The sequence below is a fragment of the Klebsiella sp. 10 genome, from assembly GCF_018223925.1.
GTDB lineage: Bacteria > Pseudomonadota > Gammaproteobacteria > Enterobacterales > Enterobacteriaceae > Klebsiella > Klebsiella pneumoniae.
Window position 1 is genome coordinate 108668 of record NZ_JAGRRB010000002.1, and the last position, 112822, is coordinate 221489.

The following is a 112822-nucleotide window of genomic DNA, read 5'->3' on the forward strand; positions in this document are numbered from 1 at the left end:
CTGGGCGAGGGGTGAAAATCCGACCGGGGCCAGAGCTCCGGTCGGTGTCATACTTAATGGGGCAAGGCGTTATGCTGCAGAATTTTCAGGAAATCATGTTTGTCGGAGATTAATGACAGTGCGTTAGCGATCAGCTCATCGCTAAATATCGAGGCAATTTCCTTGAGTACGTCAATATGCTCTTTCTCTTTCGCGATCACGCCGATGGCAATAAACATTACATTGCTCCGATCCCAGATTACGCCATCAGGAAACTGATAGATCTCAATCCCGGTTTTAAGGATGATATCCGTCGCGGATTTCGGCAAATGCGGCAGGGTGATGCCATTGCCTAAAAAGGTCGAGACCTGATGTTCACGCTCCAGCAGAAAGTGGACACATTCCTGATTGACATAGCCTTTGGCTTTAAACTCCGCGCCGATCATGGCGATGACTTCCGCTTTATTACTGGCTTTGCAGCCAATATGCAGATTATCCAGCGTGATGTTATCGATCATAACCAACCTCCCTGGTGAGACGAGTGGATTTTTTATCTTCATGGTTTGCTGACAGCTCTGCTTCTAACTGCTCAAGCGATTTATTGGAGGTCTCGGGCAGGGCAAAGACCACGAAAAGAATGGCTAAATAGTTAATGGCGGCGAAGATAAAGAAGACTGGCCCAAGGCCCAGTTTTGCCTGCAGTAGCGGGAACAGATAGCTGACCACCGCGTTCATGATCCACATGAAAAATACCGAGATCCCCATCGACAGTCCGCGGAATTTCAGCGGGAACAGTTCGGCTAATACCACCCAGGTAATAAAGCCCATGGAGCCCTGCATCACGCCGACGAACAGCGCGCCCAGCAGCCAGATGGCGGTAGCTTTCAGGTCACCCACCAGGGTGTAATCGACAGCGGCGATAATCAGATGCAGGGTTGCCATAATGGCGAAACCGTAGATGATGATTGTCTTACGTTTGAAGCGGTCGACAAGGAACAGTACCCCGATCAGCATACCGCCCACGGAGAAAACACCGTTCAGCACGTTGCAGATCAGCGAAGTACGCTCTGAGAAACCGGCGGCACTCAGGATTTCCGTACCGTAATACATAATGACGTTAACGCCGGTGGTTTGCTGCAGTGCGGCCCAGGTAATGCCGACCAGCAAAATTTTGAGGATCCAGGGTGTTTTGACAATCGTCGCAAAGGTGCTCTGGGCGCTGTACTTATTACCAGCTTCAATTTTGATCAGGGTAGAGATGTCATCGTACTCCTTCTGCGCGCGTTCCGCCGGGCGGATTTGTTTGAGGATATGCAGCGCTTCATCATGACGATTTTTGCTGATCAGCCAGCGCGGGCTTTCCGGCGCGCGCCACATGCCAACGAACAGGCAGATGGCCGGAATCGCTTGTACCAGCAGCATATAGCGCCAGACGTCCGGCAGATGGCCCCAGATGATGCCAATGATCGCGTTGATGGCAAACGCCGCCAGCTGGCCAATGACGATGGCGACTTCATTCAGGCCGGTCAGCTTGCCGCGCATCTCGGTAGGCGCCACTTCTGAAATAAAAGTGGGGGCGGTGACCGAAGCGCCGCCGACGGCATAGCCCAGCAGGGCGCGGGCAATCAGCAGGGTAGTGATATCGGGGGCCGCGGCGGAAAGCAACGCGCCGATGAGAAAAACAAAGGAGAGAAAGAGTAAATATTTACGCCGGCCGAAGTAATCGGCAAATTTGCCGCCAAACACGCTGCCCAGCGCGGCGCCGACCAGCAGAACGCTCATTACCAGCCCTTCGGTGGTTGGGGTCAGCGCCATGTACTGCTTCAGTGAGGAAAAGGCGCCGTTGATAACGCCGGTGTCGTAACCGAAAAGCAGGCCGCCGAAGGTGGCCACTAAGGTGATCTGATGAAGTCGTTTTCTCTGTTGCTGGTTCAGGTTTGTTATAAATGACATGGTAGTCCCTTTATTTTGTTGAACGACACAAGATAAAAATACATCTCCCCAGTCAGGATTTATCACGCCTGTGTTGTCGTATCTAACTGAATTAAATGATTTTCTTCTTTGTGTAATTGCTCAGCACAAGGCAGGGTACGCTAAGCAATGGCGGTCAAAGAGGTTTACGGCTTGGTGTTGACATGGATGTAGTCGATATCCGTTCTCCTTTGCGGGTTAGCGGTCTTTAGTGCGTCAGTCGCGACGACATTTGCCGATGAACAGCGCTCTGGTGTGGCACGTTGCTGTCGCTCCGGCGATTTACCGTGGTAAGAATATGGCACAAAGAAATGGAATGAACATGCAACAAGATCACATTATGAAAATTTAATTTCAAATAAGTGTTGCAGAATGGTAAATGCATGAAGCCAATCACAAAGGCTAAAGGGAGTATATCCCCATGAAAAGCAGGTTAAATTTACAGTAAGGTAATAACGATGTTGTTTTCAGTGGGTTAATGTAAATCGAAGAATACTACGCAGATCACATTTTTACGCCATAATATTGAAGAATAGAATTTATATTTCATTGTCACGATCGGGGCAAAATGAAGATAGAGGCCTTTTACCACCGGTCTGAAGGGGGAAATGAGCGATTCGCTTTGCCCACGGGGGCGGAGGTTAAGGATGAATGCATCACCGGGGGAAACACCGGGTAAAAATGCAGAGAAGGGGGATTCTCTGCATCTTACCCATCACGAAAAAGATCAGTGCAGTGCGGGCCAGTAGCCTTCGTTGGCGACGATCAGTTCATCGAGGATAGCTTTCGCCACCGAAGCGCTGGGCACCGTTTTCGACAGGGCGATGGCCTGCCACAGTTTCTGGTAACTGCCCTCAATCCAGGCGTCAACCACCAGTTTCTCAACTGCCACCTGCTGCTCCATCAACCCTTTCTGGAATGACGGGATTTTCCCCATCGCCAGCGGTTCCGGACCATTAACGCCCACCAGGCAGGGGACTTCCACCATCGCCGTCTCATCGAAGTTGGCGATGGCTCCGTTGTTCTCGACGATCAACAGCATCCGCTCCTGGGTGTTAAAGGCGATGGCGCAGGCGAGGTCGACGATAAAGGTGGCATGGGCCCCGGCATGGAAATGCGCGCCTTCCGCCGTGCCGCGACGGGTGATCTCCCGGGCCATATCAAAGACCTCTTTTTCGCGCCCGGCCATCACCTCGTTGGCCCGCGTAAACTCCGGGTCGGAATGCGCCACTTCATAGTCGGGGTAGAGATAGTATTTCAGATAGGTGTTAGGCAGCGTCGTCGGATCGAGGGCAAACACATCCTTCACCTTTTTAAAGGTCTCGATCCAACTCGGCGCCTTATGCTGAAAGTCTTCTTTTGGGCTGCTGTATCCCTGCTCCGCCACGTGACGCTTCAGCGCCGGCATCAAATCGTTACCGGCTTTATCGGTGATGCTGGTCCACCAGCCGAAGTGGTTCAGGCCATAGTAACGAACGTTCAGCGCTTTGCGCGACGGCAGGCCGAGGATGTCGGCGAACAGACCCTCGATAGCCACCGGCATATCGCAAATGTTGATGATGCGCGCGTCGGGCCGCAGGCGACGGGTCGCTTCCGCGACGATAGCCGCCGGGTTGGAGTAGTTGAGCATCCAGGCCCCTGGTGCGTACTGCTGCATATAATCGACCAGCTCCAGCACCCCGGCAATCGAGCGCATACCGTAGGCAATCCCACCCGGACCACAGGTCTCCTGGCCCGGCACGCCATATTTCAGCGGGATCTTTTCATCCTTTTCCCGCATCTCATACAGGCCAACGCGAATATGCGCCATCACGAAATCGACGTCGGTAAAGGCCGCCTGCGGATCGGTGGTATAGCTGAACTTCACCTGCGGAAAGCGTTCAGCCACCAGGATGGCGCAGGCGTCGCCGATAGTCTTCTGACGCTGGTGATGGTTGTCATACAGACGGATCTCCCGCAGGGGAAAGCGCGACATATTTTCCAGTAACATCATCACAATCCCAGGGGTATAAGTACTGCCGCCGCCGGCAATGGTGACCACAAAATTATCTTTCATTTACCACCTCGTTATTCAATAACACCCAGACTGGCGTTGACCGCCGTTCGAATTTTGTTAACTCCCAGGCCATAGATAACCTGGACATGGTTTCCTTTAATCAGCACGCTGCTCCCGCCGCTCTCTTTCAACAGCGTCTGCTGGATAAGGGCGGGGTCCCGCACATCAACCCGCAGACGGGTAAAACAGTTGCCCACCGCACAGACATTCTCTTTCCCTCCCAGCCCGGCAATCACCAGCGCGCCTTTATCCGGATGCTCGCTATTAGCCTGTTGCGAATGCTCATCTTCGGCTGCGGTTTCGCGGCCCGGGGTGAGCAGCCGCAGACGGGTAATACAGAAGGTGCCGACCAGGTACATGGTCGCGGTTTCCAGCAGACCGAGGGCGACAAACACCGGCCAGCGCGTCGCGCTGACTCCCGCCGGGAGGTTATAGACGACGAAATCGATGAGGCCGTTAGTGGCGCAGACCCTGACGTGAAGCAGCCAGGCCAGCATCTGGAAAAAACCGTCCAGCAGGGAGTAGATAAGCCACAGCAATGGGGCGGTGAAGATAAAGAGAAACTCAAAAGGTTCGGTGATCCCCACCAGGACGGAGGTAACAATCAAGGGGATCAGCGTGACTTTCAGCCGCTGCTTATTCTCCGTTTTCGCCGTACGGTAGAAGGCGAGCGCCATGCCGGCGGTGCCAAAAATCTTCACCATCCCATAGGTGAGGAAACGGGCGGAATCACTGAGCGCGTCAACGGGGTGGCGGGCGATTTCGGCCAGGAAAATAGGCTTAGCGCCAATGACGGTCTGACCATCGATCAGCAGCTGACCGCCGATAGAGGTAAAAACGAACGGCGACCAGATCAGATGATGCAGCCCGGTGGGGATCAGGAACCGGTTGAGAAAGCCGTACAGGAAGACCCCGATGGCGCCAAAGGATTTCATAAAGCCGGTCAGCGCCGAGATGCCCAGCTCCACTACCGGCCAGAGATAGACGGTGGCGATGGCGAACATGCCGACCAGCGGCAGCATCACGATCAGCACCAGCTTACTGTTGCCGTAGATCGACAGCGCGCCGCGAAACTCAATCCCAACCACGCGATTATGGACAAAGGCGACAGCGCAGCCAAGGATAATCCCAAGGAATACGCCCATATCGATAACCTGAAAACCGAAGATAAAAGTTTGTCCGCTGCCGTACAGTTGCGCGTTGGTGGCTCCGGTCGCCAGGCGATGGGTGAGGGTTAGCCAGCTATTATTCGCCGCCAGGTACATCAGCCAGGTCATGGCCGCCACGAAGGCCGCTTCGGCCTTGCGGGTTTTCGCCAGACCGCTGGCCAGCCCAAGGCAGAACAGAAACCCAAGATGGTTCATCAGCGCCCAGAGCATACTGGAGACAAATTTCCCCACCAGGTAGAGCCCGCTGCTTTCATCCACCCACAGCCGGTTGGTCGTCATGCTGAACAGGGCGATCAACAGGCCGATAGCTGGCAGATACAGCACCGGCCCGATCATCGCCTTGGAAAAGTCCTGAAGCTTTTTCACTCCAATCATGGTTGTCCTCTCGTCTTTGCAGACCGCTGTCATCACCTGATGAATAGGCTTATCAGACTAGGAGCAGACCACCGGGAACCCGAGCAGGAAAAGGGCCATCTGTGACGAAAGTCATATATATTATTGCTGGACAGATATATAAATATGGCGTGATTTATAGATGTGTCATTGTTGATTTTTTCGCTGCAAGATAAAAATAATCATTTAATTACATGAAGTTATTCATGTCTACCGTTGACTGGCGCCACTCCATCGAGACATCTAAAAGTGATTTATAAAAAGATTGCCACTGAACTGAGGACCCGCATCAACAGCGACGACTATGCCGTCGGCGATATGCTGCCCAGCGAAAAAGCGCTCGCCGCGGAGCTGAAGGTCTCGGTGATGACGCTGCGCAAAGCGCTGGCGCTACTGGAGGAAGAAAAGTTGATCGCGCGGCGGCACGGCAGCGGAACCTGCATTGTGCGTAAAAGTAACTATCATGGCGGGGAACTGGAGGGCTTTAACTACCAGATGCAGGTGGTGGGCGTCACCAACTACCGTAACAAAGTTATTGAATTTACGCTGCTTGATGCCCCGCCAGCCATTGCCCAGCAGTTAAAGATCCAGCCGGGGGAGAAAGTGTATTACGTCAGACGGCTGCGGCTGATCGATGAGGTCCCAATCCTGGTGGAAAACAGCTATATCCCCTTCGCCACCTTCCCCTGGCTCAGCGTGGGTAACCTCGAGCAGTCTAAGTTCAACTATTTCAAAAAAGAGTGCCATATCACCATTATCGAGAGCCACCGCAGCTATACCCCGGTGCTGGCGACCCGTGAGCAGGCGGAGCTGCTGCAGGTGGCGCCAAACAGCCTCCTGCTGCGGGTGCAGTCGATCAGCTACGCCCAGAACCGGGCGATCGTCGATTTCTCAGAGATCTACCAGAACACCAGTAAGTACAATGTGAAGCACATTACCCGCCGCTAGAGGATTCAGACCAGCCATCCCCGGGCGATCAGCTCTATCCCCAGCGCCAGCAGGAACAACAGAAAGCCCTGACGAAAGCGCTGCGGGCTGAGACGCGAGCGGATCCGCTGTCCCAGCCACATGCCGAGCAGCGCCGGCAACAGCGCCAGCGCCGACAATAGCCATGCATCATCATGCCAGCCATCGTGCAGGGCGAGGCCAGCCGCCAACGCCAGAGTGGAAAGGGTGAACGACAACCCCAGGGCCTGCACCAGCTCGTCGCGACGAAAGCCCAGCGCCTGTAGCCAGGGAACGGCCGGAATAACAAATACCCCGGTCGCCCCGGTGATAACGCCGGTCAGCCCGCCCATGAGCGGCGACAGCCACTTCTCCACGCGGCCGGAAACCTGAAACACCGGACTGCAGAGCGCATACCCGGCATAGACTATCAATGCGGCGCCAAGCGCCAGCGCCGACCACCGAGGATTGAGGCCGATCAGCAGTGAGGACCCGGCCAACGTGCCAATAATAATCCCGGTCATCATAAGCCAGAGACGGCGTACAATCTGCGCCAGCGCCGGGCCTGCCAGTAACTGCCAGAGATTGGTGAGCAGCGAGGGAAGCACCAGCAGCGCCGCTGCGGCCTGCGGCGGCATCAGCAGGCCAAGCAGGCCCATCGCCACGGTGGGCAATCCCATGCCGGTCACCCCTTTGACCAGCCCGGCGGCAATAAAGATCAACAGGAAAGAGATCGTGTGTAAATCGAACATTATGGCTCACTTTTCAGGGTAGAAAGGGGCATTGAAACAGCTGGTCGTGAGGGCCACAATGCGGTATGTTGGCCATAGACTACGGAAAAACCGAAGGGAAAGGAGGGCCTGATGCGACTGGATCTGGCCGATCTGCGGCTATTTATCGCCATCGTGGATACCGGCAGTATCACCGGCGGAGCGGCGAATGCCCATCTGGCCCTGGCGTCCGCCAGTGAGAGGCTGCGCAAGATGGAGGCCGAGATCGGCGTGCCGCTGTTGCACCGTCATGCCCGCGGGGTGACGATGACAGAGGCCGGGGAGATACTGGCGCGCCATGCCCGCCCGCTTCTTGCGCAGCAGCAGCGTCTGCGCCAGGCGATGCACGCCTTCGCCTGCGGTCAGCGGGGGACGCTGCGCCTGTTCGCCAACACCTCGGCGATGTCGGCCTTTCTGCCGGGGAAGCTCGCCGCCTGGATGGCAGCGCACCCGGCGGTGCAGATCGAAACCGAAGAACGCACCAGCGCGGATATCGTCAGCTGTATCCTGGCGGGCGTGGCGCAGGCCGGAGTGGTGTCCGATGCGGTCGACCCCGGGCCGCTGCGCCTCGATCCCGTCGCTGACGACCCGCTGGTGCTGATCGTGCCGCCAGCTCGCCCTCTGGCCGAAAAACAGGAAGTGGCGTTTGCGGCGGTGCTCAACGAGCCGTTGGTCGCCCTCTATCAGACCAGTGCGCTACAGCAGCATATCGAACAGCACGCAGCTGAACTCGGCCAGGCGCTAAACGTTCGGGTCAGGATGAGCCATTTTGCAGGGCTTTGCGAGATGGTGGCGCACGGCGCCGGCGGGGCGATCCTGCCGCGCGTTATTGCCGAGCGTTACCGGCAGCGCTATTCGTTTGCCGTCATCGGGTTACAGGACCGCTGGGCGCAGCGCCGTTTGTGCCTGTGCTACCAGGATGACGCCAGCCTGTCGCCAGCGATGCGCCGCTTACTGGAATGGCTTCGTCAGCCTTGAGAATATCAGTGACAGTGTCACTTTTCATGCCCGTTATTGCTACTGACATCCGTGCCAGAGATGCGATAGTAGAGGTCCGCTTTTATTAAGACGCGAATCAGGACAGACAAGATGAGTACATTACCAAAGGTCGCGGTGCTGGGACTCGGCGCCATGGGACACGCTTTTGCCAGTAACCTGCTGAAAAACGGCTTTACCGTTGCCGGCTGGAACCGTTCGCCAGCCCGCGGCGAAGATTTACAGGCGCATGGGTTATCTCTGCACGCCACGCCGCAGCAGGCGGTGGCCGATGCCGAGGTGATCATCAGTATGCTCGCCGACGGCGAGGCCACCCTCGAGGTACTGGCGCAAATCGCGCCCGCCTGTCAGCCGCAGGCGATCTATTGCCAGATGGGCACCATTGGCCTGCCGGAGACCCGGCAGGCCATCGCGTTGTTGCGGGAACTTCAGCCAGCGATGACCTATATTGATGCCCCGGTGTCGGGGACCAAAGCCCCCGCGGAGAAGGCACAGATCCTGGTGCTCGCCAGCGGCGATAGGGAAAAGGGCGCCGCTGCCGAACCGGTGTTTGCGGCTATCTCCCGCGGGACGCAGTGGTTTGGCGAGGCGGGCAACAGCCAGAAAATGAAGCTGGTCCTCAATGCCTGGCTGATTTCGATGATGCAGGGCATCGCGGAAAGCGCCCAGCTGGCGAAGACGCTGGGCTTCACCCCCGACCAGCTGTGGAGCGCCCTGGAAGGCGGCCCGCTGGCGGCGCCCTATGTCAAAGTGAAACTGGACGCCATCGCCAGCGAGCAGTTTACCCCGCAGATGCAGCTGGCGCATGCCCTGAAAGATGCCCGGCTGGCGCTTTCCCTGGCCGAGCCGCACACCATGCCGGGGCTGGAAAACATCGCCGAACTGTGGCAGCAGGCGGCGGACGCGGGATATGCCGGAGAGGATTTGTCTGCGGTATATCAGTGGCTGTCGCCGTCGTCAAAAGCGTAGTTTCCTACCCACGCCAGGAAAGAAGTGGCCATGGTGGCCACTTATCCTGGCGGATGGGGCATCAATTCGAATCTATCGTACGTTAGCTTAAGCTATCAATCCATTCGCTCTGGCGCGGATTCAGCCGGCGATAACAGTGTACCGACACCGCCAGCTGCGTCAGGTCGGTGAAGACCATCGGATCGAGCTGTATATGCTTTTTAATTTGCTGCAGCCGATAGGTGAGCGTATTACGATGAATCCCCAACAGCAGCGACGTTTTGCCCGGTTCGGCATTATTGGCAATAAAGCTGCTCAGGGTATCCAGCAGCACTTCTCCGGAATCATGCTCAAGCAGCTGGCGTACGTTATTGATAAAAAAATTGACCATATAGCTGTCTTCCAGCACCCTGAAAAGGCAGAGCATTGCCATTTCGCGAAAGTAGTAGATCTGCCGCTGCGGCTGCACTTTGCTACCCACTTCGATCACCGAGCGGGCGAACCGAATGGCCTCGCGAATGTCCGGGGCGCTGTCCGCCTGCACGCCAATTCCGATATAGTAATGGCTTATCTGATTACTCAGTACAAACTCAATGCCCCGCAGCAGGGTTTCCTGGGCTTCGCTTAGCGCGTTGAGGATCAATATTTCATGGCTGCCCAGCAAAATAACGTCACTTACGCCGGAGAGCTGCGAGAATTCCCGCAACAGCGTACTCAGTATGTCGCTTAACTGATGCTGTTCGACCTGCACGGTCACTACGATCGGAACCCGCGGTGTATCAAAATCGAAACCAAGTTCCAGCAGGCGATGAAGCGCTTCTTGCCCGGCGGGCGTAGCCCCTTGTTCCAGATACTGACAAAACAAGGTGTCACGCAGACGTTGCCGCCAGTTGGTTTCCCGCATCTCTATGGCCTGGCGGACCAGCAGTTCGGCGGTGAGCACCGCCAGTTCAGCATAGCGGCTTATCGCCGCGGGATCGCCGCTGATGCCTACCACCATCACCACGCGATCGTCATAGATAATGGGATGATTAATACCAGGATGCACGTTGTGAAAACGCGCGGCTTCCGCGGCGTTGTTAATACAAATGCGTTTCCCGGTGCGTATTACCTCCCGGGCGACTTCATGCTGTTCGCCGATACGATGCCGTTCACCTGAGGCAATGATCTGTCCATGATGGTCAATCACATTCACGTTATGATGAATTATCGCCATTGCCCGGGCGACAATTTCATTAGCCAGCGCTGTTGTAATAATCATACAGTTATCCGCTTATGTGCCTCTCCGCGCCACCCGCTCAGAAAGGTTCGTAGAACATTCTCCGCGGCGTCGGCGAGGAGCGGTTCGCATGTGTTCATCGACTCTGCCAGCGCCATAGGGCGCTGGCAAATAGACCACATTGCGTCAATATGGTGTTGATATAATTGCCGGCTGCTCTCATCACGCCCGCCGCAAAGGGCCACAACCGGCACGCCATGGCGTGCGGCTTTGCCTGCCACGCCCACCGGGGCCTTACCAAAGGCGCTCTGCCGATCGAGCCAGCCTTCACCCACGATCGTCAGCGCGGCATCGCGAAGATGGTCGTCGGCGTTAAGCAGCTCCAGCACCAGGTCAATGCCCGGACGCAGCGTGGCGCCGGTATAGGCGATAAGCGCAGCCCCCATACCGCCCGCGGCCCCGGCGCCGGGCCGCTCGCTGACGTCGAATCCGAGGGTTTGCGTAAGCAGCTGGCTATAATGCGCCATTCCCGCCTCCAGCTCGCTGAGCGCCGCCTCGTCCGCGCCTTTCTGCGCCCCATACACCCAGGTGGCGCCATGCTCGCCAAGCAGAGGGTTAGTGACATCGCAGGAGGCCTGTATTTCGCTTTGCTGTAGACGCGGGTCCAGACCGCTCAAATCGATGCGCTGAATATGCGCCAGGTCCTGACCTGCCGCGGGAGCCGGCAGCAGGGTGCCGTCCTTACGCCAGAAGCGCGCGCCGAGCGCCTGGGCAAAACCGATGCCGCCATCGTTGGTCGCGCTGCCGCCCAGGCCGATAATCAAATGCCGACACCCGGCGTCCAGCGCCGCCTTTATCTGTTCGCCCAGCCCGTAGCTGCTGGCCTGACGCACATCCCGCTGCGCTGGCGGCGTGAGTTCGAGCCCACAGCTTTGCGCCATCTCGATAATGGCCCGCTCGCCGGGCAGGATCAGGAAATCCGCCTGCAGGGAGAGGCCATAAGGCGAGGTACAGCGCTGCTGTTGCCACACCGCCCCCTTAAGCAACGGACTATCCGCCAGAGTCGACAGCAGTCCCTCTCCGCCGTCGGACACGGGCATTTCGACCAGCTCCAGCGTCTGGTCAACCCGGCGCAATCCCTGGGCTACCGCTGCGCAAGCGGCCTGCGCGCTACAGCTACCTTTAAACGAATCCAGCGCGATAACAATCTTCATACGTTCTCCTGCGTTAATGCGCTTTGCGCGGCGTTTTATCGGTGGTCATGAGCTGTAATAACATCCCCAGCAGCGCACATCCCGCCATGGTAAAGAAGGCGTAGATATAACCCGCTGGATTTTCCCAGCCGCCGCCAAACTGAATGAGCCAGCCCATAAGCAATGGCGAAATGCCGCCGCCGATAAACATCGCCGTGGTGATAATTCCGTTAGCGGTAGAGGTGGCGCGTTCTTCGGCGGAGTCCGACGCCATGGCGTAGTAGATAGGCCACACGGCGTTGGCCACCAGGCCAAAAAATAGCTGAATGGCGATAAGGCGCGGCATATTGGTGGCGAAATAGAACAGCGCAATGCCGATACTCATCCACAGACCGCAGACGATCAGGGTTCGTTTACGGCCAAAGCTATCCGACAGCCAGGGCCAGATTACCTGACCCAGGGTACCGGTAAGCGTGAAGATAATACTCAGCCCGGCGGACGCCGCCAGCGACAGGCCGGAGACGTGATAAAGATACGGGGGCAGTACAACGTTAATGCCCATATAGACGATTTGCGTCAGCAGGGTATTGCCCGCCGTCAGCGAAATATTGCGGTTGCGCAGGGTGCGTAAAAAGGTCTTCATCCCTTCGCCTTTGGCGACATGGCTGCTTTCCTGCGTCGCCGGGCGCGTCAACCCCTGGCTGTCGATATGCTGATAAAGCGTGTTGATGCGGTCGGCGGTAGAATATTTTGCCCAGAAGATCATTAGCGGGATGGCGACGAGCAGCGCCAGCAGGAAGCAGTAGCGCCAGCTGCCTTCGCCAAACGTGGCAAGCACCAGGCTTGCCACCACGCCGCTCAGCAGCGCGCCAATCGGATAGCCGGTATGATGCACCCCCAGCGCAAAACCGCGCTTCTCTTTCGGCCACCACTCCGCGGTGTTGCTGACGCCGACGGGTTCGCCCCAGCCGGCCCCAAGGTTGACGCCCACGCGCAGCAGCACAAAGGCCGTCAGCCCGTGGCTGATCGCTTTAATCCCGGAAATAAAAGACAGCGCGGTATAGCCCAGCACCAGCGGTACCTGAAAGCGCGCTCGTTTCCAGCCAGACCCGTAGCGATCGCTCCAGATGGAGCCGGGAATATCCAGCACCGCAAGGGCTACCATGATCAGGGCGACGATATTGCCCCACTGTTCCGGCGAGAGCGAGAACTCCTTAGAGATGACCGGGCCAAGGCGCAGGATCATCTCGCGATCGTAGGCGTTAAGCACCCAGATTAGCCAGCAAACCAGTAGCGAAACCCAGGAGAAGCGATGTATCAGCCGCTTTTTGCCACGTTGTTCGCCGGCAGGTGTGTGATTGATTGTTGTCATAGTCGTGTTTACTCCGCGGCGTCGCGACAGCATGATGCGCGCCGCCTGGTGTCAGGGTCAGAGTCAGTTCGCCGGGTATTATTGTTATCGCGGCGAGCCGGTGATTCGTTTAGCCGGCGAAGCGCCGTTCCGCTACGCCGGTCACGCCCAGGTCGTAAATGGCGAACAGGCTGCCGCGCAGCTGATTATCTTCCGGGAAGCGCGGCAGGGGCGGCTGCGCCATGGAGGTGACGTACAGCACATCAAGGTTTTCGCCGCCGAACATCACGCTGGTCACTTTTTTCACCGGCATCTCAATGATGCGATCGACCTTGCCCTCCGGGGTATAGCGCACCAGCTTGCCCGCGTAGACCAGTGCGTTCCACAGATAGCCTTCGCTGTCCACGGTGGCGCCGTCCGCCGCGCCGCCTTCGCTGCGATCGACATGGCAAAAGACCCGTTCGCCGGAAAGATCGCCGGTCGCGGTGTTGTAGTCCCAGGCGCAGATTTCGCCCGTCCAGGTATCGGCAAAATAGAAGGTCTCGCCGGAGGGGCTCCAGCAGGGGGCGTTAGAGACGATAATGCCTTTCTTCAGCACGTGCAGTGACAGATCGGCGTCCAGGCGATATAGCGCGCCGCTCGGTTCCTCTTCGCGCATATCCATTGACCCGAACAGAAAGCGTCCCTGACGATCGACTTTGCCGTCGTTGAGCCGGTTAAAGGGTCGGTCCGCTTCCGGATGGTGCAACAGCGTCAGCTCGCCGCTGGCGAAGTCGAGCAGATGAACGCCATTCTGCAGCGCCACCACCGCGCCTTCGCCGCTCTGGCGCAGGGCGAAAGAGCCAATTTCCTGTCGCACGTCCCAGCTCTTGATCGCGCCGCCCTGCGCGTTGCAGGCGAACAGGCGCCCGTCGAGGCTGTCCACCCACCAAAGACGCTGCTGTTCGACATCCCAGACCGGGCTTTCGCCGAGTCGGGTTTTTAAATCCAGTAACACTTCAATGCGCATAATGGCCTCCTGATTACACTTTTTCGCCGTGGGCCTGTTTCGCCGATACGGAGCCTGGGGATGAGGAACTTTTGAGAAACAGGGACACCAGCGCGCCGATAATCAGTAGCGCGACAGCGAACCATAAGCCGGACGTTGCCGCACCGGTGCGGTCCTCAAACGCGCCGAGAATAAACGGCCCGAGAAAGCCCCCGCACAGCCCGAGGCAGTTGAGCAGGCCGAAGCTGCCCGCCAGCATATGCCCGCTCATGATGGACGGGAGCCAGTTAAAGATGATGGATTGCATAGCGAAGAACATGAAAGCGGCCAGCGAGAAGCCAAGCAGCGCCACACCGTGGCCGGCAATGGCGCCAATCGCCATGCCGGTCGCCATGACCAGATATCCGGCCATCAGCATGCTGCGGGAACGCTGTTCCGTGCGGGCGAATCGCGGCAGCAGGATCCCACCCGCGGCGGCGGCAATCCACGGGATGGCGGTCAGCAGACCAACCTGCAGCGGAGTAAGCTGGCCCCAGCTACCGATGATCCCCGGCAGGAAATAACTCAGGCCGTAAACCGAAAACTGATGGGTAAAGTAAATCAGCACCAGCAACAAAAAGACTCGGGTGGACAGCGCGTTTTTCAGGGAGAAACGGCTCGGCGTATGGCGCGTTTCCTCGGCTTCTTTCGCCAGTACCGCGTTAATGGCTTGCACATCGTCGCTGTCCAGCCAGCGGGCGTCGGCTGGTTTATCCGGCAGTCTGCGCCAGACGACGAACGCCAGCGCTATCGCAGGCAGCCCTTCGATAAAGAACATCCACTGCCAGCCGTGCCAGCCGGACATGCCATCAAGGCTTAATAACAATCCGCCCAGCGGCGCGCCGATAATATTGGCCAGACAGACCCCCAGCAGGAACAGGCCGGTGGCTTTTGCGCGCTCTTCGCGGCCAAACCAGAGGGTGAGGTAGTAAATAATGCCCGGATAGAGTCCCGCTTCGGCGGCGCCGAGCAGAAGGCGCATCACGTAAAAGGATGTAGGCCCGGTGACAAACGCCATACCGCAGGAGAGGATGCCCCAGGTAATCATGATGCGAGCTATCCAGCGCCGTGCGCCAATCCGGGTGAGAAACAGGTTACTGGGGATCTCCAGCACTGCGTAGGTGAGAAAAAACAACCCGGCCCCGAGGCCGAATGCGGTTGCGGAAAGGCCGATATCCACCGACATGGTCGCTTTCGCCATGCCAATATTGGTACGATCAATAAAGCTGATGATGTACGCCACGATAAGCAGCGGCATCAAATGGCGGTAGATTTTTTTATGGGTGCGTTGCAGCTGCGTCCCGTTTACCGCCTTTTCATTTATTGCGGACATGGTTATTATTTCCCCGTATTCGTGGTCAGAAGCCTTGCCGGGATCGAGACGATCCCGTTCGTCAGCTCACAGGTTGTCGCCGGGTGCTGACCCGAACGACGCCCGGCCCGAAGCCCCACTTCGGGCCGTCTTTTGCTAAGCGCCTTCGCGCTCGAACAGCATAGAAATCCCCTGGCCGCCGCCGATGCACATGGTGACCAGACCAGTGCGTGCGCCGCTGCGCGCCATTTCATACATCAGTTTGACCGGCAGAATCGCACCGCTGGCGCCTACCGGGTGGCCGAGGGCGATCGCGCCGCCGTTGACGTTAACGCGGGCCGGGTCGAGACGCAGATCGTTCATCACCGCCAGCGCCTGAGCGGCGAAGGCCTCGTTGAGTTCAATTAAATCAATGGACTGCACATCTATATTGAGACGGTCCATCAGGCGTCGGGTAGCGGGAGAGGGACCAAACCCCATAATCTCCGCTCCGCAGCCGGCGACCGCCCAGCCGCGAATGCGCATGCGCGGGGTTAAGCCGCGTTTTTCCGCCTGCTGGCGGGTCATCATCACCAGCGCCGCCGCGCCGTCGTTAATGCCCGATGAGTTGGCCGCCGTCACCACGCCGTCGGCTTTAAACGCCGGACGCAGCGTGGCGAGCTTTTCACGCGGGGTGTCGCGCGGGTGTTCATCGGTCGCAAACAGGCGGGTCGCTTTTTTGCCGTCCGGCACCTCAAGGGCCAGGATCTGCTCGCGAAAGCGACCCTCCGCGATCGCCTTCAGCGCCTTCTGCTGGCTCGACCAGGCGAAATCGTCCATCGCTTCGCGGGTAATACCGAAGCGTTGCGCGACGTTTTCCGCGGTGATGCCGTTGTGATAAGGGCCTTCCGGCCAGGTGAGAATGGAGATCAGGCCATCTTCCAGCTCGCCGTGGCCCATGCGATAGCCATCGCGCGCTTTACGCAGGTAGTAGGGCAGCTGGGTCATATTTTCAGTGCCGCAGGCGACGACCACCTCGGCCTGGCCGCTTTGCAGCTGCATCATGCCGTCCGCCAGGGCCTGAAGTCCGGAACCACACTGGCGGTTAACGGAATAGGCGGTGCTCTCCTGCGGGATCCCCGCGCGCAGTTGGCAGATGCGGGCGATAAAACCGCTTTCGGCGATTTGCCCGACGTTGCCGACGATCGTTTCGTCGATATCCTGCGGCGCAATCCCGGCGCGGGCGATCGCTTCGCGAATGACGGCGGCCCCAAGGTCATGCTGATGGGTATGTTTAAGACTGCCGTTAAACGTGCCAATAGCGGTACGGACGCCGCTGACAATCACAATATCATTAGCCTGGGTCATTGTTTTTCTCCTTACAGCACCATGCCGCCGCCGACGTTAATCACTTCACCATTGATATAGCGCGCGCCATCGGACGCCAGAAACGCCACACACTCGCCGACGTCTTTCGCCTCGCCGGCGTAACCCGCGGGAATTTTGCTGATCATGATTTGCCAGACGTTTTCCGGTACGCCGCGCGTCATGTCGGTGTCGATAAAGCCCGGGCAGATGGCATTCACCGTGACACCTTTTTTCGCCAGTTCGCGGCAGGCGGTTTTGGTCATTCCCACCACGCCGGCTTTTGACGCCGAATAGTTGGTTTGCCCGACGTTGCCAAGCCAGCTGGCGGAAGCGATATTGATAATGCGGCCCGCGCCGCGCTCGCGCATGCGGATAGCGGCCTGCTGCATACAGAGGAAAGTGCCTTTCAGGTTAATGTCGATAACCGTGTCCCAGTCCGCTTCCGTTAATTTGTGCAGCATGGCGTCGCGGTTGATTCCGGCGTTATTCACCAGAATGTCTACCGGGCCAAACGCCTCTTCGGCCTGGGAAAACAGGGCTTCGACCTGCGTTTTTTCAGCGATATTGCAGCTGATAAACAGCGCCTGTGCGCCCGATTCGCGCAGGGAAGCGGCGGCGGCTTCGCCGTGTGCATCACGATCGGCGATAATCACTCGCGCGCCTTCCCGCGCAAGCACCTGGGCAATGCCAAAGCCGATACCGCGTGCGGCGCCGGTGACAATGGCGGTTTTACTGGCAAGTTTCATAGCAACGTTCCTTATGAGTCAGAGGATGAATTCCGGGACAGATGTTCCGCGAGACCGCAGGGCGGCGGGGCGAACAATCGGCTGTCCATAACCTGAAGATCCGCGGCGATCGCCGGATGAAAATCCATATGCGCCAGGATGTCGCGCTCAAGATCGATACCGGGGGCGATTTCCGTCAGCACCGGTCCTTCCGGGCGCAGTTCGAAAACCGCCCGTTCGGTGACGTAATGCATGGTTTGTCCTTTGGCGCGGGCCAGTTCGCCGTTGTAAGAAATCTGGTTTACCCCGGCGACGAATTTACGCACTTCGCCTTCGCGGCGGATATGCAGCGCCCCGTGTTCACAGGCGATCTCCAGCCCTTTGGCGGTAAAAGAGGAGCAGAACACGACGTGGCGGGCATTCTGGGTGATATCGATAAAACCGCCCGCGCCGGGGCAGGATGCGCCGAGCCGTGTGGCATTGACGTGCCCGTGCGGGTCAATCTCGCCGGCGCCCATAAAGGTGATGTCGACCCCTGCGCCGTTGTAGTAGAGCATTTGATCCTGGTGGCTAATCATCGCGCTCAGATTACGGCCGATACCGAAATCCACGCCACCCGCCTGCTGCCCGCCGTAGATCCCTGACTCGACGGTGATGGTGACCTGCTCCCCGAGCTGTTCCTCGTGAATGATGGCGCCAATCACGTCATTGGGAATACCGGTGCCGAGATTGATGACGCAGCCGGGGGTCAGATAGCGGCAGGCAATCCGCCCGATAAGCTTGCGCAGGTCCAGCGGCAGCGGCGCATTCTGCGCGGCGGGCAGCTGGATATCGCCGCACAGCGCTGGGTCGAAGGCCCAGCTTGAAGTCTGGCGGTGATCCGTCTGCGGCTCTTCGCATACCACGATGGCGTCGATCAGGTTGCCGGGAACGGTGATGCTTTTCGGATGCAGCGAGCCTTTCGCTACGCGATATTTCACCTGCGCCAGCACCTTCGCCCCGTAGCGTCTGGCGGCGAGAACGGCGTGCAGGACTTCCAGCTTCATCACCTCTTCATCGGTCGTGAGGTTGCCGTCTTCATCAGCATGGGTGCCGCGCACAATGACCACGTCCAGAGGAAGAGCCGGATAAAACAGATATTCGTCGCCGCGAAACGTGACGTGCTCGATCAGATTGGGTCGTTCGCGGGTGCGGGCGTTCATCCTTCCGCCCTCTATGCGCGGATCGACAAAGGTACCGAGACCGACGGGAGAAAGCCGCCCCGGCAGTCCGGCGGCCATCGCGCTATAGAGATGAACGATCTGCCCCTGCGGCAGGCACCAGGCTTCCACTTCGTTGTTGTTGATCATCGCCATCCAGCGCGGCGCCAGGCCCCAGTGCGAACCGATAAGGCGGGTCACCATACCCGGATGGGCAAAGTGCTGGATACCGCGCTGGCGATCGCTTTGCCCTGCGGCATGCAGTAGCGTCAGGTCACGCGGTTCGCCCGCGGTCAGAAAGCGCGCTTCGATGGCGCTTAAAATGGACTCCGCCGCGCCGATAAGCGTCATCCCGACGGTGCAGACGGTGTCGCCGCTGGCGACCCACCGCGCCGCCTCATGGGCGTCGATAAATTTGCTGCTCACTTTTTATCCTCCGTTGATAGCGTGATGATGGATTCTGCGAGACGCGTTTTGAGCTGCTGTTTGCTCACTTTGCCGTTGTGGGTACGCGGTAAAGCACGGGTGAAAATAATGCGCGCCGGTAGCTTAAAACGGGCGATTTTGACCTTCAGCCAGTCAAGGATCTCTTCGCTGGTCAGGTGATGCTGGCCATCCGGCACGATAAACGCCACGGGCTCTTCGCCGTAGACCGGGCTGGGGGTCGGGATGACGGCAACTTCCCGTACTCCCCGATAGGTAGAGAGAATGTTTTCCAGCTCCAGTGAGTAAATTTTCTCGCCGCCGCGATTGATCATGTCCTTGCTGCGGTCTTTGATGTACAGCCAGCCTTCGTCGTCGAGATAGCCCAGATCGCCGGTACAAAACCAGCCCTGCGCATCGCAGCTCGGGCGTCGCTCGCTGTGCTGCCAGTATTCGCGGATCACCACATCGCCTTTTAGCCAGATATGGCCGATTTGTCCGGCGGGGAGGGGCTGCTGGCGATCGTTGCGGATGGTAATGGCGAGACCCGGGATCGCCTGACCTGAACTGCCGCATTTATCGCTGCCCCAGACGTCGCCCGGAAAAATCGTCGCAGGCGAGGTCGTTTCGGTGAGGCCGTAGATTGGCTGAATCGCGGTATGCGGGAACAGGGTTTTTAACTCCTTGATCAGTCCATCGCTCAGGTGGCCAGCGCCGCAGGCAATCGTGCGCAATGCCGGAAAATCGCTGGGATGGTTGACGCTCTGCTCACGCGCAGCCTGGCAAAGAAGGATAAAAATGGTGGGCGAGCCGTGCAGAAAGGTAATGTTCTGCTCGCGCAGGGTGGTGATCACCTGCGGGGCATTGAACCGATGCTGCAGCCAGATGCTCGCGCCGAGGCTAATAAACAGCGCCAGCAGCGCCGACAGGCCGGTGATGTGATAGATAGGAACCGCCAGAATGGTGCTATCCGCGGCGGTGAGATTCAGTTTTTGCGTATAGGCGTCAATCGCGCAGAGCAGGTTATTGTGGGTGATAATCGCCCCTTTAGGCTCTCCGGTGGTGCCGGAGGTGAACATCATCACCGCCGTATCGTCGCGGTTAACCGGGACCGGCGGGCGGGTCAGCGGTTCGGGAAGGCAGAGCGCCTGCCATTCGCTGAGTGAAACCGCACGCGCGTCAGGGGTGTTTTTCAGCCAGTCCTGTACGGTCGCATCGAACAGGACAACCCGGGGAGCGATATGGCCTACCAGCGCCTCGCTTTCGGCCTGCTTAAGCTTGGTGCTGAAAGGCACCACTTCGATGCCCAAACCCAGCGCGGCAAAAAGGACTTCGCAAAAAGCGGGGTGATTGCCCCAGGCCAGCAGAATACGGTCGCCTTTGCGCAGCGACCAGCCGCGATCAAGCTGCGCCATCGCTCGCTGTACCCGCAGATGAAAATCGCGGTACAGATAGCGCCGATCCTCAAACGCCAGCGCCAGGGCATCCGGGCTGCGGGCGGCGCTGCGGCTCAGGGCCTGGTACAGATTCTGGAAGTCGGCGGAGGTGCTGTTCATGTGTCTCTCCTGATATCGCGTATTGAGTAGGAGTAGTCTGGGGAAATTCAGGAGAGGAAATTGCCGAATGGCTCACAATAGAAAATCAACAAAACAGAAGCAATTTTGTAACATTGCACAATGGGCAGGAGAGACCGGGTGGGGGAGAGATATCCGCGAATCAAACCGACGTGAATAATGCCAGAGGACGCTATCTTTTAGACCCGTATTAACCGGGCCTAAAAGAGTGAAGGGGTCAGCCCTGCCGCTTAGCGTTTACAGGCATCGAACTCGAGCCGTTCGCCATCGGGGCCGCGAATAAGCAGGAAGCGCACGTTGTCTTCTTCTATCGGCCCTTCATCGAGCGGATAACCGAGCGCCGCCAGCCGCTGCTGCACCGCATCCAGGTCGCTGACTTCCAGCGCCAGATGATCGATACCGCAGCGAGGGGCGTCAAAGGGCGTTCCAGCGGGAAGCTGATACAGCTCGAGGACGGCGCCCGCCATTTCCAGGAACGCAACTTCAATAGTGCCCTGTGGCGATGGCTTGCTAAACCGCTGCTGGCGCTGAAAGCCCAGCGGTTCATAGAAGGCAAGCGAACGCGTTAAGTCACTGACCTGATAGCCAATATGAGCAATCGTGTTGATAAGTTCGCGCATGTTATACCCCCTTACGCACGCACCAGAAGCCGTAGAAAGCGACATACACAAAGCACAGGAGCGGAGCGATAAAGGCGATTTGCATATTGCCGCCGTTCATATCCGAGATAATGCCCATCACCAGAGGAATTACGGCCCCGCCGATAATCGACATCACCACGATCGAGCCTGCGGTCTGGGTATCTTTCCCCATCCCTTTGATCACCAGACCAAAGTTCGTCGGCCAGCATGGCGCCATACAGAAGCTGACCAGAATGAGCGCATAGACCGCCAGCATTGAACCGCTGAAAACGGCAATCAGTAACAGGGCGGTGGCGGCCAGGGCAAACGTTCCGAGCAGCATCGCCGGATTCAGACGGTTCATCAACCAGGTGGCCACGGTTTTTCCCACGGCGTAAATCACCAGAGAAGCCAGCAGCCAGTAAGTCGCGGAGTGCTCGCTGGTGCCTTGCTGCACGAGCTGCACAAAGCGAATCGTGAAGCTCCATACGCCAACCTGGGCGCCGACGTACAAAAACTGCGACAGGATCCCGAGGCGAAAGCGCGGGATAGCAAACAGGCGTTTCAGCGTTGGCCCCATGCTTTCCGTCGGGAGTTGCTGTTGTTGAGCGGGCGCGCCCTTGCACGACGGGAATTTAATAAACACGAACACCAGCGCCAGCACCACCAGTACGGAGCCGATAATCAGATAGGGCCCGACCACCTGACCAACCATCTGATGGCGTGCAACGTCTGCAGCGGCGGCGGGCATCGCCAGCAGTTGTTCATGACTCGGATCGTTTTCGCCAAAGACCATCAGCTGGCCAATTAATACGCCGGAGATCACGCCCAGCGAGTTGAAGATCTGCGAAAAGTTAATACGCTGGGTGGAGGATTGAATCGGACCCAGCAGGCTGGAGTAGGTGTTTGCCGACGTTTCCAGAAAAGAGAGTCCGCAGGCGATCACTCCGAGGCAGGCGAGGAATGCGCCGTAGGTCATGATCTGTGCGGCCGGAACGAACAGGAAGCAGCCGAGGGCGTACAGGCACAGCCCAATAATAATCGCCGCTTTATAGGAAAAACGCTTAATCAGCGCCGCCGCGGGCAGGGCGACAAAAAAGTAGCCGAGGAAAAAAATCGACTGCACCAGCGCTGTCTGGGTATCCGTTAAATCGAAGCCCTTTTTAAACTGGGCGATCAAAATATCATTCAGGTTGCCCGCCATCCCCCATAGCGCAAACAGGCAACAGACCAGTAAAAATTGCAGCCAGGGGGTATGGGGTAAATACGCACTGGTGTCCAGTTTTTCTTTTTGGACCGCTGCGTTATCGACCTTATCCGTGATTAGCGTACTCATTGAGCTATCCTCTTAATGTTTTTTATACAGTAGGGTTTATGCCATTTCATAATCAGCGGCGGCACGGAGAAGCCGTTCCTGTGCCTCCAGGTACTCAGGTAAAGATGAGGCGCCTTGCTTTTCGACACTGACGGCGGCATAGGCCGCCGCGAATCGGGCTGCGGCCTGTAGCGGTTCCCCGCAGGCCAGCCGCGCCGCCAGCGCGCCGTTGAAGGCATCGCCCGCACCGGTAGTGTCTCGGGGGTGAGAAGGAAAGCAGGGAATAGGGGATTTCACCCCATGCTCGCTCAGCAGGGCGCCGCTGGCGCCGAGAGTGATAATGACGTTGCGCGCGCCCTGAGCATGTAACACGTCGGCGGCCTCAGCCGCGGCCGTCAGACTGTCAACCCGGCGTCCGGTCATTAACCCGGCCTCCGTGGCGTTCGGTGTAAGTAAATCCACTTTGCGTAGAAGGGCGTGCTCAACGGGCTGCCAGGGCGCGGGATTGAGTATTACCAGGGCCCCGGCTTGTTTGCCGGCGTCTATGACCTGTTCAATAGCAGAAAGATTGTTCTCCAGCTGAACCAGAACCACATCCGCGCAGCCGATAGCGGGAATGCAGCCGGCGATTTCATCATCGGTCACCGTCATATTCGCGCCGGGATCGACGGCAATCATGTTTTCGGCATCGTTACCGGCGACATAAATCAGCGCATTGCCGGTGGGGATCTCTTCGGCGACCAGCAGCGTCACAGCATTGAAGCCCACGCCTTTCAGATGACGGCGGGCAAAATGGCCGAAGGTGTCATTGCCAATCTTGCCGATATAGTGGACATTTGCTCCCGCTTTTAGCGCGGCGGTGGCCTGGTTCGCCCCTTTACCTCCGGCGCTGGTCATACTTCCGCAGGCCACTAACGACTCACCTGGTACCGGAAAGTGATCCACCCTGGCGACCATGTCGAAATTGAATGAACCAAAAACACAGACTTTTCCTGACATCATTCGCTCCTCTATACCAGCTCGGGGGAGTGCAGCGCGGCGGACAGTTCGCGGGACATGGTTTCCCAGGCCAGCTCGAGCGGCATATCAGCGCGGAATAAACCGCTGCTGCCCATCACCAATATCTGTGCGCCGGCGCCCAGCAGCGCGCGGTAGGTGTTGCGGTTACAGGAGCCATCGACTTCCAGCAAGAAGCGGAGGCTGCCGGTCTCTTTGAGCTGATGAAGCTGCGTAATTTTGGCGAGCATTTCAGGAATAAACGGCTGACCGGCATAGCCTGGGTCGACGGTCATCACCGTCACCTTATCGAGCAGATGCAGATAGTGCTGGATGCTCTCAACCGGTGTGGCGGGATTGAGCACCATTCCCACCTCTTTCCCCGCCTGACGAAGCATATTGATAACCCGGAACGCTTCGCGGCAGATGGTCTCCGGATGCAGTGAGAAGGCGTCTGCGCCGGCGTCTAACAGCGCCGGTATAAACGAAGCGGGCGCTTCGACCATCAGATGGACATCGATAGGAAGCGAGGTGTAGGGACGGATCTGCGCCACAAAGCTGGCCGACAACGCCAGATTTTTGACATAGTGGCCGTCCATGATGTCGACATGCAGCCTGTCGGCTTTGCTGTTTAGAAAGCGCAGCTGTTCCGTCAGCTTCATCATGTCCATACACATCAGCGAGGGAGAAAGGTAATAACGCATAAGGCCTCATTTATTCCGGTGGTGGCTGAATTCAGGCAAAGTCTGGCCCTGCCGCGGTAAGCAGCGTTTCGACATTGCGCGTATTAACCGTCACGTCATGACGGCGTACTCAGGCGATTTGCAGGCTGACGTTATGCCAGGTCATCTCTTTTTCCAGCAGCGGATCGACAAACCTTTCAGTCACCAGACAGTCCAGCTCGCCCAGTCCGCCGATACGCGCGACGCCTGTTCGCCCCAGCTTGCTGCCGTCGACCAAAGCCACAGTCTGACGCGCGGCCAGCAGCATCTGTTTCAGCAGGGCGGCGTGGGCTTGCGTACCCGCATACAAGCCGCTATCGCGCTCCAGCCCCTGGCAGGAGAAAAAGAGCGTATCAATGGCATATTCGCGTAGCGTTCGTGAGGCGGTTTCCCCGAAGAACGACTCTTCGGTCGGGGAGAAATCGCCCCCCAGCCCGACGAGATGCAACGAGCGTCGGCTCATCAGAGTTTGTAAGATGCGAATGGAGGGCGTAATCACCGTCAACGCCATCTCCGGCATCTGCCGGGCCAAAAACCAGCTGGTGCTACTCCCGTCCAGGACAATGGTCTGTCCCGGTTGGAGAAACTGCAGTGCTTTACGGGCCACGCGCATTTTGCCTTCGCTGTGCAGCAGCGTTCTGTGCTGAAAGCTTCCCTGGCTATCTTCAACTGGCAGGGCGGACGCCGCCGCCCGGGTCGCCGGCAGCGGATTTTCCGCCGCCAGCGCTCCACCGTGGCTTCGGGTTAAGATCCCTTTGCGTTCCAGCTCGCTCAGATCGCGGCGAATCGTTTCCCTGGAGACCCGAGTCGCTTGCGCAATCTCATTCACCCGCATGACGCCGTGTTGGCCCAGCAGTTCAACAATCAAACGATGACGTTCCAGCGGCAACATAGCTCTCTCCTGAAGTACATAATCAGATTACCTTTCCCTTGCGCAGAGCGTTGAGACCTCGGGAATGTCCCACGAAGGCAAGCTATCCGCAGCCGAACACTGTGATAGCGCACGCATTTCGCTTCACTTCCGTCAGCGGTTTGCGCTATTTCGCCCGTGATTCAGGCATAAACAAAAACAAACAAAAATAAATGCAAGATTGCTTTTGCGCCCATTTATGCCCGATTACGCCTGCTCTGCAAGGTTAACGCTTATTTTCTGCTGCTAATTAAAAACAAATGAAAATAAAAAAATGCTAATTTGATCACGTTATTTTCATTTAATGCGTTTTTAAATGGATTTAAGCCAAATGTCAGCATTAAATGAAAGCAATTAAAAACAAAGGACAGGATAAGACCATGAATGAAACAACCCGTCGTTTTGCACGTTTAGTTGATCTGAGCGCAGTTCAGGCCACCAGTACCGAAGCGGATGTTCGCGCCTGCGCCGAGCTGGCTGCCAGATACAACATTATTTCCGTCCACGTACTGCCTTGCTGGACGCGCTTTCTCAGTACGTTGCTGCCGCAGCAGGGTACGGGAGAGGTGATGATTGGCGGTCCGGTCGGCTTTCCCGGCGGTGGGCATACCACCGATACCAAGGTTCAGGAAGTGCGGCAGCTGATTGCCGACGGCGCTCGGGAAGTGGATATGGTCGTGAATATCGGCAAAGTGCTCTCCGGCGATTATGACTATGTGCGCGAAGATTTGCGCCGCGTGGTGGAAGCCGCCGCCCCGGTACCGGCCAAAGTGATCCTTGAAACGCACTATCTTAATGAGGAGCAGATTCGTCGCGTGTGCGAAATTGCCGTAGAGGTGGGGATGAAGTGGGTCAAAACCTCTACCGGCTGGGCGCCCACCGGCGCCACGGTGGAAAAAGTCAGCATCATCGCCGACCAGCTTAAAGGCCGAATCGATATCAAAGGCGCCGGGGGCATTCGCGATCTGGCCACGGTGCGTGCGCTGTACCAGCTTGGCGTGCGCCGCTTTGGCATGAGCCATGGCGCGGTAACCAAGGTGCTGGCTGAACTGGAGCAGCACCCGGAACGTTTTCCCGAGCTGAACGCCGATTAAACTGAGAAACCGCGGGCCTGGTGGCCCGCCTTAAGACGTCACCGGAGTTAGTGATGAAAGATAAAATACTCACGATTGATGTTGGCACTGGCAGTACCCGCGCCGCAATTTTGCGCATTGACGGCGCGATGATCGGCTTTGCGCAAAGAGAGTATGAGCAAACCACGCCGCGTGCAGGTTGGTCAGAACAGGCCCCGTCTTTATGGTGGCAGGCCGCCTGCGACTGTATACGCGAGGTGCTTTACCGCTATCCTGAAACGGCAGCGCAAATTGCGGTTATTGGTGCTTGCGGACAGATGCATGGCACCGTCCTTCTGGACGACCGTGGCGAGCTGGTGGAGGATAGGGCGTTGCTGTGGAATGATAAGCGCAGCCAGCCGCAAGTTGACGCCTTTAACGCGCGCGAAGGGCGGGAAAAGTGGCTGGCGCATTTGAATAATCCGCCTGCGGCAGCATGGCCCGCTTTCAAGTTAGCCTGGTGGCGCGAAAATCATCCGGATCGCTGGTCGCAGCTCGCCAAAGTATTAATGCCGAAGGACTATATTAATTTCATGCTGACCGGTGCCATGGCGACCGATTATAGCGAAGCGTCGTGCTATTTCCTGATGGACAGCGAAACCCGTAGCTGGTCTTCGCAAGCCTGCGAAACGTTTGGTCTGCGGGTCGATCAGCTCCCGGAGCTTAAACTTTCCAGCGACATAATCGGCCAGGTGACGCAGCGCGCAGCCGACCTGACGGGCCTGCCGGCGGGTATCCCGGTGGTTGCCGGGACGTCGGATATGGCGGCCTCTCTGCTGGGCTCGGGTGTGTATGAACCGGGGATGGCGTCTGATTCAACCGGCACGTCGACGCTGATGACGGTGGTGTCGCCGCGGCCGTTACACCATCCGCTGGTTAATAATCTTCATCTTGCCAACGCGGCCTGGGGCGGATTTACGATCCTCGACGCCGGCGGCGATGCCGTTCGCTGGGCGCGGCTGGCACTTGCCGATAACCAGATTACGCATCCACAGCTTTTACAGGAAGCGGCGGCGGTGCCGGCGGGGGCAGAAGGGCTGCTGTTTCTTCCCTATCTGACGGGAGAACGTCTGGCCGAACACACGAACTCGCGGGCACAGTTTTTTGGCCTGCAGCGCAAGCATCGTCGCGGTCATTTATTCCGCGCAGTTCTGGAAGGGGTGGCCTTTGCATCCTGGCGCAATCTTCGGCAGCTGCAGAAGTGCGGGCAGTATCCGCAACAAATGATCGCTTCCGGCGGCGGCGCGCGCAGCTCGCTGTGGCTTGAAATCAAAGCCGCAGCGTACAATCTGCCGATATTATCTACGCGTAATCAGGAGAATGGCGTCACCGGATGCGGTATTATCGCCGGGGTTGGCGTAGGGTTGTACGCCGATTTTGCCAGCGGCGTGCGGCAAACGGTGCAGTTCGACAAACTGATCTCACCGGATCCCCGTCTGCGGGATTATTACCACGCCTGCTGCGAGCTTTTTGATACGCTGTACCGGCAATCCGCTGCCTTATACGACAGGCTGGATGCGCTCAGCGTAGGACCCGACTGATACGCAAAGGTAAGCCAGCGCCGCGACGCGCGTAACGAGCTGTAAAAAAGAGAGAGGCAGAATGTTTGCAGAAGAAAGACAGGAGAAGTTACTCGGTATTCTCAGGGAAAAACGCAAAGTTGCTGTTTCTGAGATGTGTGACGTCTTTAATGTATCTGGCGCTACCATTCGTGCCGATCTCCGCCAGCTGGAAGAGGAGGGGTTGCTGACCCGAACGCATGGCGGAGCCGTTCTTCGTACCCGAGCAAGCTTCGAACAAGCATCGGACGCCCGCGAAATTGTCAATCTCAGCGCGAAAGAACGGATCGGCCAGCGCGCGGCGGCGCTGGTTGAGGATGGCGATATAATCGTGCTGGATACCGGTACCACGACGCTACATATCGCGCGCAATATTCGTGACAGACAGAACGTCACGGTGGTTACCAATGATTACCAAATCGCCCGGGAGCTTGAGGCCAGCGCCTCGATTCAAACTATTCTGCTGGGTGGGATCGTCAAGAAGGGATACCACTGCGTGGTGGCAATTAACGGGCGTTCCATACTCGACACGCTGAACGTCGATAAAGCATTTATGGGCACCAATTCGCTGTCGCTGAAACACGGCGCCTGCGTGGCCGATATCATGCTGGCAGAAACGAAACGCGGCATGGTGGAACACGCCAGTCAGGTGATTATTGTCTGCGACTATAGCAAGCTGAATAACACCTCGCTTGCCCAATTTACCGCAGCAGATCGCATTGACACCGTAGTGGTGGATCGTCTGCCTGATGACGTTCAGGCGTATCGTAATGCTGGCATTCAGGTGATCTCTCTGGATGAAGAGGAGTATCTTTAGCGCGCTGCTGTGACGTTGTCACTAACCAGCGCGTCGTAAAATCCCGTCCATCAGGGCGGGGTAAAGTTTTGGGTATTAGACTCACGTGCCGGGGGGATATCGAAGACCAGGCATGGTACAGGCGGTCCAGAATTGATTAAAGCTTACCCGCTGACTTTCTCAGTTCAGTAATATCCCTCTTGGGCGATTCCCCGAACATCCGCGTATATTCCCGGCTGAAATGGGACAGGCTTTCGTAACCGACCGCATAGGCTGCTGTGGTGACATCGTAATGTTCATTCAGCATCAGTCGCCTGGCTTCATTGAGGCGCAGCCATTTCTGATACCGTAGCGGGCTCATCCCCGCAAGCTGCCTGAAATGGTGGTGGAAAGAGGGCGTGCTCATTTGCACCCGACTTGCCAGTTCCTCGACGCGTAAAGGTGATGCAATATTGGTCTTTAACCAGTCGATAGCTTTACCGATACGGTAGCCATGGCCGTCGACTGCTGCAATCTGTCTGAGATGATCGGACTGATCGCTCATCAAAAGCCGGTAGTGTATCTCTCTTTGGATCAGCGGCCCGAGAACAGGAATGGCTTCAGGTTCGTCAAGCAAAGAAAGCAGACGGCGGAAAGGCTCCAGCAAAGCATCGGTAATAGTACCTATCCCGACACTCGTTCCCGCGTCTCGTTTTTTGACCGGCGGCAGGCTTCCCTGGGCAATTAATTCCATTAGCACGCGCTGGTCAAGCTTATAGGCTACGCCGACGCAGGGCTGGGATGTCGAAGCCTGCAATATTTCCGAACTGGCCGGCAGGTCAAGAGAGGTAATCAGGAATTTTTCCGCATTATATTCATAAGGTTCACCCCCAACCCACATGATCTTCGCGCCATCGGCCACCAGAACGATACTGGGAGGGACCAGGCAGCTTACCGGGGGAGCGGGTTCGTTTCGGCGAAACAATTCGAGCCCTTCTACGGCGGTAGGGAAATCGCCGGTGCCGGGTGTGCGCTGTGCAATATCCCTCGATAGCTCACCCAGCAGTATTTCAACCGATTTGTCAGGAATCATTCTGTAATGCCCCACACTTTTGACCTCTTTTGAGGTTATCAACTTAGCAGCTATGAAAACTGAAATACACGCTTTGAGATTAGGTTCAGAGGATCAGGCAAATAATGCAGAGTATTTTAATAACACCTTATATTAAAGACATTCAAAATAATAACTCTGAAATGAGGCAGTGTCCTGAAATCAGGGTTCACCGCGAGCAAATTTAACCCGTTCAGGTTTAAGCCATTTTTTAACTGCCACGACGGCATCGCTGCGCTTGAGAAGTGGTTTGAAGAAATTGATACGCCAACACGTCTTGAACAGCTGAACATCAAGGAAGCAGATCTGCCCGCTATCGTTGAGAACGTCCAGATCAATGTCAAAGCGTTTGGTATCGCCAGTGATTACCGGCCGAAAGTTGTAACTGAAATACTCATGCATGTTGTCTGAAATAGGTCCCTCAATATCCAATGAAAGGTTTTAATATCATGACGCTAATATCTTCGACGCGCTTTTTTAATGGCGCACTCCTTGCCGGGGCGATGGCTCTGATTTCAACAGAAGTTGCGGTGGCCCAGCCTGCACCAGGCACAGCAGATTCTTCAGGCCGTCTGGTTCAGACGTGGGATAAAACTTTCCCAAGGAGCGAAAAAGTGGATCATCAAAAAGTTACTTTTAAAAACCGTTACGGCATTACGCTGGCCGCAGATGTGTATCTTCCAAAAGATCGCGGGAACAAGAAGCTTGCTGCGCTTGTTATTTCCGGGCCTTTTGGCGCGGTAAAAGAGCAGGCCTCGGGTCTCTATGCTCAGACTTTAGCAGAGCGCGGATTCGTGACGCTGGCATTTGATCCGTCTTATACCGGTGAAAGCAGTGGTGAACCCCGCAATATTGCTTCACCCGATATCAATACCGAAGACTTTATGGCTGCAGTCGATTTTATGGGACTACAACCTTATGTGGATCGTGAACGTATCGGTGTCATCGGTATCTGCGGCATGGGGGGGATTGCCCTGAACGCTGTTGCCGTGGATAAGCGCGTAAAAGCGGTCGTTGCCAGCACCATGTATGATATGAGCCGCGTAATGTCAAAAGGCTACAATGACAGCGTAACACCGGAGCAACGCGAGCAGGCGCTGGAGAAGATGAGTCTTCAACGCTGGGAAGATGCAGCAAACGGCAAACCGGCATACCAGCCAGCCTATAATAAACTGAAGGGCGGTGAAGCACAGTTCCTCGTGGACTATGCGGACTACTACATGACTAAACGCGGCTATCATCCCCGAGCCGTCAACTCTGGCAATTCATGGTCCGTGACAACGCCGATGGCCTTTATGAATTTCCCGCTCATGACCTATATTAAGGAAATTTCTCCGCGCCCGATCCTGTTCATCCATGGTGAAAAGGCGCATTCGCTTTACTTCTCCAAAACGGCTTATGAAGCGGCAAATCAGCCAAAAGAGCTGCTGATTGTAAAAAATGCTACCCATGTTGATTTATATGATCGTATGGACAAGATCCCGTTCGATAACATCACTGCATTTTTCAACAAAAATCTTAATAAATAAGCCATAGCACCGTCCGGTGTTTTCAGATGCAGTGTCTGTGGGACAAACGACAGATACTGCTCTCTTAGCATGGGGTGTTGGGTATTCTATTGTTACTGATAAAGCTGGCACTAATTCCTGATGCGATATTAATTTCCGAATATTATCGAGTTAATCCTGCGACAGAAAAAAGCAACCGCATATGAAAGAGGAGAGGTATATGTACTGGAACCCTGAAGTATTAACAAGAATAGATGCGGCCGACGACCTGAAAATCGCACCGTATCATCCCGATATGAATACGACCGGTACGCCGACATGGATATGGGAAGTGAAGGTGGACAACCGACTTTTCGTCCGAGCCTATAGTGGTATCCGTTCAAAATGGTATCAGGCTGCATTGTCCCAGCAGGCAGGTAAGATACTGGCTATCGGACAGGAATTCGACGTACTGTTCGCAAAATCCTCGGACCCTGAGCTTGAAAGTAAAATTGATCAGGCTTACCTGAAAAAGTACTCCGGCAGCAGCTATGTTTCCGCAATGACAGGGATACGCGCCAGGGCAGCCACGATTGAGATTCTACCTTCGTGATGTCCTGTCAAAGTGATGCTGCCTGTACTGTGAGGCAAAATCTACCTGTTTAACGTTCATCTCCTTGAAACTGAAGGCACGTATGAAACCACTCTTTCCGAGCCTTCAGGTTTTTACATCCTTTTGTTGACTTATTCTGTAAAAAGATTACTTTTCAGGACATGAAAAAGATACTTATTATTGTACCCGATGGCGGCATGCTGTTTGAATCCGCCGGTATTGCTGACATTCTGATGCAGGCCAACCGCCTGCACCCGGAAGGTGCCCGGGAAATCTGCTACCAGGTCAAGCTAGCGACAACTCAACCGCATCAGGTTATCCATGGTCAGTCAGGTTTAAATCTGCTGGCCGACCATCGTCTGCATGAGATTGACCCTCGCGAGCCCCTCGATACCATCATGATTACCGGCAGAGGTCAAAACCCGCAGGAAGGGATGGCGGTGGTTGACTGGTTGCGCCTTGCCGCTCCCCATGCCCGCCGCATAGTCTCCATTTGCGGCGGTGCGATGCTGCTGGCGCAAACCGGACTGCTGGACGGCAGACGGGCCACTACCCACTGGAAGCTGCTGGAAACCATGCAGGCGGAATTCCCGCAGATCCGCGTCGAGGGCGGGCCGCTCTATATTCAGGACGAACATATCTGGACCTCTGGCGGGGTCAGTTCCGGCTTTGATCTTACGCTGGCGCTGGTTGAAGAAGACTATGGCTTCAGCCTGGCGCGCGATATCGCCCAGGACTTCGTCATGTATCTGCGTCGCCCGGGAGGCCAGCTGCAGTTTAGCCGCTATAACCTTCAGCAGACCGCCACCCAGGGCCCGATTAACGATCTGCTGGCGTGGTTGCTCGAAAACCTCACCGCCGACCTCAGCGTAGATAAGCTGGCGGAAAAAGTCGCCATGAGTCCGCGAAATTTCACCCGCGTCTTTACCCGGGAAACCGGCGCTTCGCCAGCGCGGTACGTCGCGGAAGCCCGCCTGGCCGCCGCGCGGCAGCGTTTGGAGCAGACTCACGAGACGCTGGATCGTATCGCCGAGCAAACGGGATTTGGCAGCAGTATTAACCTGCGACGCTTGTTTGAGAAACAGCTTAACCTCACTCCAGGTGAATATCGTCAACGATTTCACTGTCGCAAAATGGCGTAAAGTGATCCTTTTTTGTCATTTACGCCATAACCCGTCCGTCCTACTCTGACTCCAGCGATAATCGATAAGGAGTTAATTATGGTAAAGGTCGGTATTAACGGTTTTGGCCGGATCGGACGCAATGTACTGCGCGCAGCACTGAATAATCCGGATATTCAAATTGTGGCAATCAACGATTTGACGGACAGCAAAACGCTGGCGCATCTGCTGAAATACGACTCGCTTCTCGGTAAGCTGGATGCAGAGGTCACCGCGGGTGAAGGGGGGCTTGTTGTTTATGGTAAACCCATTACCGTATTCAGTGAACGCAACCCGGCCAGTATTCCGTGGCGTCAGTGTGAAGTCGACATCGTTATTGAGGCTACAGGATTATTCACGGACCGTGAAAAGGCTGCTGTACATATCCACAGCGGTGGCGCCAAGCGCGTGATTATCTCTGCCCCGGGTAAAAACGATGATTTAACCATTGTGATGGGCGTTAATGAGAGCCTTTACTCCCCGGATAAACACTACGTGATCAGCAACGGAAGCTGCACCACCAATGGTCTTGCACCTGCTGCACAGGTCCTGCACCAGCATTTCGGTATTAAGCATGGTCTGATGAACACCACCCATGCCTACACCAACAGCCAGGCGCTGCACGATCAGCCGGAAAAAGATCTGCGCGGGGCTCGCGCCGCCGCATTGTCGATTGTGCCTTACTCCAGCGGCGCAGCGAAGGCTCTGGGTAAAGTTATTCCTGAGCTGGATGGGCGTTTAACGGGATACTCGCTACGCGTCCCTGTGCCAGTGGTGTCCATTGTTGACCTCACCGTCACGCTTGAGCGAGATGTGACGGTCGAAGAGGTGAACAATGCTTTTCGCGAAGCCGCCGCAGCGGGACCTCTGAAAGGGATCCTGGGTTATAGCGATGAACCGCTCGTCTCCAGCGATTACCAGGGAGACCCACGCTCGTCGATTATCGACGGTCTATCAACGCTGGTGATTGGCGGTAATATGGTCAAAATTCTGGCGTGGTACGACAATGAATGGGGATTCTCTAATCGTCTCGTTGATCTGGCATTGATGATGGCAAAGCGTGAAAGCTAATCCACTGTGTGTTGTATTCATCTGTAAAAGTATAAGCAGTTCAGCTGGATGAATAGTGGCTCGAGTATCATTCATAGATGAAACATAACAAATCTTTCTGACCGCGATATAAAAGCATAAATGCCCGAGAGAGCATTTATGCTTTTTCGGCGATGAACGGAATTGCGATATGTTGTAGTCAGGTGCTCCCTGGTGGTAGCTAATCACCAGATACAAGGGAAGGGGGAGGTGAGGCAGAGCCTGTCAACATGGAAGCCGGCTGCGTTGGGCTTCAGTACACCATTCAACTTCAGCTGGCGGTTCTGTTTATGGTCGCGATGGCACTCGTCATTTGAGTGCGGAAAACGAAGCTGGCATCTTTTTGATAATCACGTCTGTGGCTGATCAAGCCCGGTTGATACACACTGCAGGCGGCGCGCTATCAAATGAGCATTTCATCTGGCATCCCGTGACGCGTTCGGTCAGAAAATGCAACAGCAGTAAGATATGCCGGACAGTACAAGCAGCAGGTGTGGCTGAATGAATTTCCCTGGCTTTTACTGTAGGAGAACAGGCTGTAGTGGGCGAAGTGATTGTTAAAAGCCATGCTTGATTTATCACCTCGAACATTTTGCCTTATAGCGCAGCATTCACGTGCATGAAAGGAATGACGGTCATAGTGTTGATGTGGGAAGAGGCAGCTATCAAAGATGACGTTATTGAGTACGACATTGCATTTAACATAATATACATTATGCGCACTCATGTTGTAGTAGCTAAATTGAGATGTCCGTCTCTGACCCAAATTAGACATGTCCGCGCTACAGTCTCACCACAGCGATCACTGCTTTCAAAGGATGAGACTCATGACGGCATACGGAACGGAGTTTTTCTCAATGAGAGATGTAAACCGACTCAGGATCCTTCAGGATGTCATCGACCGCAACCTGCGTCCTGGTCTGGCAGCCGAAATGCTCGGTATCACGCCGCGCCATTGCAGCCGCCTGCTGAAACGTTATCGTCAGTCCGGGCCACTGGGCATGAATAACCAGAGTCGTGGTCGCACCGGAAATCGCCTGCTTTCCGCATCATTGACTGATCAGGCCCTGAATATCATCCGTAAACGCTATGCCGATTTTGGCCCCACACTGACGTGGGAAAAGCTCGCTGAAAATCACGGTTTACTGATGAGTTTATGACCGCTTATAACCGGCGCTTTGGCAAAGCACCCCGGCATGACTTTGATGTTCACCGGCCACTTGAAACTGATGATGATCTGACCGCATTTTTCACATGGCGGGAACCGCGCCGTGTTTCAAAATCCCTGACGGTGCAGTATGACAAAGTGCTCTATCTGATTGAAGACAATGAGTTAAGCCGAAGGGCTATTGGCAAGTACATTGAGGTATGGCATTACCCGGATGGCCGGAAAGAGCTCCGGCTAAACGGGGTTGTCCTTCCCTACTCCACCTATGATCGCCTTCAGGAAATCGACCAGGGGGCTATCGTGGACAACAAGCGCCTCGGGCGTACACTTGAATTTATCAAACTGGTACAGGACAAACGCGACAATAACCGGTCACAGGCTCTCCCTGCCGGAGATGGCCCCTCGCGCCGACGCAGGAAACCCACAGAGAAGAAATCCCAGCGATCTCTGGACGAAGACGATATGCTCAATGCGCTGAAGACATTACAATCACGTTCTGACGAGATTTTCGGTACAAGGAAATGACATGGAGATGATGGCAGACATAATCCCATCTTCATAGAGCTGCAATGCAAGAGAGTTTAAGGTCCGCTTTGAGCGAGGAGCGGACATAACGGTCAATCTCGTCACCAGTTACTCCAACGTAAAAGTGTGATTAAATCAAAAGGCTCCATGTTAATAAAGCATAGTGATAGCATGATACATTAGGGGATAAAATTGCTAGTTCAAACTAATCGATTGTACCTTCGGCCTGTAATCTCATCAGACTTAAACGATCTATTCAAAATTTATGGTGATCCCGCTACGAACACTTTTAATCCTGCGGGACCATATCCGAACATTGATAATGCAAAAATGGTTATGAATCGCTGGCTCGACCATTGGCAAACTCATAGTTTTGGAAACTGGGCAATTTCGCCTCTTACTAATCCTGAAAAAATCATCGGTTTTGGCGGGCTGGGAATTCGTAATTATGACGATATAGTTATCAATAATCTTGGGTATCGCTTATCGACAGAGGCTTGGGGGAAGGGTCTGGCCACAGAATTTGCCATATACGCGATAAAATTTGGATTTGATGTTATTAAATTAACCGAAATTTCGGCTGTTGTTCGAGAGAATCATCTGGCGTCACAGAAAGTGTTACAGAAGTCGGGGTTAAGATATGTCAAAGAGATTCATGATGTTAAAGATGCACCTCCAAGCCTTCTGTATTCAATATCAGTGGATGAGTGGTTAAGAAATTTAGAAGTGAACGCATCCGTTTAAAATCCCCTTTCAGGTCCATTAGAGGATTTAACATACTTATCTAGACAACGTCCGCCTCTGGCACGGAGTGGGCGGATTCGCTGAGCAGAAAGTCCGCTATGAGCGAGAAGCGGACGATAAGCGCAGTTGACGTGGTAAGAAAAGGTATTCTCAATGTGCACTTATAGACTGTAATCTATATTTATTGGAAAATCCGAAATGAGGGTTTAAATTTTATTTAAGAGGGATTACATGCGTACTCGCCCAGCCTCTCGATTGATAGTCCTTTCACCTGAAAATCACGTTCTGCCCTTTAGATTCTGCCATAAAGATGATGCTCTGGAAGGAAAAACATACTGGGCAACGCTTCAATATCTTCTTGCAGCGTGTAGTTCAGGTAAATAACAAACGTTAAGTTGAAAATATAGCAGGGATGTTTGATACGATCACCGATGTTACTTTGTCGGGACTGTACTTCGATTTTAATTCCATTGTCGACTACTTGTGAAAAAAACTCATAACACCATTCAATGGCGCATGCTGGTTCCCTTCATACCAGTGCAATACCCTGTCACATACATAATTGCTGGCAATAAAAGAAGGAACACCGAATGAAGTATGTGAATCTGGGTCGTAGCGGGTTGAAAGTCTCCCGTCTTTGTCTCGGTTGTATGAGTTATGGCGAACCTGAACGTTTGCCTCAACCCTGGTCCCTGGATGAAAAGGCGTCACGACCGCTCATTCGTCAGGCGCTTGAAGCCGGCATTAATTTTTTTGATACCGCGAATATCTACTCGGGCGGTAGTTCAGAAGAAATTACAGGAAAAGCGCTGAGAGAGATGGCCAGACGCGACGAGATCGTTGTAGCGACAAAGACCTTCTTTCCGTGGCGCAACTCACCCAATACCGGGTTTCTTTCCCGCAAGGCCATTTTTCAGTCTATTGACGATAGCCTGATGCGCTTAGGCATGGATTATGTGGATCTCTTTCAGATTCATCGCTTTGACTACTCCACGCCTGTTGAAGAGACCATGGAGGCTCTGCATGACGTCGTTAAAGCAGGAAAAGCGCGTTATATCGGCGCATCTTCTATGGAAGCCTGGCGCTTTGCAAAAATGCAGCATACCGCTGAGCGTAACGGTTGGACCCGATTTATCACGATGCAACCGCAATACAACCTGCTTTACCGGGAAGAAGAGCGCGAGATGCTGCCCCTGTGTGAAGACCAGGGCGTTGGGGTGATCCCCTGGAGTCCGATGGCACGCGGCAGGCTCACGCGCGACTGGAGTGTCACGTCCCGACGAACGCAAAACGATGCCTTTGCGTTAAAAATGTATGAGACCGCAGCCCTTCTGGATAAGCCCGTGATTGATGTTGTTGCCAGCATTGCCGAAAAGCACGCGGTGCCAAGAGCTCATGTTGCAATTGCCTGGCTGTTATCAAAATCCGTCATCACAGCACCGATCATTGGCGCAACGAAACCAGAACATCTTTCCACGGCTATCAGCGCGCTGGACTTTTCACTTAGCGATGCCGAAATCACGGAACTGGAAGCTCGCTATCTGCCGCACCCCGTTGACGGGATCATTCCCCCGCTTCCGGATACGCCGCCTTCCCTCACGCCACCTTCAGCGATCCAGAACTATTAACACCCTGCCCTGGCCCGGCGTTGCCGGGTCTCCCAGACCACTCATTCCCGGTCACTGATGTGAAAAGGGAAACGGTGCCGGCGCGAATGCGCCCGATCGAAAAATCATCGCTCCACCAGGTTCGGTCCCGCTGTTGGCGACAATAAACAACTCGCGATGCCCGGGGCGGATCGCCAGGCTTGTCGATTTAAGGTTACGGCCTTTGTCGCGGTCAGGCAGCACAATTTGCCCAATAGGCAGTCCGTTGCGGTTGAAGACCATGACGCGGCCCTGGCCTGAGATGGCCACATATACATTGCCTTCGCTGTCGACACGGGCCCCGTCTGGCGCCGGCCCGGTGAACTGATAGGTAACAACTGAACCAAACGGGGCGACCGTGGTGGCGTCTGACAGTCTTACGCGATGAAGCCTGTTTTTAGCGTGTTCTGTGGCCCATATCTGAGAGCCGGCGGGGTCAATCGCTATGCCGTTCCCGACCGCTAGTCCAGGCAGGATGGCATGAATTGACCCGACATTGGGACTAACGTAGAACACCCCACCCTGTGGATCGGCTGAATTTCCCCGGCTGTCAGTGAAATAAAATCCGCCCTGATTATCAAAGACCAGATCGTTGACAAGAAATCCAGTATCAGGGGCAACAATCATCTGCTCACGGGTGCCGTTGGGTTCGATAGCCCGAACAGAACCTCGCTGCATATCGCCCACCGAGGCGATAAAGATCCGTCCATCTTTGTGTACCGCCAGGCCGGAAGCACCGAATGAATTCTCCTTAAGGACAATGGAAAGCTGCCGCTCCGGGGTTAGCTTAAACACGCGCCCCGTCGCCACATCAACAAACAGCAGGTTATTGTTCCGATCGAACACGATCCCTTCGAGCACGAGCGACGCCTGTGAAACGTTGAAGTACGGCTGGGCCTCCACGGTCTGGAGAGGACGCTCCCAGGGCGGTATGGGGACGGCACTGCATGTAAGCGCGTTATGATTTAGTCCATTCATGTGGTTTATCCCCGGCAATAATACAGAGGGAGACTTCACCTGCAGTCTCCCTGTGACAGCAGGTATTAACTTTTATCAAACTGACTTTCGGTAAACGGATCGGCGCGACCGCCCTGCAATGGGATTTTGGCAAGCGCCGCATCGATTTCGCGTAGCTCGCTGTCCGTCAACCGGACTTGCGGTGCGCCGCTGTTTTCTATCAGGTGCGGATATTGCGTCGTACCCGGGATAGGGACAATCCAGGGCCGCTGGGCCATTACCCAGGCCAGCGCGAACTGAACCGGAGTGGTGTTTTTGCGACGGGCCCACGACTGCGCGAATTCAAGCAGCACCATGTTTTTGGCCAGGGCATCGGGCTGGAAGCGTGGCAGGTTATGCCGCCGATCGGTGCTGTCGAACCGCTGGCTTGGATTGACTGCTCCGGCGAGGAAGCTGCGGGCAGTCGGGCAGTAAGGTACGAAACCGATACCCAGCTCTTCGAGCGTTGGAAATATCCGCGTCTCCGGTTCCCGCCACCACATGGCATACTCACTCTGCACCGCAGTCACAGGGAGTACCGCATGTGCGCGGCGAATTGTCCTGGCACTCGCTTCCGACAGTCCCCAGTGTTTCACTTTACCCTCCTGGATCAATGCCTTCACGGTTTCCGCCACATCCTCGATCGGCACATTCGGGTCGGGGCGATGCTGATAGAGAAGATCGATGTGGTCCGTTTTCAAACGCTTTAGCGAGCCTTCTACGGCGCGGCGGATATGGTCAGGATGGCTGTTAAGGGAAGTGGGCTTCCCCTCCTCCACGCCGAAGCCGAACTTGGTGGCAATCACCACACGATCGCGAACGGGAGCGAGTGCTTCCCCGACAAATTCTTCACTGAGATGGGGGCCGTAGACCTCGGCAGTATCAAAGAACGTGATACCTTGTTCGAAGGCTGCCCGGATAAGCGAAACCATGGCTTTACGATCGCGCGGACCTCCGCCGTAATAACCCACCATCGGCAGGCACCCGAGTCCCATGCTGGACACCTCCAGCGAGCCGAGTTTACGCGTGGTTAAGGTTTCCTTCCGGACGGGAGCAGCATCCGAAGGGGCGTTCGGCGTGTCCTGACCAGCCGGTTTCGCCATCACGGCGCCGCTCCTGCCAAGGGTGGTTGCGGCCAACGCCAGACCGGCTCCGGCGATCAGAAAATTGCGCCGGTCCCGGGAAGCGGGTACGGCAGCAGAAGGCTGGTCATGGATCATCTTGCTCATAAACTGGAACTCCCTTTAACGCAGAAAGGATTCATTAATTTGGTCATTACCAGGCATAAGCCTGGGGCGCTTCTCCCCCGGGGCCGGGCCAGATTTCGTCGAGACAGCTCATGGTGTCGTCTGATAGCGTGATTGTCGTTGCGTGAAGCGCTTGCTGGAGTTGTTCGACCGTACGAGGCCCAATCAGTGGAGCGGTAACGACAGGATTCTGCAGGAGCCAGGCCAGCGCCACATCGGAAGGGGATTCGCCGAGGTCATCACATAATCCTTCATAGGCTTCCAGCTGCGGACGATAATCTTCAATTTGGCGGGCAAACGCGGGCCTGGCACGGCGCCCGCTTGCCATCTTTTTCAGTACGCCGCCAAGCAGCCCTCCGGCAAGCGGGCTCCAGGGGATCAGTCCCAGGCCAAAATGGCGGCATGCGGGAATGACCTCCAGCTCAATGGTGCGGGCTGTCAGATTATAAAGACTTTGCTCGGCGACCAGGCCCAGGAAATGACGGGCCGTGGCGACTGACTGCGCAGTCGCAATGTCCCAGCCCGCGAAATTGCTGCTACCGATATAAAGAACCTTTCCCTGCTGAACAAGCAGTTCCATGGCCTGCCAGATCTCTTCCCACGGCGTATGACGATCGATGTGATGCATCTGATAGACGTCAATATGGTCGGTCTTAAGCCGTCGCAAACTGTCCTCGCAGGCTTTGCGAATATGGTAAGCAGAAAGCCGGCGATCGTTCGGGCCCGGTCCCATAGGCTGATAGACTTTTGTCGCCAGAACGATGCGTTCACGGCGGCCACCCTGCTGAAGCCAGCGACCAATAATTTCCTCGGACAGCCCCGAGCCTTGCTGGATATCGGGAGATTGTTCAGTGCCATACACGTCTGCTGTATCAATGAAATTGATACCCGCCTCAAGCGCCTCATCCAGAATGCGGGCGCTGGTCTTCTCGTCGGTGACGTCACCAAAATTCATGGTTCCGAGACAAAGGCGGCTGACTTTCAGGCCGGTGCGGCCAAGATGCGTATAGTTCATAAACGGCTCCGTTAGATGAGTGTTCCGCCCTGGCCTACCAGCCAGAGCGCATGATTTTCAAGAATAACGAAGCACAACGTGTACAGTGAGTGGACGTGCATGAATGGACTTGTGAAAAAAATTCAGCAATGGATTAGACCTAATCGGTCTAAGGTGTATATCATTTCTTCATCAACGCATTCGGGTTTTAACGCCGCATAAGGAAAACTATTCTGTATGCAAATAAGCAGAGCTGATGTTGCCGATCTTATTTATTTCATGGCGATTGCACGTCATCGCAGCTTCAGCCGTGCGGCAATTGAACTAGGCGTCAGTGCATCAGCGCTGAGTCATGCCCTGAAGGGGCTGGAAACCCGGCTCGGAGTTCGCCTGCTTAATCGCACGACCAAGAGCGTCACCCCTACGGCAGCCGGCGAGGAACTGGTTCAGTCTGTTCTTCAGCCTTTCGACACCATAGAAGGCGCGCTTGAATCGCTTAACCGGTATCGCAATACCCCTACCGGACGTATCCGCATCAATGCAGCCGTTGAAGCGGCAAATCTTTTGCTTGCGCCGGTCATGCCCGCTTTTATGGATCGCTATCCCGATATTGAAATCGATATTGTGGCCAGCAACCGTATGGTTGACGTGACTGATGCGGGCTTCGATGCCGGCATCCGCTATGGTGGCACCGTCCCGGAGGACATGGTTGCCCGGCGTTTATCTGCCGATATTCGCTGGGTTATCGCGGCCTCCCCTGATTACCTGGAACGCTACGGAACGCCTGAACATCCGGATGATTTATTACACCATCGCTGCATCAGCAATCGTCTCGGTGACGATCGGGTTTATCGCTGGGAACTTGCGCGAGACGGCGAAACATACCAAATGACAGTGCCAGGCTCAGTGACGGTCAATCATGCCGAAACGGGTCTGGTGGCCGTATTGGGCGGGGCTGGCCTGATGTATTTTCCGGAGCCTCTTGTTGCACCCTATGTCAAGGATGGACGGCTCCGTCTGGTGCTTACGGAATGGTCCCCACTGGAGGAAGGTTTTCATATCTATTATTCAAGCCGCCGGCAATTGCCGACCGGGCTTCGCCTTCTGATTGAGTTCATACAGGAGGCCAGGCCGCTGGGGTTGTGAAATAGTGCCTCCATACTGAACGATGCGTTATCGGCTTTATCGCCCCGTCGCTTATTCAGAATGCTCAGTTGCAGGAAGCCGCAGGTAGTCTGCAAGGCGTGCTGTTTGCTAATAATGGTTAAACAAGAGGTAACGCTGTGAAAAATTACAAAAAAACATGGTTTGTAGTTTATTTGAAGGCTAGCCCAGGTGACCCGCATCAATAAGCGCCATACGAAGATGTTTCTGAATGAAATCCGCTTTATAAATGCTGTATCGGTGGCTGTCATTTTCACATAATAACATCGCGCTTTTTTTCATTAAAGCGTACTGAATGGCTACGTCATTGTGTTTAATAAGGTAATCACGGAATGCCAGGTGTTTTATGATTTGAGCATCCCCGGTGGTAAACGCATGGATATGATGACTACGCTGACTTCCACCTTTTGTAAAGTACCTACGATTTAAAATGCCGTTTTCACCACGCACAGTATATCCTACACCCTCCATTGCCTGATTCAAACTGTCCAGTTCTTCAAGATTAGCAACTTCGATTAATATATCTATTACTGGCTTAGCTGATAATCCAGGCACCGAGGTGCTACCAATATGATGAATCCGGGATATCACTTTACCAAGCGTCATCTGCAACAGAGTACGTTCGTTCTCAAATAAAGTCGGCCACATTTCATCATAATCAACTACAGTCAATATTCGCATGTTCAACAGTCACACCTTTTAAGGAAATTTAAGCAGTCACAATAACATAAATCGCCTCTGCTGACTTGAAGGCATTTATAATCTGTATCTGTCCTCATAATTTTCAACCATCGTCTGACAAGATGCCCTAAACCCCTTTGTAGTGCTCTTTATTCAGACCATACTTCTTCATTCTGAGATAAAGTTTTTTACGCGGTATCAGCAGATACTCCGCCACCTCATTAATACGTCCCTGGTGGATATTCAGCGCTTCGGTGATGATCTGCCGTTCGACGTCCTCAACCCGCTGATCCAGCGGCGTCGGCTCGCCAATGTGCATCAGCGGATTAACCGTTTCTGCGAGTGGTAATACCCCTACTGCAAACAGCTCGGCGGCGTTCGCCAGTTCGCGAACGTTATTTGGCCACACCCGGCGCATCATCCCCTTCAACAGACCAGCATCCACCTCCGGGACGGGATGATTCAGCCGTTGACAGGTTTTTTGCAAATAGTGATGAAACAGCGGCTCGATATCATCAGGTCGCTTTGACAGAGGCTGGCAGCCAATTTGCGTCATCGCGAAGCAGTAATAGAGTTCCGCCACTATCTGGCTGCTGGCGGCCAACTCCACCAGCGAAGCGCTACCAATACCAATCAGGCGAAAAGGCCGCTTCTCATGACTCTGCAGCTGTACCAACTGATGCTGTTGCTCGTGAGTCAGATGCTCGGGGTGACTTAAGACCAGCGTTCCGCCCTGGGCCTGGGCGATCAGTTCATTAAGCGTATGGGCGTTAGCCGGAGTCAGCTCGCAGGCGATAAACGGACCTTCAGCGTGCCGTCCTAACTGGTGCAGGTAACGCGCGCCGGTCATGCGGCCGGTTCCCGGCTCGCCGTAAAGCCATACCGCAATATCCGTTTCTGCCAGCTGCTGAAGGCGCTGGCGATACCGAACCGTCCATTGGCTGCGGCCAATAAGCTCAACCTGTAATTTTTGCTGACAATACTGGCGACGGGCGATAACCGATTGCCTCTGACGCAGCGCGGCGTCCACCAGCGTGAGCAGCTTGCCCGGATCGATCGGCTTTTGCAGGAAATCCCAGGCCCCTTTTTTCACCGCCTCCACCGCCATCGGCACATCGCCGTGACCGGTGATAAGCAGAATCGGCAGCAGATCGTCATCCTGATGAAACACTGTCATTAAATCGATACCGGAGCAGCCGGGCATACAGACATCGCTTAAAACAATGCCTGGCCAGTCCTTCGGCACCTGCTCCCGTGCATCAAACGGATTATTACAGGCACTGACATGATACCCCGCTTGCTCAAGCAGCTGCGTATAGGCATCCAGCACATCGGCATCATCGTCAATCAGCAGAATCGAACAGTTATTACTCAACATCTTTTACATCCGTCAAATTGAATTCCAGCACCACGCAGGCACTGCGTGTAAACGTCGACGCCAGGCGCAACGCCCCTTCCATTTGCGTCATCAGCGAAACACATATCGAAAGCCCTATTCCGAGCCCCACGGTTTTACTGGTAGTGAACGGCTTTAACAGCGAAGGGAGTAAGGCCGCAGGCCAGCCAGGGCCGTTATCGGCAATCAACACGCACAGCCTTCCGCCCTGGATTTGCCAGCTCACGGTGATTTGCGCGGCGTGCGGGCAGGCGTCGAGGGCATTGGACAGCACGTTCACCAGCACCTGATGGACGCGCACTTCGTCCCCCTGGATCCAGACAGTGTCATCCGGTATCACCAGCGTCCCCTGCTGAGGCTTATGACGCATTGCCAGCAGTTCCCACGCCACGGTAAACGTCTGACGCAAATCGACCGGATGCAGCGGCGTTTCCAGTTCTGCGCGGCGGGTAAACTGGCGCAGGGAGCGGATAATCGCGTCAATGCGGTTGATCAGCCCTTCTGCTTTGCTTAACGTCGTCCGCGCCTGCTCCGCCTGTCCCTGTTCGATCGCCCTTCCCGCCGTAAAAAGATACATCGACAGCGCGTTCAGCGGCTGATTAATCTCATGCGCCAGGGTGGTCATCGTCTGTCCCACCACCGCCAGTTTAGCGGTCTGGATCAGCTCGTCCTGCGTGGCGCGCAGATCGGCCTCAATCGCTTTTCGCTCGCCAATCTCCTGTTCCAGCTGCTGTTTTTGCGCATTAAGCTGACCCAGGGTATGACGAAGCAAACCGGCAATACGTCCCAGCTCATCGCGCCCGTAAACCGGAATGGTCGCCTCGGTCCGGCCCAGACCAATCTGCACCACCGCCTGATTCAGCGCGGTAAAGCGTTTCACCAGCCGCGAGCGAATAAAATAATGGTTTAGCCCCCATGCCAGCAGCAGCGCCAGCAAGGTCGCCACCAGGATTAACCCGCCGCTGACCCGGACAATCTGCGCCATACGCTGATTAAACATCTGCATCTGCTGGTGACTGCTGCCAAGCTGGGCTTCCAGCAGCGTTCTGAAGCGCCCCAGCGTCGCTTCTCTGGACCGACTGGCTTCCACGAGCGCTTTTTGCGCGCTAACATAGTCGCGCATGGTATCCGGCATATTATTTTTCACCATGCCAATTTCCAGCAGCTCATCTATCGTTTGTCGCAGGGTAATGGTGCTCGGCCAGTCATCCAGCGCACGGATATTTTCATCCGCCGTTTTTTTCAGGTTTTCAAGATAGCGGATATGCGTCTCCACCAGCATGCCGTCATCATTCCCGGATTTCAGTTCATTGAGCCTGTCGCGCAGGTCGTCAACGATCTGATTTTCAATACGAGCCAGGGTATAGACCTGCTGCTGTTCATTCTGCACTTCCCGGGCGCGTTTCAGATACTGCCTCGCATCCCCCTGTCGGGCTTCAATCTGATCGAGCAGCGTTCCATGTTGCCAGGTAAAATCCTGCACCAGCGAATTCAGCTCGGTGGTGAAATCATCGTGCAGCCAGTCGATCCGCGCCGCAAGCTCTCCCACCTTTTCACGAACCAGAAACATGTTGTAGAGCACGCGATCCAGTTCCGCCAGCAGCGCGCGGCTGTCCTGCAATATCACCCCCAACTGCTGGCGTTCTGCCGGCGACAACCCCTGACTTAGCCGTTCTATTTTGTCCAGATGCTGGATAATCTGGTTGCGCAGCTGCAGTCGTACCGTGGTATTTGGCGCCAGCAGAAATTCATTGAGCTGATCGACCACCAGGTTGAGATTCCCTTCAATCAGAAAAGCCGCATGGATGCGCGGAAAATACTCATCCAGCGAATAGCGGATCTGCGAACTTTGTTCATGCCAGGAATAGAGGCTTACGCTGCTGACAATCAGCGTAAGCAGCGCCCCCGTCAGAAATGCCCCGCGCAGACTGCTACTGATACTGATTTGCCGCAGGCGTTGCAGCATGGACCTGTCCGTCATTTCAGTTCTTCCAGTTTAGTAATCGCCTGCCGCTGGTTGTTGAGAAACCAGAGCTGCCACTCCATCATCTGCTGTTCCGCAAAACTTTTGTTGTCGAACTGAGCCAGCCAGGCTTCATCCTCGCTGCTGGCCGGATCCACCGGGACACGGGTGAGCAGCGCCCGTATCTCGGGCAGCGGACGCTTAAGACGGACCTCCGCGCTATGCAGCGCTCGCCAGGCGTCTTTGAGCTGGGCAAGACGAAAGCTAATCGCCGTATCAAACATCCGCTGAACCAAACGCTGACGTTTGAGGATCAATCGATAGTTTAATGGCGGTTGATTCATCAGTATCGCCTGCTGCGCCGCCCGTGGATTGCCTGGCGCCAGCGGTGTTACCGGATACTTCCCGGTATTAGCGTCGGCGAGGATCGTCTGGCCCTCCGGACTTAACAGATAGCGAATAAACCGCCGCGCTTCGCTGGCGTGCTGGCTGTTTTTAAGCACTGCGACATAGGTCGGCGAAACCGCCGACTGGGGGAAATAGGTAAAAGCCAGGTGCGGATCGTTCAGCAGCAGATTGGCGTAATTATCAATCACCGGACCAGCCACGCCCAGGCCGCTTTTAATCTTATCTGCCACCCCAAAGCTACGGGATGAAATGGTCACGAGGTTTCCCGCCGTCGTCAACAGCGTTTCCCATCCTTTAATCCAGCCTTTTTGTTGCAGCAGCGACTCCACCATCAGATGGTTGGTATCCGAACGCGACGGACTGCTCATCAGCAGCGCCCCCTGATAACGGGGATCGGTCAGGTCATCCCAGTCCGCTGGCGCAGGCAGATGCCGGGTCATCAGCGCTGAGCGATTCATCAGCAAACCGAACCCGGAGATCGCCACGGCCACGGAGGTGGAGCGAATGGATTCCGGCACCAGATGTTGGCTGACTGCCGGCGCACCGCTGAACGGCGCCAGTTTTTGATGCTCCTGAAGATGCTGCAGCAGCATCGGCGACGAAGTCAGGATCAGATCGACATTTTCGGCATTTGCCGTATCAAGCAACTGTTCCAGCGAGGCGCTGGTGCGGTTGAGCGTCCTTATCATCACCGACCCCGGCTCTTTCTGCCAGCGATCGATAATCCACACGGTGGCGCTGGGAGAAAATGTCGTCGCCATCACCAGCTCATTGCCTTGCGCCGCACAGGGTCTCAGCCATGCGGTCAGCAGCAGCAGCAGCAGCAGCAGCGCGAGCATTTTGCTCACTATCCTGACCCCACGAAGAAATATGTTTGTGATCCCGTTCATAAATATTGAAATACCGTAAAAACCGCGTTGAGACAAAACTTACCCGTTTATGACATCTGGTGAATTAATCGCCGCGAGCGGAAAAATAGTCAAACGGGCGTCCGGGAATATCGGGAAAGATTACCAGATAATGATTAGGCAATTTGTTAGTGTCCGCACAAGCCGGACATAAAATCAGCGCAAAATTAATTGCGCAAAATCTCACTCATGCCACATGGGTCAAAAACAACCCGTCCCTGCTTTATTTTGAGTCAATTTTGACTCATTTCGACGATTTGAATTTTTTAGCCGCTTATTTCACCCTTCGGGATAATTACTCCTGATGTTCATATCAATATAAATACAGGTGACGACATGTTATCATTATTAAAAAAAGGCCCGTCGGCGAATAAAGTTCCTGCTGAGAAAATTCAGGCAACCTATGGTCGATACCGTATGCAGGCGCTGCTAAGCGTATTTCTGGGATACCTGGCGTACTATATCGTGCGCAATAACTTCACCTTATCCACGCCCTATCTGAAAGAACAGTTAGACCTCAGCGCCACGCAGATCGGTTTGCTCAGCAGCTGTATGCTCATCGCCTACGGGATCAGTAAAGGCGTAATGAGCAGCCTCGCGGATAAAGCCAGCCCGAAAGTCTTTATGGCCTGTGGCCTGGTGCTGTGCGCCATCGTCAACGTCGGATTAGGATTCAGTACCGCATTCTGGGTCTTCGCTGCGCTGGTTGTCCTGAACGGCCTGTTTCAGGGTATGGGGGTCGGCCCCTCTTTTATTACTATTGCGAACTGGTTCCCGCGCCGTGAGCGTGGCCGCGTAGGGGCGTTCTGGAACATTTCCCATAACGTCGGCGGCGGAATTGTCGCCCCGATCGTCGGCGCCGCATTCGCCATTCTCGGCACCGAGCACTGGCAGAGCGCCAGCTACATTGTACCGGCCTGCGTGGCGGTGGTATTCGCCATTAGCGTACTGGTGCTGGGTAAGGGTTCGCCGCGCGAGGAAGGTCTGCCTTCGCTGGCAGAGATGATGCCGGAAGAGAAAGTGGTGCTGAAGACCAAACACGGCCAGAAAGCGCCGGAGAACATGAGCGCATTTCAGATCTTCTGTACCTACGTACTGCGTAACAAAAACGCCTGGTATGTCTCCTTTGTGGATGTGTTTGTCTATATGGTGCGTTTCGGCATGATCAGCTGGCTGCCAATTTACCTGCTGACGGTGAAACATTTTTCCAAAGAACAAATGAGCGTCGCATTCCTGTTTTTTGAGTGGGCGGCAATTCCGTCTACTCTGCTGGCCGGCTGGCTCTCCGACAAGCTGTTTAAAGGGCGCCGGATGCCGTTAGCCATAATCTGTATGACGCTAATCTTCATCTGTCTGATCGGCTACTGGAAAAGCGAATCGCTACTGATGGTCACAGTATTCGCGGCGATTGTGGGCTGCCTTATTTATGTCCCGCAGTTTCTGGCCTCGGTCCAGACCATGGAAATCGTCCCCAGCTTTGCCGTCGGTTCAGCTGTGGGTCTGCGCGGATTTATGAGCTATATCTTTGGCGCATCGTTAGGCACCAGCCTGTTCGGCGTAATGGTCGATAAAATGGGCTGGCACGGCGGGTTCTATCTGCTGATGGGCGGGATCGTCTGCTGCATACTCTTCTGCTACCTCTCTCATCGCGGCGCGCTGGAACTTGAGCAACAGCGTAAAATCACCGAGCAGGAAGAGGCCCGACTGGCACTGGCTGACGCACAGTAAGCGCCTGAACCCGGGGGAACAAAGAGCCAGCTTGCTGGCTCTTTTGTCGTTGATAGAGGAATAGATGTCCGCGGCGGCTTCCGACAGCGGTATAAAGCAAGTTTTCCTGCCATCACTGATGTTGCTGCTGAGTGGCCTACTTCGCCGGGATAATCAGCACCTGACCCGGATAGATTTTGTCGGGATGGGTCAGCATCGGTTTATTGGCTTCAAAAATGCGTTGATACTCATTGGCCGAGCCATACATCGCTTTTGAGATTGCGCTCAGAGTGTCACCGGATTTGACCGTGTAAAAACGACTTTCCGCCCCGCTTTGCGTCACCTTAACGCCGTCACTGACCTGGCCTACGCCAGTGACATTCCCGACCGCAACCAGAATTTTTTCCTTATCCTCCTGCGAAGCGACATCACCAGTGACCGTTGCGGTGCCATCTTCCGCAACATCAATATTGACCTTTTCGGCGCCAGGCAGATTAAGTCCATCGATATGTTTTTTCAGCTTTTCAGCCCGATCTTCTTTACTGTCGCCGGAGACGGCATCCCATATTTTCTCGCCCGCTTCTTTCACAAAATTTAATAATCCCATCTTTCCATACCTCCACGACGGTTACATGATCACATCATCATCGGACCCGTTGATCCAATGTCAGGGGGCTGGTTTTGCTACCCGCCCTCGCGTCAACAGCCTGAAGCAGCACAAGCCACCATCAAAGTATAATCAATAAGCGACTAAGTGCAGGATATTTGCCCCGCTACGGCAGGAAAGTCTGTATTCCGGCAAGGTGACACGAAACTAAAGCGGACATTATCCCCCCTAACACAAGGCACCTGGCGCAGAGGCTGATTGATTGTGAAAGGATATGAGACCTTAAATGGCAGGCTGGGAGTTGGCACCCCGCCTGAGGGCTCCTGATTCTGGTCGCCAATGCTTTCAAGACGTTTTTCTTACTGAGATCGTCTCAAAAACATTCGCTGATTTCTGCCGCAGCAGCTACAGTAAATCCAGGTTAAACTGGTATGACCACACAAGGCGAGACTCATGGAATCTGTCATCATCCCCGTAAGCCAGGGCGGCTTTGTCGTCGCCACGCTCTGGCAAAGACACAAAGCCAAAGCATTGGTGATCGTTCACCCGGCGACGGCCGTTGTACAGGGATTTTATAAAGGATTCGCTGAATACCTTTATAAAAGGGGGTTTAGTGTCATTACTTATGATTACCGGGGCACTGGTCTTTCGAAGTCCGGGAAAGTCCGTCACAACAAAAACACCATGTCCGACTGGATCGAGCAGGACGTCGGATGCATCACCGCGTGGGCGAAAGCCCGAGCCCCTGGCCTTACCCTGCTGGCGATTGGGCACAGTATTGGCGGGCATGCCGTGCTGTTATCTTCCGCCTCCACCGACCTGCGAGCCGCCGTCATGGTTGCCTCACACGCAGGCGTGACAAGCACTATCAGCCAAACGAAGGAAAAGCTGCGAGTATGGTGCTTACTGCGCGTTTTGGGGCCGGCACTTTGCCGGCTCTTTGGGTATATGCCAGCCAGACGTCTCGGGCTGGGTGAAGATTTACCGGCTCCGGCGATGCTTCAGTGGGGACGCTGGAGCGCGATGCCTGAATATTTCTATGACGACCCGGAGTGGGATGCGTGTCAGCGGGCAGGAAAGATAACCTTACCTATTCTGGTGTTGGGTTTTGATGACGACCCTTGGGCTAATACAGAAGCCATCTCACGCCTGCTTGCTCCAGCGCAAAACGCAAAAATAGAACGCCGTGAAATACGGCGGGCGGATTACGGACTTTCATCCATTGGTCATATGGGCTTCTTTCGTACCCGGAATGCGGAGAAATTATGGCCCCTCGTCGCACAATGGCTGGAGAGACATTGCCCGGATAAGAGGCGGACGACCTGAGCAATATTTCAGGAGACGCCGCTTCCGGCGCCTCCTGTTCTTCACCTCGCGGCTACTCCTCGTACGCCGCGTGATGGAAATCAATTTCCCACTGCAGCACCTCGCCGTAAAGCGCCGATAACGCCTGCTTTTCGTCTTCACTCAGCGCCATGGCGCAGCGGTCGAGTTCGTTTTTTAGCCAGAGAGCCTGCTGATAAAATTCGTCCTCCGCGTGCATTTCCACCCAGCGTCGTAAATCAGCATCGCTCTGATAATGTTCGCTCGCCCGTCGGCACCAAAAATAGTACATCCATTCCGCACCGAACATCAGGGTCACAATCTGCTCATAGCTGCCCTCGTGGGCGGTCCGCAGCATACCGTCGCGAAAGCGCCGTACCCCGGGCAAATCATCCGGGTACTCAGCGGGATCGATCTGCCGCGCTGACAACACCTGTTCAAACCACGCGATCTGTATATCAACCAGGGCATTCAGCACGCCAATCAGCCAGCGCTGCTGTTGAATACCCGGCGCTTTGCTGACCCCGAGGGCAAAAATCGCGATTGCCGTCGCGACAAAGTTGCCCTCAAACACCAGATAGCGGTTGAAGACGACTGTCGGCAGACGATCCTGTTCGATATCAGTCACAAACGGGTGCTGCTGCATCGCCTGCCACGCCGGTTGATGTTCGCGCAGCAGGCGTTCGCTAAACGCTTCCATTAAGCTTCCTCCAGCGCGGCCTGCGCGACCGACATAAAATGTTTCACCCGGGCCAGCTCAACATCGTTCCACCAGACGCCATCGACCTTCATTGTACTGGCCACAATGACCCCCTGAGTCCGCCCGAGGATCTGCTTCACGTTAGCCGGTGTCACCCCGGAGCCCACCAGGAGCGGTAGTTCCGTCGCCGCGCGGATCTCGTCAATTTCCGCCATCGTGGCGCTATCGCCCGTACGCTGGCCGGTGGCGATCACCGCGTCAGCCTCGAAGAAATCGACATCGCGCGTCAGTTCCTGAATCGAACGATCGGCGACAATGGCATGGCTACCGTGCTTAACGTGGCTATCGGCAAAAACGCGAATATGTTCAGCGCGCAGCATACTGCGGTAGCGCAGCGTCTTAGCGGCCGCCCCTTCTATAAATCCTTCGTTGGCGATATAGGCGTTGGCCCACTGGTTTACGCGGACGAAATCGGCGCCTCCCGCCAGGGCGATCGCCATTGCCGGGATCGCCGCGTTAGCCAGAACGTTAATGCCCAGCGGCACAGCAAAACGTTCACGAACTTTCTCGGTAATGACCGCCATCAGCGCTGAGGTTTCATGGCCGATATCCTCAGGTTTAGAGAAAGGAATATCGCCATGATTTTCAATAATCAGACCATGAACACCGCCTGAAATATAATTTTCAGCATCGCGAAGCGCACGTTCAACAATATCCGAGACTGATTTTCCTCGATATTTTGGCGAGCCAGGAAATGGGTCGCAATGAATAACACCAATAACAGCCTTGCTTCGTGAAAAAATAGCTTGTATTGCATTCGTTTTTTCTGCTGAGATAGCAACCATCTTATCCATCCTGTTAAGGGAACACTATGCGTGTTTACGTTACTGGTAATATTACCGTAGATGAAACCTGGTCCATTCCGGATATACCGAAAAAAGGAGCCTCCATTCACGGCGTTAAAGTGTCGCAGGATATCGGCGGTAAAGGCGCGAACCAGGCGATTATATTATCCCGCTGCGGAATAGAGACGCGCTTAATTGCCGCCACGGGAAATGACAGCAACGGCGCGTGGATCCGCCAGCAGATAAAAAATGAACCACTGACGCTACTACCCGACGGCCATTTCAATCAACATAGCGATACCTCGATTATTTTAAATAGCGCTGATGGCGACAACGCCATCATTACCACTACGGCGGCGGCCGATACATTCAGCCTGGATGAAATGATTCCGCATATGGCGGATGCCGTCGCTGGCGATATTCTGCTACAGCAGGGCAATTTCTCCCTCGATAAAACGCGGGCGCTGTTCCAGTACGCCAGAAGCCGCGGCATGACGACGGTATTCAACCCCTCACCTGTCAATCCTGACTTTTGCCATCTGTGGCCCCTCATCGACATCGCGGTGGTCAATGAATCCGAGGCCGAGTTGCTCCAGCCATACGGGGTGAAAACCTTAGTGATTACCCAGGGCGCCGCAGGCGCCTGGCTGGTCCAGGAGGGCCAGCGTCAGTTTTGTCCCGCCGTGCCCGCCGAGGCGCTTGATACTACCGGCGCGGGCGACACGTTCCTCGCCGTCATGTTGGCCTCCGCCCTGCTGCGCGGCGTCGCGCCGGATGCGCTGGCGCTCGCGCACGCCAGTCGCGCTGCCGCCATTACGGTTAGCCGCCGGGGGACGCTCAGCGCGTTTCCCGGCAGCCGTGAGCTCGCCGCCCTGTTAACCACGGACGGGGCGCGCTGACCTACTTAAACAGCGGACGGTATGAATCGACGTTCGCTTTGGTTACCACCGTCGCCGGAACCAGAATGGTTTTCGGCACGGTTTTACCCGACGTGATGCTGTTCAGCGCATTCAGGGCTTCGGCGCCCATCTTTTCCGGGTCCTGCTGCAGTACGGCGGTGACGTAGCCGCCGTCAATACCGGAAATCGCCTTCGCCGTCAGATCCCAGCCAAAGACTTTAATATCCTTCTGCCGCCCCTGGTTTTCTACGGCGGCGATAGCGCCGAGCAGCGCGGGTTCGCCGGTGGCATAAATCGCTGTCAGATCCGGATTACCGGTGATCAGGTTTTCCGCCGCGGTCATCGCTTTATCCTGCACATTCTGCCCGTCGACCACGTTAGCGATAGTAATCTTCGGATTGCTTTTCAGCGTCTCTTCGAACCCTTTCTGCCGCTGGTTCTGAATGGCCGAATTCAGCGCGCCGACTATACCCAGTCGCGCCTGGCCGCCCATCTCTTTCTGCACGTAGTCCACGAAGTATTGACCGATAATTCTGCCGCCTTCAATATTATCAACGCCGACCTGAGCTGCCTGTGGCCCGGCCGGTAATACGGCATCAATCGCAATCACCGGAATGTTTGCGGCGGCGGCTTCTTTAACCGCTGGCATGATCCCGTTAACGTCGATAGCAGCAACCAGAATGCCTTTAACGCCTTGCTGAATATAGTTTTCTATCGCGTCGTTTTGCGCCACGGGATTATCGTTAGAGTTAAAAATAACTAAATCCTTGCCACTGGCTTTGGCCGCATCTTGTGCGCCTTTATTCATCAGATTAAAGAACAGCGCCTGTTGGTTGATTTGTACCAGCGCATAAGTCGGACCGGCAGCGCTGGCGGCAGAAATAAAACTCATTGATGCCAGCATGGTCGTGGCGACAGCAAGTAAACGCAGTTTTCCGGTGTGAAATAACATCATCAGTATCCTCGTCGGGAATAGTTGATAGCCAGCAGAGTTCCGCGCCGCATGCGAACGCAGAAGGATTATTTTTTTGGCGGGCAAATATCGTCTATATCGCCAGAACAATCATTGAACGTTCGGCGGATACCTGCTTAATGTCATCCCGGCAACCGGTCCGTGTCGGTGCGCGACTGGAATAACTTAAACGGGGTTGGGAATGACTTCCCGGATGATGCGGTAAACTGCCTATACAATTCTCTGCTGATTAAAATTTGTCAAGCATTTATTTTTGGTGATTGTTCGCAGAGAAATTGCTGTATCCACCGCGCTTAACTATGTTACAGATAGCCGATTCTGGCAGAAATGGCGCAGGAAATGAGTATAAAACGTGTATTGTTATCCGATGTGGCAAAGCTGGCCGGGCTGTCGAAGGCGACCCTGTCGCGCTATATGAACAACAGTATTGTGCTGCCGCAGGACACCATCGACCGCATCGAAACCGCCATTCGCGAACTGGACTATCGCGGCAATAGCCTGGCACGCCGTCTTAGCAAAGGCGGCAGCGAAACGCTTGGCCTGGTGCTTCCCGATATTACCAACCCCTTCTTTGCCGAACTGGCCGACGCAGCCGAAGAGGCCGCTTCTGCCAGCGGCTACAGCCTGGTGCTGTGTATCACCCGCAACAATCCGGAAAAAGAGTGCCAGTTCATTCGCTGGCTGGATACCTGCCAGGTCGACGGTCTGCTGTTCACCACCAACCGCCCCGATAATGGCCTGCTGCGCAAGGAAGTCCAGCGTCACGAACGGATTGTCCTGCTGGATGAAGATATTCCCGGCAGTAAGGTACCGAAAGTGTTTGCCGATAACGTCCAGGGCGGGCGGATCGCCACCGAAAAACTGATCGCCGCCGGGCATCGCCATATCGCTTTCGTCGGTGGCCCGGACAAGCTGATGAGCGTCCGCGAGCGCTATCAGGGCTTTTGCACCGCGATGGAGCAAGCGGGCCTGAGCTGGCCGCCCGAATGGGTGATGTATGGCGACTACCAGCGCGAGTTTGGCCAGCAAGCGTTGCGGTACCTGTTCAGCCAACAGGTTCGCCCTACCGCCGTCTTCGCTGCCAGCGACTATCTGGTGCTCGGTCTGCTCGACGGCTTGCGCGCCAGTGGGCTCCAGGCGCCAGAGGCGCTATCGTTAGTCGGCTTCGATGACGCCAACTATGCCGATTTTACCCAGCCGCGGATCTCCACTATCCGTCAGCCCGCCCGCGAACTGGGCCGCACTGCGGTGAACATCATGATGCGCCTGCTAAACGACGATCCGGATATCCCTGCGGAAACCCGCCTGCCGGTTGAATGGATTGGCCGCGACTCGATCAAGATTTGTTAAGCCCGTCCCAAAATGGCGCAAAAGCGCCCGCTTTTGGCGCAAAAAACGATCAATTAACAATTTATTCACTATAATCAGTAAACCGGTTTACCGGATTGTATTCAATTAAGTGTATTGAATACATAAGGTTAAGTTACAGGGCTGCTGTGTGGTTACTGCCCTGGCACGGATGCTGCAATGTTCTTACTGGCGAACAAATATCTTACATAGCGTTTGTCCTGACTGCACTGGCGAGTGCTCTGGTCCGCAGGTAAACCGGTTTACTAGATTGTAAACCGTGTCGGATAGAGTCTCTCCCGCAGGATGGCGAACATTTTCCCGGCCACAGCGATGGGAGTTATCAGATGCAGCAGCCACAAACTACCCCGCCAAGGGTAGAGATGATCAATATCACCAAGACCTACGGGTCGATACGCTCATTGCGCGGAGTCAACCTTGAGCTGGCCCCGGGCGAAGTGCTGGGCTTAGTGGGCGATAACGGCGCGGGGAAATCCACCTTGACCAAAGTGCTCTCTGGCGCGGTGATCCCCTCCAGCGGCACGATTCGTATCGACGGTGAACAGCAACAGTTTACGAATCCGGCCGATTCACGCCGTTGCCATATCGAGATGGTCTACCAGGATCTGTCGCTCTGTGACACGGTCGATGTCGCGGGCAATCTGTTTATGGGCCGTGAGCCGATGAAATCGGTCCTCGGCATCCCCTTTCTCGACGAGGCCAAAATGCACGCCGATGCCAGAGAGATGCTTAAAGGGCTCGGGATCTCCATTCCGGATACCCGGCTGCTGGTGCGAAATCTCTCCGGCGGCCAGCGCCAGGCTATAGCCATCGCCCGCGCCGCGGCCTTTGACCCGAAAGTGCTGATTATGGATGAACCCACCGCCGCGCTGGCCGTCGCGGAAGTTGAAGCGGTTCTGGAGCTCATTCGCCGCGTTTCCGCTCGCGGGGTGAGCGTGATTCTGATTACCCACCGCCTGCAGGACCTGTTCCTGGTCTGCGACCGGATCATGGTGATGTATGAAGGTACCAACGTCGCCGACAGACGGGTGTCCGACACCAGCCTGAGCGATATCGTTAACCTGATTGTGGGCGAAAAATTCACCGCCCGCTCTGCGGCAACACATTGAGGTAACAGGATGAGTATCATGAATTTAAGCAGCTCACGCATGATCCAGCATTCGCTGCCGCGCCGCCTGCTGCATAACCATTCAGGCGTAGTCAGCATCGCGCTCTTTTTCGTCTTCTGCTGCGTGGTGTTTTCGCTGATCACCAGCAACTTTCTCACCGGCACCAACTGGCTCAACATTATCCGTCAGAGCGCCCCGCTGCTGATCGTCGCGACGGCAATGACTCTGGTCATTACCACCGGCGGTATCGATCTGTCGGTAGGCTCCACCCTGGCGCTGGTCGGCGCGCTCTCCGCTATCGCCCTGAATAGCTGGGGTCTGCCGTGGCCGGTGGTACTCCTCGGCGGCCTGCTGCTAGGCGGATTCGTTGGTGCCATCAACGGCTTCTTTATTGCCTATGAGGGCATTCCGGCGTTTATCGTCACGCTCGCCACCCTGGCCGTAGTTCGCGGCATCGCGCTGCTGGTCACCCAGGGCTACTCGATTCCGGTGCCGGCTGACAGCCTGTTTACCTTTATCGGACGCGCGTGGGTCGTCGGAATCCCCATGCCCGCACTGCTCGGCATTCTGATTCTGCTGATCGGGCATATCGTTCTCAACCATATGCGCTTTGGCCGCTACGTGACCGCCATCGGCGCTAACGCCGAAGGCGCGCGGCGCAGCGGCATTAACACCAAAGCGGTCACCATGAAGGTCTATATCATCAGCGGAATGGCCGCCGCGCTGGCGGGGATGATCATTACCGCACGCCTCGGCAGCGGCTCCTCCAACCAGGGCGAAGGCTTTGAACTGCAGGTCATTGCTGCCGTTGTGCTAGGCAGCACCAGTCTGTTTGGCGGCTTCGGAACTATTATTGGCACGCTGCTGGGCGCACTGTCGATTGCGGTCATTCAGAACGGGCTGATCCTGTCGCATATTTCGCCGTTTTACACCCAGATAGCCACCGGCACCATTATCCTGCTGGCTATCTGGCTGAACACCCGCATTCTCAACCCGACGCGCTCCGCGGCAAAAGGATAGCTGATGAAAGGATCAATTTTTCGCCATCCCTCCCCGCTGCCGGTTGGCGTTAGCAGCGGTTACGTAATGACTGTGCTTGGCCCACTGCCGATTAACGAAATGGGCGTTACTCTGATGCATGAGCATATTCTGCTGGATGCCTCCGGCAAATGGGTGCCGCCCTGCTGCTGCAGCGATCGCCATCTTGCCGAAATGCCGGTGAAAATGGAAAACCTTGGCGAACTGTCGCTCAACCCGCTGATGAGCCGCGATAACTGTCAGCTGTTTGATGTCGACGTTGCGATTGACGAGCTGACTAAATATCGCGCCCTTGGCGGAGAAACGGTAGTCGACCCGACCAATATCGGCATTGGCCGCGATCCGAAAGCGCTGGCGCGCATCGCGCGGCTGACCGGTCTGAACATCATTATGGGTACCGGGCTCTATCTGGAACCTTCGCACCCTGAGTGGGTAAAAATCAGCAGCGTCGAACAGCTGACCGAACGGCTGATTTACGATCTTGGCGGCGCGGAGGAGAAACCGGAGGTGCTCGCCGGGCTCATCGGCGAAATCGGTATCTCCAGCCGCTTTACGCCGGATGAGGAGAAATCCCTGCGCGCTGCGGGTCGGGCCAGCGCCGCGACCGGCGTGCCGATCGAGGTCCATCTGCCCGGCTGGGAGCGGCTGGGCCATCGGGTGCTGGATATTCTCGAGCAGGAAGGCGCCGATTTACGCCATACCGTGCTGTGCCATATGAATCCCAGCTTTGCCGATAAGCGCTACCAGCGCGAACTGGCGCAGCGCGGGGCGTTTCTCGAATACGACATGATTGGCATGAGCTATTACTACGCCGACGAGTCGGCGCAGTCGCCCTCCGACGAGGAGAACGCCCGCGCGATCCGCGAGCTGATTGACGACGGCTACATCCAGCAAATTCTGCTGTCGCAGGACGTCTTCCTGAAAACCATGCTCACCCGCTACGGCGGCCACGGTTATGGCTACATACTCAAGCATTTTGTTCCCCGTCTGCGGCGCCACGGCGTCAGCGGCGAACAACTTGAAACCTTAATGATTGGAAACCCCCAGCGGGTCTTTGGCGGATAAAAGGAAACGTCATCATGCAGAAAAAAATCTTACTGGTCGGTGAGTCCTGGACCAGCACGTCAACGCACGTTAAAGGCTTCGACCAGTTTGCCACCGCCACCTGGCACACCGGCGCAACGGACTTTCTGGCCGCGCTCGCCGACAGTCCCTATGCCATTACCTATATGCCCGCCCACGCGGCGGCGACCGACTTTCCGCTGACGCTGGAAGCGCTGCAGGAGTGGGATGCGATTGTTCTCTCGGACATTGGCGCCAATACGCTGCTGCTGCATCCGGACACCTGGCTGAAGAGCCGCCGAACCGCCAACCGTTTAACGCTCCTGCATGATTATGTGGCCGGCGGGGGGGCGCTGATGATGATCGGCGGCTATTACAGCTTCCAGGGAATCAACGGCGGCGCGCGCTACCGCCATACCGAGGTGGAGAAAGTGCTGCCGGTACGCTGCCTGGCCTGGGACGATCGCATTGAAACCCCGGAAGGCTGCTATGCCGAAGTGACGGAGTCTCACCCCCTGTTTAACGATATTCCGGGCGAATGGCCGTGGCTGCTGGGCTATAACGAAGTTGAAATGCACCCGGAAGGCAAACTGCTGGCGACCGTGGCCGGTACCGGTCATCCGCTGTTGGCTGTTCGCGAATATCAGCAGGGACGCTCGCTGGTGTGGACCAGCGACATGTCGGCGCACTGGCTGCCGGAAGAGTTTGCCAAATGGCCCGGCTATCGCCAGCTGTGGATTAACTGCCTCGACTGGCTGACGGAACGCCGCTGATGACCGCGACTCTTGAGCTCGCCCGGCAGCTGCTGGGCTTTAACACCATCAACCCGCCGGGCAGCGAAGCCGACTGCATGCGGTTCTTCGCCGACTGGCTTGATGATAGCGGTTTTGAGGTTTCGCTGTCGTCGTTCGGCGAAGGACGCTGCAATCTTATCGCCAGCCTGCCCGGGGCGAAGAGCGGTAAACCGCTGGCCTTTACCGGACATCTGGATACCGTCCCGCTGGGAAATGCCCGCTGGCAGTACGATCCTTTCGGCTCGCAGATGGAAGACGGGCGTCTTTATGGCCGCGGATCCAGCGATATGAAAGCGGCGATAGCGGCGTTTGCCGTCGCCTGCGTTCATCAGCGGGAAGCGATCCTCGCCGGACGCGGCGCGGTATTGCTGATAACCGGCGGAGAAGAGACCGGCTGCGACGGCGCGCGGGCGCTGATCGCCTCCGCAACGTTGCCGGAGGTGGGCGCGCTGATCGTCGGTGAACCCACCGCCAACTATCCGGTTATCGGCCATAAAGGCGCGCTCTGGCTACGCTGCGAAACGCGGGGGAAAACCGCCCACGGCGCGATGCCGGAGCTGGGGATCAATGCTATTTATCTTGCGGCGGATGCGTTGGGTAAGATTCAGCATTTTTCGCCAGGCGCGCCGCATCCGCTAATGAAGCAACCCACCCTCAACGTCGGACGCATAGAAGGCGGACTCAATATTAATTCCGTACCGGACCGCACGCGTTTTGATGTCGATATCCGCAGCGCGCCCAATTTACAGCACGCCACTATCCGGGAGCGCTTGACGACGCTGCTTGGCGAAAGCGTCACCGTCTCCACGCTGGTCGACCTGCCCGCCGTCCTCAGCCGGGAGGATCATGCGTGGATTAAGCAGGTTTATCAACGCTGTCAGCCGCTGCACGCTGAGCCGATTGCGCCGCGCGTGGTGCCCTACTTTACCGACGCCTCGCTGCTGCTGCCTGCATTGGGCGATCCGCCCTGTATTATTCTCGGCCCCGGCGAGCCGTCGATGGCGCATCAAACCGACGAATACTGCCTGCTCAGCCGACTGGCGGAGGCCGAACAGCTATACGGTGACATCATTCGCGACTGGATGGCATCACCGCCCGCGACGAAAGTAAAAAATGAGTGACACTGTCACTGAAAGCGCGTGCCATGCAATTCAGCGTTTGAATAATATCGCGGAATAACAGAGGATAACCGCCTCGTACACGACGGTATCACCACCAGCAAGGAGGCTTAGCATGTCCGTGAAAACCAACGCTGTGCTCGTTTGCACCCTCTCTTTACTCCTTTCCGCCTGCTCGGGTCGTGCTTCTGCGCCGGGCAGCGCCGAAGACGCTAAAATATCGGCTGAAGTGGATAAGATACTTCGCGATTATCAAACGGGTTCCGATACTTCACCCCAGGCCAATGCCTCACGCTATCTGGCACGGATCCAGGCGGCTATCTTCGCTAACATAGACCAGCCGGCCTCCTGGCAAGGGCAAAAATGCTCGGTGCGCTTTATGCTGCAGCGTGACGGGACGGTGCAGGATCCAACGGTCGAGAGCGGCGATCGGCCATTCTGCGCGCAGGTGATGTCCGCGCTGAAAAAAGCCAACATCCCGCCCGCGCCGGACGAAAAAACCTATCAAACCTTCAGTCATGTCGTGCTGGACGTGAAGCCCTGAGCTTGCCCGCAGAAATGGCCCCGGCCATCACCAGGGCCATTTCGAACAAGATAAGCTGACAGCCCTGCTTAACAGACGCTTTTTGGCGATCAGCGAGGAATGATTCAATAGTAACAGGCTGGCGCAAGCCTGTTTTTTTTCCATTCTTCAGGATCGTGGCCGGGTATGAATACCGCATGATATCGCTCGGTAAGCTGACGCAGCTTTCGCACAGACTGAGCGACATCAGTAGCAGACGTCATTAGCCCCGGGAGCGCCTTCTCATGGTAATGATCTAAGGTATAAGCCGCATCAATCGCTAGCGTAAAATTTGTACCACCCGGTAAGCGGATAAGAAAAGATTGATGGCCCGGTGAATGCCCTGGGGTGAAAATACATTGTAACGTGCCATCACCGTAAAGGTCATAGTGATCATCGGACAACCCGTTCAGAAATAGCCAGTTAAGTTGGGGACGATCGAAATCGCGTCGGCAATAGGCTCCCGAAGTAAACCAGTCAGGGGCAAAGGCATATTCATACTCTTGCCTCTGGACAACATGCGTAGCATGGGGGAAGCGACCAATTGCTCCCGTATGATCAGAGTGCAAATGGGACAGGACCACATAGCGGATATCCTCAGGAGCAATGCCAATCCTCTTAAGTTGTTCCACGCAACCCTGTTCTTCTGACATCACCGGTTTAAACTGCTCTACAGCACTTCCCCAATAACCGCTGGGATCTTTCAATCCTTCGACAGCCAGACCGCCGTCAATCAGCGTAAACCCATCCGGATGGGTCAGCAGAAACCAGGGGACAGGGATCTCATAATGCTCTCCCACGCCCTGATTCATCCGGATATGCTGATATCGACAATGCTGTGTTCCTGACTGGAACATGAAAAGCTTTATCTCTGGCATCATTATTTTCCACCAATAAATCAATTAAATAGATTGAAATTTAGCCTGACTCAGGCCTTGAGTCTGGATTTTTCATCATTTCGCAGTAAAGCAGTAGATACCTGTCCCCACTTACATTTATCGGTAAAGCCAATATAATTGGTGAATGGATCTCTTCTCAGCAATGCGCATATTTATCAGGGTGGTTGAACGGGGCAGCATGTCGGCTGCAGCCCGCGATCTCGGTATTGGCCAGCCCGCCGTGAGTGAAAGAATAGAAAAACTGGAAGCTCATCTTGGGACACGTTTGCTTAGGCGCAACACGCGTAACATGTCTCTAACGCAAAGCGGTAACGTGTTTTATGAGCGAAGCAAAACGGCCGTTCAGGCGGCAGAGCATGCTCTTTCTGTGAATGAGGAAAATCAGGGGCTGCAAGGCAAAATCCGTATTGCCGCGCCCTATTCCGCCGGAGAAAGCCTGCTGATGCCTGCATTGTTGCAGCTTCAGAACGAGCATCCGGCGCTGCAGGTCGATGTCATTTTTAACGACCGCGTCATTAATCCCGTCACCGAGGGGGTCGATTTATCGCTGAGATTAGGTGATGTCTCCGAAGGTTTTTTTGTCGCACGCCCGCTTGGCACCGTGCGCAGAGTGTTACTCGCCTCTCCGGCTCTGCTGGCGAAAATGGGTCATCCTGACACGCCGGATGCGCTGACAGATTATCCATTTGCTGCTGTTTCCGGTGTATTCGCCAGTAATCGCATTCAATTGGTCGCTTCCGAAGATCAACTCATTAATGTTCCCGTCAATATTCAATTTCAGTCCACGCACTGGCGGAGTGTCCTCTCCTGGTTATTAGCGGGACATGCCATTGGTGTTTTGCAAAGTCCGGTTTGCAGAAAAGAAATTGCAGACGGCGCGCTCATCCCCCTCTTAAGCCACTATCCGATCCCGCCATTTAGTGCCTGGTTGCTCCATCCACCAGCTGGGATGATGTCGTATGAAACGCGAATTTGTGCCTCCCTGCTGGAGGGCTATCTCAGAGATTTGTTGCTTGAGCCGGCCGGCTGAATAAAACAGCGCCGCCCTGGCGCGCTGAAGATGGCCTCTTGTTAATGACTCAATCTCTGATGCATGAAATCAATAAGCGCTCTTGTTTTTGCCGGCAAGTAACGCCGATCTGAATACAGAGCGAACAATTGCAAGGGGGCTGCCGATTGTTCAAATTCAATCTCGATTAACCGCCCATCATCAATATAGGGTTGGCAGGCTTGTTTCGACAGGATGGCAAAACCGACACCTGAGATGGCCGCTCGCCCTGCCATCTCTCCGCTGTTGACCCGATAACGACCGTTAACCTTGATCGTCTCGAATCCGCCCTTTTTATTCACAAACTGCCAGGGAGCGCCTTTAAGCGCATTCACCGTTGTAATACAGGGTAACTCTTCAAATTGCTGTATTCGAGAAGGCGTGCCATAACGCTGGATGACGGAGGGGGCCGCAACGATGGTGCAAGGGATCGTCACCAGATGACGGGCGATGTAGTCACTGTCATCCATCTGACCACGGCTAACAATGACAGCTAAATCCAGATCATCTCGCAGGGATTCATAACCCGACAAATTTGTGACGCAACTCATCTCCAGATCCGGATGCTGACAGGCGAAATCAGCAACAACAGAGCCCAGCAATACAGGACCGATTTCATTGGGAATACAGATACGTAATGGCCCCTTGAATTGCATTTGTCGCAACGTTAATTCGGTTTCAGTTTGCTCAAGTGCTTCCAGTAATGGCTTCGCCCGGGTATAGAGTAGATGCCCAGCCTGTGTGAGCTTCATATGTCGGGTACTGCGCTCAATGAGCTGAAGGTTCAGTTTGTCTTCTAACTGAGAAATGCAACGGCTCACATTTGATGTCGGCATTTCCAGGGCTTTCGATGCCCCGACAAAACTGTCTCTTTCCACCACAGCAATGAAGATTTTCAGCGCATTAAAGTCAAGAACTGGCCGCATCAACTATCCCACATATGATAATAATGAGTGCCATTTTTACCATCTAATCGACAAGTTTGATAGCAGTTAAGCTAGGATATCTTTCATCCACAGGTCGCTTGCTATGCCACTGGTCACCACAACATTTAATCAAAAGACGCTCATTCGGATTGCTATGGTAATCGCTTTTGTCCAGTTTACTAATGCGCTGGAATATATGATGTTCAGCCCTGTTTTTACATTTATGGCTGCAGATTTCGCTGTTCCCGTCACCTTCTCAGGCTATGTATCCGGTATGTACACATCTGGAGCCGTCCTGTCGGGAATTATCGCCTTTTACTGGATTGATCGTTGCAATAAGAAGCATTTTTTAATCGCTAATATGGTACTGCTAGCCATGGCGACACTGTTGACGACATTCACTACCAGTTTTCCTCTTCTTCTTACATTGCGCTTCTTCGCAGGACTGGTTGGCGGTACGACAATGGCTGTGGGGATCACTATTTTGATAAACCACACACCGGCTGACTTGCGCGGAAAAATGTTGGCGACGGTGATTGCGTCATTTTCGATGGTCAGCATCGTGGGGATGCCCGCTGTACTATTTTTGTGTACTCATTACGGTTGGCATGTCGCGTTGTGGTTAATTTGTACACTGTGTTGGTTGGCATTGCCACTGATCGTCTCCATCATCCCTCAGGATCCCGTCACTTTCGACACGTCCCACGCGCTGCCCCTCGATGTAGATACTTTACTGTTTGCTTCCGGTAATGCGCTGGTACAGTTTAGTCCAATGCTGATCATTCCTGTCCTGGCGCCATTAATGACGCAGCTGTTGGGGGCTTCTCAAGGTCTGCTGCCCTGGTTGTTCTTCGGCGGGGGCCTGGCGGGGTATCTGTCTACCAGAATGACAGGCGCATTAACCTCTCGTGTTTCTGCTTTGAGTTTGGCGACCGGGTCGACCCTCGTTTTTATCCTGAGCTTACTGATACCCGTGATGGGCTATCCGCATCCAGCGCTATTTATTACGTTATTTCTCGGCGCAGCTTACAGTCGTCTGGTGTCATCGTCGGCGGTGACGATTCAGTTTCCTGATAACAAGCAACGAGCGGGATTCTCTTCATTACAGACATCCATGATGTATCTGATGACAACTGCCGCATTTTTCCTGTCTGCTTTTTTGTTACCCGACCATCGCATGGCGCTACAAAATATGGATACGCTGTTGGCGGTATGTGCAATTACCGCATCAGGAACCCCAATTATTGTCATCGTTTTGCAAAAGAAACTGGCTAAACGTACGTTCGAGCCCGATCGTTTCACCACTGAGTAGTACTCCACGGGTTGCTCATTTTTTAAGGCAAAAACAGGGGCATACGCCCCTGCGTGACTACCGCCGACTCATGGCCAGCTTCGCGGCAAACAACAGAAACAGGCAGCCGGTCGTCCGATCCATCCATTTCACTACGGCCGGTTTTTTCAGGATACCGGCGGCATAGCGAGTGGCGGTAATCAGCGTTAACGACCACAGCGTACCAATCAATACATGGATAGCGACCAGGAGAAAAGTCCAGCTCACGGGTGAATGCCCGGCGGGGATAAACTGAGGTAAAAACGAAACGTAGAAGACGCCCATTTTGGGGTTAAGCACATTCCCCAGCATCCCACGCAGGAACCAGTTACTCGTGGAATCTGATTCGGCCGGGTGGGTGTTAAATTGCTGGCGTGGTCGCAGGAGCATCTGGATGCCCAGCCAGCAAAGGTATCCTGCTCCGCACCATTTCAATAAGGTATAAGCCAACTCAGAAACCGCCAGTAGCGCACCTAAACCAAAGGCCACCAGCGCGCCCCAGATAAAGCACCCGAGATCGATGCCTAACGCGGCATGCAAGGCTTTGCGTCCCCCTTCAGCAGTCGCCGTGCGGAGAATAAGAGCAGTATCAAGACCTGGCGTCAGGGTAAGCAGTGTAGCAGCGAGGGTGTAAGCAAGAAGTGAATCAGTGACGAGCATTTCCTGTCTCCGAAAGAGACAAGGCTACTGAAGGGTTCACATTTTTGCAACAAGATTATTTCCCCTGATCTTCTGCTTACCCTGCTCCATTTTTCTTCGGGGATGACAGATGCAAAGAGTAGCCCATGACTAAGTAATGCTTAGTCATGGGCTGATGTTCTTACAGGAAGGGCTTAATGTTGATTTAAAATAACCCTGGGATACGTTAGCTCACTTTAATATCATCCAGGTCGATATCCTCTTCTTCGTAATCATTATCAACAATCACGTCGCGAGGGATATCTTTTTTGATGACGGCATAGACCGTGGCGGTAACAACGATATTCACCAGCAGGGCCATGATGCCTGCCATCGGATGTGACATCGTGGGGATCATCAATACTCCACCAAAAGGAACCGTCGCATCCGCACCATAGACCATGGTGACCGCCCCGCCGCACGCGCCGCCGATAGCCGCCGCCGCGATACCGCGCACAATATCATTCATGACGATCGGGATAGAACCCTCAACGATATTCACAATCCCCATCGGAACCGCCGATTTTAAGGTTTCCACTTCTTCACGGTTATAGATATTTTTACGCAGCAGTTTGGCAATAAAGAAAGCCAGGCCAAATCCGATAGGCGTAGCGGTGTTAACTAACTGAAGTGCGGTAATGGGTTCATTTATCCCCTGCGCCTGCAGGGTCAGCACGAAAGCAAAGCATGTCTTATTCAGCGGGCCGCCAAAGTCAACAATACACAATGCGCCTATGACTGCGCCTAACACCAAATTCGACGACGTGCCCATGCTTCTCAGGAAAGACGTAAGCGCTTCCGTAAAGATACCGATAGGCGTACCGATGATATAGACCATAATCAGGCAGCTGATAATGGAGGCAAAAAAGGGAACGATCAGCGTCGGCATCAACCCGCGGGCCCAGTCAGGCACCTTGACGTTTTTAATGATCGCCAGCGCAATATACCCCGCAATATAGCCACCAATCATCCCACCGATAAAGCCTGCGCTTATGGTATTCGCCGCCAGCCCGACGACAAATCCTGGCGCGATGCCTGGTTTGCCGGCGATCGAGCCAGATATTCCCACGGCAATCACCACCGGCAACAGCCCAAGCGCCTTGGCGCCCAGGGTGGCCATCGCCTGCCATACATCAAATTGTCCCGGAGTTAACGTGTCCTGCACCGTTCCGCCAAGCCCCATGCCGATGGCGATAATAAACCCAGAGCCACAGACAATGGGGATCAGAAACGAGATAGCGGTCAGCAGATGTCCTTTAGGGTTTGCTGCTTGCCATATTTGTTTTAGAGACATAAGTCACGCCCTTTAATGTAGAGTCGCCAGGCCGAAATAAAATTATGAATTGACTATTTCACTGAGTTTTTCAATCAACTTATTGGGGGATTTGACTGCCGTTTCCGTCGCGACTTTAACGACTTTCTTGCCGGCAAATCTCTCCTCGCCCGTTACTTTGACATCGGCAGCAAGCAGGACAATATCTGCTGCGGCAATCTCATCAGCGGTTAACGGGTTCTCAATGCCGATGGTTCCTTGCGTCTCGATTTTAACGTTATGTCCGGCTTTTTTAGCCGCAGTTTCAATTTTCTTTTGCGCAATATAGGTATGTGCAATCCCCACCGTGCAGGCGGTAACGCCGACAATATTCATAATGTTTCTCCGTTAATTAATTTAATAAATTACAAATCGATATTAGCAAGTTGGTATTAAGCATCGGCGTTTTCAGTTTCTGAATTGAAAAGCGCAATGATTTTATGTGGATCAGATTCAACAAGTAATTTAGCGATAATGTCTTCATTCGCCAGTGACCCAGACACTTGTGCCAACAGGCGAATATGGGTGGCATTTTGATCCACCAGGCAAACCGCAAATAAAATAACACAGCGGACGTCGCTGCCATCCATGGTCTCCCAGGGAATGGCATGTTGCGTGCGTCCGATGGCTAATGCGGTACGGGAAACACCGGAAGATTTACCATGTGGAATAGCGATATGGTTTTCAAAGCCGGTAGAGCCTAGCTCCTCGCGTAACCAGACATCACGAATAAAGTCTTCCTTATTGGTGACGGCGCCATCCTGGATAAGTAAATCGGTGAGTTCTTCTATCACCTCTTCTTTGGTTCTGGCGGTCATATTTAACTTGATGTTTTTAACATTAAGCACTGTCGAAATATCCATGATTCACCCGCATTCATATAGAGTGGTCGTTAAATAACAAACCAGCATCGCTGGCGTGATGCAGATCTTTTAAGGCTTATTCAAATACACACTGTGGTTCGAAGAGAAATAACCGTTATGCAGCGACAGTTTCCCGCTGGAAGATCTCGATCATTCTGTCCCACGCCTGGCTGACATCCTCATGGAGCGAAAACAGACCCGATGTGCCGACGATAAAGACATCTACCCCGGATTCAGCAATCTGACCGAAGGTTTTCTCATTGCAAGAGCCATCAATTTCCGTCAGATAGTGATAGCCATTATTTTTGCGCATGTTGATGAGCTTTCTAATCTTGTTCAGCGACTCAGGAATAAACTTTTGTCCGGCATAGCCAGGGTCAACCGACATGACCGTCACTTTATCCAGCAGATGCGCATATTCGGCAATGCTTTCTGCCGGTGTCGCTGGGTTCAGCACCACCCCGCACTTTTTGCCCGCATCCTTGATCTGATTCAGCAGGCGGAATATTTTGTTATTCGCCGTCTCGGGATGAAAGCTGATGATATCGGCGCCGGCCTCGAGACACATGGGAATGATATCTTCCGGATGATTCACCATCAGATGAACATCAATGGGCACAGTAGTAATTTTTTTCAGATTCTCAATAAAAAAGGGAGACAGTGTGATATTGCGGACGTAATTGCCATCCATTATATCAACATGGTAAAAATCCGCTTTTTTATTCATTGCCGTGATCTGCTCTTTGAACTGCGTTAAATCCATGCACATCAGTGACGGTGAAAATTTAGCGCTCATAAACCACCTCCGATAAATAGTTAGTTAAACATTGCGATGATATGACCCAGCACGATGCCGACAACGCCAAAGTCTGCGTCTCCAAAGGTTGTGGAGCCCAGTCCCATATCCCCCATCATGGGCAAGAGAATGGCAGGCAGGAACGAAATGAGCAGACCGTGAGCAAAAGCCCCTACCACCGCCCCGCGACGTCCGCCGGTAATGTTGCCGTAAACCCCCGCCGTGGCCCCGCAGAAAAAGTGGGGAACCAGGCCCGGGACGATGACGCTCAAGCCGAACAGCGGGCAGAGGAACATACTGACCAGCCCTGCGACAAAGCTTGCGAGGAAGCCGACGATGACGGCATTCGGAGCGAAGGGAAACACCGTCGGACAGTCCAGCGCCGGCTTCGCGTCTTTAACCAGTTTGTCCGCAATCCCTTTAAACGCCGGGACGATCTCGGCAATCACCATCCGAACCCCGGCGAGGATGATATAAACTCCTGCAGCAAACGTGAGGGACTGAATAATGGCGAAGATAATAAAGTTCTGACCAGCGCTCAGGGTCTCCTCGACAAAGGATTTGCCCGCAACGAGCACCAGCACCAGAAACAGAATCATCATGGTGAGAGAGATGGCCACCGATGAGTCGCGAAGGAAATTGAGCGACTTAGGTACTTTGATCTCTTCAATCGAGGGACTGCCTTTACCAATAATTTTGCCCACCAGCGCGGAAAGCAGATAACCAATAGAGCCAAAATGGCCGAGAGCCAGATCGTCGGTATTGGTAATTTTACGGGTAAACGGCTGCAAGATAGCCGGGGAGATGACCATCATCGCACCGAGAATAACCGCCCCGATGGCCACCACCCATCCCCCTGACAAGCCCCCTACAGACAGGATAACCGCCAGCATCGCAGCCATATAAAGCGTATGATGTCCGGTCAGAAAGATGTACTTTAATGGCGTTAGACGCGCCAGGGCGATATTGATCAGCATGCCCAATACCATAATGGTGGCGGTTTCCGTGCCGTAATTCTTCTGCGCCAGAGCGGCCATGGCATCAGTGTTGGGCACCACGCCCTGAATATGGAAAGAATGTTCAAATAACTGGCTAAAGATGGTTAACGTATAGGCTATAATACCGGCGCCGGCGGTCAATATGACAAAACCCATGATGGTTTTCAGCGTGCCTGAAATAACGTCTGAAATTCCTTTTTTTTGCAACAGCAGACCGATCAGTGAAAATAAACCAACCAGTATCGCCGGTGTTCCTAGCACATCATAAATAAGAAAATGAAGCATGTTTAACTCCACGAATCAGATAGCCGTTGCTTAAATGTTTTCTGCTAAAATTTCTTTAATTTTATTGTTATCAAGTAAATTACTTAATCCAACGACCTTTGCAGAGTGACTGCTAAGATGTTCTGCAATGTCTTTGGCGCTGAGAATAAGATCGGCAGTTTCGCTTTTTGCCGACGTCAGATCGGTATGTGCGACTTCAGCTTCTTTATTCATTTCGGCAAGGATCTTTTTGACATTCATTTCAACGATGAAGCTGCTGCCTAAACCATTACCGCACACGATAAGTACTTTTTTCATTCTGTTTTCCTTCAGTCAATAACGGCCTGAATCGCCTTGCTATCATCGGCATTTAACAATCGGTGTAACTTTTGCTGATCGCTAAAGATTTCAGCCAGTTCACCAATCATCGTGATATGTTCATTTCCGGAACGAGCGCATAGTATGATTACCACGTATATCGGATCGTTCTCTTTCGAGCCGAACGACACCCCTTCTTTAATATGAAGAAGCGATAATCCATTTCTTAATACCCCCTGTTCAGGACGGGCATGAGGCATCGCCAAGCCGGGAGCTAATACGTAATAGGGCCCAAGCTCTTTATGGCTTTGCAAAATCGCCTCAATATACGACCCGGCTATATACCCTTGCATCAGCAAGGGTTCTGCTGCAAGTCGAACGGCATTTTCCCAGCTATCTATTGAGTTAATGACTTTAATTTTATCCGGGGTTAACCAGTCTCTGATCATATGCTCTCCCGAGGGGGTCTATGTGTTGCACTATAAACAGCTAAATAAAATGCAACTGTGATACACCTCCCAAAGTTAGCGCTAACAAAGAAAAATGTTAAAAAGTGCGTTACCGCTAACACTGGCTATAATGTGCTTTCCCCCTCGCTGTGGTAAGTTATAATGCGATTCGCAGATATACTTTCGTTATATTTTATTTTTCAAACGGTTGGTGATTTTGGTGAAGAGTTTAGACGCGGACGGTAGCCCGAAAGAAAAACGACGTAAAGGAACGGGTAAGATAACCCTGACCGAGGTGGCTGAGTTTGTCGGTGTGAGCGCCATGACCGTCTCGCGAGCGCTGAGAATGCCTGAAAAAGTGAATCCTGAGCTTCGCGATCGCATCGATGCGGCCGTCAGTCAACTCGGCTATGTCCCTAATCTGCAGGCACGTAATCTGGCGTCGGTCCATTCCGATCTTATTCTCGCCGTCGTTCCCACCTTCTCTTCGCCGGGTTTTTTGCCGGTCTCTGAAGCGCTGCAAAAAGTGCTGACCGAACGCGGATATACCATGATGTTTATGGAATCCGGGCATGACGGTCAAAGTGAACAAAAGACGTTTGAAAAAATGCTCGCCTATAACCCGGCGGCCATTATTCAGTTCAATATCGATACCATTGAGAGCTGCACCCAGTTGCTGGCCAACGTGGATGTTCCTATTCTGGAAATTGGCGCGCTAAATACCCACCCAGTGGGTATGTGCATCGGCGTGGATTACGGTAAGGCCGTAAAACAGATCGTGACTCATCTGGCCGACGCCTCATTAAAAAACATCGCACTGCTCTGTACCCCGGCTAATAACACAATGTTTCGCCAGTTGCTGAGCGGATGGAATACGGCGATGCTCGCTCTGAACCGCTCCCCGCACCGGGTGGTAACCACGCATTTGCCATCCACCATCGCCACAGGCGTCAATATATTCAAGGATATGATGATTACCTGGGGCGATCTGGATGCGTTAATTTGCACGTCGGATGAAATGGCCTGTGGATGTATGATGGCCTGCCACAGTGCCGGCATTAAGGTGCCCAATACCGTAGCCATTGCGAGTTTAGGCGGAGGAGTGTTATCGACAGTCTGTTCCCCTGCCCTGACAACCGTTGAGTTTCCCTGGCATGACATTGGGGTGAAAGCCGGTAAAGCCCTTCTCGAACTGCTTAACGATAAGCCTGGTGAAAAGTTCATTGAAATTCCGTCAGTGCTCAAAGTCCGGGCCAGTACCGCGGCATGAGCTTAATATGGGGCGGTAAGGCTTCCCCTATCTAGTATCTGTGTGTGGTAGCCAGGGTTTCTACCAGGAAGAATGTCTCTCTGCGAGAGTCCATACAATAAATGCCCAGCTCATAAAGCAAAAAATAGTCGGGACAGTAGCGTTTTTTCGCTACTAAGCGGGTAAACCGCCAGCCTCATTTCCCGTTTATCTTGCCAGCCGCCCCAGGCGGTGATTTCGTAGCCTCGACCCGCCTGGGCGGCTTTGCACTGAAGTCCGTCTAGCGCCAGTCCAGGATATACGATGTCTCCTACGCCAGTTAGCAGGTAAAGCGCACCGCGATAATTCATTTGCACCGCCCTGGTGCCGCACATTCACCATGCCGCCCCCCGTCAGACATGCCCTCATTACATTAACCAGTTGAATATAAAAAATTATTTTATATGGCACGTTTAATGCTCTTCGCTTGTATACCGCAATGTGGACAAGAACGTATGCCATATGGCCACAACAGGTCGCCAGTCTGCGGTCGCAACCTTCCCCTTTCTGTGAGGCATCCAGGGTGGATGCGTTTCACGGAAGCCTGCTTACTGAAAACGGAGAACAACATGACGACACTCAGCGAACCGTTGGTTACCCCGAAATATGGCAAATGGCGCCAGCTGGTGCTGGGCCTGATCTGTATGGCCGCCATCTCCAGTCCGCAATATGTCTGGACGCTGTTGACAAAACCCCTGGCCGCCAAACTTGGCGTCGGTCTGCCAGAATTGCAGGTCACCTTCTCGCTACTGATCATCCTGCAGACCTTCTTTTCCCCTTTTCAGGGACGGTTAGTGGAAAAATTTGGCCCGCGGCGGCTGATCGCTATTGGCACGGTGATGGCGGGAATGAGCTGGGTGCTTTCCGCGCAGGTGAATGGCCTGGCAACGCTCTGGCTGGTTTATGGCTGCATGGGCGGCCTCGGGACCGGGATCGTCTACATCGGCGTTGTCGGCCTAATGGTCAAATGGTTCCCACAACAGCGGGGATTCGCCGCCGGCGCGGTGGCGGCGGGCTACGGGATGGGGGCCATCATAACCACTTTCCCCATCTCCCTGTCGCTGATCACTAACGGCCTTGAACACACGCTGACGACTTTCGGGATCCTTTTCGCCCTCGTCGGCTTCCTCGCCAGTCAGGGGCTGAAGCTGCCGCCCCCAGCTGTCTCCCAGCCCGTCAGTCAGACGGTGGCGCAGAGCAGCAGATCGTTTACTTCCCGGGAAATGCTGCGCCAGCCGCTGTTCTGGCTGATGTTCGCCATGATGGCGATGATGTCGACTTCCGGGCTGATGGTCACTTCGCAGATGGCGGTGTTCGCCGAGGATTTCGGCATTAGCCAGGCGGTGGTGTTTGGCATGGCGGCGCTGCCGCTGGCGTTAACGATAGACCGCTTTACCAACGGCTTAACCCGGCCGCTGTTTGGGTTTATTTCCGACCGCTTCGGCCGCGAGCAAACCATGTTTATCGCCTTTGCGCTGGAGGGGGTGGCGATGATGCTCTGGCTGGCGTGCCGGGAAGATCCGCTGCTGTTTGTCCTGCTCTCCGGGGTGGTTTTCTTTGGCTGGGGGGAGATCTTCTCGCTCTTCCCGTCGACGCTCACCGATACGTTCGGCAGCGAACATGCCGCCAGCAACTATGGCTGGCTGTATATTTCGCAGGGCATCGGGTCAATCTTTGGCGGTCCGCTGGCGGCACTGCTCTATCAGTACACTCACGGCTGGCATGTGGTCTTCAGCTGCGCGATTGGCCTTGATTTTGTCACCGCCGCCCTCGCGCTGTGGGTGCTAAAACCGTGGCGCGCGCGCTTTATCCGCCAGCATAGCTAATCGTCCGCCGGGCAGAAGTGACGGCTCGCCCGTCACTTCACTGATATTCGCTACGCAACAGCGCGTACAGGTACTCATCGCCCCACTCGCCTTTAAAAAAGATATTTTGCCGGTAATGCGCCTCGCGACGAAAGCCCAGCCCTTCCAGGAGTTTGATCGCGCCGGTATTGCGGGTGTCTACCACCGCTGTCAGCCGGTGGTGGGCTAACTGTTCAAAGAGTAAGGCCATCACCGCCCGCATGGCTTCCCGGGCATACCCCTGATGCTGATACGCAGGGGAAAAGGTCATCCCCAGCTCGGCTTGCCTGCCGTGATCTAAGAAGTGGATCCCCACATCTCCCGCCAGCGCACCGTTGGCCTGAATCTCTACGGCAAGCTGGAACCAGCTCTCATCCTCAGCAAAGGCCTGCGAACGCTGTTGTTCATAGAAGGCTGTCGCCTCTGTCATGCCGTAGTGGGTCCAGCTCTGAAAGCGGGCCACCTCCGACAGATTGCGATAATGGCTGAAAGACGGCAGATCTTCCGTTCTGAACCGGCGCAGCAGCAGCCGGGGCGTGGTCAGGGGTAATTTCATCTCTTCTCTTCTTCTCAATGAGACAGGCAATGGCGGGGCCATCTTAACCTGCGCAGCCTCAACCCAGCCATCGCACTTCCTTGTCAATTTAATATAAAGTTAAATTTCGATATTAAAATTTCACAAACCGATAAAACATTACAATAACAAATACGAAAAACAGGGGAACAAGCCAGAGAGGCGTCTCTGGAAAAAAGAGCCCTTGCGCCACGGCGAAGAGGATGGTCAGTACAGCTGGGCCATAAGATGAAATTAACGACCTGAATATTCTTCGCAGCAATCTTTTAATAAGATTCATCATAGTTATCGGATCATCCTGGTAATGATGTCTGTAATACCCTCATTCGATGCGTGTCCTGCTGTAACCGTCTCAGACTTCAGAAATAATGCCTATCAGAAAGTACATCATTCACAGCTTATGTGTATAAAGGTCCGAATAATACGCCGGTTCAGAAACATAAGGACATGACTTGTGTATGTCTACGCAATCTTGTTTTTATTGAGGGAACCGACGCCGCATAAACCGCGGCTGATTTACTTTTTGCCCGTCTGGCGGCAAGATCCGGCATAATGCACCGCTGTCGCAGGACGGCCGTGTCACCGGCAATCGTGACAGCGAACCATTCGACAGGAAAACGCATGAAGCCAAAACAAGCGGACATTCTCCGCCACGCCAGCACGCTGTTTAATCGCGAAGGATATCAGTCGCCCAGCATCGAGCGGATTGCTGAACATGCTGGCATCTCCAAAATGACCTTCTACCGCTATTACGCCGATAAAGAGGCGCTCATTCTGGCTATCCTCAAGCAGAAAGAGAGCGAATTTATGCAGGATTTGGCGCAGATCACCGCGGATAAAGCCAGCGCGCGGGAAAAGCTGTTCGCCGTGTTCGACTACTACCATCGCTGGTTTACCTGCGAAACGTTCCACGGCTGCATGTTTACCCGCGCGCTGTTTGAATATGGCGCGTCATCGCCGGCGATCCGGGAGCAATGCTCCCGATTTAAGTCGCTCCTCTGGCAGTTCTTCCGCGATATCCTCCTGCAGGTGTTAAAACCAGAGCCTGCCGAGCGGGTCGCCATGATGATGGTGATGCTCATCGATGGCGCTATCGCCGCCCAGCAGGCCGAGTCCGCCGAATGCCGGGAGATCCCGCCAGGGGTGACCGCCTGGAGCGCGGCCAAAGCGCTTATTTACTCAGAAGGCGGTACGCTGTGAGATGATAAGCTGCCGCCCAGCGACTGCAGGGCCTCCAGCAGACAATCATAGTAATCGTTGCAGGTTTGCAGACGCAGCGCGGCGCCAAAGAAGACCTCCTCCATCGCCGCCGGATGTTTTTTGCCAATCGGCACAATCACATTGTTCAGCCAGCCATCCGCATGACCGATGTCGACCGTGATATGTTCGGCATAGTAATGCACGTCGCGCTCGGAAAGCCCAATCCGCCGACAGCCCGCCACCAGTTTTTCATACTGTGGCGGGTCGAGCAGCTCGGTCATGGCCATCACGCCCAGTGATTTGTAGTAATGCTGACGGTTAACGCCGCCCAGCATAAAGGCGTTATACCCGGCCAGCCCCTGCCACTCGTACAAATGGGCAAAATGATTGTCCGGCAAAGCGATATTCCGCCGCTTCAGTAAATCCTTGTACAAATTGACGTGGGTGATCTCAGTGCTGCCCTGGCCTATCTCATCCCACAGATTTTGCGCAATCTCAGCGCGGGTTTCCGGCAGCGAGCCCACCAGCCCCATCGCCACCAGATCGAAGAAAAGCAGATTGAGGGCGCTGTCGCTTTTGAAGAAATAGTCGATTTGCGCCGCAGAGGCCTCGCTGGCAAGGAAATCGAACAGCGGATGATGAGACGCCGGGTGCTGCTGGCATAAGGCGTGCAGTTCGTCGACGATATTGCCGGCGTTAAGCATTGGTCTCTGGTGGTGGAAGCGTTTGCTTTCCGCCCGCAGCCACTCAGACTCGATGTAATTTCTGATCCCGGAAAGCAGCGGATGAAACTGATTGGCAGCCGCTGGCGAGAGCGGGTCGGCAAGCCAGGACTGATAGAGAATGAACAGCGCGTGGTGCGCACGCTTTTTGGCCTGTGGATCGTCAGCGGAGAAGGCGCGGATGCAGGTATTCTCAGTGAGATGCCAGGCTCTGTCGGCCACCAGCGGGTTGGCCGTCAGCTTCAGCGACAGCGCGTTGCTGTGCAGAAGCTGGTCAATTAACTCATCCAGCGCCAGCCTGGCCATCACCGCGGTCTGGTCGCTTCCAATCACCCCATTATCTGTGTTACGCATGATTTATCCCTGTGAAATACATGGCTACTATACGGTATAGTACCGTCCATAATGCGGCAACGCATATTTCACACGCATTATCAATTTACTGTTTATTAAAGAATTTAAATGAATACAATAAAAACCACTAAAATATTATTGATATTATAAAAACAATAACATTACCATTCAGTACAGTGACAAACGACACAAGGAATCATCATGCCTTATCTGTTACTGACGCTGGCGGCTCTGTTCTGGGGCGGGAATTATGTTGTCGGGCACGTGCTGGTGCAGGGCGTGGATCCGATCCTGATGACCGAAGCGCGCTGGGCGCTGACGGCGCTGCTGCTGGGCCTGCTCTACCGACGGCAAATCGCCGGCAGTCGCCACCTGCTGCGGGCAAACGCCCCGGCGGTGGTGGTGCTCACCCTCTGTGGCCAGGTCAGCTTCCCGCTTACGCTCTATATTGGCCTGCAAACCACCTCTGCCCTTAACGCCGCCATCTATATGTCCGCCACGCCGAGCATGGTACTGTTGATTAACCGACTATTTTTCCGCGATCCGGTATCAGGGCGTAACTGGCTCGGAGTGGCTTTTAGCACCCTCGGCGTGATGATCCTCTTATTTCAGGGAAATCCGCTGCACGCCGCCTCTCTGCACACCTTTGCCGTCGGCGACCTATGGGCGATGGGGTCGGCGCTGAGCTGGGCGCTCTACTGTTCGCTGTTACGTCTGAAGGACCGCCGAATCCCGGCGAATGGCTTTGTCGCCGTCAGCTCGCTGCTCGGCGCCCTGATCCTGGTGCCAATCGTCATCTTCTGGCTGATGCGCCACCCGGCGCAGGACTGGGCAGCCTGGCGCGAGCTGTTTTTCCTCAGCGGCCTGGCGTATCTGGTAATTTTCCCATCGTGGCTGGCCTATTTGTTCTGGAACAAAGGTATCGCCACCATTGGCGCCACGCGGGGCGAAATTTACACCCACATCATCCCCCTCTCCGGCGGGGTGTTGAGCATCCTCTTCCTGCATACCCAGCCGCATGCCTGGCATCTGTTTAGCGCGCTGTTCATCATGGTGGGGATTGGGATCTGCTCGCTGGAGAAACGCCAGGCGGCGTCTATTTGTCTGCGTGACTAATGTATGCGACCGGGCGCCTGGCCACGCCCGGTCACAAAAGTTAACGGCTGGTGGAGAGCGGCTGGTGATGTCCCGCTCCTGCGGATTGGATCACCCGGCCTTCGCGACCAAAAAAGGTCAGGACGGTAATGACAATCGCCACCGTCCCGGCCACCAGGGCCATTGCCAGGCCGTAGTTATGCCCATGATGCTGGGCGATTGATGCCTGCAGCGTGGCGTTCACCGAAGCCAGCAGATTGCCCAGCTGATAGACGAAGCCGGGCAGCACCGCCCGGGTGTTGGCCGGCACCAGTTCGTTGAGCCAGGTCGGGATCACCCCCCAGGCGCCTTGCACCATAAATTGCATCAGAAATGCCCCAGCCCCCAGCGCCAGCGAGCCGCTGGCGAAGGCCCACAGCGGGATAACCGGCAGCGCCAGCAGAGCGGCAATCATAATCGCTTTGCGCCGGCCAATTTTCTCCGACAGCGAACCGAAGAACACTCCACCAATGATCGAGGCGATGTTATAGCAGACCGCGATGATGCTGACCGTTTTAGGCTCGAAGCCGTGCTGAACTTTCAAAAAGACCGGGTAAAGATCCTGCGTCCCGTGGGAGAAGAAGTTGAAAGCCGCCATCAGCACCACCAGGTACAGGCACAGCTTCCAGTGGCTACGCAGTACCGGCAGCAGGGCCGTACTCTCTTTATTCTGCCTGGCCGCCTGCCAAACCGGAGACTCCTCGACGCAGAAATAGATAAACGGCAGCAGCAGCACCGGCGCGGCGCCAATGACAAACATCCCGCGCCAGCCGAGTTGTTCAAACAGCAGCCCATAGGCGACGGCCGCCAGCAAATAGCCGAAGGGGTATCCCGCCTGGAACAGGCCGGACATCAGGCCGCGCGAGCGGTCGGGGATCGTCTCCATCGCCAGCGAAGAGGCCACGCCCCAGATCCCGCCCATCGCCACGCCGTACAGCACCCGCAGCAGGAAAAACAGCATCAACGACGGCGCGGCGGCGGAGAGCAGCTCAAAAGCCGAGAAGAACACAATATTGAGCATCAGGATTGGTTTGCGACCAAACTTCTCCGCCGCCCTGCCGAAAATTAGCGCGCCGACGGGCCGCACGGCCAGAGTCAGCAGAATCGCCAGGGTGACCTCCTCAAGGTCGACATGAAACGAGTGGGCGATATCGCTCAGTAAAAAAACTAACAGGAAAAAGTCGAAAGCATCGAGCGTCCAGCTTAAAAAACTGGCTATCGCCGCATTACGCTGTCGTGAGGTCCAGCCGTGCATCTTGTCATCCCTATCCCGACGGCATTGCCGGGAGTGTGCGCGGCGTCCAGCAGAGCGAGCTGGGGTCACCGCCTGTGTAAATTGTTTGTATAGAAAGTTGCTCTTTTGTTAATTACACCCCTTTTACGACAATCGGCAAGTTTATTAGCATGCTAATTTGTTTCAAATTGCGTGTTCCCCTCACCGGTTCGGTAATTTTCGACCAGAATTAAAACCAGGTTCGCTTAAGCGAAGCGTCATCAATGCCGCATCTGCCCACAGGAAGGGAGAGAATCATGAAGAGAATTGCCATCGTCGGCGTGGGGCCGACGGGGATTTACACCTTTTATGAACTGGTGAAGCGCGGTGAGCCGCTGGCCATCACTCTGTTTGAAAAAGAGGCGCAGGCCGGGGTGGGTATGCCCTACAGTGACGATAATACCGCGGCGCAAATGCTGGCCAATATTGCCAGCATTGAGATCCCCCCCATCGACCTGACCTACCTGCAATGGCTGCAGCAGCAAAGCGATGACTGGCTGGCGGCGCGCGGGCTTGAACGGCACGCCCTGCATGAGCGCCAGTTTCTGCCGCGGGTGATCCTCGGCGAATACTATCGCGACCGTTTTCTGTACCTCGTTGAGCGGGCCCGGGACGTCGGCTTTGTGATTAGCGTTTGTGAATCCTGTGAAGTCACGGATATTGCGGTTCAGCCCACCGGGATCGCCATCCACACCGATAGTGCAGCAGACCCGGTAATTGTCGACCTGGTGGCGATTGCCACCGGCCATCTGTGGCCTGAAGAAGAGCGCGCCAGCCGACAGTACTTCCCCAGCCCGTGGACCGGCCTGATGGAGGCCCGCATTGCCCCCTGTCGGGTGGGGATCCTTGGGACTTCATTAAGCGCGATTGATGCCGCCGTGGCGGTAGTGGCCCGCCACGGCGTTTTCCATACCGAGGACGACAAAACGACCCATTTTTCCCTCCATCCAGGCAGCGAAGCGCTGGAGATCACCCTGATGTCACGCCACGGCGTGCTGCCGGAGGCCGATTTTTACTGCCCGATCCCGTGGGAGCCGCTGGAGATTGCCACTCCCGCCGCCCTCGAAGCGGCCATTGCGGAGGGTAGCGACGCTCTGTTAGATCGGATTTTTGAGCTGATCGTTAAAGAGCTGGAATATGCTGCCCCCGGCTGGAGCGAGGCGATCGGGCTTCGTCAGCTGACGCCTGACAGTATCGCCGACGCCTGGTTTGCCGACCGCCTCACCCATGACCCCTTTCAGTGGGCGCAGCGCAATCTGCAGGAGGTGGAGCGCAATAAGCGCGAACACCACACGGTGCCCTGGCGCTATGCCATTCTGCGCCTGCATGAGGCGATTGAAACCGTGGTGCCGCAGTTCAACGACGCGGACAGCCGTCGCTTCCGCCAGGGCCTCGCTCGGGTATTTATCGATAACTACGCCGCCATTCCGCCGGAGTCCATACGTCGGCTGCTGGCCTTGCACCGGGCTGGCATTCTGCGGATCCTGACGCTGGGCGAAGATTATGAGCTGCAGCGGGAGCCTGACCGGACGCTGATTGTTCATCATCGTCAGCGCTGCGAATTCGATGTCTTTATCGATGCCCGCGGACAAAAAGCGCTGAAAACCCGGGATCTGCCCTTCCCTTCACTGCGCCAGCAGCTGCTGGCCTGCGGCGACGACATTCCGGACGTCGGTGATGACTACACGCTGCAGGCGCCGGAGACAGTGCGCGGCCGGGTCGCCTTCGGCGCCCTTCCCTGGCTGATGCACGATCGCCCCTTTGTGCAGGGGCTGACGGCCAGCGCCGAGATTGGCAGCGCAATGGCCCGCGCCGTGTCGCAGCAGGCCGCCGGCCGACGGCGCCGTCTCTGGTATATCGAATAGCGGAGCGCTTAAGCGCAATATCTGAATACTGGGGGGGTGAACAGGCGTGCTATAAACAGCAACTGTCCGTCCCCTGCACGACCACGTTTAACATTTACGAGGTATTCATGAGTCATCTTTTTAGCGCGACGCGAATTGGTCAACTCACCCTTGATAACCGTATCGTTATCGCCCCGATGTGTCAGTACTCCGCCGACGAGGGTAAGGCGACCTCCTGGCACCGGATCCATCTTGGCCAACTGGCTTTCTCCGGCGCCGGCCTGTTAATTCTGGAAGCCACGGCGGTAGAGCCTGCGGGGCGTATCTCCCCGGGGGATCTGGGGCTGTGGGATGATGAAACCGAAAACGCCCTGCGCGGCGTAGTCGAAGATATTCGGGCCTGGTCGCCGATCCGTCTGGGGATCCAGCTGGGTCATGCCGGACGCAAGGCATCCTGCGCCGCCCCGTGGCAGGGAGGCCATCAGCTGGCGCTCAACGATGGTGGCTGGCAGACCGTCGCCCCTTCCGCCGTGGCGTTTCACGATGGCGATCGCGCTCCCGCTGAACTGAGCCATGCCGATCTGGCGCGCATTAAAGCGGCCTTCGTCGCCAGCGCGCTGCGCGCCCAGCGGCTGGGCTTTGAGCTGATTGAACTGCACGCCGCCCACGGCTATCTGCTGCACCAGTTTCTCTCGCCGCTCAGCAACCAGCGCCGCGACGAGTACGGCGGTTCGCTGGAGAACCGAATGCGCTATCCGCTGGAAGTCTTTAAGGCGATCCGCGAGGCAGTGGGCAACACCATGGCGGTGGGCGTCAGGCTGTCGGCTACCGACTGGGTCGAAGGCGGCTGGGACTGCGAGCAGTCCATTAAGTTTAGCCAGCAGCTGGAAACGCTGGGCAGTGACTATATTCACGTCTCCAGCGGCGGTTTGTCGCCGCAGCAGGCGATCACCGTTGGGCCGGGATACCAGTTGCCTTTCGCCCGCGATATTCGCCAGCAGGTAGCCATCCCGGTGATTGGCGTGGGGCTGATCACCGACCCGCAGCAGGCGGAAGCGGCGCTGGAGAATGGCGATGCCGACCTGATCGCCCTCGCCCGCGCGGTACTCTACGATCCGCACTGGCCGTGGCACGCTGCGGCCAGCCTTGGCGCCCAGGTGCGCGTGCCGTCGCAGTACCTGCGATCGGAGCCGCACGGCCTGAAAGGCACCCTGGTCCCAAACCGCTGATCCCGCGCCAGGCATAAAAAAGGGGTATCTTACGATACCCCTGGGCATGATGTGCTTTCGACCCTCGTGCCGGGCGGCGGCGACGCCTTACCCGGCCTGGAATATTAGGTGATTTGGCACCCAACCGGCACCCTCCGTAGGCCTGTGCAAGCGCAGCGCCGCCAGGCAAGTACCGCGGGCACAGAGCCGCTGTTATGCCGGGCGACAGCCCGGCAAACACCGCGAGTTACTGCTGGGCGGGCGGTGGCGTGGTGTTCTGTTTGTCCGCCGCGATACTGTCCTGGATGGCCTTGGTTTTGCTCGCCGCCTCCGCCGAGAGCTGATTGGCATCGCCGATGGCGTTGTCTTTAATCTGACCCGCCTCTTTGACAATGCGATCACTTTCCTGCTTTGCGTTCTGCTTCACGGCATCGGCCTGGGCTTTCGCCTGCTGGGCGATGGCGTCCGCCTTCTTGTCCGCCTCGGCCTTGATGGCGCTGGCCTGATCCTTCAGGCGATCGGCCTCGGCGTCAGCCTGGCTTTTCAGCGTATCGATTTGCTTATCCGCATCCTGTTTAATTGCCTGCGCTTTATCCGCCGCGGCATCCTTCATCTGCTCCGCATTATCTTTAGCCTTATCCAGTTTGTTATCAACTTTCGACGCATCGTCGCAGCCAAACAGGGTCAGGCACAGGGCGGAAGCGAGTAGTGTTTTATTCCAGAGTTTCATCAGCATTCCCTTACAGGTTAAGTCGTTATCCAGCTTTGTGATTCGTTGCATTAATAGCATTCACATTTTATATATAAACGCTCAGCCGATAGAGTCAAGGCGACAGCGCCGATTGTCAGTCCAGGGTCGCTACCAGCCCCTGCAGCCAGTCGGCAAAAACCCGAACCTTATGCGAGAGATGCCGGTGCGGATAGAGCAGCGACAACGGTCGACGCGGCGCCGGAAAGTCCGGCAAAACTTCCACCAGTTGCCCGCTGTCGATATAAGGTTGCAAAAAGAAACGCATCCCCTGCAGCATCCCCAGCCCCGCCAGCCCGGCAGCAGTAAAGACTTCAGAGTTGTCCAGCACCAGTTTACCGGGAATGGCGATCTGCCTGATGCCCTCCGGAGTCTGGAATCGCCAGGGCATAATCTGCCGGCTGCTGCTGTTCACCCAGTTCACCGCCAGATGCGACTGCAGGTCCTCCAGCGTCGCGGGCGCCCCATAGCGCGCCAGATAGCCCGGACTGGCGCAGGTGGTTAACGCCACCTCCCCCAGTGAACGCGCCACATAGTCGCCATCCTCAAGATCCCCCACCCGCAGCAGGCAATCCAGACCATCGCGCAGCATATCCCGGCGTACGTCGGAGCTGCTGAGGACAATCTCCACCTCCGGATGGGCCTGATAAAAATCCGGCAGATGCGGGATCACCAGCAGCCGGGCAAAGGCGATCGGCATATCAACGCGCAGCTGACCGCGGATCGGCCGGTCCGGCGCGAACGACTCCAGCAGATCGTCGGCCTGGGAGAGCAACGGTTTGCTGCGACGATAAAACTCTTCCCCCTCCGGCGTAAGATACAGACGCCGGGTGGTGCGCTGCAGCAGCCGGACCCCGCTCTCCTGCTCCAGCTGCTGCAGTGCTTTGGTCACCGCCGGTCGGTGGATCTGCAAATTTTCCGCCGCCTGGGCAAAGCTGCCGGCATCGACGATTTCAATAAAAATTTTAATATTTTCAAACAGATTCATTTGCATGATGACCCGCCTCCCACCTCTTCATCAGTTCACATTATTACTAATTTAATAACAGTGATGAAAGTTTTTGCTCATTTTTTAAAACAATAAAGACGCCTACACTGCCCTCATTGCCGCATCGCTGGGGCGAACAAATTTATAACTTATTAACATACAAGGAAAAATAGCATGCAACCTAACCGCGTCGCCCGCATTCTGGGTATTGAAAAACCGGTGGTCCAGGGGCCCCTCTCCTGGCTAACCGATGCTCGTCTGGTGGCGGCCGTCGGCAACGCCGGTGGGCTTGGCGTGCTGGGCCCGAACGCCGGACTGACGGCGGCAACCGCCGTCTCCACCCCGGAGGCCACCGCCGAGAAAATGCGCGAAGAGATCCGCAAAACCAAACAGCTGACGGAGAAACCCTTTGGCGTCAACCTGATCCCGACGGCGGTAAATGACATCTGGACGCCGGCGATCCTCCCGGTGATCAAAGAGGAAGGGGTTAAGGTGGTGGTCTACACCGGCTACGGCGACGGTTCGTTAAAACCGGCGCTGTTCGACGAACTGAAAGCCGCCGGGATCACCATTATCTATCGTGACATCAACCCGACGCCGGAGAACAGCCGCCGCGCGGAGCAGGCCGGAGCGGATATTATTGTCGCCACCGGCTTTGACGAAGGCGGCACGCTGCCGGGTACCGCCCTCGGGACCTTCACCATCGTCCCGCTGATCGTTGACGCGGTACAGCGGGTTCCGGTGATGGCCGCCGGAGGGATCACCGACGCCCGGGGCGCGCGCGCCGTTCATGCCCTGGGGGCGGAGGGCGTCTTCGCCGGTTCGGTATTTATCAGCACCATCGAAAGCCGGGTTCCCGACTCGGTGAAAGCGAAAATTGTGGCCGCCAACGGTCTGGATCTGCGCCTGTTCCGTACTCTGCCGGACTACTACCGCGCGCTGCCCGGCAAACTGAGCGACACACTGGTGGCCATGGACCGGGCCGGCGCCTCCAGGACCGAGCTGGCCCAGGCGATGGGTGGTCTGCGCGGGATGCGGCTGGGCATGCTGGAGGGGAATACCGATGAGGGATATATCTCGGTGGGCGCGGGGATCGGCAACATCCATGCCATCACCTCCGTCGCCGAGGTGGTCAACCAGCTGGCGGTGTAAAGCCGCCAGCCGGGGCACGGTGACCGGCGCGATCAGGCGTCGGCCACCTTCTCTACCGCCCGGGAGAAAGCGTCGATAGCCAGCCCGACGTCGGCGGCGGTGACCGACTCCGCCGGGTGATGGCTGACGCCCCCCAGGCAACGCACAAACAGCATCGCCGATGGCCAGCGCTCGGCGATGGCGATAGCATCATGCCCTGCGCCGCTCGGCAGCGTCAGGGAACGCCCCTGCACCGCCACCACCGCCTCGCTCAGCACCGCCTGCAGGTGACTGTCGCAGGCGGTGGCGGCGATGCGATAATACTCCTCGGCGGCGAAACTCAGCTGGCGGCGCCCGGCAATGGCCTGCGCCTGCCCCAGCAGTTCCTCCAGCAGCGCCGTCAGCGGCGCATCCTGCGGGCCGCGAATATCCAGCGTCAACTGCACCTCGCCCGGTATCACGTTCACCGCGCCCGGCGCACAGCGCAGGGTGCCGACCGTCGCCACCAGGTTACCGCCGCGCTGCCGGGTCAGGTTTTCCACCTGCACCATCCATTCCGCCGCCGCGGCGAGGGCGTCCTTGCGATGAAGCATCGGCACCGTGCCGGCATGGCCAGCTTCGCCGGTAAAACGGCAGTTCAGCCGTCTGGCGCCGTTAATCGCCTCCACCACGCCGAGCGCCAGCCCCGCCTGCTCCAGGCACGGCCCCTGCTCGATATGCAGTTCCAGATAGGCGGCGATATCCCGCGGGTGACGGGCCGCGTGGGCGATCCGCGCCGGATCGAGTCCGGCATTCACCAGCGCCTGGGCGACGCTCACCCCGTCGGTATCGCACTGTGACAGCCAGCTTTCAGGCCAGGTGCCGGTGACGCCGCGACTGCCGAGCAGGGTAATGCCAAAGCGGGTGCCCTCTTCATCGCCAAAGCCGACGATCTCGATTGCCTTCGCCAGCCGTCGCCCCTGCTGGTGCAGACGCTGGACCACCTCAATCGCCGCCAGTACGCCGAGCATGCCGTCGTAGCGCCCGGCGTTGCGCACGGTGTCGAGATGAGAGCCCAGCAGCACCGCCGGCGCGCCCTCCTGCACGCCTTCATAGCGACCGCAGATATTACCGACGCTGTCCTGCCATACCATCATGCCGGCGGCCTGCATCCACTGCCCCACCAGCTGGTTGGCCTGCAGATGCTCGGGCGACAGATAGACCCGGGTCAGGGCATCGGCGGTTTCGCTGAGGGCGGCCAGCCGATCGGCACGCGCCATCACCCGGCTGGCGGCCGCCTCTCTCTCCGCCTGCTGGCGGACGGTGTCACTCATAGGGTGGCCTCGGTGCGGTAGTGATCCCAGGCCGCCTGCATCGCCGCGCCCTGAGTGGTGGTGAACCTGAGGTAGTTCAGGACCGCTTCCAGCGCGCTGAGCGTCTGCATCACGCAGTCTTTACGCGCGTTATAGCCCATGGTGCCAATGCGCCAGACTTTACCGTGCAGCGGACCAAACGAGGTGCCAATTTCAATGCCGAAATCTTCCAGCATCAGTTTGCGTACCTGATCGCCGTTGACCCCGTTGGGGATCACCACCCCCAGCACGTTATTCATTTTGTGCCGCAGGTCGCCAAAGGTCTCGAGCCCCATCGCCTGGATGCCCTTCAGCAGCGCATCGCCGTGCAGTTTGTGGCGGGCGATGCCGTTGTCGAGTCCCTCCTGGAGGATCAGGCGCGCGCACTCCCGGGCGGCGAACAGCGCCGAGGTCGCTTCGGTATGGTGGTTAAGGCGCTCCGGCCCCCAGTAATCCATTACCATGCCGAGATCGAAATAGTTGGAGTAGATCATCTCGTCGACGCCATCGTGATGGGCATCGGTGCGGATCCCCTGCTCAATGCAGCGGCGGCGGCGGATGACCTCTTCCATCCGCGGGCTGAGGGTGATGGGCGAGGTGCCGGAAGGACCGCCCAGGCACTTCTGCATCCCGGCGGACACGGCGTCCAGCTGCCAGGCGTCGGTTTCCAGCGGGTTACCACCGAGCGACGCGGTGGCGTCGGTATAGAACAGCACATCGTGACGACGGCAAATCTCCCCCAGCTCCGCCAGCGGCTGCAGCATGGTGGTGGAGGTATCGCCCTGCACGGTGAGCAGCAGGCGCGGCCGCACGCGCTTGATCGCATCCTCAACCTGATCCGGCGTAAAGACCTCACCCCACGGCACCTCGATGGTGTGCACTTCTGCCCGGCAGCGACGCGCGATCTCGCACAGCAGATGACCAAACCGGCCGAACACCGGCACCAGCACCTTGTCACCGGGACGGATCGCCGACAGCAGAATCGCTTCGATCCCGGCGCGCGAGGTGCCGTCGACCAACATCGTCCAGCGATTTTCGGTGCGAAACACGCCGCGGTAGAGCGCCATGACTTCATTCATGTAGTGGGTCATCGCCGGATCGTACTGGCCAACCAGCTGGCTCGACATGGCGCGCAGCACGCGCGGGTCGGCATTGATCGGCCCCGGCCCCATCAGCAGGCGCTGCGGCGGGTTAATTTGCGAAAACTGAGTGATATCCATCTGCCATTCCTTACGTTAGTTAAGACCGCGCACCGAGGAGATAAACTGTTTCAGTTCGCTGGTCTGCGGGCTGGCGAACAGCGTTTTGCTGTCGCCCTGCTCCCAGACGCGTCCCTGATGCATAAACACCACGCGGTCGCCCACTTCGCGGGCAAAATTCATTTCATGGGTGACGAGGATCAGCGTCATACCTTCCGCCGCCAGTTGCTCCAGCACCTTCAGCACTTCACCCACCAGTTCCGGGTCGAGCGCCGAGGTGATTTCGTCACAGAGTAAAACTTTCGGCGACATGGCCAGCGCCCGGGCAATGGCCACGCGCTGCTGTTGGCCGCCGGAGAGGTTGGCCGGGTAGTAATCCAGACGGTCGCCGAGCCCGACCTTCTCCAGCATCCGCTGCGCCAGCTCCCGGCATTCGGCCTGGGACTTCTTCAGTACCCGCCGCGGAGCCAGCATGACGTTCTCCAGCGCCGTCATGTGCGGGAACAGGTTAAAGTTCTGGAACACCATGCCGATGGAGCGGCTGATCTCCCGGGCCTGTGAATCGCGGTTGGTGATGGTCATGCCCCCGAGCTTGATGCTTCCCTCCTGGTAGCCCTCCAGACCATTGATACAGCGCAGCAGGGTGCTTTTACCCGAGCCGCTGCGGCCGATGATCGAGATCACTTCCCCCATGTCGATATCCAGATCGACGCCCTTCAGCACATGGTTGTCGCCGTAGTACTTCTGCATCTGATTAATGGTGATGAGAGGCATTGAATTTGTTCTCCAGATAGCGGCTGTAGCGGGACAGCGGATAGCACAGAATGAAATAGCCCAGCGCCACAAGGGCAAACACTTTAAACGGCTGATAAGTGACGTTGGTCAGCATCGTCCCTGCCTTGGTCAGCTCCACAAAGCCGATAATCGATGCCAGCGCCGTGCCTTTGATCACCTGTACTGCGAACCCGACGGTCGGCGCGATGGCAATGCGCAGCGCTTGCGGCGCCACCACCCGGTACAGGGTCTGGCCGAAGCTCAGCCCGAGACAGCGCGAGGCTTCCCACTGGCCTTTCGGCAGCGCGCGAATGCTGCCGAACCAGATATCCAGCAGAAAGGCGCTGGTGTAGAGCGTCAGGGCGACCGAGGCGGCGGTCCACGCCGAGACGTCGACGCCGAACAGCGCCACGCCAAAGAATGCCAGAAACAGCTGCATCAGCAGCGGCGTGCCCTGGAACAGCTCAATATACCCGCGGATCAGCCGTTTCACCTGGCGTCCGCCGGTGAGGCGCAGCAGCAGTAACGGTAAGGTCACCAGCGCCCCGCCGGTGAACGCGACCAGCGACAGCAGCACCGTCCAGCGACCGGCCAGCAGCAGGTTGCGGATAATGTCCCAGTCAGTAAAAGTGGTCATCAGGCCTGTACCCCCAGCCATTTACGCCCCGCCGCCATCAGCAGCTGGCGCATCGCTATCGATAACGCTAAGTAGATCCCGGTGGTCACCAGATAGACCTCAAAGCTCAAAAATGTCCGCGACTGGATCAGGTTGGCGGCGAAGGTCAGCTCCTCATAGGAGACCTGCGACACCACTGACGAGCCGAGCATCACAATGATGCACTGGCTGACCAGCGCCGGGTAAATCCGCTGCAGCGCCGGGGGCAATACGACGCGAACGAAGGTTTGCGTCCGGCTAAGCCCGAGCACGCGACCGGCTTCCCACTGGCCCTTCGGCGTCACCTGAATACCGGCGCGGACGATCTCGGTGCTATAGGCGCCGAGGTTAACCACCATCGCCAGCAGCGCCGCTTCACCGGCGGTCATCTTCAGTCCGAGGTTCGGTAAACCAAAGACGATAAAAAAGAGCTGCACCACAAACGGCGTATTACGGATGATTTCCACATATCCGCCCCATACCCGGCTGAGCATTCCCGGGCGACCGCTGCGGATCGCCGCCCCAAGGATGCCGATCGCCAGTCCGCCGATCGTCGCCAGCACCGTCAACTGCACCGTCACCCACAGGCCGGCCAGCAGCTCCGGCCAGTGCGGCCAGAGCTCAGAGAAATGAAGTTGCTCCGTCATCCCCAGACCTTACGCGCCGAGGCTGGCAGGCAGTGGCGCTTTCAGCCACTTCTCAGACAGACCGTTGAGGGTGCCGTCCTTAATGCCCTGCTCGATGAGGGTATCCACTTTTGCCTTCAGCGCCGGTTCGTTCTTTTTCAGACCGATAAAGCACGGCGAGTCCTTCAGCATAAAGCTCGGGACCGGCGCTTTGTCGGCGTTCTGCCGGGAGATAGCCGCCACCACCAGGTTTCCGGTGGCGACATACTGCACCTGACCGGACAGGTAAGCCGACAGCGTAGTGTTATTGTCCTCGTAGCGCTTAATCTGCGCCGCCTGCGGCGCCACGCTGGTCAGCACCATATCTTCCACCGCCCCACGGGTCACGCCGATGCTTTTGCCGCTCAGCGCGGCCGCGTCCTTCAGCTCCGCCCCTTTCGGGCCAAACACCCCGAGGAAGAACGGGGCGTAGGCGCGGCTGAAGTCGATCACCTTCTCGCGCTCGGCGTTCTTGCCGAGGCTGGAGATCACCAGGTCCACCTTATCGGTCTGCAGATACGGCACGCGGTTGGCGCTGGTCACCGGGACCAGCTGCAGCTTGAGCTTCATCGATTTCGCCAGATAGCGCGCCATATCGATGTCATACCCCTGCAGCTGCAGGTCGGTGCCCACCGAGCCGAACGGTGGAAAGTCCTGGGGTACGGCAATGCGGATGACGCCGCGTTTTTCAATATCCTGGAGCTGGTCAGCCTGCGCGGCAGAAACAGACGATAGGAGACAAGCGGCCCCGGCCAGCGCGATCAACAGTTTCTTCATGATGTTTACCCGTTACGTTAGCATGAAACAAAAGATTCTTTGAATCTGTTTTTGCAACTAATGTGCCAGATACAGACGAGGCGAGGGTTGGCGAGAAATTAAAACAAAAAGTGAGAAAGGACAAGCGTTAACGGAAAAGTGCTCAGAGAGCGGCGGCGCCATGACGTGGTTTTTATTGCACCATAATAATGCACAGCACCACGCTGGCGCCCCATCAGCGTTGTTCCAGCTCGTCCAGCTGCTGGTAAAGCGTGGCGATATCGTGGATGCGCGGACGACCGCTGTCGAGCGTTTCATGGAGAAAGGCATTGGCCAGCAGATTAATCAGGCTGTTGACCGAGGCATAGCTATCGTAGGCGGAGACGCTGTCCAGCGGCGCGCAGAGCTGCCAGCGGGAGAGCGGAAACAGGCTGTGGGCCTGCGGCTCGCACATTAACAGGACCGGCACCCCGTCGCGCTGCAGCTGCTGCAGCAGCGGGCGTACTATTCGCGGCCGGCGGCGAAACGCCATCATTACCACCAGATCATCGGCGGTCAGATCGACCAGCTCTTCGCTGAGACTCTGACCCGGCTGGGGCAGCACCAGCACCTGGCCGCGGGCCTGCAGCAGCTGCTGGCGCAGATGCAGCGCCGCCGGATAGGCGTTGCGCATGCCAATCACCACAATGCGGCGGGCGGCCACCATCGCCGTCAGCGCCTCAGCGAACTGGCGGGCGTCGAGGGCGTTGACCCACTGGGTGAGGTTTGCCATCTCCTGCTTATAATGGCGCGCCAGCAGCGTGTTACCCTGCACCGCGTCGCGCTGGTCGGTGAGCGGCATCCCGCTCTGACGCAGAGTGCGCAGTTCATCGCGCATATCCTTATATTTGTCGTAACCGAGGCGCTTAAACAGCCGGCTGACGGTGGCTTTCGACACACCGCTCAGCTGCGCCAGCTCGGCGCTGTTGTAGCTTATCAGGTCGTCAAAGTGGTCAAAGATGAAATCCGCCACCCGCTGCTCCTGCGGCGACAGCGAGGCGTATTGCCCTTTCAGTCGTTCATCGAGTTGTTGCATAGCGCCCCTGTAACTTTCGTTTCATCATCCATTCCTCATCATACTGTATCTGCTATGCCTTACACATAGCGTGCCAGTGGGAAAATTCTGGTCATCGTTTTTATCAATGAAACAAAACGTTCAGAGATGGAACAGCTTTTGCAGTGTTCTGCGGGTGATTCGTTCAGAAAGGATAATTTATGCACAGTAGCAACGTTTCGACCCACGGCATGGCGGTGGCCCCCCACCACCTCGCCAGTCAGAGCGCGCTGGCGATCCTGCGCGAGGGCGGCAGCGCCATTGAAGCGATGGTGGCTGCCGCGGCGGCCATCGCCGTCGTCTATCCCCATATGAATGGCCTCGGCGGCGATGGCTTCTGGCTGATCGTGCCGCCTGAGGGAGACCCAATCGCCATTGACGCCAGCGGGGCCGCCGGATCGCTGGCGACCCTCGAGGCCTACGCCGGACAGCGGCATATTCCCCACCGGGGACCGCAGGCCGCGCTGACCGTCGCCGGCACCGTCAGCGGCTGGGACGAGGCGCTGCGTATTTCACGGGACTTAACCGGCCGCGCGCTGCCGGTGGCCCGCCTGCTGGCCGATGCGATCGGCTATGCCGAAGACGGCATTCCGGTCACTGCCTCGCAGGCCCACGCCACCGCCAGCAAACTGGAAGAGCTGCGCCATCAGCCGGGCTTCAGCGAAACCTGGCTGGTCGCGGGCGAGGCCCCGCGGCCCGGCAGCCGCTTCCGCCAGCCCGCCCTCGCCGGTACCCTGCGCATGCTGGCCAGCGACGGTCTCGACAGCTTTTATCGCGGGCCGCTGGCCGAGCGTCTGGCGCAGGGTATGGCCACGCTGGGGATGCCTGTCACCCTCGGCGACCTGCAGGCCCACCGCGCCAGGCGTCCGGGGCCGCTGACGCTCCAGCACCAGCAGGGAACGCTGTGGAATCTTGCCCCTCCCACGCAGGGACTGGTGTCGCTGGCGATCCTTGGCATCACCGACCGCCTGAAGATGGCCGATGCCGACGACGCGCAAACAGTGCACCGTATTGTCGAAGCCACCAAGCGGGCATTTGCCCTGCGCGATGCGCATATCACCGATCCGCGCCATCTGGATGTGGATGTACAGCAGTTGCTCACCCCGGAAGCCCTGCAGCCGCTGGCCGACAGCATCGACGACGCCAGCGCTTCCCCCTGGGGCGGCGGCAAAGGCCCGGGCGATACCGTCTGGATGGGCGTCGTGGATAACAGCGGACTGGCAGTGTCGTTTATTCAGAGTATCTATCACGAGTTCGGCAGCGGCGTGGTACTCCCGGACACCGGGATCGTCTGGCAAAACCGCGGGGCGGCCTTCAGCCTCGATCCGCAGCATCTCCTGGCGCTGGCCCCAGGCAAACAGCCATTCCATACCCTCAACCCTGCCGCCGCCCGCCTGAACGATGGCCGGGTGTTGGTCTATGGCTCGATGGGCGGCGACGGTCAGCCGCAAACGCAGGCGGCGCTGTTTACCCGCTATATCCTGCAGGGGGTGCCGCTCCAGGAGAGCATCTCCCGTCCGCGCTGGCTGCTGGGCCGCACCTGGGGCCAGTCCTCCGACTCACTGAAGCTGGAGGGACGCTTTGCCCCCGCCTGTATCGCTCGCCTGCGCGAGCTGGGGCACGACGTAGAAGTGCTGGCCGATTTCAGCGAAGCGATGGGCCACGCCGGGGCCATTGTCCGCCATCCCAACGGTCTGCTTGAAGGGGCGACCGATCCACGCAGCAACGGCGCCGCCGCCGGGTACTAAGGAGCAGACCATGACCACACAGCCAGACTGGAGCGAGTATCTGACGCAGATGACTCACCTGTTGGATATGGAGCTGGATGCGCCGCGCCGTGAGGAGCTGGGGCGCCAGTTTGCCCGCATCGCCGCCATGGCGCAGCCGCTGATGGACTATCCCCTCGGGCCGCGCGAGGAGATTGCGGGGGTGTATAAAGCATGACTCTTCAACACTTCACCATTGCCGATCTCCAGCGTGCGCTGCACGATGGCGAACTGAGCGCCCGGGAGATCGCCCGCCAGACGCTGGACGATATCGCCCGCGTGAATCCGCAGATCAACGCCTGGACCGAGGTCACCGCCCAGCGCATGCTGGCGGAGGCCGACAGCATCGACGCCCTGCGCCGGGAAAAGCGCCCCCTGCCGCCGCTGGCAGGCATTCCTTACGCAGTGAAAAATCTGTTTGATGTCGCCGGGCACACCACCCTCGCCGGCGCCGAACTGCTGAGCGACCGGCCGCCGGCAGCCAGCGACAGCTGGGCGGTGCGCCAGCTGCACAGCGCCGGCGCCCTGCTCAGCGGGATGCTCAATATGGACGCCTACGCCTACGGCTTCACCACCGAAAACAGCTACTATGGCGCGACGCGCAACCCGCACGATCTGTCGCGGATCGCCGGCGGTTCTTCCGGCGGTTCGGCCGCGGCGGTGGCGGCCGGGCTGGTTCATTTCAGCCTCGGCAGCGACACCAACGGCTCGATCCGCGTCCCCGCGTCGCTGTGCGGGATCTTTGGCCTGAAACCCACTTTCGGGCGCCTGTCGCGCTCTGGCAGCCATCCGTTTGTCGCCAGTCTGGATCATATTGGTCCTTTTGCCCGCCGGGTGGCCGACCTCGCCGCGGTGTATGACGCCCTGCAGGGGCGCGACCCGGCCGATGACTTTCAGGCTGATAAAGCCAGCGAGCGCACTGGCAACCTGCTGGAGCGCGGACTGGAGGGGCTGCGCTGCGCGCGGCTGGGCGGCTATTTCACCACCTGGTGCGATGACGACGCCCGGGCGGCCGTGGATCGGGTCGCCCACGCGCTGGGCGCCGACAGCGAGCTGCAGTTCGCGGATGCCGCGCTGGCCCGCTCGGCGGCCTTTATCATCAGCGCCAGCGAAGGGGGCAATCAGTATCTGGCGGATCTTCGCCAGTCGCCCGAGCGCTTTGAACCCCACTCCCGCGAGCGGCTGTTGGCCGGGGCGATGATCCCCTCGGCGTGGTATCTGCAGGCTCAGCGCTTCCGCCGTCATACCCGTCAGGCGATCAAATCCCTGTTCAGTCAGGCCGACGTGCTGATCGCCCCGGCCACTCCATGCAGCGCCACGCCAATAGGCGCGGAGGAGATGGTGATTAACGGCCAGCCGCTGCCGGTGCGCGCCAGCATGGGAATGCTGACGCAGCCGATCTCCTTCCTCGGCCTGCCGGTGGTGACCGTGCCCCTGCGTACCGCCAGCGGCAAGCCGATTGGCCTGCAGCTGATTGCCGCGCCGTTTAACGAACAAGCCTGTCTTCGCGCCGCGCGGGCGCTGGAAGCGATGGGCATTACCGATGCCCGAGTGGCGGAGAGTGCAGCATGATCAATCTGGATAATGTAGACCGCCCGGCGATCCTCGCCGAGGTGACGGCGGCGTTTTATCAGTATGAAGAGGCGCTGGTCAGCAATAACATCGAGGTACTGGATGCGCTATTCTGGCACGACCCGCGCACCGTACGGCTGGGAGCCGGCGAAAATCTGTATGGCATCGAGGCGATCCGCGCCTTTCGCGCCGCCCGCCCCGCCGCCGGTCTGGCCCGCGATCTGCGCCATACCACCATTACCACCTTTGGCGCGGATATGGCGGTGTGCAGCACCGAGTTCACCCGCGAAGGCAGCGCGCGCCTGGGCCGCCAGCAGCAGACCTGGGTACGCTTCCCCTACGGCTGGCGGATTGTCGCCGCCCAGGTCAGTCTGATGGACTGAGTGGCATAGACTGGAGCGGACCGGGGAATAAGGTATCCGCCGGCCCGCTTCCGGTCCGGTAACATGTTATTTGGAGTCGAAGATCATGGTGTTCATCAGAGCGGCTGAAGCAGAAGATATCCCCTCGCTGCAAACGCTATTTCTGCAGCTGGGCTATCAGACGGAGACGGCGATCTTAGCGCAACGCATCACTGCCCCGCAGAGGATGATGAGTGCGCTGGTGGCGGAAACAGAAAACGCCGTGTGTGGCGTAATCGTTATCAATTTTATTTTACCGGTACATGAGAACCGTTTATGGGCATTAATTTCCGCGCTGGTCATAGAGGAATCGTCACGTGGATCAGGGATAGGCCAGCAACTTCTCCAGGCCGCAGAGCGCCTCGCCCGTGATAAACAATGCGCTCAGATCGAGCTTTCAAGTAGTGAAAAAAGAATCAGAGCGCATCAATTTTATGAAAATAACGGCTACAAGGAGGTTCGCAAACGCTTCGTTAAACATTTGTCTTAACCGCCTGCGCGCGAGGGCTTTCCCCGGATGACCGTAACTATATTTTGCCCAGCAGGATATTTAACATGCGGCGCAGGGGTTCCGCCGCCCCCCACAATAGCTGATCGCCAACCGTTAACACCGAGTAGACTGGGTCATTATTTAGCGACATTTTCTTGTAGCGGCCAATACCTACCTGCAGCGAACCACTAATAGCAGCCGGGGTCAATTTACTGACACTCTCTTGCTTATTATTGCGGACATAGTTTACCCACGGATGGGAATGGGTGACTAACTCAGCAAATTCTGCTTCGCTGACCTCACGTTTAAGTTTCAGCGTAATCGCCGCGCTGTGACAGCGGATCACCCCGACCCGAATGCATAAACCATTGACCGGGATGGTACCCGGCGCAAGGCCAAGAATTTTATTAGTTTCCGCCTCGCCCTTCCATTCTTCGCGGCTGTTTCCATCGCCCAGATCGCTGTCGATCCACGGAATGATGCTGCCCATGAGGGGGTCGCCAAAATTCTCCACCGGCATGCCCGCGCTGTTAATCAACTCACTCACTTTATTTACCAATGGCAGCACGGAACCTGATGATGTCAGTTCATCAGCGGATAAATGCTGACTGATATAAGCGCTTTGTGCGATTAATTCCCGCACCTGTTTGGCGCCCGCCCCGGAGGCAGACTGATAGGTCATCACGCTCATCCATTCGATAAGATCCGCTTTTATCAGCCCGGCCAACCCCATCAGGCTCAGCGTAATGGAGCAGTTGCCGCCAACAAACAGTTTAATTCCCGCTTTTACCGCACGATCGATATTTTCGCGGTTGACCGGGTCGAGAATAATGCAGGCTTTTTCATCCATCCGCAGCGCCGAAGCCGCATCAATCCAGTAACCTTGCCAGCCATGGTTAATTAACGCCGGATAGATGGCTTTGGTATAATCCCCGCCCTGACAGGTGATGATGATATCCATTTCGGCGAGTGCGCTAAGGGAATTCGCATCTTTCAGCCTGTCGCTTTTACCATTAATAACCGGGCCCGGGGCACCCGCACTGGAGGTACTAAAAAAATGCGCTGTAATATCGTCGAAATCATTTTCTTCGATCATGCGTTGCAACAATACTGAGCCCACCATCCCTCGCCAACCAACAATACCCACCTGCTTCATTTATTTAACCTTTATAAGTTATGAGAATGTTAATTTGAGTGTCGCCATACCTTATATCGTATCCCCCAATAAAGGTCATTACCCAGCACATCGATTTTTATCATTATTAAAATGTTTCATCTGCCATCAGCGATATTTATCTCTTATTACGGTCAAGCAGATATAAGGCGGCGGCGACTGTCCAGTTTTCGGCATTCAAAGGTGAAACGGCGTAGCGAAACGGCAGCAGCTTCTTCTCCGAGTACCATGAAGGGTAACTTGCATTTTGATAGTGACTATGTCAATTTGCTGGCAAAAGCCACCTGGTTACTGGACAGCCCATGAAAAATGAACCGCTTTGCCACGCTCCCTGCCCCATCGCCCGCAGCCTTGGCCGCATCGGCGACAGCTGGAGCATCATGATCCTGCGCGATGCCTTCGCGGGCTTTACCCGCTTTGACGAGTTCCAGAAAAGCAGCAACGTCGCGCCCAATATTCTGTCGCGCCGCCTGAAGGAACTGGTCGATGACGGACTGCTGGAGAAGGTGTGCTACAGCAGCACCCCGCCGCGCTACGAATACCACCTTACGCAACGCGGCCGCGATTTTCGCATGGTGCTGCTGGCGCTGGCGGAATGGGGTAACCGCCACTTCGCCCCCGAAGGCCGTCAGATGCAGCTGGTGGAAACCGCCACCCAGCGCCGCGTGGAGCCAGTCATGGTGGATAAAGCGACCGGGGAAGAGATTATTCCGGGTAAATACGCCATGGTGCCGGGCCCCGCCGCCTCGCCGCTGATGAAATATCGTCACGAATATCTGCTGCGCAAACGCGAAGGCGATAGCGGACAAAAATTCCAACCGGAACCTTACAGAGATGCCAGCAATGAATCCGACCAGTAAGAAAAATATTCTTGTCCTGGCGGCCCTGGGGGCTGCCGCCCTGGCGGCAGCGAGCTACGGCGCTTACTGGTGGCATACCGGGCGCTTTATGCAGACCACCGATGATGCCTATGTCGGCGGCGACATTAGCGCCATCTCCAGCAAAGTCTCCGGCTATATCCAGCAGTTGGCGGTGCAGGACAATATGGCGGTGAAAAAAGGTGACCTGTTGATCCGCATTGACGACCGCGATTATCGCGCCGCCCTCGCGAAAGCCGCCGGAGAAGTGGCGGCGCAGCAGGCCGCGCTGGCCGATATCCAGGCTACCCGCCAGCTTCAGCAGGCGACCATTGCCGGCTCTGCGGCCTCGTTACTGGCCGCCACGGCGGCAACCGAAAAACTGGCTAACGACAACCGACGCTATAACGCCCTGGCCGCGTCGAGCGCGATTTCCGCACAGATCCGCGATAACGCCTCCGCCGATTATCGCCGGGCGCACGCCGAGCAGGAGAAGGCCAAAGCGGATAAAACCGTGGCCGAACGTCAGCTGGCGGTGCTGAATGCTCGCCATCAGCAAATCCTGGCTGCCCTGGCGCAGGCCCAGGCTAACCTCGAGATGGCCAGGCTGAACCTCAGCTATACCGACATTCGCGCGCCGTTCGATGGGGTGATTGGCAACCGCCGCGCGTGGTCCGGCTCCTTCGTCAGCAGCGGTACGCAGCTGCTCTCCCTGGTACCCGCGCACGGCCTGTGGATTGACGCTAACTTCAAGGAAAACCAGCTGGCGCATATGCGTGCCGGCCAGCCGGCGACCATCGTCGCCGATGTGCTGCCGAACCATACCTTTAAGGGGCATGTCGCCAGCCTGGCGCCGGCGACCGGCTCACGCTTCAGCATTCTGCCGGCGGAGAACGCGACCGGGAATTTCACTAAAATCGTGCAGCGGGTGCCGGTCCGCATTGCGCTGGAAGGTGACGGGGCAAAGCTTGACGTCCTGCGCCCGGGACTGTCGGTGATCGTCACCGTGAACGAAAAGAGCCCTCGATGAGCACCGTTCAGGCGCTGTCCGCCCCGCAGGGTCTGTCGATGCCGACGGCGAAGAAGATCTTCGCCTTCGCCAGCATGTGCGTGGGGATGTTTATTGCCCTTATCGACATCCAGATCGTCTCCGCCTCGCTGCGGGATATTGGCGGCGGCCTGTCGGCGGGCGACGATGAAACCGTCTGGGTACAAACCAGCTACCTGATCGCCGAGATCATTATTATCCCGCTTTCCGGCTGGCTGGCCCGGGTCATGTCGTCCCGCTGGCTGTTTGCCGCTTCCGCGGCGAGCTTCACGCTGATGAGCCTGCTGTGCGGCTGGGCGTGGAACATCCAGAGTATGATCGCCTTCCGCGCCCTGCAGGGACTGGCGGGCGGGTCGATGATCCCCCTGGTGTTCACCACCGCTTTCGCCTTTTTTCAGGGCAAACAGCGGGTCATCGCCGCGGCGACGATCGGCGGCCTGGCCTCCCTCGCCCCTACGCTGGGTCCAACGGTGGGCGGCTGGATCACCGAAAACTACAACTGGCACTGGCTGTTCTTTATCAACGTTGTTCCGGGGATTTACATCGCGGTGGCAGTGCCGCTGCTGGTAAAAGTAGACAGCGCCGACCCCACTCTGCTGCGCGGCGCCGACTATCTCAGTATTCTGCTGCTGGCCTTGTCCCTCGGCTGCCTGGAATATACCCTCGAAGAAGGTCCGCGCTGGAGCTGGTTTGATGACGCGACCCTGACGACCACCGCCTGGGTCGCCCTGCTCTGCGGCGTGGCCTTTGTTATCCGCACCCTGCGCCATCCGCAGCCGGTGATGGATCTCCGCGCCCTGCAGGATCGAACCTTCAGCCTCGGCTGCTATTTCTCGTTTATGGCCGGCGTCGGCATCTTCGCCACCATCTATTTAACCCCGCTGTATCTGGGGAGTGTGCGCGGTTTCAGTGCGCTGGAGATCGGCCTGGCGGTATTTTCCACCGGTCTGTTCCAGGTCATGTCTATTCCGTTTTATTCGTGGCTCGCCAACCGCGTCGATCTGCGCTGGCTGCTGATGGCCGGGCTGATCGGCTTTGCGGTGTCAATGTACAGCTTTGTTCCGATCACTCACGACTGGGGGGCGGACCAGTTGCTGCTCCCGCAGGCCTTTCGCGGACTGGCGCAGCAGTTTGCCGTCGCGCCAACGGTGACCCTGACGCTGGGCAGCCTGCCGCCCGCGCGCCTGAAGCTGGCCTCCGGGCTGTTTAATCTGATGCGCAACCTCGGGGGCGCCATCGGCATCGCCCTGTGCGGCACGGTGCTTAACGACAGAACCAATCTGCACTATAGCCGCCTGGCGGACCATCTGAATAACGCCAACCTGGCAATGAGCGATTTTGTTCAGCGCAGCGCGGCAAACTTCACCGTCCAGGGGATCTCGCCGGATGCCGCGCAGACGGCGGCGGTGAAAAATCTTTCCGCGCTGGCGCTACGGGAGGCGCGAACCCAGGCATTTTCCGATGCTTTCTACCTCATCATGATGGGTTTTTTACTTGCCGCGCTGCTGGCTCCCTTGACGAAAAAGCCGCCGGCACACTGATACTACAGGAGAGTTAACTATGGGCGTTTCCGTTAAACGCATTGTCGTCACCGGGATGGGGATTGTCAGCCCGCTGGGCTGCGGCGTACAGCACGTCTGGCAGTCGCTGCTGGCAGGAAAGTCAGGGATCACCCGACTCAGCGAGCAGCTGGTCGCGGATATTCCCTGCAAAGTGGCTGGCCAGGTGCCGTCCATTGACAGCGATCCGCTGCACGGCTTCGACCCGCTGGCGACCATCCCGGCGAAAGAGCGCAAAAAGATGGATCGCTTTATTGAGTTTGCGCTGGTCGCCGCGCGCGAAGCGCTGGCCCAGGCCGGTTGGTCGCCAGCATCCGAGGCCGAACAGGAACGCACTGCCACGGTGATCGCCACCGGGATCGGCGGGTTCAGCGAGATCGCCAATGCGGTACATACCACCGAGGAGCGCGGGCCGCGTCGTCTCTCGCCGTTCACTATCCCCTCTTTTCTGGCCAACCTGGCCGCCGGGCATGTGTCTATCGCCCACGGCTTCCGGGGCCCCATCGGCGCGCCGGTCACCGCCTGCGCAGCGGGTGCCCAGGCCATCGGCGATGCAGCGCGGATGATCCGCAGCGGCGAGGCGGATATTGCCCTCTGCGGCGGCGCGGAAGCGGCAATTCATCGCGTTAGCCTGGCCGGGTTTGCCGCGGCAAGGGCGCTGTCCAGCGCCTACAGCGACCAGCCGGAAAGCGCTTCCCGCCCCTTTGACCGTGACCGCGATGGTTTTGTGATGGGAGAAGGCGCCGGGCTTATCGTGATCGAGTCGCTGGAGCACGCGCTGGCGCGCGGGGCCACGCCGCTGGCCGAGCTGGTCGGCTACGGCACCAGCGCAGATGCTTATCACCTGACCGCAGGCCCGGAAGACGGGAACGGCGCACGTCGGGCCATGGAGATCGCTATTCGCCAGGCCGGGGTGACCGTCGAAGAGATTGATCATATCAACGCCCACGCTACCTCGACGCAGGTCGGTGATAAAGGCGAGCTGGCGGCGATCAAAACGCTGTTTGGCGCCCATCCGGTCGCCATTACCTCGACGAAATCCGCCACCGGCCATCTGTTAGGCGCGGCCGGCGGGATCGAGGCCATCTTCACCATTCAGGCGCTGCGTAATCAGATGGTGCCGCCGACGCTGAACCTGCATCACCCCGATGAAGACGCGGCAGGCATGAACCTGGTGGCGCTGCAGGCCCGCCCGCAGAAGATGCGTTATGCGCTGTCGAACGGTTTTGGCTTTGGCGGCGTTAACGCCAGCCTGCTGCTGAAACGCTGGCAATAATCGTCAGCTCCCCCGCGGTACTGGCCGACGGGGGATTTCCACCGTTGCGGCTTTTGCCCAGCTGCTGGAGTAAATCAAGTACAGCGCAATACCCAGGGAGACAATGGCGCCGATTCGGCTCATCGAGAATGGAATCGACGCATTGTCCAGCCAGCCGAAGTTATCGATCAAGGTCAGTTTTGAGCGAAGAACGGACCACACTATCTAAAGAATGATATCGCCTATTATGTTGGGACCGCTCATGTTAAAAAAGGGATAGCTTTTCTTTTCATTGACGATAACGAAGGAATTTTCATGGTTGAGGTTGAGGAAATAAAAAAGAAATATCCCGGCGCAGATGCCTGGCAAATGGGTGACAGTCCGCAACTGGCTAACGAGCTTGCTGACCTGATCAAAAAAGGGATCAAAACGGCCTCTTGCGGATCTTATGCCTCTTACCAGCAGGAAGAATCCGCCCCGAGAATCGGGAGTTATAACATTATTCTTGATGGTCAGAATGTTCCAGTCTGCGTGATCAGACTGATTTCGATGCAGCTGGTTCGTTTTTGTGATGTCACTGAAGCGTTCGCCCGCAAAGAAGGTGAAGGCGATTTAAGCCTTGAATACTGGAAGAAAGAGCATCAGAGATTTTTCAGCTCTGAAGGTCATTTTTCTGAAGATATGGAGTTGATCGCAGAAGAATTTGAAGTGGTTAAGGTGCTGTAAGGCAAGGTCAACGGGCTGACGTTTTATCACTGGCCACTCATAACACTGTTCGCTTCTGGCGCGGAGCGGACAAGCTGTCGAGCGAAAGGTCCGCATTGAGCAAGGAGCTGACGTGCCAGCTATAATTGGTAATAAAATGAGAGTAGAACTATTCTGATTTGTTTAAAAAAACTTTTTTACATCCAAGGGCAAAATATTTTTTATGCTATCTTACATGCTATCTCAATATGCCAGGCTACCTGTGTCTGAAGTTACTCTACGTTCATGGTTAAAACAATGGTTGTCAGAGCAGGAATCGAGGTGTACAGACAGAAATTTCTCGGCGGGATTTCCCTGGAGAGAAACTGGATTATGTCAGGAATATTTTTTACAACGAAAACTCAAAATTGATGGAAAGCAATTTCTTACTGTCCCCCGTTATCAGGGCGGAAATATTAACAAACCTTTTATTGATATTGTAGGTATGGATTCTGACCTAAATCATACTGCATTAGAACTCATTAGTAAGGAATGGTCACAACTCAGAGCTCAGTATGTCCGCATTCTTGTACCCGGCCAGTCCTTCCCGCAGGGTATTCCCGACCAGTATATATATGCCACTTCTTTTTCTGAACCCCCTGAATTCAATGATAAATCTCTTACTTTGCAAGTGGCGACATACGAAGATTTTGACTGGTGTTGTCAGGCCCTGGGTGATGCCTATAAGCATACATGGCAGACAGTTCGCGAACTATCTGCAAGCAATTTGGTAGCAGTTGATGACGAAGAGTTGTGTGACCATATTTCTGAGAGAGAAGTATATATTATCTATGAAAACGATGTTCGCGCCGGGTTGCTAATATGCCAGAAAGGAAACCTCGCTTTTCTGAGAGGATATCGTATTACTGACAAAGTAATACTTCCTGCTTTTCGTGGTCGATCATTATCGGCCCGAGCGCAACGCCTGCTGTACCGATTATTAACTCATTCCGATTCGGAACTATCTATGTATATGGGCACAATTATTCCGCAGAATATCCCCTCGATGAAAACTGCAGAAAGAGCGGGACGAACTTGCATCCTAAGTTATCAATTTCTACCCATCTGCAGAACCCACGATTAACAGCAATGCTAATTTATCTTCAGCCTACACAGGGGACGTCCAGGGCCCGGGAGTACTCCCCTGGACGCATTAATGGGCAGGATGTGATTGTTGCGCAGGCTATCATATGGCCTGAGGTACAGCAGAATCAGGCTTCGTAGCAATGAGGGGCTCACAGCGTCCGGAATCCACCCGGTGCCGTAAATCACCGTAAGGTCTGTCATAAGGTAATTTCATCACGCATCGCGACACCTTTTTTCTTCATGCAGGCCTTCTCTTTCACGGTTTGTCAGAACTGTGGACCGCAGTAATCTCCACTCCGTGCTTTAATCAATGAGAGTGTGTCGGGTGCAAATTAAACTACCTTTCTCAACAGCAAAGGCGGGATACCCCTACCCTCGCAGGGTTTCTGCGTCTGGTAATATGCCCATGACAGTCTCAAAGACCGCTTTGAGGGTTTCCCGGTTTAAGGCACAAAATCGCGTGGCGTTGCCCCCAAAATGCAGCGAAAAGCAGCGGTAAAGGCCGCCGGGCATGAGAAACCAAGCTGGTAAGCGACCTGTTTGATTGGAACGCCGTTCGCGAGAAGATCCAACGAAGCGCAAATTCTGGCTCTCTGCTTCCATGTTCTAAAACTAAAGCCTGTATCCTTCATAAACAATCGGGAAAAGGTCCGTTCCGACATGGCCGACATAAAAGCCAGCTCGCTCAGCGATGCTTCCCAGCGCTGATTGACCAGTAGCGATCTGGCAGCGCTGAATAATCGCTCATCATTCGGCATGGGAAGCGCCATCGTTAAAGGTGGAGCCTCGCTGAGAATTTCCAGAAGCAACAACGCTATCTTCCGTTGACTCGGTCTGGCGTAGTCCTCACTGAACAGCCCAGCGATAAGCTCTTTGACTAACGGCGTAGCCGTGATCACATGTACCTGCTGACTCTTCGTAAAGCTCGTACATTCTGCGATAAGGCTACTGCTGAAATAGATCGCCCTGAGATCGGTTTGTGAAAGCAGATGATAACTATGGATATGCAGAGGCGGTAGCCATAATGCCCGCTGAGGAGGGATCACCCAACGGTCGCTCTCTGTTTGCACCAGCATAACCCCTCTGGTGGCGAAGAGTAGCTGCCCCTCAACATGATGATGGGGAGGATCTGCCTCGCCGCGTTGATAGCTTATCGCAGTACTGGACCAGCCTGTGGCTTCATCATGTCTTGGCGCTTTATCTATACTACCTGGCATTTCAGATTTAGCCCCTGCCATTATCATATCGAAACTGGAACCACCCGGAGTAGAGCCTTAGGCAATGGGTGCGTGACTTATCATCCTGATCATCAAAGATATTACAGGAGCTTAACCTCATGCGTGTACACTTTATCGTACATGAAAGTTTTGAAGCCCCGGGCGCATATGAAACCTGGGCAATAAACCAGGGTCATGATGTAACTTACTCACGCGTCTATGCAGGCGATCGGCTACCTGATGACGCCGTAGGCATCGATTTTCTTATCGTTATGGGCGGTCCGCAAGATCCTGACACCACGCTTGAAGCGTGCCCGCACTTTAATGCTAAAGCGGAACAGGCGCTGATTGCTTCCGCGGTTAAAACCGGTAAGGCGGTGATCGGTATCTGCCTGGGTTCACAGCTCATTGGTGAAGCGCTGGGCGCGCCGTTCTCTCATAGCCCGGAAAAAGAGATTGGTAAATTCCCGATCACATTGAGCGAAGACGGCAGTAAGGATGAGATGTTCTCTCACTTTGGGAAAACACTTGAAGTGGGTCACTGGCATAACGATATGCCAGGTTTGACGCCAGAGGCCAAAATTATTGCTTACAGCGAAGGCTGTCCGCGGCAGATCGTTGCCTATTCAGACCGCGTCTTTGGTTTCCAGTGCCACATGGAGCTCACATTGGACGTTGTAGAACGGCTGATCGCTCATTCTGAGAAAGACCTGAGCCGTGCAGCAGAATATCGTTTCGTTGACACGCCTGAAGCGCTCCGGGCGCACGATTACAGTGAAATGAATCAAGTACTTTTTGGCTTTTTGGATAAGCTGGAAGCACGTTACACAGCAGCGCAAGCATAATGTTATGCTCGGTAAGCTTGCCATCGGTTTTGATTTTAATGTCCGCTCCTGGCACAGAGCGGACAAGCTATCTGAGTTGAAGGTCTGATATGAGCGATCAGCGGACGTTGGCTACACTGTTAAACGTCGCAGACTCAGCTTCTGACTGCCAGTTTTTCGCGAGTTGGGCCTTCAAAGTAGATGCTCCTGATATGGCAATTACGGGGTTGAGTCAGCACAAAGCGAATTGTTTCCCAGACTGAACGCCCATTCATCAGACGTTCCCCCATTTTGGGCTGGCTATCGACAAACGCCTCTAACCCTGTCAGCTCGAAATCCGGGGGATACAACCCAGTCACACGTATATTTTCTTTAGACAACTGGTGCGAAAGTTTAGTTGTAAACCCGCTAAGCCCGTGTTTACTGGCAAAAAAAGCGGGGTGCGCAATTGAATCTGTAAAATTAGGAATCCCACATGAAGATATAATTGAGACGATATCCGCACTTTCTGAACGTCTTAACCCGGGTAGCAATGCCTGAGTCAGCAGAATAGAACCTGTCAGGCCTGAACTGATAGTATTTATGATTTCTGTGTCTGATTGATCGTCTAACGTTCCTGAAAGCCACTGAGCAGCATTGAGGATTAAAATGTCTATGGGCTTGTCTAAAGTTAACAACTGTGAAGAAAACTGAGAAAGGGATTCAGGTAGGGTTAAATCACAGAGATGCCCTTTCGCCATTCCGCCTTCAGCCGTAATGATACTGCAAGTTTTTTGAATGTCATCAGCGCGCCTCGCGCAAAAATCCACCTCGACGCCTTCTCGCGCTAACCATACGCTCAGCGCCTGACCAAATCCCGTGCCACCACCGGTAATTACAGCTCTTTTACCTCTCAGCATCTTCATCCATCCTTTATTAATGAATAGGGGGGAATGTAGATATATATGAGGAAGCAGATTGACATCTTTCAGTTAGTGCCATTTTTTGACGATAGGGATAAGTTGTACTGCTACATTTCCATCGCGCTCCTGTGGGCATGCAACATCCGCTCCTGGCACTAGTCTGCCGTAAAGGGCAGCTTTAAGGGAGGAGCGGACGAGCTAACGCAGGTGAAGATCCGCTGTGAGCGAAAAGCGGATTTTTGTCGTTCTGTCATCAAAACTGGCGACTTATATTAGGATATCGCAATACCCCTCGCCCTCAGGCTACGTCTGCTTGAATTGATTGCCTCAAGAAGGCGGAGGCGGCTTTACGCTGATTGCCGCTACGCGCACAGCAGGCGTACCGGTCATTTATGTCAGCGTCGGATTCCGCAAGGGGTATCCAGAGGTCAGCAAAAACAACACTATCTTCGCTTCGATTAAGGAGAATGGAGTTTTTATGGCTGATAACGAGAGCACGGCTATTCATCCTGATGTTGCTCCAGCAGAAAATGAAGTCGTCATCGTCAAACGCAGAGTCGGAGCTTTCTCGTTTACTGAACTTGAGATGATCCTTCGTGCTCAAGGCATCGAAAACCTGATTCTTACGGGTGTAACTACCAGTCGTGTGGTGCTTTCCACAGTCGGACAAGCTTTTGATCTGGATTACCGCCTTATCGTTGTGAATGATTATTGCGCAGATCCAGATCCTGACACCAATATGTTTTTACTTAAAAAAGTTCTACCTCAACATGCTTTTGTTACCAGTTCCTCTGAAATATCAAAACCTGGGCATAAAACTATGAATTTCTGACGTCAAAAAACGGGAGGATATAACCGGGGATCCCCAGTCATCTGAACGTCCGCTCCTGGTGGCGATAGTCAGCATCATGTCTGGCCCAGGAGAAATCTCCAGAAGCGTCAGTGCGAGAAGGAAAGTCATAAACGTTTCGATGAAAGGCATCCTGGTAGAGTCCGAAAACATATTTCCGCTATGTTACCTCCGTTCGATGCGGGCAAGAAGCGGACGTTGTACTTCAATCATCATCGATTTGAATGACAGCAAGGTAACGGCTAATCCAGGTGACGTAAATGTGTCGCGATCCCCCAGCTTAGAACGGTACAGCTTCCATTAATCAGCTCGAAAACGGCGTAACTCGCATTGGGTTGTGCATAGCGGTGAAAATCATCCACAGATCCACTTTTTAATGTCGCAAGCATGCCCTGAATGACCTGCCCGTGAGACACAATACATATTGTTCGATGATGATGTTTTTTTTCCAGACTGGATAAAAAATGTATCATTCGCTGCGAAGCATCTGAGAGAGACTCACCCCCTGGCGGACAATACTCTGCATCCAGGGTGAATAATGCTTCTGCGGCGTCCGGATTATTTTGCAGCAGCGCTACGGTTGTCATGCCTTCAAACTGACCAAAAGCCTGTTCTTTCAGAGCCGGTTCAGCTATCAGTGAACAATAAAAACGCTCAGCCAGGCGCTGTCCCATTTGCCAGGCCCGGCCAAGTGGAGACGCGTAAACACATTCTACCCGGTAATCACTCTCTGCAAACGCTGCCAATAAAGCTGATGTTTGACGCTCCCCACGAAGCGTCAATGCGCTATCACTGTGTCCCTGAATAATATTTTTTACATTCCATTCTGTTTCCGCGTGTCGAACCAGTATCACTTGCATCATTGCAGGGTCACATAAGCCGTTATTTGAAATGTTATCATCTAAAAACCCTCCTTTGATATGCAGGCAAGTTCTCAGCTCTCGACGAAAAACAGGAACAAGTGTAGCTGATAATGGTTATGTTCAGCTTCAGAAGTGACGTAGTTATCGACGTTAACGTCTGCTCTGGCACAGAGCGAACGCTTCCCCTTGTCGACGCGAAAAGCAACTCTGCCCATGCCTCTATCTCAGTAATACCTGTATCAGTTGAACGACGATATACACTCCCGCTACCACCTGTATGATTCGAAATCCCCATCTCAGATAGCGCCATTGATAACGTTCGCTGGCATCAGCCGCTTCAATCGCGGGATCATAGCGTTTTCTTTTCCTGGTTCTGAAGGTATCGAATCCCCACAGGATGAGAAGAATGATGATGATGATTTTTTCAACGATAAGATGGTTCACAAAGAGAGACTCCGGTCTTCTCACGGTTACAGGCAGAATAGATAAACCGCCTGGATGTAGCCACCACTAAATGTAGGGGTACCTGAAAACGAAGCCAGGCCTTCCTGGATTATCTGTCTTATGACCGCGTAAACGCATAGCAACGCCATAAAAGCGACATTCATTTCCGACACATGCTGCGGGAGTCCCCTTCTCCGACGCCTCAGGCTGGGTGATAAAACGACGGCGGCTGCCCGGTCACGCGGCGGAACATGGTGGCGAAAGAGGACGCATTGTCGTATCCAAGGGATAATGCCACTTCGTTCACCGGTTTGCCTGCTATCAACCATGCCAGGGCGCTCACCACGCAGGCTCGCTGTCGCCAGGCGGAAAACGACAGGCCCAGCTGCTTCAGGAAATGGCGGCGAAAGGTACTAGGACTCATAAACAGCGCCCTGGCCCAGCGCGCCGCAGGATCATGGATAGAGGGGTTAAGCAAAAAAGCCTGACAAAGCGCCAGCAGCGCCGGATGCTGCGGCAACGGAATGTCAAATTCGCGGACCGGCATAGCGGCCAGTTCCAGCAACATCAACTGTATCAGCGTGCGATCGCGTGGGCTGTCGTACAACGGTGGTAAATCCACAGCCTCAAGCAGTAGCTGGCGCAACAGCGGCGAGACGCTGATCACTTCGCAACGACGGTGTTTAATGAAAGCGGCCACACAGTCTGGCTCAATATACAAGCTACGCGTGGTCACCCCTGCAAATCTGACGGCATGCACGGTTTCAGGGGGGATCCAGACAGCGTGTTGCGGAGGAACCACCCATTCTCCGTCCTGCGTAGTGACATACATCAGTCCGGTCGCGCCATACAGCAGCTGTGCGCGACGATGCTGGTGCGGGGGCAGGATAAATCCCTGCACATAGTCATTACCTAACGCCACCACATCACGATCGAGTCGATCGAACTCGTCAATTTTTACGTTGCGCACACCTGCCTCCCTCTGACCGATTTACAAAGGTAATTGAGCGCTACGCAAATGGGAAGCAGTACGCGACCGGTATAAGCTGCTCGCTCATTTTCAGGTCGGGGATACTCTCTTGAATGAGATCGTTATTATTGCGCTGGCAGGCTTTACTACCGGCATTACCACGGTGCTGTTCGGCTTCGGCGGCGGCTTTGTGGTGGTGCCCTTTGTCTATCAACTGATGCTCCGGCAGCCGGCGATCGCGGGCAACGCCATGCATGTCGCGGTGGCTACCTCAACGGCGGTGATGATATTTAACGCCGGCTGGGTCAGCTATCGAAACTGGCGGGCGGGCAGGCTTGCCGCGCAGACGCTGTTTCCGTTGTTATGGTTTATTGCCATTGGGGCGGTGGTGGGCTCCTGTCTGGCGGGGATATTGAGCGAGAATATTGTTCGCGCGCTGTTTATTCTCTATATGCTGGCAACCATCAGCGATTGTTTGTTGCGCAAGGGTTTTTTCACGGGCAGCGCTCGGCGTCGCCTGTCCCTGCCAGTGGTCACCGGCGGCGGTGTGATTATCGGTACGATCGCCGCATTGCTGGGCGTGGGCGGCAGCGTCATGACGGTGCCCCTGCTACGGCGACACGGGTATGCAATGCAGGAGTGCGTTAGCGCATCCAACCCGCTTTCTTTGCCCGTGGCGCTATGCGGGGCTGTGACCTATGCCGTCATTGGCTGGCACAGCATTCCGCTGAGCGGATTTCTGGGGTTTATCAGCCTGAAAATTTTAGGCCTGCTCGTCCTGACCGGCTGGGCCGGGATAGTGTTTAGCCGCCGGGCAATCCCTGCGGTACCGGATGTATGGTATGCGCGCATCTATGTGCTGCTGCTGTGCCTGGTACTCCTCGCCATGCTTATTCAATAATCAAATTACATTCTGGTGAACCGGTGCAACAGACGCGGCCGGGCGGAGCCCTCTCCCTGGAGAGAGGGCCAGGTTCAGGGGCAACAAGCTACCCGCGATACGGATGGGTTTCGCGCCAGTGGTCGGCAATCTGCTGCCGGGTGCAGACCCACACCTTGTCGTGCTGCTGGATATAGTCAAGGAAACGCTGCAGCGCGCGGAAACGGCCCGGACGCCCAAGCAGCCGGCAGTGCATCCCCACGGACATCATCTTCGGCGCGGTTTCTCCCTCGGCGTACAGCACGTCAAAGCTGTCTTTCAGATAGGTATAAAACTGCTCCGCGGTGTTGAATCCCTGGGCGGTGGCGAAGCGCATGTCGTTGGCGTCGAGGGTATAAGGCACGATCAGGTGCGGCCGCTGGCTGCCGTCGCTGCAGGCCACTTCGCTCCAGAAAGGTAAATCATCGCCGTAATAATCGCTGTCGTAGTCAAAGCCGCCGTGCTCCACCACCAGCTGGCGGGTGTTAGGGCTGTCGCGGCCGGTATACCAGCCGGTGGGCGGTTTGCCGAACAGGTCGGTCAGTACCTGCACCGCTTTTTGCAGATGCGCGCGCTCCTCGGCGATATCCATGTGCTGATAGTGGATCCAGCGCCAGCCGTGGCTGACCACATCGTAATCCGCGGCCTTGATTGCCGCCACAATCTCCGGGTGCCGCGCCAGCGCCATCGCCACGCCGAAAACGGTCAACGGCAGCCCGCGCTGGCTGAACTCACGATGGATGCGCCAGAACCCTGCCCGGCTGCCGTACTCATAGAGTGAATCCATCGACATATGGCGCGCCGGGTAGCTGGCGGCGCCGATAATATCGGACAGGAACTGTTCCGAACCCGCATCGCCATGCAGGACGTGATTCTCCGCGCCTTCCTCATAGTTGAGGACGAACTGCACCGCGATCCGCGCCCCACCCGGCCAGCGCGCGTGCGGCGGCTCCCCTGCGTAACCTCGCAGATCGCGAGGATAGTGTTCCTGGTTCTCTCCCATCTCCTGCCCCTTTTAAAATGGATTTAACGACTGAAACTGTCCGCTTAACGCTTTTTTCTCCGGGAACGCTAAGTCCCCATGCTTGCTGGTCGCCAGGCCCAGCGCGACCAGAGACTCCACCATCTTCACCGCCGCGCTGACGCCATCGATCACCGGCACCCGCAGCTCGCGGGTCAGCTCCTGCGCCAGGGTCGCCATCCCGCCG

General features: G+C 55.9%; 112 protein-coding genes and 5 pseudogenes (1 of these 117 only partly in view). 49 read left to right on the forward strand and 68 right to left on the reverse strand.

Annotated elements, in window-relative coordinates; all coding sequences use genetic code 11:
- Window positions 1–53: 53 nt before the first annotated feature.
- The 4 genes from KHQ26_RS03485 to KHQ26_RS03500 form a co-directional block, all read right to left on the reverse strand.
- Complete coding sequence (locus tag KHQ26_RS03485) at window positions 54–497, reverse strand: PTS sugar transporter subunit IIA (RefSeq protein ID WP_002904819.1); 444 nt, start codon at window positions 495–497, stop codon at window positions 54–56.
- The gene (locus KHQ26_RS03490; RefSeq protein WP_004143440.1) at window positions 487–1932 is read right to left on the reverse strand and encodes a sugar porter family MFS transporter; all 1446 of its coding nucleotides are present in this window, start codon (window positions 1930–1932) and stop codon (window positions 487–489) included. Before KHQ26_RS03490 ends, KHQ26_RS03485 begins: the two co-directional genes overlap by 11 nt.
- A gap of 745 nt (window positions 1933–2677) precedes the next feature.
- Window positions 2678–4006, reverse strand: coding sequence for a 6-phospho-alpha-glucosidase (locus KHQ26_RS03495; RefSeq protein ID WP_004151635.1), 1329 nt, complete (start codon window positions 4004–4006; stop codon window positions 2678–2680).
- Window positions 4007–4017: 11 nt separating this feature from the next.
- Entirely contained in the window at window positions 4018–5550 is a 1533-nt protein-coding gene (locus KHQ26_RS03500) for a PTS transporter subunit EIIC (protein WP_020804982.1), read from the reverse strand.
- A gap of 267 nt (window positions 5551–5817) precedes the next feature.
- Here KHQ26_RS03500 and KHQ26_RS03505 point away from each other — a divergent pair, with 267 nt between their 5' ends.
- The gene (locus KHQ26_RS03505; protein WP_002904825.1) at window positions 5818–6516 is read left to right on the forward strand and encodes a GntR family transcriptional regulator; all 699 of its coding nucleotides are present in this window, start codon (window positions 5818–5820) and stop codon (window positions 6514–6516) included.
- A gap of 5 nt (window positions 6517–6521) precedes the next feature.
- On the opposite strand, the gene KHQ26_RS03510 is transcribed toward KHQ26_RS03505, so the two are convergent.
- A complete protein-coding gene (locus KHQ26_RS03510; protein ID WP_002904827.1) occupies window positions 6522–7265 on the reverse strand; it encodes a sulfite exporter TauE/SafE family protein in 744 nt (247 codons plus the stop codon).
- A gap of 111 nt (window positions 7266–7376) precedes the next feature.
- Between KHQ26_RS03510 and KHQ26_RS03515 the strand changes: the two genes are divergently transcribed.
- Both KHQ26_RS03515 and KHQ26_RS03520 read left to right on the forward strand, forming a co-directional pair.
- Window positions 7377–8261: a LysR family transcriptional regulator gene (locus KHQ26_RS03515; RefSeq protein WP_020804968.1), complete on the forward strand. Its 885-nt coding sequence runs from the start codon at window positions 7377–7379 to the stop codon at window positions 8259–8261.
- 111 nt (window positions 8262–8372) lie between these two features.
- Window positions 8373–9248, forward strand: coding sequence for an NAD(P)-dependent oxidoreductase (locus tag KHQ26_RS03520; RefSeq protein ID WP_002904832.1), 876 nt, complete (start codon window positions 8373–8375; stop codon window positions 9246–9248).
- Window positions 9249–9330: 82 nt separating this feature from the next.
- On the opposite strand, the gene KHQ26_RS03525 is transcribed toward KHQ26_RS03520, so the two are convergent.
- The 14 genes from KHQ26_RS03525 to KHQ26_RS03590 all read right to left on the reverse strand — a co-directional run bounded on the left by KHQ26_RS03525 (window position 9331) and on the right by KHQ26_RS03590 (window position 25142).
- Window positions 9331–10488, reverse strand: a complete 1158-nt coding sequence (locus KHQ26_RS03525; protein WP_020804964.1) for a CdaR family transcriptional regulator — start codon at window positions 10486–10488, stop codon at window positions 9331–9333.
- Window positions 10485–11660: a glycerate kinase gene (locus KHQ26_RS03530; protein WP_029496893.1), complete on the reverse strand. Its 1176-nt coding sequence runs from the start codon at window positions 11658–11660 to the stop codon at window positions 10485–10487. Before KHQ26_RS03530 ends, KHQ26_RS03525 begins: the two co-directional genes overlap by 4 nt.
- Window positions 11661–11673: 13 nt before the next feature.
- Window positions 11674–13044, reverse strand: a complete 1371-nt coding sequence (locus KHQ26_RS03535; protein ID WP_004176181.1) for an MFS transporter — start codon at window positions 13042–13044, stop codon at window positions 11674–11676.
- A gap of 76 nt (window positions 13045–13120) precedes the next feature.
- On the reverse strand, window positions 13121–13999 hold the full coding sequence (locus KHQ26_RS03540; protein WP_020804974.1) for an SMP-30/gluconolactonase/LRE family protein: 879 nt from the start codon (window positions 13997–13999) through the stop codon (window positions 13121–13123).
- A 13-nt stretch (window positions 14000–14012) separates the two neighbouring features.
- Window positions 14013–15350, reverse strand: a complete 1338-nt coding sequence (locus KHQ26_RS03545) for an MFS transporter (RefSeq protein WP_002904838.1) — start codon at window positions 15348–15350, stop codon at window positions 14013–14015.
- Window positions 15351–15485: 135 nt separating this feature from the next.
- Window positions 15486–16676 carry a thiolase family protein gene (locus tag KHQ26_RS03550; RefSeq protein WP_004179834.1) on the reverse strand — a complete coding sequence of 397 codons (1191 nt, stop codon included), beginning with the start codon at window positions 16674–16676 and terminating at the stop codon, window positions 15486–15488.
- 11 nt (window positions 16677–16687) lie between these two features.
- On the reverse strand, window positions 16688–17422 hold the full coding sequence (fabG, locus tag KHQ26_RS03555; protein ID WP_004190119.1) for a 3-oxoacyl-ACP reductase FabG: 735 nt from the start codon (window positions 17420–17422) through the stop codon (window positions 16688–16690).
- An 11-nt stretch (window positions 17423–17433) separates the two neighbouring features.
- Window positions 17434–19026, reverse strand: a complete 1593-nt coding sequence (locus KHQ26_RS03560) for an acyl CoA:acetate/3-ketoacid CoA transferase (RefSeq protein WP_004148394.1) — start codon at window positions 19024–19026, stop codon at window positions 17434–17436.
- A complete protein-coding gene (locus KHQ26_RS03565; protein ID WP_016946369.1) occupies window positions 19023–20579 on the reverse strand; it encodes a class I adenylate-forming enzyme family protein in 1557 nt (518 codons plus the stop codon). Before KHQ26_RS03565 ends, KHQ26_RS03560 begins: the two co-directional genes overlap by 4 nt.
- A gap of 248 nt (window positions 20580–20827) precedes the next feature.
- Window positions 20828–21217, reverse strand: coding sequence for a VOC family protein (locus KHQ26_RS03570; RefSeq protein ID WP_004176179.1), 390 nt, complete (start codon window positions 21215–21217; stop codon window positions 20828–20830).
- A 1-nt stretch (window position 21218) separates the two neighbouring features.
- On the reverse strand, window positions 21219–22553 hold the full coding sequence (gene fucP / locus KHQ26_RS03575; protein ID WP_002904849.1) for an L-fucose:H+ symporter permease: 1335 nt from the start codon (window positions 22551–22553) through the stop codon (window positions 21219–21221).
- Between the two features lie 36 nt (window positions 22554–22589).
- Window positions 22590–23531, reverse strand: coding sequence for a ribokinase (locus KHQ26_RS03580; RefSeq protein ID WP_004176178.1), 942 nt, complete (start codon window positions 23529–23531; stop codon window positions 22590–22592).
- An 11-nt stretch (window positions 23532–23542) separates the two neighbouring features.
- On the reverse strand, window positions 23543–24232 hold the full coding sequence (gene alsE, locus KHQ26_RS03585) for a D-allulose 6-phosphate 3-epimerase (protein ID WP_004151641.1): 690 nt from the start codon (window positions 24230–24232) through the stop codon (window positions 23543–23545).
- A 109-nt stretch (window positions 24233–24341) separates the two neighbouring features.
- Entirely contained in the window at window positions 24342–25142 is an 801-nt protein-coding gene (locus KHQ26_RS03590) for a DeoR/GlpR family DNA-binding transcription regulator (RefSeq protein WP_004143408.1), read from the reverse strand.
- A gap of 362 nt (window positions 25143–25504) precedes the next feature.
- Here KHQ26_RS03590 and deoC point away from each other — a divergent pair, with 362 nt between their 5' ends.
- The 3 genes from deoC (at window position 25505) to KHQ26_RS03605 (ending at window position 28648) form a co-directional block, all read left to right on the forward strand.
- Entirely contained in the window at window positions 25505–26254 is a 750-nt protein-coding gene (gene deoC, locus KHQ26_RS03595; RefSeq protein ID WP_004190109.1) for a deoxyribose-phosphate aldolase, read from the forward strand.
- 53 nt (window positions 26255–26307) lie between these two features.
- Window positions 26308–27813 (forward strand): xylulokinase, encoded by a 1506-nt coding sequence (locus tag KHQ26_RS03600; protein WP_020804978.1) that lies wholly within the window; start codon window positions 26308–26310, stop codon window positions 27811–27813.
- Window positions 27814–27874: 61 nt separating this feature from the next.
- Window positions 27875–28648, forward strand: a complete 774-nt coding sequence (locus tag KHQ26_RS03605; RefSeq protein ID WP_020804969.1) for a DeoR/GlpR family DNA-binding transcription regulator — start codon at window positions 27875–27877, stop codon at window positions 28646–28648.
- Window positions 28649–28784: 136 nt separating this feature from the next.
- Here KHQ26_RS03605 and KHQ26_RS03610 read toward each other — a convergent pair whose 3' ends face one another.
- Window positions 28785–29699 carry an AraC family transcriptional regulator gene (locus KHQ26_RS03610; RefSeq protein WP_029496895.1) on the reverse strand — a complete coding sequence of 305 codons (915 nt, stop codon included), beginning with the start codon at window positions 29697–29699 and terminating at the stop codon, window positions 28785–28787.
- Between the two features lie 180 nt (window positions 29700–29879).
- Window positions 29880–30119, reverse strand: a complete 240-nt coding sequence (locus KHQ26_RS03615) for a hypothetical protein (protein ID WP_020804965.1) — start codon at window positions 30117–30119, stop codon at window positions 29880–29882.
- Window positions 30120–30148: 29 nt separating this feature from the next.
- On the opposite strand from KHQ26_RS03615, the gene KHQ26_RS03620 reads away from it, so the two are divergent.
- The 4 genes from KHQ26_RS03620 (at window position 30149) to gap (ending at window position 34048) form a co-directional block, all read left to right on the forward strand.
- On the forward strand, window positions 30149–31246 hold the full coding sequence (locus KHQ26_RS03620) for an alpha/beta hydrolase (protein WP_004221581.1): 1098 nt from the start codon (window positions 30149–30151) through the stop codon (window positions 31244–31246).
- A gap of 199 nt (window positions 31247–31445) precedes the next feature.
- Window positions 31446–31817, forward strand: a complete 372-nt coding sequence (locus tag KHQ26_RS03625) for a DUF2255 family protein (RefSeq protein WP_020804984.1) — start codon at window positions 31446–31448, stop codon at window positions 31815–31817.
- Window positions 31818–31978: 161 nt separating this feature from the next.
- Complete coding sequence (locus KHQ26_RS03630; protein WP_002904870.1) at window positions 31979–32959, forward strand: GlxA family transcriptional regulator; 981 nt, start codon at window positions 31979–31981, stop codon at window positions 32957–32959.
- A gap of 78 nt (window positions 32960–33037) precedes the next feature.
- Window positions 33038–34048: a type I glyceraldehyde-3-phosphate dehydrogenase gene (gene gap / locus KHQ26_RS03635; protein WP_020804966.1), complete on the forward strand. Its 1011-nt coding sequence runs from the start codon at window positions 33038–33040 to the stop codon at window positions 34046–34048.
- A 421-nt stretch (window positions 34049–34469) separates the two neighbouring features.
- Here gap and KHQ26_RS03640 read toward each other — a convergent pair whose 3' ends face one another.
- Window positions 34470–34634 carry a hypothetical protein gene (locus KHQ26_RS03640; RefSeq protein ID WP_004221585.1) on the reverse strand — a complete coding sequence of 55 codons (165 nt, stop codon included), beginning with the start codon at window positions 34632–34634 and terminating at the stop codon, window positions 34470–34472.
- 259 nt (window positions 34635–34893) lie between these two features.
- Here KHQ26_RS03640 and KHQ26_RS03645 point away from each other — a divergent pair.
- The 4 genes and pseudogenes from KHQ26_RS03645 (at window position 34894) to KHQ26_RS03655 (ending at window position 38131) form a co-directional block, all read left to right on the forward strand.
- Window positions 34894–35759 (forward strand): annotated as a pseudogene (locus KHQ26_RS03645) (helix-turn-helix domain-containing protein).
- A 192-nt stretch (window positions 35760–35951) separates the two neighbouring features.
- On the forward strand, window positions 35952–36503 hold the full coding sequence (locus KHQ26_RS03650; RefSeq protein ID WP_071994605.1) for a GNAT family N-acetyltransferase: 552 nt from the start codon (window positions 35952–35954) through the stop codon (window positions 36501–36503).
- A 231-nt stretch (window positions 36504–36734) separates the two neighbouring features.
- A pseudogene (locus KHQ26_RS25965) lies at window positions 36735–36848 on the forward strand (DNA mismatch repair protein MutT); the annotation flags it as partial.
- 245 nt (window positions 36849–37093) lie between these two features.
- Window positions 37094–38131: an aldo/keto reductase gene (locus KHQ26_RS03655; RefSeq protein WP_023300975.1), complete on the forward strand. Its 1038-nt coding sequence runs from the start codon at window positions 37094–37096 to the stop codon at window positions 38129–38131.
- 51 nt (window positions 38132–38182) lie between these two features.
- Here the strand turns inward: KHQ26_RS03655 and KHQ26_RS03660 are convergent, their stop codons facing one another.
- The 3 genes from KHQ26_RS03660 to KHQ26_RS03670 all read right to left on the reverse strand — a co-directional run bounded on the left by KHQ26_RS03660 (window position 38183) and on the right by KHQ26_RS03670 (window position 41407).
- Complete coding sequence (locus KHQ26_RS03660) at window positions 38183–39127, reverse strand: SMP-30/gluconolactonase/LRE family protein (RefSeq protein WP_009484336.1); 945 nt, start codon at window positions 39125–39127, stop codon at window positions 38183–38185.
- A gap of 65 nt (window positions 39128–39192) precedes the next feature.
- Entirely contained in the window at window positions 39193–40374 is a 1182-nt protein-coding gene (locus KHQ26_RS03665; protein WP_023283720.1) for an aldo/keto reductase, read from the reverse strand.
- A gap of 46 nt (window positions 40375–40420) precedes the next feature.
- Complete coding sequence (locus tag KHQ26_RS03670; protein WP_029496898.1) at window positions 40421–41407, reverse strand: aldo/keto reductase; 987 nt, start codon at window positions 41405–41407, stop codon at window positions 40421–40423.
- Between the two features lie 216 nt (window positions 41408–41623).
- Between KHQ26_RS03670 and KHQ26_RS03675 the strand changes: the two genes are divergently transcribed.
- A complete protein-coding gene (locus KHQ26_RS03675) occupies window positions 41624–42532 on the forward strand; it encodes a LysR family transcriptional regulator (protein WP_002904893.1) in 909 nt (302 codons plus the stop codon).
- 180 nt (window positions 42533–42712) lie between these two features.
- On the opposite strand, the gene KHQ26_RS03680 is transcribed toward KHQ26_RS03675, so the two are convergent.
- The 4 genes from KHQ26_RS03680 to pgtC all read right to left on the reverse strand — a co-directional run bounded on the left by KHQ26_RS03680 (window position 42713) and on the right by pgtC (window position 47825).
- The gene (locus tag KHQ26_RS03680) at window positions 42713–43231 is read right to left on the reverse strand and encodes a GrpB family protein (protein ID WP_004176166.1); all 519 of its coding nucleotides are present in this window, start codon (window positions 43229–43231) and stop codon (window positions 42713–42715) included.
- A gap of 127 nt (window positions 43232–43358) precedes the next feature.
- Window positions 43359–44609 carry a two-component system response regulator PgtA gene (pgtA, locus tag KHQ26_RS03685; protein WP_004176165.1) on the reverse strand — a complete coding sequence of 417 codons (1251 nt, stop codon included), beginning with the start codon at window positions 44607–44609 and terminating at the stop codon, window positions 43359–43361.
- The gene (pgtB, locus tag KHQ26_RS03690; protein ID WP_029496899.1) at window positions 44599–46593 is read right to left on the reverse strand and encodes a two-component system sensor histidine kinase PgtB; all 1995 of its coding nucleotides are present in this window, start codon (window positions 46591–46593) and stop codon (window positions 44599–44601) included. The genes pgtA and pgtB overlap by 11 nt, the downstream gene beginning before the upstream one ends.
- Window positions 46594–46604: 11 nt before the next feature.
- Window positions 46605–47825, reverse strand: coding sequence for a phosphoglycerate transport regulator PgtC (gene pgtC, locus KHQ26_RS03695; protein ID WP_049123870.1), 1221 nt, complete (start codon window positions 47823–47825; stop codon window positions 46605–46607).
- A 417-nt stretch (window positions 47826–48242) separates the two neighbouring features.
- On the opposite strand from pgtC, the gene pgtP reads away from it, so the two are divergent.
- Window positions 48243–49634 carry a phosphoglycerate transporter PgtP gene (gene pgtP, locus KHQ26_RS03700; RefSeq protein WP_004184088.1) on the forward strand — a complete coding sequence of 464 codons (1392 nt, stop codon included), beginning with the start codon at window positions 48243–48245 and terminating at the stop codon, window positions 49632–49634.
- A gap of 136 nt (window positions 49635–49770) precedes the next feature.
- On the opposite strand, the gene lysM is transcribed toward pgtP, so the two are convergent.
- Window positions 49771–50220: a peptidoglycan-binding protein LysM gene (gene lysM, locus KHQ26_RS03705; RefSeq protein WP_002904908.1), complete on the reverse strand. Its 450-nt coding sequence runs from the start codon at window positions 50218–50220 to the stop codon at window positions 49771–49773.
- 453 nt (window positions 50221–50673) lie between these two features.
- Here lysM and KHQ26_RS03710 point away from each other — a divergent pair, with 453 nt between their 5' ends.
- Window positions 50674–51546, forward strand: a complete 873-nt coding sequence (locus KHQ26_RS03710) for an alpha/beta fold hydrolase (protein ID WP_211777847.1) — start codon at window positions 50674–50676, stop codon at window positions 51544–51546.
- Window positions 51547–51598: 52 nt separating this feature from the next.
- Here KHQ26_RS03710 and KHQ26_RS03715 read toward each other — a convergent pair whose 3' ends face one another.
- Both KHQ26_RS03715 and KHQ26_RS03720 read right to left on the reverse strand, forming a co-directional pair.
- Window positions 51599–52243 (reverse strand): TenA family protein, encoded by a 645-nt coding sequence (locus KHQ26_RS03715; RefSeq protein WP_002904912.1) that lies wholly within the window; start codon window positions 52241–52243, stop codon window positions 51599–51601.
- Window positions 52243–53088: a BtpA/SgcQ family protein gene (locus tag KHQ26_RS03720; protein WP_002904914.1), complete on the reverse strand. Its 846-nt coding sequence runs from the start codon at window positions 53086–53088 to the stop codon at window positions 52243–52245. Before KHQ26_RS03720 ends, KHQ26_RS03715 begins: the two co-directional genes overlap by 1 nt.
- 26 nt (window positions 53089–53114) lie before the next feature.
- Here KHQ26_RS03720 and KHQ26_RS03725 point away from each other — a divergent pair, with 26 nt between their 5' ends.
- Window positions 53115–53987 (forward strand): PfkB family carbohydrate kinase, encoded by an 873-nt coding sequence (locus KHQ26_RS03725; protein ID WP_004213032.1) that lies wholly within the window; start codon window positions 53115–53117, stop codon window positions 53985–53987.
- A 1-nt stretch (window position 53988) separates the two neighbouring features.
- Here KHQ26_RS03725 and KHQ26_RS03730 read toward each other — a convergent pair whose 3' ends face one another.
- On the reverse strand, window positions 53989–54942 hold the full coding sequence (locus tag KHQ26_RS03730) for a substrate-binding domain-containing protein (protein ID WP_004151648.1): 954 nt from the start codon (window positions 54940–54942) through the stop codon (window positions 53989–53991).
- A gap of 345 nt (window positions 54943–55287) precedes the next feature.
- Here KHQ26_RS03730 and KHQ26_RS03735 point away from each other — a divergent pair, with 345 nt between their 5' ends.
- From KHQ26_RS03735 to KHQ26_RS03765, 7 genes are all read left to right on the forward strand, one after another.
- A complete protein-coding gene (locus KHQ26_RS03735) occupies window positions 55288–56310 on the forward strand; it encodes a LacI family DNA-binding transcriptional regulator (RefSeq protein ID WP_004176158.1) in 1023 nt (340 codons plus the stop codon).
- Window positions 56311–56690: 380 nt separating this feature from the next.
- A complete protein-coding gene (locus KHQ26_RS03740; RefSeq protein WP_029496902.1) occupies window positions 56691–57437 on the forward strand; it encodes an ATP-binding cassette domain-containing protein in 747 nt (248 codons plus the stop codon).
- Window positions 57438–57455: 18 nt separating this feature from the next.
- On the forward strand, window positions 57456–58457 hold the full coding sequence (locus KHQ26_RS03745) for an ABC transporter permease (RefSeq protein ID WP_002904978.1): 1002 nt from the start codon (window positions 57456–57458) through the stop codon (window positions 58455–58457).
- Between the two features lie 3 nt (window positions 58458–58460).
- A complete protein-coding gene (locus KHQ26_RS03750; protein ID WP_004176149.1) occupies window positions 58461–59540 on the forward strand; it encodes a phosphotriesterase family protein in 1080 nt (359 codons plus the stop codon).
- A gap of 14 nt (window positions 59541–59554) precedes the next feature.
- On the forward strand, window positions 59555–60310 hold the full coding sequence (locus KHQ26_RS03755; RefSeq protein ID WP_029496903.1) for a glutamine amidotransferase: 756 nt from the start codon (window positions 59555–59557) through the stop codon (window positions 60308–60310).
- The gene (locus KHQ26_RS03760; protein ID WP_004199916.1) at window positions 60310–61452 is read left to right on the forward strand and encodes a M20 family metallopeptidase; all 1143 of its coding nucleotides are present in this window, start codon (window positions 60310–60312) and stop codon (window positions 61450–61452) included. The genes KHQ26_RS03755 and KHQ26_RS03760 overlap by 1 nt, the downstream gene beginning before the upstream one ends.
- 112 nt (window positions 61453–61564) lie before the next feature.
- Window positions 61565–61993, forward strand: a complete 429-nt coding sequence (locus KHQ26_RS03765; protein ID WP_004179900.1) for a cell envelope integrity protein TolA — start codon at window positions 61565–61567, stop codon at window positions 61991–61993.
- A 104-nt stretch (window positions 61994–62097) separates the two neighbouring features.
- Here the strand turns inward: KHQ26_RS03765 and ahlK are convergent, their stop codons facing one another.
- Complete coding sequence (ahlK, locus tag KHQ26_RS03770) at window positions 62098–62892, reverse strand: N-acyl homoserine lactonase AhlK (protein WP_004218740.1); 795 nt, start codon at window positions 62890–62892, stop codon at window positions 62098–62100.
- Window positions 62893–63052: 160 nt separating this feature from the next.
- Between ahlK and KHQ26_RS03775 the strand changes: the two genes are divergently transcribed.
- Window positions 63053–63940 carry a LysR family transcriptional regulator gene (locus KHQ26_RS03775; RefSeq protein WP_029496904.1) on the forward strand — a complete coding sequence of 296 codons (888 nt, stop codon included), beginning with the start codon at window positions 63053–63055 and terminating at the stop codon, window positions 63938–63940.
- Between the two features lie 41 nt (window positions 63941–63981).
- Here KHQ26_RS03775 and KHQ26_RS03780 read toward each other — a convergent pair whose 3' ends face one another.
- Window positions 63982–64884, reverse strand: a complete 903-nt coding sequence (locus tag KHQ26_RS03780; protein WP_004176143.1) for a LysR family transcriptional regulator — start codon at window positions 64882–64884, stop codon at window positions 63982–63984.
- A gap of 103 nt (window positions 64885–64987) precedes the next feature.
- Here KHQ26_RS03780 and KHQ26_RS03785 point away from each other — a divergent pair, with 103 nt between their 5' ends.
- Complete coding sequence (locus tag KHQ26_RS03785) at window positions 64988–66196, forward strand: MFS transporter (protein WP_004176142.1); 1209 nt, start codon at window positions 64988–64990, stop codon at window positions 66194–66196.
- 57 nt (window positions 66197–66253) lie between these two features.
- Here KHQ26_RS03785 and KHQ26_RS03790 read toward each other — a convergent pair whose 3' ends face one another.
- The 8 genes from KHQ26_RS03790 to KHQ26_RS03825 all read right to left on the reverse strand — a co-directional run bounded on the left by KHQ26_RS03790 (window position 66254) and on the right by KHQ26_RS03825 (window position 71892).
- A complete protein-coding gene (locus KHQ26_RS03790; protein WP_029496905.1) occupies window positions 66254–66874 on the reverse strand; it encodes a LysE family translocator in 621 nt (206 codons plus the stop codon).
- Window positions 66875–67079: 205 nt separating this feature from the next.
- Window positions 67080–68186, reverse strand: coding sequence for a PTS fructose transporter subunit IIC (locus KHQ26_RS03795; protein WP_004176140.1), 1107 nt, complete (start codon window positions 68184–68186; stop codon window positions 67080–67082).
- Between the two features lie 42 nt (window positions 68187–68228).
- A complete protein-coding gene (locus KHQ26_RS03800) occupies window positions 68229–68540 on the reverse strand; it encodes a PTS fructose transporter subunit IIB (protein ID WP_004176139.1) in 312 nt (103 codons plus the stop codon).
- A 56-nt stretch (window positions 68541–68596) separates the two neighbouring features.
- Entirely contained in the window at window positions 68597–69067 is a 471-nt protein-coding gene (locus KHQ26_RS03805; RefSeq protein WP_029496906.1) for a PTS sugar transporter subunit IIA, read from the reverse strand.
- Window positions 69068–69182: 115 nt separating this feature from the next.
- Entirely contained in the window at window positions 69183–69863 is a 681-nt protein-coding gene (gene alsE, locus KHQ26_RS03810) for a D-allulose 6-phosphate 3-epimerase (protein ID WP_004179925.1), read from the reverse strand.
- Window positions 69864–69883: 20 nt separating this feature from the next.
- Window positions 69884–71146: a PTS ascorbate transporter subunit IIC gene (locus tag KHQ26_RS03815; protein WP_004176135.1), complete on the reverse strand. Its 1263-nt coding sequence runs from the start codon at window positions 71144–71146 to the stop codon at window positions 69884–69886.
- A 30-nt stretch (window positions 71147–71176) separates the two neighbouring features.
- On the reverse strand, window positions 71177–71443 hold the full coding sequence (locus tag KHQ26_RS03820) for a PTS sugar transporter subunit IIB (RefSeq protein ID WP_004176134.1): 267 nt from the start codon (window positions 71441–71443) through the stop codon (window positions 71177–71179).
- An 11-nt stretch (window positions 71444–71454) separates the two neighbouring features.
- Window positions 71455–71892: a PTS sugar transporter subunit IIA gene (locus KHQ26_RS03825; RefSeq protein WP_020805179.1), complete on the reverse strand. Its 438-nt coding sequence runs from the start codon at window positions 71890–71892 to the stop codon at window positions 71455–71457.
- Window positions 71893–72109: 217 nt separating this feature from the next.
- Here KHQ26_RS03825 and KHQ26_RS03830 point away from each other — a divergent pair, with 217 nt between their 5' ends.
- Window positions 72110–73162 (forward strand): LacI family DNA-binding transcriptional regulator, encoded by a 1053-nt coding sequence (locus KHQ26_RS03830; protein WP_004151868.1) that lies wholly within the window; start codon window positions 72110–72112, stop codon window positions 73160–73162.
- A 110-nt stretch (window positions 73163–73272) separates the two neighbouring features.
- Here KHQ26_RS03830 and KHQ26_RS03835 read toward each other — a convergent pair whose 3' ends face one another.
- Complete coding sequence (locus KHQ26_RS03835; RefSeq protein WP_020805169.1) at window positions 73273–73491, reverse strand: hypothetical protein; 219 nt, start codon at window positions 73489–73491, stop codon at window positions 73273–73275.
- A 216-nt stretch (window positions 73492–73707) separates the two neighbouring features.
- On the opposite strand from KHQ26_RS03835, the gene oxlT reads away from it, so the two are divergent.
- Window positions 73708–75006, forward strand: coding sequence for an oxalate/formate MFS antiporter (gene oxlT / locus KHQ26_RS03840; protein ID WP_020805168.1), 1299 nt, complete (start codon window positions 73708–73710; stop codon window positions 75004–75006).
- 37 nt (window positions 75007–75043) lie between these two features.
- On the opposite strand, the gene KHQ26_RS03845 is transcribed toward oxlT, so the two are convergent.
- Window positions 75044–75622: a GNAT family N-acetyltransferase gene (locus KHQ26_RS03845; protein WP_074182995.1), complete on the reverse strand. Its 579-nt coding sequence runs from the start codon at window positions 75620–75622 to the stop codon at window positions 75044–75046.
- A gap of 70 nt (window positions 75623–75692) precedes the next feature.
- Window positions 75693–75881 (reverse strand): hypothetical protein, encoded by a 189-nt coding sequence (locus tag KHQ26_RS03850; RefSeq protein WP_004148407.1) that lies wholly within the window; start codon window positions 75879–75881, stop codon window positions 75693–75695.
- A gap of 338 nt (window positions 75882–76219) precedes the next feature.
- On the opposite strand from KHQ26_RS03850, the gene KHQ26_RS03855 reads away from it, so the two are divergent.
- Window positions 76220–76798 (forward strand): TetR/AcrR family transcriptional regulator, encoded by a 579-nt coding sequence (locus tag KHQ26_RS03855; RefSeq protein ID WP_004199932.1) that lies wholly within the window; start codon window positions 76220–76222, stop codon window positions 76796–76798.
- Here the strand turns inward: KHQ26_RS03855 and KHQ26_RS03860 are convergent.
- The gene (locus KHQ26_RS03860) at window positions 76774–77874 is read right to left on the reverse strand and encodes an iron-containing redox enzyme family protein (RefSeq protein ID WP_020805161.1); all 1101 of its coding nucleotides are present in this window, start codon (window positions 77872–77874) and stop codon (window positions 76774–76776) included. The genes KHQ26_RS03855 and KHQ26_RS03860 overlap by 25 nt on opposite strands.
- A 201-nt stretch (window positions 77875–78075) precedes the next feature.
- On the opposite strand from KHQ26_RS03860, the gene KHQ26_RS03865 reads away from it, so the two are divergent.
- Window positions 78076–78990: a DMT family transporter gene (locus tag KHQ26_RS03865; RefSeq protein WP_020805176.1), complete on the forward strand. Its 915-nt coding sequence runs from the start codon at window positions 78076–78078 to the stop codon at window positions 78988–78990.
- A gap of 40 nt (window positions 78991–79030) precedes the next feature.
- On the opposite strand, the gene KHQ26_RS03870 is transcribed toward KHQ26_RS03865, so the two are convergent.
- The gene (locus KHQ26_RS03870; RefSeq protein WP_004148411.1) at window positions 79031–80263 is read right to left on the reverse strand and encodes an MFS transporter; all 1233 of its coding nucleotides are present in this window, start codon (window positions 80261–80263) and stop codon (window positions 79031–79033) included.
- A gap of 275 nt (window positions 80264–80538) precedes the next feature.
- Between KHQ26_RS03870 and KHQ26_RS03875 the strand changes: the two genes are divergently transcribed.
- Complete coding sequence (locus KHQ26_RS03875) at window positions 80539–82146, forward strand: FAD-NAD(P)-binding protein (RefSeq protein WP_020805167.1); 1608 nt, start codon at window positions 80539–80541, stop codon at window positions 82144–82146.
- A gap of 107 nt (window positions 82147–82253) precedes the next feature.
- Window positions 82254–83354 carry an NADH:flavin oxidoreductase/NADH oxidase gene (locus KHQ26_RS03880; protein ID WP_020805165.1) on the forward strand — a complete coding sequence of 367 codons (1101 nt, stop codon included), beginning with the start codon at window positions 82254–82256 and terminating at the stop codon, window positions 83352–83354.
- 226 nt (window positions 83355–83580) lie between these two features.
- Here KHQ26_RS03880 and KHQ26_RS03885 read toward each other — a convergent pair whose 3' ends face one another.
- Window positions 83581–84114, reverse strand: a complete 534-nt coding sequence (locus KHQ26_RS03885) for a hypothetical protein (RefSeq protein WP_020805172.1) — start codon at window positions 84112–84114, stop codon at window positions 83581–83583.
- A 64-nt stretch (window positions 84115–84178) separates the two neighbouring features.
- Entirely contained in the window at window positions 84179–85069 is an 891-nt protein-coding gene (locus KHQ26_RS03890; RefSeq protein WP_004218747.1) for a LysR family transcriptional regulator, read from the reverse strand.
- A gap of 174 nt (window positions 85070–85243) precedes the next feature.
- Here KHQ26_RS03890 and KHQ26_RS03895 point away from each other — a divergent pair, with 174 nt between their 5' ends.
- The gene (locus KHQ26_RS03895) at window positions 85244–86221 is read left to right on the forward strand and encodes an NAD(P)H-dependent flavin oxidoreductase (RefSeq protein ID WP_020805175.1); all 978 of its coding nucleotides are present in this window, start codon (window positions 85244–85246) and stop codon (window positions 86219–86221) included.
- A gap of 32 nt (window positions 86222–86253) precedes the next feature.
- Here the strand turns inward: KHQ26_RS03895 and hpxK are convergent, their stop codons facing one another.
- The 7 genes from hpxK to hpxU all read right to left on the reverse strand — a co-directional run bounded on the left by hpxK (window position 86254) and on the right by hpxU (window position 92655).
- Window positions 86254–87513 carry an allantoate amidohydrolase gene (gene hpxK / locus KHQ26_RS03900; RefSeq protein WP_004179943.1) on the reverse strand — a complete coding sequence of 420 codons (1260 nt, stop codon included), beginning with the start codon at window positions 87511–87513 and terminating at the stop codon, window positions 86254–86256.
- Window positions 87510–88751: a pyridoxal-phosphate-dependent aminotransferase family protein gene (locus KHQ26_RS03905; RefSeq protein WP_004179945.1), complete on the reverse strand. Its 1242-nt coding sequence runs from the start codon at window positions 88749–88751 to the stop codon at window positions 87510–87512. The genes hpxK and KHQ26_RS03905 overlap by 4 nt, the downstream gene beginning before the upstream one ends.
- Before the next feature lie 15 nt (window positions 88752–88766).
- On the reverse strand, window positions 88767–89504 hold the full coding sequence (locus KHQ26_RS03910; RefSeq protein WP_004143660.1) for an amino acid ABC transporter ATP-binding protein: 738 nt from the start codon (window positions 89502–89504) through the stop codon (window positions 88767–88769).
- Complete coding sequence (locus KHQ26_RS03915) at window positions 89485–90141, reverse strand: amino acid ABC transporter permease (RefSeq protein WP_004176118.1); 657 nt, start codon at window positions 90139–90141, stop codon at window positions 89485–89487. The genes KHQ26_RS03910 and KHQ26_RS03915 overlap by 20 nt, the downstream gene beginning before the upstream one ends.
- On the reverse strand, window positions 90141–90806 hold the full coding sequence (locus KHQ26_RS03920; protein ID WP_004176117.1) for an amino acid ABC transporter permease: 666 nt from the start codon (window positions 90804–90806) through the stop codon (window positions 90141–90143). Before KHQ26_RS03920 ends, KHQ26_RS03915 begins: the two co-directional genes overlap by 1 nt.
- Before the next feature lie 9 nt (window positions 90807–90815).
- On the reverse strand, window positions 90816–91601 hold the full coding sequence (locus KHQ26_RS03925; RefSeq protein ID WP_004176116.1) for a transporter substrate-binding domain-containing protein: 786 nt from the start codon (window positions 91599–91601) through the stop codon (window positions 90816–90818).
- 214 nt (window positions 91602–91815) lie between these two features.
- The gene (gene hpxU / locus KHQ26_RS03930) at window positions 91816–92655 is read right to left on the reverse strand and encodes a MurR/RpiR family transcriptional regulator HpxU (protein WP_004176115.1); all 840 of its coding nucleotides are present in this window, start codon (window positions 92653–92655) and stop codon (window positions 91816–91818) included.
- Window positions 92656–92834: 179 nt separating this feature from the next.
- On the opposite strand from hpxU, the gene hpxW reads away from it, so the two are divergent.
- The 5 genes from hpxW to KHQ26_RS03955 all read left to right on the forward strand — a co-directional run bounded on the left by hpxW (window position 92835) and on the right by KHQ26_RS03955 (window position 96902).
- Complete coding sequence (hpxW, locus tag KHQ26_RS03935) at window positions 92835–94421, forward strand: oxamate amidohydrolase (protein ID WP_020805171.1); 1587 nt, start codon at window positions 92835–92837, stop codon at window positions 94419–94421.
- A 10-nt stretch (window positions 94422–94431) separates the two neighbouring features.
- Window positions 94432–94617 (forward strand): oxalurate catabolism protein HpxX, encoded by a 186-nt coding sequence (gene hpxX, locus KHQ26_RS03940; RefSeq protein WP_020805164.1) that lies wholly within the window; start codon window positions 94432–94434, stop codon window positions 94615–94617.
- Window positions 94614–96011, forward strand: a complete 1398-nt coding sequence (locus tag KHQ26_RS03945) for an AtzE family amidohydrolase (RefSeq protein ID WP_020805177.1) — start codon at window positions 94614–94616, stop codon at window positions 96009–96011. Before hpxX ends, KHQ26_RS03945 begins: the two co-directional genes overlap by 4 nt.
- Window positions 96008–96394, forward strand: a complete 387-nt coding sequence (hpxZ, locus tag KHQ26_RS03950) for an oxalurate catabolism protein HpxZ (RefSeq protein ID WP_020805163.1) — start codon at window positions 96008–96010, stop codon at window positions 96392–96394. The genes KHQ26_RS03945 and hpxZ overlap by 4 nt, the downstream gene beginning before the upstream one ends.
- Window positions 96395–96479: 85 nt before the next feature.
- A complete protein-coding gene (locus tag KHQ26_RS03955; RefSeq protein ID WP_020805180.1) occupies window positions 96480–96902 on the forward strand; it encodes a GNAT family N-acetyltransferase in 423 nt (140 codons plus the stop codon).
- Window positions 96903–96939: 37 nt separating this feature from the next.
- On the opposite strand, the gene asd is transcribed toward KHQ26_RS03955, so the two are convergent.
- Window positions 96940–98058 (reverse strand): aspartate-semialdehyde dehydrogenase, encoded by a 1119-nt coding sequence (gene asd, locus KHQ26_RS03960; protein WP_049124416.1) that lies wholly within the window; start codon window positions 98056–98058, stop codon window positions 96940–96942.
- 201 nt (window positions 98059–98259) lie between these two features.
- Here asd and KHQ26_RS03965 point away from each other — a divergent pair, with 201 nt between their 5' ends.
- The 5 genes from KHQ26_RS03965 to fabF are packed head-to-tail and all read left to right on the forward strand — an operon-like array spanning window position 98260 to window position 102816.
- Complete coding sequence (locus KHQ26_RS03965) at window positions 98260–98382, forward strand: hypothetical protein (protein WP_032410322.1); 123 nt, start codon at window positions 98260–98262, stop codon at window positions 98380–98382.
- On the forward strand, window positions 98379–98936 hold the full coding sequence (locus tag KHQ26_RS03970) for a winged helix-turn-helix transcriptional regulator (RefSeq protein ID WP_016947337.1): 558 nt from the start codon (window positions 98379–98381) through the stop codon (window positions 98934–98936). The genes KHQ26_RS03965 and KHQ26_RS03970 overlap by 4 nt, the downstream gene beginning before the upstream one ends.
- Entirely contained in the window at window positions 98920–99963 is a 1044-nt protein-coding gene (locus KHQ26_RS03975) for an HlyD family secretion protein (RefSeq protein ID WP_228297880.1), read from the forward strand. Before KHQ26_RS03970 ends, KHQ26_RS03975 begins: the two co-directional genes overlap by 17 nt.
- Window positions 99960–101522 carry a DHA2 family efflux MFS transporter permease subunit gene (locus KHQ26_RS03980; RefSeq protein ID WP_211777848.1) on the forward strand — a complete coding sequence of 521 codons (1563 nt, stop codon included), beginning with the start codon at window positions 99960–99962 and terminating at the stop codon, window positions 101520–101522. Before KHQ26_RS03975 ends, KHQ26_RS03980 begins: the two co-directional genes overlap by 4 nt.
- A gap of 19 nt (window positions 101523–101541) precedes the next feature.
- Window positions 101542–102816 (forward strand): beta-ketoacyl-ACP synthase II, encoded by a 1275-nt coding sequence (gene fabF, locus KHQ26_RS03985; protein WP_020805170.1) that lies wholly within the window; start codon window positions 101542–101544, stop codon window positions 102814–102816.
- A gap of 3 nt (window positions 102817–102819) precedes the next feature.
- Here the strand turns inward: fabF and KHQ26_RS25970 are convergent.
- A pseudogene (locus KHQ26_RS25970) lies at window positions 102820–102987 on the reverse strand (EamA-like transporter family protein); the annotation flags it as partial.
- A 177-nt stretch (window positions 102988–103164) separates the two neighbouring features.
- Here KHQ26_RS25970 and KHQ26_RS03990 point away from each other — a divergent pair.
- Entirely contained in the window at window positions 103165–103521 is a 357-nt protein-coding gene (locus tag KHQ26_RS03990; RefSeq protein WP_074182994.1) for an ASCH domain-containing protein, read from the forward strand.
- A 202-nt stretch (window positions 103522–103723) separates the two neighbouring features.
- Window positions 103724–104623, forward strand: coding sequence for a hypothetical protein (locus tag KHQ26_RS03995; protein ID WP_020805160.1), 900 nt, complete (start codon window positions 103724–103726; stop codon window positions 104621–104623).
- Between the two features lie 445 nt (window positions 104624–105068).
- Here the strand turns inward: KHQ26_RS03995 and KHQ26_RS04000 are convergent, their stop codons facing one another.
- Window positions 105069–105842, reverse strand: coding sequence for an AraC family transcriptional regulator (locus KHQ26_RS04000; RefSeq protein WP_023282608.1), 774 nt, complete (start codon window positions 105840–105842; stop codon window positions 105069–105071).
- A 119-nt stretch (window positions 105843–105961) separates the two neighbouring features.
- On the opposite strand from KHQ26_RS04000, the gene KHQ26_RS04005 reads away from it, so the two are divergent.
- Complete coding sequence (locus KHQ26_RS04005) at window positions 105962–106687, forward strand: GMP synthase (RefSeq protein WP_016947344.1); 726 nt, start codon at window positions 105962–105964, stop codon at window positions 106685–106687.
- 134 nt (window positions 106688–106821) lie between these two features.
- Here KHQ26_RS04005 and KHQ26_RS04010 read toward each other — a convergent pair whose 3' ends face one another.
- Window positions 106822–107571: an SDR family oxidoreductase gene (locus tag KHQ26_RS04010; RefSeq protein ID WP_306431410.1), complete on the reverse strand. Its 750-nt coding sequence runs from the start codon at window positions 107569–107571 to the stop codon at window positions 106822–106824.
- A 319-nt stretch (window positions 107572–107890) separates the two neighbouring features.
- Between KHQ26_RS04010 and KHQ26_RS04015 the strand changes: the two genes are divergently transcribed.
- Window positions 107891–108400 carry an isochorismatase family cysteine hydrolase gene (locus tag KHQ26_RS04015; RefSeq protein ID WP_029496912.1) on the forward strand — a complete coding sequence of 170 codons (510 nt, stop codon included), beginning with the start codon at window positions 107891–107893 and terminating at the stop codon, window positions 108398–108400.
- Window positions 108401–108445: 45 nt separating this feature from the next.
- Here KHQ26_RS04015 and KHQ26_RS25975 read toward each other — a convergent pair.
- The 5 genes and pseudogenes from KHQ26_RS25975 to KHQ26_RS04035 all read right to left on the reverse strand — a co-directional run.
- Window positions 108446–108550, reverse strand: a pseudogene (locus tag KHQ26_RS25975) (LysE family translocator); the annotation flags it as partial.
- 110 nt (window positions 108551–108660) lie between these two features.
- Window positions 108661–109281 (reverse strand): histidine phosphatase family protein, encoded by a 621-nt coding sequence (locus KHQ26_RS04020; RefSeq protein WP_016946787.1) that lies wholly within the window; start codon window positions 109279–109281, stop codon window positions 108661–108663.
- A 71-nt stretch (window positions 109282–109352) separates the two neighbouring features.
- Window positions 109353–109496: a hypothetical protein gene (locus KHQ26_RS04025; RefSeq protein WP_004184140.1), complete on the reverse strand. Its 144-nt coding sequence runs from the start codon at window positions 109494–109496 to the stop codon at window positions 109353–109355.
- Between the two features lie 4 nt (window positions 109497–109500).
- Window positions 109501–109725, reverse strand: coding sequence for a hypothetical protein (locus tag KHQ26_RS04030; protein ID WP_004176101.1), 225 nt, complete (start codon window positions 109723–109725; stop codon window positions 109501–109503).
- 202 nt (window positions 109726–109927) lie between these two features.
- Window positions 109928–110695 (reverse strand): AraC family transcriptional regulator, encoded by a 768-nt coding sequence (locus KHQ26_RS04035; protein WP_009307824.1) that lies wholly within the window; start codon window positions 110693–110695, stop codon window positions 109928–109930.
- 109 nt (window positions 110696–110804) lie between these two features.
- On the opposite strand from KHQ26_RS04035, the gene KHQ26_RS04040 reads away from it, so the two are divergent.
- On the forward strand, window positions 110805–111596 hold the full coding sequence (locus KHQ26_RS04040; RefSeq protein ID WP_004184144.1) for a sulfite exporter TauE/SafE family protein: 792 nt from the start codon (window positions 110805–110807) through the stop codon (window positions 111594–111596).
- Between the two features lie 88 nt (window positions 111597–111684).
- Here KHQ26_RS04040 and puuE read toward each other — a convergent pair whose 3' ends face one another.
- Together puuE and hpxA are read right to left on the reverse strand one after the other, a co-directional pair.
- Window positions 111685–112617, reverse strand: coding sequence for an allantoinase PuuE (gene puuE / locus KHQ26_RS04045; RefSeq protein ID WP_004176098.1), 933 nt, complete (start codon window positions 112615–112617; stop codon window positions 111685–111687).
- Window positions 112502–112822: pseudogene (gene hpxA, locus KHQ26_RS04050) on the reverse strand (allantoin racemase); it runs 551 nt beyond the window's last position. Before hpxA ends, puuE begins: the two are co-directional and overlap by 116 nt.

Bases quoted from the DNA above. Each gene is read 5' to 3' on its own strand.
- KHQ26_RS03640 (WP_004221585.1), bottom strand. From the start codon at position 34,634: ATGGCTTTTAACAATCACTTCGCCCACTACAGCCTGTTCTCCTACAGT.
- KHQ26_RS03535 (WP_004176181.1), bottom strand. From the start codon at position 13,044: ATGCTGTCGCGACGCCGCGGAGTAAACACGACTATGACAACAATCAAT.
- KHQ26_RS04020 (WP_016946787.1), bottom strand. From the start codon at position 109,281: ATGATGCAAGTGATACTGGTTCGACACGCGGAAACAGAATGGAATGTA.
- KHQ26_RS03510 (WP_002904827.1), bottom strand. From the start codon at position 7,265: ATGTTCGATTTACACACGATCTCTTTCCTGTTGATCTTTATTGCCGCC.
- KHQ26_RS03495 (WP_004151635.1), bottom strand. From the start codon at position 4,006: ATGAAAGATAATTTTGTGGTCACCATTGCCGGCGGCGGCAGTACTTAT.
- KHQ26_RS03870 (WP_004148411.1), bottom strand. From the start codon at position 80,263: ATGCACGGCTGGACCTCACGACAGCGTAATGCGGCGATAGCCAGTTTT.
- KHQ26_RS03515 (WP_020804968.1), top strand. From the start codon at position 7,377: ATGCGACTGGATCTGGCCGATCTGCGGCTATTTATCGCCATCGTGGAT.
- KHQ26_RS03955 (WP_020805180.1), top strand. From the start codon at position 96,480: ATGGTGTTCATCAGAGCGGCTGAAGCAGAAGATATCCCCTCGCTGCAA.
- alsE (WP_004179925.1), bottom strand. From the start codon at position 69,863: ATGAGCGCTAAATTTTCACCGTCACTGATGTGCATGGATTTAACGCAG.
- KHQ26_RS03600 (WP_020804978.1), top strand. From the start codon at position 26,308: ATGAAAGATAAAATACTCACGATTGATGTTGGCACTGGCAGTACCCGC.
- KHQ26_RS03485 (WP_002904819.1), bottom strand. From the start codon at position 497: ATGATCGATAACATCACGCTGGATAATCTGCATATTGGCTGCAAAGCC.
- KHQ26_RS03615 (WP_020804965.1), bottom strand. From the start codon at position 30,119: ATGCATGAGTATTTCAGTTACAACTTTCGGCCGGTAATCACTGGCGAT.
- KHQ26_RS03920 (WP_004176117.1), bottom strand. From the start codon at position 90,806: ATGACGGAGCAACTTCATTTCTCTGAGCTCTGGCCGCACTGGCCGGAG.
- KHQ26_RS03755 (WP_029496903.1), top strand. From the start codon at position 59,555: ATGCAGAAAAAAATCTTACTGGTCGGTGAGTCCTGGACCAGCACGTCA.
- KHQ26_RS03610 (WP_029496895.1), bottom strand. From the start codon at position 29,699: ATGATTCCTGACAAATCGGTTGAAATACTGCTGGGTGAGCTATCGAGG.
- KHQ26_RS03605 (WP_020804969.1), top strand. From the start codon at position 27,875: ATGTTTGCAGAAGAAAGACAGGAGAAGTTACTCGGTATTCTCAGGGAA.
- fucP (WP_002904849.1), bottom strand. From the start codon at position 22,553: ATGAGTACGCTAATCACGGATAAGGTCGATAACGCAGCGGTCCAAAAA.
- KHQ26_RS03990 (WP_074182994.1), top strand. From the start codon at position 103,165: ATGGGTGACAGTCCGCAACTGGCTAACGAGCTTGCTGACCTGATCAAA.
- KHQ26_RS03590 (WP_004143408.1), bottom strand. From the start codon at position 25,142: ATGTTGCCGCTGGAACGTCATCGTTTGATTGTTGAACTGCTGGGCCAA.
- KHQ26_RS03670 (WP_029496898.1), bottom strand. From the start codon at position 41,407: ATGAACTATACGCATCTTGGCCGCACCGGCCTGAAAGTCAGCCGCCTT.
- KHQ26_RS03980 (WP_211777848.1), top strand. From the start codon at position 99,960: ATGAGCACCGTTCAGGCGCTGTCCGCCCCGCAGGGTCTGTCGATGCCG.
- KHQ26_RS03740 (WP_029496902.1), top strand. From the start codon at position 56,691: ATGATCAATATCACCAAGACCTACGGGTCGATACGCTCATTGCGCGGA.
- KHQ26_RS03745 (WP_002904978.1), top strand. From the start codon at position 57,456: ATGAATTTAAGCAGCTCACGCATGATCCAGCATTCGCTGCCGCGCCGC.
- oxlT (WP_020805168.1), top strand. From the start codon at position 73,708: ATGCGTTTCACGGAAGCCTGCTTACTGAAAACGGAGAACAACATGACG.
- KHQ26_RS03835 (WP_020805169.1), bottom strand. From the start codon at position 73,491: ATGAATTATCGCGGTGCGCTTTACCTGCTAACTGGCGTAGGAGACATC.
- hpxX (WP_020805164.1), top strand. From the start codon at position 94,432: ATGACCACACAGCCAGACTGGAGCGAGTATCTGACGCAGATGACTCAC.
- KHQ26_RS03570 (WP_004176179.1), bottom strand. From the start codon at position 21,217: ATGCGCGAACTTATCAACACGATTGCTCATATTGGCTATCAGGTCAGT.
- KHQ26_RS03665 (WP_023283720.1), bottom strand. From the start codon at position 40,374: ATGAGCAAGATGATCCATGACCAGCCTTCTGCTGCCGTACCCGCTTCC.
- hpxW (WP_020805171.1), top strand. From the start codon at position 92,835: ATGCACAGTAGCAACGTTTCGACCCACGGCATGGCGGTGGCCCCCCAC.
- KHQ26_RS03625 (WP_020804984.1), top strand. From the start codon at position 31,446: ATGTACTGGAACCCTGAAGTATTAACAAGAATAGATGCGGCCGACGAC.
- KHQ26_RS03735 (WP_004176158.1), top strand. From the start codon at position 55,288: ATGGCGCAGGAAATGAGTATAAAACGTGTATTGTTATCCGATGTGGCA.
- KHQ26_RS03785 (WP_004176142.1), top strand. From the start codon at position 64,988: ATGCCACTGGTCACCACAACATTTAATCAAAAGACGCTCATTCGGATT.
- KHQ26_RS03765 (WP_004179900.1), top strand. From the start codon at position 61,565: ATGTCCGTGAAAACCAACGCTGTGCTCGTTTGCACCCTCTCTTTACTC.
- KHQ26_RS03970 (WP_016947337.1), top strand. From the start codon at position 98,379: ATGAAAAATGAACCGCTTTGCCACGCTCCCTGCCCCATCGCCCGCAGC.
- KHQ26_RS03800 (WP_004176139.1), bottom strand. From the start codon at position 68,540: ATGAATATTGTCGGCGTTACCGCCTGCACGGTGGGGATTGCACATACC.
- KHQ26_RS03530 (WP_029496893.1), bottom strand. From the start codon at position 11,660: ATGAAGATTGTTATCGCGCTGGATTCGTTTAAAGGTAGCTGTAGCGCG.
- KHQ26_RS03860 (WP_020805161.1), bottom strand. From the start codon at position 77,874: ATGCGTAACACAGATAATGGGGTGATTGGAAGCGACCAGACCGCGGTG.
- KHQ26_RS03565 (WP_016946369.1), bottom strand. From the start codon at position 20,579: ATGAACAGCACCTCCGCCGACTTCCAGAATCTGTACCAGGCCCTGAGC.
- gap (WP_020804966.1), top strand. From the start codon at position 33,038: ATGGTAAAGGTCGGTATTAACGGTTTTGGCCGGATCGGACGCAATGTA.
- KHQ26_RS03545 (WP_002904838.1), bottom strand. From the start codon at position 15,350: ATGTCCGCAATAAATGAAAAGGCGGTAAACGGGACGCAGCTGCAACGC.
- KHQ26_RS03885 (WP_020805172.1), bottom strand. From the start codon at position 84,114: ATGCAACGAATCACAAAGCTGGATAACGACTTAACCTGTAAGGGAATG.
- KHQ26_RS03895 (WP_020805175.1), top strand. From the start codon at position 85,244: ATGCAACCTAACCGCGTCGCCCGCATTCTGGGTATTGAAAAACCGGTG.
- KHQ26_RS03780 (WP_004176143.1), bottom strand. From the start codon at position 64,884: ATGCGGCCAGTTCTTGACTTTAATGCGCTGAAAATCTTCATTGCTGTG.
- KHQ26_RS03875 (WP_020805167.1), top strand. From the start codon at position 80,539: ATGAAGAGAATTGCCATCGTCGGCGTGGGGCCGACGGGGATTTACACC.
- KHQ26_RS03720 (WP_002904914.1), bottom strand. From the start codon at position 53,088: ATGGTTGCTATCTCAGCAGAAAAAACGAATGCAATACAAGCTATTTTT.
- KHQ26_RS03500 (WP_020804982.1), bottom strand. From the start codon at position 5,550: ATGATTGGAGTGAAAAAGCTTCAGGACTTTTCCAAGGCGATGATCGGG.
- fabG (WP_004190119.1), bottom strand. From the start codon at position 17,422: ATGAAACTTGCCAGTAAAACCGCCATTGTCACCGGCGCCGCACGCGGT.
- KHQ26_RS03910 (WP_004143660.1), bottom strand. From the start codon at position 89,504: ATGCCTCTCATCACCATTAATCAGATGCAGAAGTACTACGGCGACAAC.
- KHQ26_RS04005 (WP_016947344.1), top strand. From the start codon at position 105,962: ATGCGTGTACACTTTATCGTACATGAAAGTTTTGAAGCCCCGGGCGCA.
- KHQ26_RS03580 (WP_004176178.1), bottom strand. From the start codon at position 23,531: ATGTCAGGAAAAGTCTGTGTTTTTGGTTCATTCAATTTCGACATGGTC.
- pgtP (WP_004184088.1), top strand. From the start codon at position 48,243: ATGTTATCATTATTAAAAAAAGGCCCGTCGGCGAATAAAGTTCCTGCT.
- KHQ26_RS04010 (WP_306431410.1), bottom strand. From the start codon at position 107,571: ATGAAGATGCTGAGAGGTAAAAGAGCTGTAATTACCGGTGGTGGCACG.
- KHQ26_RS03815 (WP_004176135.1), bottom strand. From the start codon at position 71,146: ATGCTTCATTTTCTTATTTATGATGTGCTAGGAACACCGGCGATACTG.
- KHQ26_RS03660 (WP_009484336.1), bottom strand. From the start codon at position 39,127: ATGAATGGACTAAATCATAACGCGCTTACATGCAGTGCCGTCCCCATA.
- KHQ26_RS03825 (WP_020805179.1), bottom strand. From the start codon at position 71,892: ATGATCAGAGACTGGTTAACCCCGGATAAAATTAAAGTCATTAACTCA.
- KHQ26_RS04025 (WP_004184140.1), bottom strand. From the start codon at position 109,496: ATGGGCAGAGTTGCTTTTCGCGTCGACAAGGGGAAGCGTTCGCTCTGT.
- lysM (WP_002904908.1), bottom strand. From the start codon at position 50,220: ATGGGATTATTAAATTTTGTGAAAGAAGCGGGCGAGAAAATATGGGAT.
- KHQ26_RS03790 (WP_029496905.1), bottom strand. From the start codon at position 66,874: ATGCTCGTCACTGATTCACTTCTTGCTTACACCCTCGCTGCTACACTG.
- KHQ26_RS03820 (WP_004176134.1), bottom strand. From the start codon at position 71,443: ATGAAAAAAGTACTTATCGTGTGCGGTAATGGTTTAGGCAGCAGCTTC.
- KHQ26_RS03620 (WP_004221581.1), top strand. From the start codon at position 30,149: ATGAAAGGTTTTAATATCATGACGCTAATATCTTCGACGCGCTTTTTT.
- alsE (WP_004151641.1), bottom strand. From the start codon at position 24,232: ATGCGTTATTACCTTTCTCCCTCGCTGATGTGTATGGACATGATGAAG.
- KHQ26_RS03540 (WP_020804974.1), bottom strand. From the start codon at position 13,999: ATGCGCATTGAAGTGTTACTGGATTTAAAAACCCGACTCGGCGAAAGC.
- KHQ26_RS03750 (WP_004176149.1), top strand. From the start codon at position 58,461: ATGAAAGGATCAATTTTTCGCCATCCCTCCCCGCTGCCGGTTGGCGTT.
- hpxU (WP_004176115.1), bottom strand. From the start codon at position 92,655: ATGCAACAACTCGATGAACGACTGAAAGGGCAATACGCCTCGCTGTCG.
- pgtA (WP_004176165.1), bottom strand. From the start codon at position 44,609: ATGTTGAGTAATAACTGTTCGATTCTGCTGATTGACGATGATGCCGAT.
- hpxK (WP_004179943.1), bottom strand. From the start codon at position 87,513: ATGAGTGACACCGTCCGCCAGCAGGCGGAGAGAGAGGCGGCCGCCAGC.
- KHQ26_RS03890 (WP_004218747.1), bottom strand. From the start codon at position 85,069: ATGAATCTGTTTGAAAATATTAAAATTTTTATTGAAATCGTCGATGCC.
- KHQ26_RS03850 (WP_004148407.1), bottom strand. From the start codon at position 75,881: ATGATGAATCTTATTAAAAGATTGCTGCGAAGAATATTCAGGTCGTTA.
- KHQ26_RS03905 (WP_004179945.1), bottom strand. From the start codon at position 88,751: ATGGATATCACTCAGTTTTCGCAAATTAACCCGCCGCAGCGCCTGCTG.
- KHQ26_RS04000 (WP_023282608.1), bottom strand. From the start codon at position 105,842: ATGCCAGGTAGTATAGATAAAGCGCCAAGACATGATGAAGCCACAGGC.
- KHQ26_RS03795 (WP_004176140.1), bottom strand. From the start codon at position 68,186: ATGTCTCTAAAACAAATATGGCAAGCAGCAAACCCTAAAGGACATCTG.
- puuE (WP_004176098.1), bottom strand. From the start codon at position 112,617: ATGGGAGAGAACCAGGAACACTATCCTCGCGATCTGCGAGGTTACGCA.
- KHQ26_RS03805 (WP_029496906.1), bottom strand. From the start codon at position 69,067: ATGGATATTTCGACAGTGCTTAATGTTAAAAACATCAAGTTAAATATG.
- KHQ26_RS03975 (WP_228297880.1), top strand. From the start codon at position 98,920: ATGAATCCGACCAGTAAGAAAAATATTCTTGTCCTGGCGGCCCTGGGG.
- hpxZ (WP_020805163.1), top strand. From the start codon at position 96,008: ATGATCAATCTGGATAATGTAGACCGCCCGGCGATCCTCGCCGAGGTG.
- KHQ26_RS03865 (WP_020805176.1), top strand. From the start codon at position 78,076: ATGCCTTATCTGTTACTGACGCTGGCGGCTCTGTTCTGGGGCGGGAAT.
- pgtB (WP_029496899.1), bottom strand. From the start codon at position 46,593: ATGCTGCAACGCCTGCGGCAAATCAGTATCAGTAGCAGTCTGCGCGGG.
- asd (WP_049124416.1), bottom strand. From the start codon at position 98,058: ATGAAGCAGGTGGGTATTGTTGGTTGGCGAGGGATGGTGGGCTCAGTA.
- KHQ26_RS03725 (WP_004213032.1), top strand. From the start codon at position 53,115: ATGCGTGTTTACGTTACTGGTAATATTACCGTAGATGAAACCTGGTCC.
- KHQ26_RS03680 (WP_004176166.1), bottom strand. From the start codon at position 43,231: ATGCGAATATTGACTGTAGTTGATTATGATGAAATGTGGCCGACTTTA.
- KHQ26_RS03675 (WP_002904893.1), top strand. From the start codon at position 41,624: ATGCAAATAAGCAGAGCTGATGTTGCCGATCTTATTTATTTCATGGCG.
- KHQ26_RS03995 (WP_020805160.1), top strand. From the start codon at position 103,724: ATGCTATCTTACATGCTATCTCAATATGCCAGGCTACCTGTGTCTGAA.
- KHQ26_RS03760 (WP_004199916.1), top strand. From the start codon at position 60,310: ATGACCGCGACTCTTGAGCTCGCCCGGCAGCTGCTGGGCTTTAACACC.
- KHQ26_RS03715 (WP_002904912.1), bottom strand. From the start codon at position 52,243: ATGGAAGCGTTTAGCGAACGCCTGCTGCGCGAACATCAACCGGCGTGG.
- KHQ26_RS03925 (WP_004176116.1), bottom strand. From the start codon at position 91,601: ATGAAGAAACTGTTGATCGCGCTGGCCGGGGCCGCTTGTCTCCTATCG.
- KHQ26_RS03525 (WP_020804964.1), bottom strand. From the start codon at position 10,488: ATGATTATTACAACAGCGCTGGCTAATGAAATTGTCGCCCGGGCAATG.
- ahlK (WP_004218740.1), bottom strand. From the start codon at position 62,892: ATGATGCCAGAGATAAAGCTTTTCATGTTCCAGTCAGGAACACAGCAT.
- KHQ26_RS03730 (WP_004151648.1), bottom strand. From the start codon at position 54,942: ATGATGTTATTTCACACCGGAAAACTGCGTTTACTTGCTGTCGCCACG.
- KHQ26_RS03550 (WP_004179834.1), bottom strand. From the start codon at position 16,676: ATGACCCAGGCTAATGATATTGTGATTGTCAGCGGCGTCCGTACCGCT.
- KHQ26_RS03880 (WP_020805165.1), top strand. From the start codon at position 82,254: ATGAGTCATCTTTTTAGCGCGACGCGAATTGGTCAACTCACCCTTGAT.
- KHQ26_RS03710 (WP_211777847.1), top strand. From the start codon at position 50,674: ATGGAATCTGTCATCATCCCCGTAAGCCAGGGCGGCTTTGTCGTCGCC.
- KHQ26_RS03845 (WP_074182995.1), bottom strand. From the start codon at position 75,622: ATGGCCCCGCCATTGCCTGTCTCATTGAGAAGAAGAGAAGAGATGAAA.
- KHQ26_RS03775 (WP_029496904.1), top strand. From the start codon at position 63,053: ATGCGCATATTTATCAGGGTGGTTGAACGGGGCAGCATGTCGGCTGCA.
- KHQ26_RS03655 (WP_023300975.1), top strand. From the start codon at position 37,094: ATGAAGTATGTGAATCTGGGTCGTAGCGGGTTGAAAGTCTCCCGTCTT.
- KHQ26_RS03855 (WP_004199932.1), top strand. From the start codon at position 76,220: ATGAAGCCAAAACAAGCGGACATTCTCCGCCACGCCAGCACGCTGTTT.
- KHQ26_RS03915 (WP_004176118.1), bottom strand. From the start codon at position 90,141: ATGACCACTTTTACTGACTGGGACATTATCCGCAACCTGCTGCTGGCC.
- KHQ26_RS03520 (WP_002904832.1), top strand. From the start codon at position 8,373: ATGAGTACATTACCAAAGGTCGCGGTGCTGGGACTCGGCGCCATGGGA.
- KHQ26_RS03630 (WP_002904870.1), top strand. From the start codon at position 31,979: ATGAAAAAGATACTTATTATTGTACCCGATGGCGGCATGCTGTTTGAA.
- fabF (WP_020805170.1), top strand. From the start codon at position 101,542: ATGGGCGTTTCCGTTAAACGCATTGTCGTCACCGGGATGGGGATTGTC.
- KHQ26_RS03945 (WP_020805177.1), top strand. From the start codon at position 94,614: ATGACTCTTCAACACTTCACCATTGCCGATCTCCAGCGTGCGCTGCAC.
- deoC (WP_004190109.1), top strand. From the start codon at position 25,505: ATGAAAGCAATTAAAAACAAAGGACAGGATAAGACCATGAATGAAACA.
- KHQ26_RS03490 (WP_004143440.1), bottom strand. From the start codon at position 1,932: ATGTCATTTATAACAAACCTGAACCAGCAACAGAGAAAACGACTTCAT.